The sequence below is a fragment of the Bacillus sp. FSL K6-6540 genome (genome assembly GCF_038007545.1).
In genome coordinates, this window is sequence record NZ_JBBOXH010000001.1 from 5688404 (window position 1) to 5803746 (window position 115343).

Annotated in this window: 106 protein-coding genes and 1 pseudogene (2 of these 107 running past the window's edge); 27 read left to right on the top strand and 80 right to left on the bottom strand. The window is 52.0% G+C overall.

The features are described 5' to 3' along the window. On the top strand, nt 1-280 hold the 3' portion of the coding sequence (locus MHH82_RS25245) for a hypothetical protein (RefSeq protein ID WP_340968380.1). It extends 452 nt beyond the left edge of the window; only the last 280 of its 732 coding nucleotides appear in the window; the start codon falls outside the window, past its left edge; it ends in the stop codon at nt 278-280. Here MHH82_RS25245 and MHH82_RS41705 read toward each other — a convergent pair. After that, nucleotides 204-482: a YdeI/OmpD-associated family protein gene (locus tag MHH82_RS41705; protein ID WP_445661980.1), complete on the bottom strand. Its 279-nt coding sequence runs from the start codon at nt 480-482 to the stop codon at nt 204-206. The two genes, MHH82_RS25245 and MHH82_RS41705, sit on opposite strands and share 77 nt — an antisense overlap. A gap of 50 nt (nt 483-532) precedes the next feature. Continuing rightward, a complete protein-coding gene (locus MHH82_RS25250) occupies nt 533-1294 on the bottom strand; it encodes an SDR family NAD(P)-dependent oxidoreductase (protein WP_340968382.1) in 762 nt (253 codons plus the stop codon). A 206-nt stretch (nt 1295-1500) separates the two neighbouring features. On the opposite strand from MHH82_RS25250, the gene MHH82_RS25255 reads away from it, so the two are divergent. Beyond that, complete coding sequence (locus MHH82_RS25255) at nt 1501-2613, top strand: DUF3626 domain-containing protein (protein WP_340968383.1); 1113 nt, start codon at nt 1501-1503, stop codon at nt 2611-2613. A gap of 135 nt (nt 2614-2748) precedes the next feature. Continuing rightward, the gene (locus tag MHH82_RS25260; protein ID WP_015737041.1) at nt 2749-3606 is read left to right on the top strand and encodes an AraC family transcriptional regulator; all 858 of its coding nucleotides are present in this window, start codon (nt 2749-2751) and stop codon (nt 3604-3606) included. 81 nt (nt 3607-3687) lie between these two features. On the opposite strand, the gene MHH82_RS25265 is transcribed toward MHH82_RS25260, so the two are convergent. Beyond that, complete coding sequence (locus MHH82_RS25265; RefSeq protein ID WP_340968387.1) at nt 3688-5100, bottom strand: sodium/glutamate symporter; 1413 nt, start codon at nt 5098-5100, stop codon at nt 3688-3690. Nucleotides 5101-5339: 239 nt separating this feature from the next. Next, the gene (locus MHH82_RS25270; RefSeq protein ID WP_096776358.1) at nt 5340-5834 is read right to left on the bottom strand and encodes a GyrI-like domain-containing protein; all 495 of its coding nucleotides are present in this window, start codon (nt 5832-5834) and stop codon (nt 5340-5342) included. A 95-nt stretch (nt 5835-5929) separates the two neighbouring features. Here MHH82_RS25270 and MHH82_RS25275 point away from each other — a divergent pair, with 95 nt between their 5' ends. Then, nucleotides 5930-6622 (top strand): GyrI-like domain-containing protein, encoded by a 693-nt coding sequence (locus tag MHH82_RS25275; RefSeq protein ID WP_015737044.1) that lies wholly within the window; start codon nt 5930-5932, stop codon nt 6620-6622. Nucleotides 6623-6736: 114 nt separating this feature from the next. Here MHH82_RS25275 and fabV read toward each other — a convergent pair whose 3' ends face one another. Both fabV and MHH82_RS25285 read right to left on the bottom strand, forming a co-directional pair. Beyond that, nucleotides 6737-7927 (bottom strand): enoyl-ACP reductase FabV, encoded by a 1191-nt coding sequence (gene fabV, locus MHH82_RS25280; protein ID WP_015737045.1) that lies wholly within the window; start codon nt 7925-7927, stop codon nt 6737-6739. 220 nt (nt 7928-8147) lie between these two features. Further along, a complete protein-coding gene (locus tag MHH82_RS25285) occupies nt 8148-8897 on the bottom strand; it encodes an SDR family NAD(P)-dependent oxidoreductase (RefSeq protein WP_015737046.1) in 750 nt (249 codons plus the stop codon). A 144-nt stretch (nt 8898-9041) separates the two neighbouring features. On the opposite strand from MHH82_RS25285, the gene MHH82_RS25290 reads away from it, so the two are divergent. After that, nucleotides 9042-9941, top strand: a complete 900-nt coding sequence (locus MHH82_RS25290) for a LysR family transcriptional regulator (RefSeq protein WP_340968391.1) — start codon at nt 9042-9044, stop codon at nt 9939-9941. A 114-nt stretch (nt 9942-10055) separates the two neighbouring features. Here the strand turns inward: MHH82_RS25290 and MHH82_RS25295 are convergent, their stop codons facing one another. Continuing rightward, the gene (locus MHH82_RS25295) at nt 10056-10808 is read right to left on the bottom strand and encodes an exodeoxyribonuclease III (protein WP_015737048.1); all 753 of its coding nucleotides are present in this window, start codon (nt 10806-10808) and stop codon (nt 10056-10058) included. Between the two features lie 250 nt (nt 10809-11058). Here MHH82_RS25295 and MHH82_RS25300 point away from each other — a divergent pair, with 250 nt between their 5' ends. After that, complete coding sequence (locus tag MHH82_RS25300; RefSeq protein WP_009595787.1) at nt 11059-11202, top strand: hypothetical protein; 144 nt, start codon at nt 11059-11061, stop codon at nt 11200-11202. A gap of 151 nt (nt 11203-11353) precedes the next feature. Here MHH82_RS25300 and MHH82_RS25305 read toward each other — a convergent pair whose 3' ends face one another. From MHH82_RS25305 to MHH82_RS25315, 3 genes are all read right to left on the bottom strand, one after another. Further along, nucleotides 11354-11728, bottom strand: coding sequence for a VOC family protein (locus MHH82_RS25305; RefSeq protein WP_015737049.1), 375 nt, complete (start codon nt 11726-11728; stop codon nt 11354-11356). A gap of 88 nt (nt 11729-11816) precedes the next feature. After that, nucleotides 11817-12521, bottom strand: coding sequence for an RNA polymerase sigma factor (locus tag MHH82_RS25310; protein WP_015737050.1), 705 nt, complete (start codon nt 12519-12521; stop codon nt 11817-11819). A 152-nt stretch (nt 12522-12673) separates the two neighbouring features. Beyond that, nucleotides 12674-13690 (bottom strand): iron-hydroxamate ABC transporter substrate-binding protein, encoded by a 1017-nt coding sequence (locus tag MHH82_RS25315; RefSeq protein WP_251498172.1) that lies wholly within the window; start codon nt 13688-13690, stop codon nt 12674-12676. Between the two features lie 151 nt (nt 13691-13841). Between MHH82_RS25315 and MHH82_RS25320 the strand changes: the two genes are divergently transcribed. After that, on the top strand, nt 13842-14882 hold the full coding sequence (locus MHH82_RS25320) for a FecCD family ABC transporter permease (protein WP_015737052.1): 1041 nt from the start codon (nt 13842-13844) through the stop codon (nt 14880-14882). A gap of 2 nt (nt 14883-14884) precedes the next feature. Further along, the gene (locus MHH82_RS25325; protein ID WP_340968396.1) at nt 14885-15889 is read left to right on the top strand and encodes a FecCD family ABC transporter permease; all 1005 of its coding nucleotides are present in this window, start codon (nt 14885-14887) and stop codon (nt 15887-15889) included. A gap of 141 nt (nt 15890-16030) precedes the next feature. On the opposite strand, the gene MHH82_RS25330 is transcribed toward MHH82_RS25325, so the two are convergent. The 3 genes from MHH82_RS25330 to MHH82_RS25340 form a co-directional block, all read right to left on the bottom strand. Further along, the gene (locus MHH82_RS25330; protein ID WP_340968397.1) at nt 16031-18520 is read right to left on the bottom strand and encodes an FtsX-like permease family protein; all 2490 of its coding nucleotides are present in this window, start codon (nt 18518-18520) and stop codon (nt 16031-16033) included. Next, entirely contained in the window at nt 18517-19275 is a 759-nt protein-coding gene (locus tag MHH82_RS25335; RefSeq protein WP_340968399.1) for an ABC transporter ATP-binding protein, read from the bottom strand. Before MHH82_RS25335 ends, MHH82_RS25330 begins: the two co-directional genes overlap by 4 nt. Nucleotides 19276-19464: 189 nt before the next feature. Next, entirely contained in the window at nt 19465-20514 is a 1050-nt protein-coding gene (locus MHH82_RS25340) for a 2,3-butanediol dehydrogenase (RefSeq protein ID WP_340968401.1), read from the bottom strand. Between the two features lie 328 nt (nt 20515-20842). Between MHH82_RS25340 and MHH82_RS25345 the strand changes: the two genes are divergently transcribed. Then, entirely contained in the window at nt 20843-21871 is a 1029-nt protein-coding gene (locus MHH82_RS25345) for a LacI family DNA-binding transcriptional regulator (RefSeq protein ID WP_145036898.1), read from the top strand. 74 nt (nt 21872-21945) lie between these two features. On the opposite strand, the gene MHH82_RS25350 is transcribed toward MHH82_RS25345, so the two are convergent. The 21 genes from MHH82_RS25350 to MHH82_RS25450 form a co-directional block, all read right to left on the bottom strand. Next, on the bottom strand, nt 21946-22464 hold the full coding sequence (locus MHH82_RS25350) for a DinB family protein (RefSeq protein ID WP_015737058.1): 519 nt from the start codon (nt 22462-22464) through the stop codon (nt 21946-21948). A 238-nt stretch (nt 22465-22702) separates the two neighbouring features. Next, entirely contained in the window at nt 22703-24016 is a 1314-nt protein-coding gene (locus tag MHH82_RS25355; protein WP_015737059.1) for a 6-phospho-beta-glucosidase, read from the bottom strand. Beyond that, the gene (locus tag MHH82_RS25360) at nt 24001-24993 is read right to left on the bottom strand and encodes an N-acetylglucosamine kinase (protein ID WP_015737060.1); all 993 of its coding nucleotides are present in this window, start codon (nt 24991-24993) and stop codon (nt 24001-24003) included. Before MHH82_RS25360 ends, MHH82_RS25355 begins: the two co-directional genes overlap by 16 nt. A 105-nt stretch (nt 24994-25098) precedes the next feature. Continuing rightward, nucleotides 25099-26766 carry an ABC transporter substrate-binding protein gene (locus MHH82_RS25365; protein ID WP_015737061.1) on the bottom strand — a complete coding sequence of 556 codons (1668 nt, stop codon included), beginning with the start codon at nt 26764-26766 and terminating at the stop codon, nt 25099-25101. Between the two features lie 73 nt (nt 26767-26839). Next, complete coding sequence (locus MHH82_RS25370) at nt 26840-27733, bottom strand: carbohydrate ABC transporter permease (protein WP_015737062.1); 894 nt, start codon at nt 27731-27733, stop codon at nt 26840-26842. A 22-nt stretch (nt 27734-27755) separates the two neighbouring features. Then, nucleotides 27756-28709: an ABC transporter permease gene (locus MHH82_RS25375; protein ID WP_145036885.1), complete on the bottom strand. Its 954-nt coding sequence runs from the start codon at nt 28707-28709 to the stop codon at nt 27756-27758. 133 nt (nt 28710-28842) lie between these two features. Continuing rightward, nucleotides 28843-29721, bottom strand: a complete 879-nt coding sequence (locus MHH82_RS25380; protein WP_015737064.1) for an AraC family transcriptional regulator — start codon at nt 29719-29721, stop codon at nt 28843-28845. Between the two features lie 228 nt (nt 29722-29949). Beyond that, nucleotides 29950-30720: a beta-glucanase gene (bglS, locus tag MHH82_RS25385; RefSeq protein ID WP_015737066.1), complete on the bottom strand. Its 771-nt coding sequence runs from the start codon at nt 30718-30720 to the stop codon at nt 29950-29952. A gap of 296 nt (nt 30721-31016) precedes the next feature. Further along, nucleotides 31017-31865 carry an AraC family transcriptional regulator gene (locus tag MHH82_RS25390; RefSeq protein WP_260871419.1) on the bottom strand — a complete coding sequence of 283 codons (849 nt, stop codon included), beginning with the start codon at nt 31863-31865 and terminating at the stop codon, nt 31017-31019. Between the two features lie 207 nt (nt 31866-32072). Beyond that, complete coding sequence (locus tag MHH82_RS25395) at nt 32073-32969, bottom strand: phytanoyl-CoA dioxygenase family protein (RefSeq protein ID WP_251498195.1); 897 nt, start codon at nt 32967-32969, stop codon at nt 32073-32075. Nucleotides 32970-33128: 159 nt separating this feature from the next. After that, complete coding sequence (locus MHH82_RS25400; protein ID WP_251498921.1) at nt 33129-33908, bottom strand: helix-turn-helix domain-containing protein; 780 nt, start codon at nt 33906-33908, stop codon at nt 33129-33131. A 138-nt stretch (nt 33909-34046) separates the two neighbouring features. Beyond that, nucleotides 34047-34889 carry a sulfurtransferase gene (locus MHH82_RS25405; protein ID WP_251498198.1) on the bottom strand — a complete coding sequence of 281 codons (843 nt, stop codon included), beginning with the start codon at nt 34887-34889 and terminating at the stop codon, nt 34047-34049. Nucleotides 34890-34923: 34 nt separating this feature from the next. Continuing rightward, entirely contained in the window at nt 34924-35697 is a 774-nt protein-coding gene (locus MHH82_RS25410) for an ABC transporter ATP-binding protein (protein WP_015737071.1), read from the bottom strand. A 21-nt stretch (nt 35698-35718) separates the two neighbouring features. Further along, the gene (locus tag MHH82_RS25415; protein WP_015737072.1) at nt 35719-36735 is read right to left on the bottom strand and encodes an ABC transporter substrate-binding protein; all 1017 of its coding nucleotides are present in this window, start codon (nt 36733-36735) and stop codon (nt 35719-35721) included. 41 nt (nt 36736-36776) lie between these two features. Then, nucleotides 36777-37553: an ABC transporter permease gene (locus MHH82_RS25420; protein ID WP_251498201.1), complete on the bottom strand. Its 777-nt coding sequence runs from the start codon at nt 37551-37553 to the stop codon at nt 36777-36779. A 5-nt stretch (nt 37554-37558) separates the two neighbouring features. Next, nucleotides 37559-38899 (bottom strand): LLM class flavin-dependent oxidoreductase, encoded by a 1341-nt coding sequence (locus MHH82_RS25425; protein ID WP_340968407.1) that lies wholly within the window; start codon nt 38897-38899, stop codon nt 37559-37561. Between the two features lie 78 nt (nt 38900-38977). After that, nucleotides 38978-39958, bottom strand: coding sequence for an aldo/keto reductase (locus tag MHH82_RS25430; RefSeq protein ID WP_251498207.1), 981 nt, complete (start codon nt 39956-39958; stop codon nt 38978-38980). Between the two features lie 259 nt (nt 39959-40217). After that, entirely contained in the window at nt 40218-41540 is a 1323-nt protein-coding gene (locus MHH82_RS25435; protein ID WP_340968408.1) for an LLM class flavin-dependent oxidoreductase, read from the bottom strand. A gap of 26 nt (nt 41541-41566) precedes the next feature. Then, on the bottom strand, nt 41567-42139 hold the full coding sequence (locus MHH82_RS25440; protein ID WP_145036875.1) for a DUF4825 domain-containing protein: 573 nt from the start codon (nt 42137-42139) through the stop codon (nt 41567-41569). Next, on the bottom strand, nt 42136-42816 hold the full coding sequence (locus MHH82_RS25445; protein ID WP_015737078.1) for a permease prefix domain 1-containing protein: 681 nt from the start codon (nt 42814-42816) through the stop codon (nt 42136-42138). The genes MHH82_RS25440 and MHH82_RS25445 overlap by 4 nt, the downstream gene beginning before the upstream one ends. 2 nt (nt 42817-42818) lie before the next feature. Then, entirely contained in the window at nt 42819-43169 is a 351-nt protein-coding gene (locus tag MHH82_RS25450) for a PadR family transcriptional regulator (protein WP_009595802.1), read from the bottom strand. A gap of 234 nt (nt 43170-43403) precedes the next feature. Between MHH82_RS25450 and MHH82_RS25455 the strand changes: the two genes are divergently transcribed. From MHH82_RS25455 to MHH82_RS41710, 6 genes are all read left to right on the top strand, one after another. Next, nucleotides 43404-43931, top strand: coding sequence for a DUF2062 domain-containing protein (locus MHH82_RS25455; protein WP_009595805.1), 528 nt, complete (start codon nt 43404-43406; stop codon nt 43929-43931). 206 nt (nt 43932-44137) lie between these two features. Beyond that, nucleotides 44138-45598: a spore germination protein gene (locus tag MHH82_RS25460; RefSeq protein ID WP_015737079.1), complete on the top strand. Its 1461-nt coding sequence runs from the start codon at nt 44138-44140 to the stop codon at nt 45596-45598. Further along, nucleotides 45598-46764: a Ger(x)C family spore germination protein gene (locus tag MHH82_RS25465; RefSeq protein WP_015737080.1), complete on the top strand. Its 1167-nt coding sequence runs from the start codon at nt 45598-45600 to the stop codon at nt 46762-46764. Before MHH82_RS25460 ends, MHH82_RS25465 begins: the two co-directional genes overlap by 1 nt. A 12-nt stretch (nt 46765-46776) precedes the next feature. Continuing rightward, nucleotides 46777-46980 (top strand): hypothetical protein, encoded by a 204-nt coding sequence (locus MHH82_RS25470; protein ID WP_015737081.1) that lies wholly within the window; start codon nt 46777-46779, stop codon nt 46978-46980. Nucleotides 46981-47014: 34 nt separating this feature from the next. After that, nucleotides 47015-48130: a GerAB/ArcD/ProY family transporter gene (locus MHH82_RS25475; RefSeq protein ID WP_015737082.1), complete on the top strand. Its 1116-nt coding sequence runs from the start codon at nt 47015-47017 to the stop codon at nt 48128-48130. A 284-nt stretch (nt 48131-48414) separates the two neighbouring features. Next, nucleotides 48415-48498 carry a putative holin-like toxin gene (locus tag MHH82_RS41710; protein WP_223260591.1) on the top strand — a complete coding sequence of 28 codons (84 nt, stop codon included), beginning with the start codon at nt 48415-48417 and terminating at the stop codon, nt 48496-48498. A gap of 167 nt (nt 48499-48665) precedes the next feature. Here MHH82_RS41710 and MHH82_RS25480 read toward each other — a convergent pair whose 3' ends face one another. Next, nucleotides 48666-49526: a DUF421 domain-containing protein gene (locus MHH82_RS25480; RefSeq protein ID WP_015737083.1), complete on the bottom strand. Its 861-nt coding sequence runs from the start codon at nt 49524-49526 to the stop codon at nt 48666-48668. A gap of 161 nt (nt 49527-49687) precedes the next feature. Here MHH82_RS25480 and MHH82_RS25485 point away from each other — a divergent pair, with 161 nt between their 5' ends. The 3 genes from MHH82_RS25485 (at nt 49688) to MHH82_RS25495 (ending at nt 51751) form a co-directional block, all read left to right on the top strand. After that, nucleotides 49688-49894 carry a DUF1657 domain-containing protein gene (locus MHH82_RS25485; RefSeq protein WP_009595791.1) on the top strand — a complete coding sequence of 69 codons (207 nt, stop codon included), beginning with the start codon at nt 49688-49690 and terminating at the stop codon, nt 49892-49894. A gap of 158 nt (nt 49895-50052) precedes the next feature. Further along, a complete protein-coding gene (locus MHH82_RS25490) occupies nt 50053-51015 on the top strand; it encodes a sugar kinase (RefSeq protein WP_015737084.1) in 963 nt (320 codons plus the stop codon). Nucleotides 51016-51079: 64 nt separating this feature from the next. Then, a complete protein-coding gene (locus tag MHH82_RS25495) occupies nt 51080-51751 on the top strand; it encodes a bifunctional 2-keto-4-hydroxyglutarate aldolase/2-keto-3-deoxy-6-phosphogluconate aldolase (RefSeq protein WP_096776389.1) in 672 nt (223 codons plus the stop codon). Nucleotides 51752-51858: 107 nt separating this feature from the next. Here the strand turns inward: MHH82_RS25495 and MHH82_RS25500 are convergent, their stop codons facing one another. The 5 genes from MHH82_RS25500 to MHH82_RS25520 form a co-directional block, all read right to left on the bottom strand. After that, the gene (locus MHH82_RS25500) at nt 51859-52461 is read right to left on the bottom strand and encodes a YitT family protein (protein WP_036659917.1); all 603 of its coding nucleotides are present in this window, start codon (nt 52459-52461) and stop codon (nt 51859-51861) included. Nucleotides 52462-52573: 112 nt separating this feature from the next. Then, a complete protein-coding gene (locus MHH82_RS25505; RefSeq protein ID WP_015737087.1) occupies nt 52574-53428 on the bottom strand; it encodes an MBL fold metallo-hydrolase in 855 nt (284 codons plus the stop codon). 233 nt (nt 53429-53661) lie between these two features. Continuing rightward, the gene (locus tag MHH82_RS25510) at nt 53662-55632 is read right to left on the bottom strand and encodes a PTS fructose transporter subunit IIABC (RefSeq protein ID WP_340968421.1); all 1971 of its coding nucleotides are present in this window, start codon (nt 55630-55632) and stop codon (nt 53662-53664) included. 80 nt (nt 55633-55712) lie between these two features. Next, nucleotides 55713-56624, bottom strand: a complete 912-nt coding sequence (gene pfkB, locus MHH82_RS25515; protein WP_015737089.1) for a 1-phosphofructokinase — start codon at nt 56622-56624, stop codon at nt 55713-55715. Further along, nucleotides 56624-57373, bottom strand: coding sequence for a DeoR/GlpR family DNA-binding transcription regulator (locus MHH82_RS25520; protein WP_015737090.1), 750 nt, complete (start codon nt 57371-57373; stop codon nt 56624-56626). Before MHH82_RS25520 ends, pfkB begins: the two co-directional genes overlap by 1 nt. A 269-nt stretch (nt 57374-57642) precedes the next feature. Here MHH82_RS25520 and MHH82_RS25525 point away from each other — a divergent pair, with 269 nt between their 5' ends. Further along, nucleotides 57643-58554: a molecular chaperone DnaJ gene (locus MHH82_RS25525; protein WP_015737091.1), complete on the top strand. Its 912-nt coding sequence runs from the start codon at nt 57643-57645 to the stop codon at nt 58552-58554. A 78-nt stretch (nt 58555-58632) separates the two neighbouring features. On the opposite strand, the gene MHH82_RS25530 is transcribed toward MHH82_RS25525, so the two are convergent. Further along, nucleotides 58633-59490: a hypothetical protein gene (locus MHH82_RS25530; protein WP_340968426.1), complete on the bottom strand. Its 858-nt coding sequence runs from the start codon at nt 59488-59490 to the stop codon at nt 58633-58635. A gap of 174 nt (nt 59491-59664) precedes the next feature. Between MHH82_RS25530 and MHH82_RS25535 the strand changes: the two genes are divergently transcribed. Both MHH82_RS25535 and MHH82_RS25540 read left to right on the top strand, forming a co-directional pair. Further along, entirely contained in the window at nt 59665-60522 is an 858-nt protein-coding gene (locus MHH82_RS25535) for a DegV family protein (protein WP_015737093.1), read from the top strand. 237 nt (nt 60523-60759) lie between these two features. Next, entirely contained in the window at nt 60760-61263 is a 504-nt protein-coding gene (locus MHH82_RS25540; protein WP_009595848.1) for a hypothetical protein, read from the top strand. Between the two features lie 97 nt (nt 61264-61360). Here the strand turns inward: MHH82_RS25540 and glpX are convergent, their stop codons facing one another. The 4 genes from glpX to MHH82_RS25560 form a co-directional block, all read right to left on the bottom strand. After that, a complete protein-coding gene (gene glpX, locus MHH82_RS25545; protein ID WP_015737094.1) occupies nt 61361-62338 on the bottom strand; it encodes a class II fructose-bisphosphatase in 978 nt (325 codons plus the stop codon). Between the two features lie 41 nt (nt 62339-62379). Next, on the bottom strand, nt 62380-63186 hold the full coding sequence (locus MHH82_RS25550) for a pyruvate, water dikinase regulatory protein (RefSeq protein ID WP_009595762.1): 807 nt from the start codon (nt 63184-63186) through the stop codon (nt 62380-62382). 13 nt (nt 63187-63199) lie between these two features. Next, complete coding sequence (locus tag MHH82_RS25555) at nt 63200-63862, bottom strand: helix-turn-helix transcriptional regulator (protein ID WP_009595798.1); 663 nt, start codon at nt 63860-63862, stop codon at nt 63200-63202. A gap of 195 nt (nt 63863-64057) precedes the next feature. Further along, nucleotides 64058-64231: a GapA-binding peptide SR1P gene (locus tag MHH82_RS25560; protein ID WP_015737095.1), complete on the bottom strand. Its 174-nt coding sequence runs from the start codon at nt 64229-64231 to the stop codon at nt 64058-64060. 330 nt (nt 64232-64561) lie between these two features. Between MHH82_RS25560 and MHH82_RS25565 the strand changes: the two genes are divergently transcribed. Continuing rightward, the gene (locus MHH82_RS25565) at nt 64562-65545 is read left to right on the top strand and encodes a cation diffusion facilitator family transporter (RefSeq protein WP_015737096.1); all 984 of its coding nucleotides are present in this window, start codon (nt 64562-64564) and stop codon (nt 65543-65545) included. Between the two features lie 60 nt (nt 65546-65605). Here MHH82_RS25565 and MHH82_RS25570 read toward each other — a convergent pair whose 3' ends face one another. Beyond that, entirely contained in the window at nt 65606-67402 is a 1797-nt protein-coding gene (locus MHH82_RS25570; protein ID WP_036659926.1) for a S9 family peptidase, read from the bottom strand. Between the two features lie 273 nt (nt 67403-67675). On the opposite strand from MHH82_RS25570, the gene MHH82_RS25575 reads away from it, so the two are divergent. After that, entirely contained in the window at nt 67676-69067 is a 1392-nt protein-coding gene (locus MHH82_RS25575) for a SpoVR family protein (RefSeq protein WP_036659928.1), read from the top strand. Nucleotides 69068-69194: 127 nt separating this feature from the next. Here MHH82_RS25575 and MHH82_RS25580 read toward each other — a convergent pair whose 3' ends face one another. Then, the gene (locus MHH82_RS25580; protein ID WP_251498236.1) at nt 69195-70256 is read right to left on the bottom strand and encodes a globin-coupled sensor protein; all 1062 of its coding nucleotides are present in this window, start codon (nt 70254-70256) and stop codon (nt 69195-69197) included. 218 nt (nt 70257-70474) lie between these two features. Further along, on the bottom strand, nt 70475-72370 hold the full coding sequence (locus MHH82_RS25585) for a PrkA family serine protein kinase (RefSeq protein ID WP_340968435.1): 1896 nt from the start codon (nt 72368-72370) through the stop codon (nt 70475-70477). Between the two features lie 264 nt (nt 72371-72634). Between MHH82_RS25585 and MHH82_RS25590 the strand changes: the two genes are divergently transcribed. Then, a complete protein-coding gene (locus tag MHH82_RS25590; protein ID WP_036659932.1) occupies nt 72635-73414 on the top strand; it encodes a DUF2161 family putative PD-(D/E)XK-type phosphodiesterase in 780 nt (259 codons plus the stop codon). A gap of 135 nt (nt 73415-73549) precedes the next feature. Here the strand turns inward: MHH82_RS25590 and MHH82_RS25595 are convergent, their stop codons facing one another. Together MHH82_RS25595 and MHH82_RS25600 are read right to left on the bottom strand one after the other, a co-directional pair. Continuing rightward, nucleotides 73550-74764 (bottom strand): aminotransferase-like domain-containing protein, encoded by a 1215-nt coding sequence (locus MHH82_RS25595; RefSeq protein ID WP_036659934.1) that lies wholly within the window; start codon nt 74762-74764, stop codon nt 73550-73552. Nucleotides 74765-74875: 111 nt separating this feature from the next. Then, the gene (locus MHH82_RS25600; RefSeq protein WP_009595829.1) at nt 74876-75532 is read right to left on the bottom strand and encodes a DNA-binding response regulator; all 657 of its coding nucleotides are present in this window, start codon (nt 75530-75532) and stop codon (nt 74876-74878) included. Nucleotides 75533-75913: 381 nt separating this feature from the next. Between MHH82_RS25600 and MHH82_RS25605 the strand changes: the two genes are divergently transcribed. Next, nucleotides 75914-76321: a hypothetical protein gene (locus tag MHH82_RS25605; RefSeq protein WP_009595774.1), complete on the top strand. Its 408-nt coding sequence runs from the start codon at nt 75914-75916 to the stop codon at nt 76319-76321. Continuing rightward, nucleotides 76318-77403 carry a phosphodiester glycosidase family protein gene (locus MHH82_RS25610; protein WP_340968438.1) on the top strand — a complete coding sequence of 362 codons (1086 nt, stop codon included), beginning with the start codon at nt 76318-76320 and terminating at the stop codon, nt 77401-77403. Before MHH82_RS25605 ends, MHH82_RS25610 begins: the two co-directional genes overlap by 4 nt. Nucleotides 77404-77693: 290 nt before the next feature. Here the strand turns inward: MHH82_RS25610 and MHH82_RS25615 are convergent, their stop codons facing one another. From MHH82_RS25615 to MHH82_RS25650, 8 genes are all read right to left on the bottom strand, one after another. Then, nucleotides 77694-77948 (bottom strand): AbrB/MazE/SpoVT family DNA-binding domain-containing protein, encoded by a 255-nt coding sequence (locus MHH82_RS25615; protein WP_009595823.1) that lies wholly within the window; start codon nt 77946-77948, stop codon nt 77694-77696. Between the two features lie 198 nt (nt 77949-78146). Beyond that, on the bottom strand, nt 78147-78611 hold the full coding sequence (gene trmL / locus MHH82_RS25620; protein ID WP_036659940.1) for a tRNA (uridine(34)/cytosine(34)/5-carboxymethylaminomethyluridine(34)-2'-O)-methyltransferase TrmL: 465 nt from the start codon (nt 78609-78611) through the stop codon (nt 78147-78149). Nucleotides 78612-78742: 131 nt separating this feature from the next. Further along, a complete protein-coding gene (serC, locus tag MHH82_RS25625; RefSeq protein ID WP_036659944.1) occupies nt 78743-79831 on the bottom strand; it encodes a 3-phosphoserine/phosphohydroxythreonine transaminase in 1089 nt (362 codons plus the stop codon). A 102-nt stretch (nt 79832-79933) separates the two neighbouring features. Further along, on the bottom strand, nt 79934-80818 hold the full coding sequence (locus tag MHH82_RS25630; protein ID WP_251498242.1) for a hypothetical protein: 885 nt from the start codon (nt 80816-80818) through the stop codon (nt 79934-79936). Nucleotides 80819-80896: 78 nt separating this feature from the next. Next, on the bottom strand, nt 80897-83623 hold the full coding sequence (locus MHH82_RS25635; RefSeq protein WP_340968441.1) for a GH36-type glycosyl hydrolase domain-containing protein: 2727 nt from the start codon (nt 83621-83623) through the stop codon (nt 80897-80899). 25 nt (nt 83624-83648) lie between these two features. Continuing rightward, nucleotides 83649-84485 (bottom strand): carbohydrate ABC transporter permease, encoded by an 837-nt coding sequence (locus tag MHH82_RS25640; RefSeq protein ID WP_009595751.1) that lies wholly within the window; start codon nt 84483-84485, stop codon nt 83649-83651. Next, entirely contained in the window at nt 84485-85378 is an 894-nt protein-coding gene (locus MHH82_RS25645; protein ID WP_009595691.1) for a carbohydrate ABC transporter permease, read from the bottom strand. Before MHH82_RS25645 ends, MHH82_RS25640 begins: the two co-directional genes overlap by 1 nt. A gap of 105 nt (nt 85379-85483) precedes the next feature. Then, on the bottom strand, nt 85484-86824 hold the full coding sequence (locus tag MHH82_RS25650) for an ABC transporter substrate-binding protein (RefSeq protein WP_015737109.1): 1341 nt from the start codon (nt 86822-86824) through the stop codon (nt 85484-85486). Between the two features lie 579 nt (nt 86825-87403). Between MHH82_RS25650 and MHH82_RS25655 the strand changes: the two genes are divergently transcribed. Beyond that, the gene (locus MHH82_RS25655) at nt 87404-88444 is read left to right on the top strand and encodes a LacI family DNA-binding transcriptional regulator (RefSeq protein WP_145036843.1); all 1041 of its coding nucleotides are present in this window, start codon (nt 87404-87406) and stop codon (nt 88442-88444) included. Between the two features lie 149 nt (nt 88445-88593). Here MHH82_RS25655 and glnA read toward each other — a convergent pair whose 3' ends face one another. From glnA to MHH82_RS25765, 22 genes and pseudogenes are all read right to left on the bottom strand, one after another. Next, nucleotides 88594-90018: a type I glutamate--ammonia ligase gene (gene glnA / locus MHH82_RS25660; protein ID WP_009595727.1), complete on the bottom strand. Its 1425-nt coding sequence runs from the start codon at nt 90016-90018 to the stop codon at nt 88594-88596. A 297-nt stretch (nt 90019-90315) separates the two neighbouring features. Further along, nucleotides 90316-91371 (bottom strand): 3-deoxy-7-phosphoheptulonate synthase, encoded by a 1056-nt coding sequence (aroF, locus tag MHH82_RS25665; RefSeq protein ID WP_340968445.1) that lies wholly within the window; start codon nt 91369-91371, stop codon nt 90316-90318. Between the two features lie 185 nt (nt 91372-91556). Continuing rightward, nucleotides 91557-93347 carry a sensor histidine kinase gene (locus MHH82_RS25670; protein WP_340968448.1) on the bottom strand — a complete coding sequence of 597 codons (1791 nt, stop codon included), beginning with the start codon at nt 93345-93347 and terminating at the stop codon, nt 91557-91559. A 38-nt stretch (nt 93348-93385) separates the two neighbouring features. Beyond that, on the bottom strand, nt 93386-94960 hold the full coding sequence (locus tag MHH82_RS25675; protein ID WP_340968450.1) for a helix-turn-helix domain-containing protein: 1575 nt from the start codon (nt 94958-94960) through the stop codon (nt 93386-93388). A gap of 79 nt (nt 94961-95039) precedes the next feature. After that, complete coding sequence (locus MHH82_RS25680) at nt 95040-96710, bottom strand: extracellular solute-binding protein (RefSeq protein WP_036659957.1); 1671 nt, start codon at nt 96708-96710, stop codon at nt 95040-95042. Nucleotides 96711-96789: 79 nt separating this feature from the next. Next, complete coding sequence (locus tag MHH82_RS25685; protein ID WP_009594306.1) at nt 96790-97686, bottom strand: carbohydrate ABC transporter permease; 897 nt, start codon at nt 97684-97686, stop codon at nt 96790-96792. A gap of 31 nt (nt 97687-97717) precedes the next feature. Then, the gene (locus MHH82_RS25690; protein ID WP_009594311.1) at nt 97718-98674 is read right to left on the bottom strand and encodes an ABC transporter permease; all 957 of its coding nucleotides are present in this window, start codon (nt 98672-98674) and stop codon (nt 97718-97720) included. Nucleotides 98675-98924: 250 nt separating this feature from the next. Next, nucleotides 98925-99875, bottom strand: a complete 951-nt coding sequence (locus MHH82_RS25695) for a 4-hydroxy-3-methylbut-2-enyl diphosphate reductase (protein ID WP_251498926.1) — start codon at nt 99873-99875, stop codon at nt 98925-98927. A 52-nt stretch (nt 99876-99927) separates the two neighbouring features. After that, the gene (locus MHH82_RS25700) at nt 99928-101385 is read right to left on the bottom strand and encodes a sensor histidine kinase (protein ID WP_340968455.1); all 1458 of its coding nucleotides are present in this window, start codon (nt 101383-101385) and stop codon (nt 99928-99930) included. 1 nt (nt 101386) lies between these two features. After that, nucleotides 101387-102073 carry a response regulator transcription factor gene (locus MHH82_RS25705; protein ID WP_009594308.1) on the bottom strand — a complete coding sequence of 229 codons (687 nt, stop codon included), beginning with the start codon at nt 102071-102073 and terminating at the stop codon, nt 101387-101389. Between the two features lie 130 nt (nt 102074-102203). After that, entirely contained in the window at nt 102204-103856 is a 1653-nt protein-coding gene (locus MHH82_RS25710) for a S1C family serine protease (protein WP_340968457.1), read from the bottom strand. 162 nt (nt 103857-104018) lie between these two features. Next, nucleotides 104019-104672 carry a response regulator gene (locus MHH82_RS25715; protein WP_009594299.1) on the bottom strand — a complete coding sequence of 218 codons (654 nt, stop codon included), beginning with the start codon at nt 104670-104672 and terminating at the stop codon, nt 104019-104021. Between the two features lie 19 nt (nt 104673-104691). After that, nucleotides 104692-105774, bottom strand: a complete 1083-nt coding sequence (locus tag MHH82_RS25720) for a sensor histidine kinase (protein ID WP_340968459.1) — start codon at nt 105772-105774, stop codon at nt 104692-104694. 5 nt (nt 105775-105779) lie between these two features. After that, complete coding sequence (gene liaF, locus MHH82_RS25725; RefSeq protein ID WP_340968461.1) at nt 105780-106886, bottom strand: cell wall-active antibiotics response protein LiaF; 1107 nt, start codon at nt 106884-106886, stop codon at nt 105780-105782. A 199-nt stretch (nt 106887-107085) separates the two neighbouring features. Beyond that, entirely contained in the window at nt 107086-107286 is a 201-nt protein-coding gene (locus MHH82_RS25730) for a hypothetical protein (RefSeq protein ID WP_009594314.1), read from the bottom strand. A 132-nt stretch (nt 107287-107418) separates the two neighbouring features. Continuing rightward, a complete protein-coding gene (locus tag MHH82_RS25735; protein ID WP_009594309.1) occupies nt 107419-108165 on the bottom strand; it encodes a 3D domain-containing protein in 747 nt (248 codons plus the stop codon). 105 nt (nt 108166-108270) lie between these two features. Further along, nucleotides 108271-110208 carry a threonine--tRNA ligase gene (gene thrS, locus MHH82_RS25740; protein WP_015737121.1) on the bottom strand — a complete coding sequence of 646 codons (1938 nt, stop codon included), beginning with the start codon at nt 110206-110208 and terminating at the stop codon, nt 108271-108273. Nucleotides 110209-110671: 463 nt separating this feature from the next. After that, nucleotides 110672-111577 (bottom strand): putative sporulation protein YtxC, encoded by a 906-nt coding sequence (locus MHH82_RS25745; protein WP_015737122.1) that lies wholly within the window; start codon nt 111575-111577, stop codon nt 110672-110674. Between the two features lie 433 nt (nt 111578-112010). Further along, a pseudogene (gene tnpA / locus MHH82_RS25750) lies at nt 112011-112253 on the bottom strand (IS200/IS605 family transposase); the annotation flags it as partial. Nucleotides 112254-112445: 192 nt separating this feature from the next. After that, nucleotides 112446-113579: a cyclic dehypoxanthinyl futalosine synthase gene (gene mqnC / locus MHH82_RS25755; protein ID WP_015737124.1), complete on the bottom strand. Its 1134-nt coding sequence runs from the start codon at nt 113577-113579 to the stop codon at nt 112446-112448. Nucleotides 113580-113744: 165 nt separating this feature from the next. Next, entirely contained in the window at nt 113745-114965 is a 1221-nt protein-coding gene (locus MHH82_RS25760) for an aminotransferase class I/II-fold pyridoxal phosphate-dependent enzyme (protein ID WP_049788738.1), read from the bottom strand. Beyond that, nucleotides 114962-115343, bottom strand: the final stretch of a protein-coding gene (locus MHH82_RS25765; protein ID WP_145040488.1) for a PLP-dependent transferase. The gene runs 803 nt beyond the window's last position; only the last 382 of its 1185 coding nucleotides appear in the window; its start codon lies off the right edge, out of view; its stop codon occupies nt 114962-114964. Before MHH82_RS25765 ends, MHH82_RS25760 begins: the two co-directional genes overlap by 4 nt.

Sequence of the window (115343 nt, forward strand, 5' to 3'; positions counted from 1 at the left end):
CGATCCCGATTACAGCTTTACCTACAAAAAGGGCAAGGAAATGCTCGTGATTATGGGCACCAATCAAAACATGAAGAAAAACTGGGCGAGCGGAACGATGTTCAGCGCTCAATACAAGAATGGTTCCGTCAACCATCAATACTCGATCTTCCCGGCCAATTCGGCGGCCGAGCAGCGTCAGAACGACGCCGCGCTCCGATATTTCAAGAGCATTCAAACCAAGATTGCTCCGCATCTGCAGCAATTCGAAGCATTGTCCAAGCAGGTTCCGTTAAAATAACCGCCATAAAAAGAACCCGGTATTGCCAAGGCAGAACCGGGTTCTTTGATTTGACCGGAAGGAATTCACCGTCTTTCTGCGCACGTCCCTCGTTCAGCATCGTTATCGTCTTATCGATTCGCCGCTGATGCGTCTCCATCGTCTTGGCGCCTTCAATCGACAGTGCTAAGCGGCGCTGGTTGGCTGTAGGGCAAACGATCAAAGAATTGTCGGGCCGCCGGATTCAGCTCACTCAGGCTTATTCCGTCATTCCTATTGTGCCGTCCAGCCGCCATCCACAAGCAGCAAGGTGCCCGTAACGAGGTCGGATGCCGGTGATGCCAAATAGATAACGGCGCCGGCCACATCGCCTATGGTGCCGATCCGGCCTGCCGGGATCCGTGCCAATACGCCGTCCCGGAACTCGGGAGAGTCCAATCTCTCGGCCGTTCCCGGCGTGTGGATGAAGGTGGGACCGACCGCATTGATGTTGACGCCCCGGCTGGACCACTCCAGCGCCAGCACCTTCGTCAGCTGGTTAACGCCGCCCTTGGAGGCGCAATAGGCAGCGCCTTCGGTAATCCCGACGATGCTGACCTGCGAGCTGACGTTGATGATTTTTCCATAGCCTTGCTCCAGCATAAGGCGGCCGGCAGCCTGACAGCAGAAAAATACGCCCTTCAAATTAACGTCCATCATCTCGTCCCAATAATCTTCCGTAATGTCTTCAGCGAGCATGCCCTCTCCTAAACCCGCGTTATTGACCACGATATCCAGCCGGCCAAAGTCCTCGGCTACCTGTCCAAATATGGATCGGATCTGCTCCACATTGCGCACATCCAGCTCATAGGCCTTGGCCTGGCCTCCCGCCCGGGAGATCTCCTCAACCAATCGATCCAGCGACGCTTTGCTTCGTGCCATGACGGCAACCTTGGCGCCTGCCGCTGCGAGCGCTTGGGCTAATCCGTAACCGATGCCTTTGCTGGCACCCGTCACGATTGCGATTTTATCCTGAATGCTGAAATTGGGCTGCATAGGGTAAACCTCCATCACCTTGGATTCGTTTATGTAGTTACATTAAAGCATGACGTCTTGCCCTCGGGCAATCATTTCGGATGTTCTCTTCGTCCACCACTCCTGAAACACGAAATCCGCATCCATAGAGGAATCTACGCATCGGGGATAGAAGTGAGAAATATCGTATCGTTGTATTTTAGTATGAAGGTATGGAGGTTCCAACAATGAGCGAACGGTTAACCGAAGCGCAGCAACAAGCGATTCTTCATGTCGAATCGTTAGCGGCGAGCGCACGGAAGAGCACCTCGGCCATGACGGAGCATATTTTACGAAAACATGGAAAAGAATCCGTGACGATGCGCCGACAGTTAAAGCTCATCGAAAAGCATGCCCGGGTCACGTTGAATTTCCATCCGGATCGGATACTGCCTACAGGCCGCTCCGTTATCGAATCTCTCCTGACGGAAGGCGTATATCATAACCAGTTCATCACGAGCGTGACCAACGGAAGCCGTACGGCCTACCCGGGCGGCGACCGCGACCAATGGGAACGGCTCCTGTTTGGCGGAGCCTACCAGCAGCCCGGCGTTCGCCATGACGAGCGGCCGAAGTACGGCGCACTCAATCTCATGAATTATGCTGACGGGGGGTCTCCCCGCTTCGGTTCTTGTTTTCTGGTGCTGTCCCCGGGCATATTGAAGCGCAGCACCTTTACATTCGGTGACAGTCACGCAGGTCCCGAGTTTGTAGGCACCATCCGTCAGTGGGATTCGATTCTCGCAGCGCTCTTGCAGCAAGTGGAATCCACCGGCTCGGCCTTGGGTACGCCGAATGTAAATATTCCAGCTATGCTGGAGCGGCTGATTCATCTTCCTTCATCGCATACCGGTCCGGAAGGACCGGTGGGCCGCTCCTTGGACGATTATATAGAAGCACAGATCCATGGTCCCATCGACTTGTCCAGCGATGCGGAGGCCCTGGTTGCCGATCCGTCCTACAAGCATACCCCGATCGGCCGCCAGCTCCATGCGCTGTGTGAGCGATATCATCTTGCCCTGTCCTGGCATCCGGGGTTCCGTCTTGCCGTACAGGATGTCCCCGATGACTTCCGGGGACCCGCCATGCCGCCGCTGGCCAAGCGGATCGACCAGAGGTACGCAGGCTCGAAAGGCGTCCTGGATGCGGCCATCATCGGAAAAGCGGCTGCTCACCTGGAGGATGATCCAAGCCATTGGAGCGATTGGGGATCCTATGAAGAAACTTTTCAGCATCTCAAACAGCTGTGGCATGTGCTCGTAAAATATGGACATCCGAATCCGAATGCCGCAGACCGCTAAGCGGCGTATGCATCTCAGCGTTTCAAATGGAATGCCCGCCCGCGGAATAGCATGGCTAGCGAAAACTGTACAGAAACGGCTAGGCCTATCCGCTGCAGCATCTTATATATTGATCTTAGAAAGGATGATGACCGGATGGATTGGGTCCAGCGGATGAATGAAGCCATCGGCTATATAGAAGCGAACATAACCGAAGAGATCGATTACGCTGAAGCGGCGAAGGTCGCCTGCTGCTCCGCATACCATTTTCAACGCATGTTTCCGTTCATTACGGATGTCACGCTCTCCGAATACATACGGAGACGGAGATTGACGCTGGCCGCTTACGAGCTGCAAAACAGCGACATCAAGGTCATCGACCTTGCACTTAAATACGGCTATGATTCCCCGGAGGCGTTCGCGCGTGCATTCCAGAACATGCACGGCACAACGCCGACGGCCGCTCGCCAAGCCGGTACCAAGCTGAAGGCCTATCCCCGCATCTCCTTTCAATTCTCCATGCGAGGGGCTGCCGAAATGAATTACAGAATCGAAGAAATGAAGGCATTTTCCGTTGTCGGTTTCAAGAAGCAAGTAAGCACGCAGCGCGCCTATGAAGAGGTTCCTTTTCTCTGGAAAGACGCCCATGCGGAAGGCATCTTCGACAAGCTGTGGAACTATCGTGCGCATGAGCACCCCATCCGGGGAATTCTCGGGGTTTGTGCAGACGGCGACTACGGGAAGAACGAGTATTTCGACTACATCATGTCCGTCGTATCGACGCATAATCCTCCGGAACCGATGGTGTTGCGACATTTCCCTGCCGCTGCATGGGCGGTATTCGAACTGGAAGGAGATCCGAAGGGCATTGCGGAGATGTGGAAACGTCTTTACACCGAGTGGATTCCGTCCCATGCCTACGATCTTGCGCCGCTGCCTGCAATCGAATGCTATCTTCCCCCGGACGAGTATAAGAACGAATTATGGATTCCTGTTATTCGAAAGACCCAATAAGTTTTCTGTTGAAGGCATGTTTTGGGGCTCACCGCATCAAAAGTCATAAATCACGGCCGACTATGGTGCAGTGAGTCCCCATCATGTTTTCCTGCCGAAATGAAACAGCCCCAGCGCCAACCATCCCGCCGTTAACAATGCCGTGCCGATGAGTACCGGATAAGGCCCAAATTGATAAATCAAGGGCACCGAGAGTGCCGTAAACAAGCCGCCGCCCAAGATTGGCTCAAACAGCAGCTGCTTATAGCCAAAACTTTCGACAGAATGGGTACGGTTGTCTCCATCCACGATTCTCAGCATCAGAAGCCCTGTGGCCGTCATGCCAAGCGACTGTCCCAGATCGGCCATCCCCCGTTCGAACCAATGCTTCGGAATCATGCGGGGCGCGAGAATCATGAAGGTAAACACACTCCATCCAAGCCCAACCGCCGCAAGCATAAGAAACGGGACGAGGTTATCCCCAATTACGGACAGGGACAGCGTGCCCAGCGCACTGACGATTAGAAGATCCAGCGCCAAGCCTTGAATCCGTACGATAAGCCCACGGCTGATCAAGTAACTCTTTCCCATTCGCCCCAGTACGATTTGAATCAGTACGCTGCCGAGCATCGCAAACGTAAACAACGGGACATACGTCATAAATTCCATGTCCGTATTCCGCCCCCACGTCCATTTTTCAAGCAGAATGAATCCTTCAAGCACAACGTATCCAATCAGAATGGAAGCGGCAATCAACCCGATGTGCAGGGTCAGCGGCTCAATGGATTCAGGCTTTGTCGTCAGCTTGCCCGCAGATCCCTGCTCTTTCTCTGCAACCATTCCCTTCAGCTCCTCAGACGGCATGTCACCCGGCGTCTCAATATGCTCAGTCTTATTGTTTCTGGCACCCCAGTTAATCAGGAAGATGCAGATGATGACACCGCTCAGCATGCTGACCGTTGCAAGTCCAAGGGCGAGATCCGTCCCCTCCTCGAAACCGACTTGTTCAAACGTACCGGCAAGCCCGGCTGCGGTTCCGTGTCCGCCTTCAAAGGAGATCTCAATTAAAGCGCCGGCTTCGGGCGGCATGTCAAAAAACGGGACAAGCAAAAGCACCGCCAGCAGAAGGCCGAGAACATACTGCCCCCAGGACATCATCTGCCCGAAAGTAAGCTGCGGTCCGGCAATCTCCCATATTTTCTTCACCCCGGGGATCTCTTTGCCCAAAAACAGGCTTGCAAAAATAACGCTGATCAGTAGCTCCGGCAGCGCTCCCCATACTTCCAGCGTAAAATCGGGAAACAGCCCTTGTGCCAGGGCAGCATCCTCAAATCCGATATAGCGGACCAGACTTCCAAGCACTTCCTCGCCAAGCAGCAATGCCAGCAGTCCAGCGATGATCGAGGCGGGAATAAACCACCTCTGAAAAGGCCTAATCCGTGTTCTCACCCATTTTCCTATCAATAATGCAAGACAGATCAACAGCAAACTCATACCGATTTGTTCAGCAGACATCCCAGGCATTCCTCCTCGTCGTCGTTGTCATGTAAGGGGAAGGTGCTTTGAATCGTTTACTCTATACTGATTAACGCGTTCTGCAGGCAGATAAACAAGATATCCTCATACGCATCAAGATCAATATATAAAAAACCGCTCTTCATCAGAGCGGTTTGCAGCTTTTCGCATAAGTTTAAGTTTGTATATAAGGCTAGAAAGCCCGTCCTTGTTGCCTGCGGTGTTCCTGCCAGATCCGGCTATTCGGTTTGAACGGGAATCATGATCATAAACTCAGGGTCATCCGTGTACGGGTCTTGACTCATCGGATACTGTTCAAAATGCGTTAAATGATCCGGATTGTATTCCGAGTAGCCTTGTTCCGCAATCCAGGCATAGATATTGTTGTAAGATTGGTCGATGCTCTGCCCTTTGCGATGGGAACAAGCGGCATAGGTTAACGCGGGAACGGATATCGTAACCATCCCTTCCGGTACTTCCTCAATCCGCTCCACTTCGACGACCGCATAATGGATGAATCCGTCACCGCCGGGAGCCGCGTGGTAAGATAACCCGAGCAGGGTGTCCGCATGGATTGCGTGAGGAATCTCCGCGAGCCGCTCTTGCAGCGTCCGCTGCACCGCGCGGATTCCGCCCGCACCTGCCTCGGCAAATGTGCCCTCCCACTTCAATCCAACCGCCTGAAATGCCGGCTTTCTCGTAACCGCTGCTTCATTTCGTTGATCGATGTTCATCGGTAAATACTCCTTTATCCTCTTTTTAGTTTCATTATATACTTGAACTATGCCAGAAACTGTCACAGTATAAAAAATACCCAAGGAGCAGATTTATGCCCAAAACCGAACGGATCCTTAACGTCATGCAGCGAGTGTATGAACGGCAAAACTTCACCGTCGGCGAGTTGGCCGAGGAATTCTCGGTCTCGTATCGTACGATGCTCCGCTATCTTCATGAACTGTCTCGTTTAGGCGTTCCCCTATACGCCAATGAAGGAAAGAATGGCGGCTATTCCATCCTGACTTCTCGGCAGAAGCGGGAACGATCCGAGCAGACGAACGAGACCATTCAGCGGATCATCAAACCGCGGACGCTGATCGTCGGCCTGGAGATGAAGCTCCCCTTCACGGCCTATTACATGTCTCAGGCCCTCAAGCCCAGGCTGTGGCATGAGCTTCAAAACCGGATGGAGGAGATTCCCTATATCCGCCATAAAACGACGAACCCCTTGTTTATTGCTGCTGTTTTGAATCGGCAGCCGATCTATCATTATGTAGCAGGGTTCGAGGTCAGCACGATCCGTGATATGCCGGAGCGGATGGTGAGTTTAACCCTGCCAACGCAGGAGTATGCGATGTACACCCATGAGGGTCATTCCGAACGGGAGGATACCGACCAGTCCTATTCCTATGTTCTTCAGCTGCTGAAACAACGCGGACTTATGCCGAACCCCGAACACTACAGCTTGGAGCTGAGAACCTCGGTGCATGCCTCGAAGACCCAGATCTACATCCCTATAACCTGAATCAGGGAATTTTATTCCGGGAAATGGTACGCTGCGGATGCGCATATTCAGGTTTACCCCTTGGCGATATAAAAAAGCGAGCCCGGATCCTTTCCGGAGCTCGCCTTTGCTCAATTAAATGGCTTTCGGATTGTCGACCACGGGATTTACATCCGCATCATAATCCACGCCGTCGGTTTCAAAGCCGAACAGCTGGAAGAACTCGCGGCGGTAACCGGCAAGGTCGGTCAATTCTTCGATATTTTCACTGGTCACTTTGCTCCACAATTCGGCTACTTCGGCCTGCACGTCCTCTCGAAGCTCCCAATCGTCGATACGGATACGGCCCTTCTCGTCGACCGGCGTTTCTTGCCCGTTATAGAGACGATCGGAGAACAGACGGTAAATCTGCTCAATGCAGCCCTCGTGCAGCCCCTTTTCCTTCATGACTTTGTACAGCGCCGATACGTACAGCGGCACGACCGGAATCGCCGAGCTGGATTGAGTCACTAACGCTTTGCTCACCGTAACGTAAGCGCGTCCGCCTCCGGTGGCAAGCTTCTCGTTCAGTTTCAGCGCCGTGGCCTCCAGGTGATCCTTGGCTTGTCCGATGGATCCATCCCGATAAATGGCTTTGGTAATCTCGGAGCCGATATAGGAGAACGCAATCGTGGTCACGTCAGGAGCCAATACGCCGCCTTCCGCCAGTTCGTTCATCCACAATTCCCAATCGTCGCCGCCCATGACCTCAACGGTGTTCTTCACTTCCTCTTCCGTTGCCGGTTCAATCGTAACCTCCGTCACTTCACCGGTGTGGAAGTTAACCGTTTTGTTGGTATACGCCGGTCCGATCGGCTTCAATACCGAGCTGACCGTCTCGCCTGTTTCAGGGAGCGTGCGGCGAGCCGACGCAACGCTGTAGACCACGAGATCGACCTGGCCCAGCTCTTTGCGGATCAGCTCAACCGTTTTGGCTTTCGTCTCCTGTGTGAAGGCATCTCCCGTCACGCTGTACGATTTCAAGCCGGCGGCATCCGCTGCCTTCTCGAAAGCGGCCGAATTGTACCAGCCCGCGGATGCGGTCCGTTTCTCGGTGGCCTGGCTTGGACGATACACGCCCACGGTATTCGCCCGGGCGCCGAATGCGGCAGCTATTCTGGCCGACAAGCCATACCCCGTGGATGCGCCGATGACCAGCACATTGCGCGGCCCTTCGATTCCAGGCTGCTTCAGTACATAATCGATCTGCTCCTGCACTTGGGCTTCGCAGCCTACAGGATGGGATGTCGTGCAAATAAATCCGCGTGTTCTAGGTTTAATGATCATATTTATATACCTCTCTTTTCGTATCCGTCGTTTCATACCTTGTATGGTCTGCCAAGTTCCCCTCTATTTTAACTGTTTTTTGCGGAGAGAGGAAATTTTTTGACGGGAAAATCAAGAAAACCTCCCTTTGGTGTGACGGAGGCTTCAGCCTGCATTCCTTCCAAAGAGAGGTTCTTTATGTTTAATGCGCTATATCTGCTACCATAAAACACCAAACGGATTATTTGAATGAAGCATAGCCCTGGTCGGCCATGACCACGCTGCCCGTAATCGCAGCCGCTTCGTCCAGCGACACGAGATACACGGTATCGGCGACCACTTCGGGCTGCGTCAATTCTCCGCCCATGACTTTGGCTCTCATGGAATCCAGCATGCCGGAATCTTTATAACCCTGGATGATCGGTGTATCGACGGCTCCAGGAGCAACAGCCACGACACGAATGCCGTATGGCGCCAGTTCAAGCGCGGCGGATTTGCTCATCATGATGACGGCACCCTTTGTCGCATGGTAAGCAAATGTTCCCGGCGAAGCCAAGAAGCCGAATACGGAAGCCGTGTTGATGATAACGCCTTTAATGCCCAGTTCTTTCATTTTTCTGCCTGCCGCGATGATACCGTAGGCAACCCCATGCTGATTCACGTTAATCGTGCGATGGTAAAGATCCATATTTTGTTCAAGGACCGGCCCGGCGCCGCCAATGCCGGCATTGTTGTGCATGACGTCGATTCGGCCGTAGAGCTCAACCGCTTTATCCACAAGCGCCTCGACGCTTTCTTGTTTGGAAACGTCGACTTGAACGAATGAAGCTTCACCGCCTTCTGCTTTGATCATATCGACGGTCTCTTGCCCGGCAGTTTCATTAAAATCGGCAACGACGACACGATCGCCTTTTCTTGCGAATTTAAGGGAAACCTGACGGCCGATTCCGCTCGCTCCACCGGTAATTACCGCTACACGTTGTTCTGACATTATCAATGACCTCCTAGGGTAAAATAGCGTTATGATTTGAACATTGTGTGTCCATGTCCTTGTGTTCATTGTAATGCCGGGTTATATTTAAGTAAATTTAAACATAATTAATGTTACTTAAATTTAAATTAAGGATGAAGTCATATGAATCTCGAACAATTGGAATATATCGTGGAGACGGCCAAGACAGGATCGTTAACCAAGGCAGCCCAGAATTGCAACGTCACCCTTTCCGCGGTGAGCCAAGCCGTGTCCAGCCTGGAAGCCGAGTTCGGTTTTTCTTTGTTCACCCGTTCGCGGCTTGGTGCCGTACCTACAGCCGAAGGTCAGCGGATCCTGCAGAAGGCTTATGCCATTTTGGAGCAATTTCAGGAGCTGAAGGCAGAGGCTGAAGGCTATTCTAATTTGCTTGGCGGGTCATTGCGGATTGCTACCGTACCGGTGCCTTTAACGCTGTCCATCGATGCCATTATCCGGTTCAAAAAAGACTTTCCGCAAATCAAACTCGACATCACGGAGAAAGCGACGCTCGATATTATTGAGGATATCAAGCAGAATCACGCGGATATCGGTCTGATCTTCGTCGATGAATCCATCATTCATCAGCATCGCGGCCTGCATTTCGGGAAGCTCCTCGAGAGCAAATTCGTAGTGGGGGTCAGCCGCCAATCCCCTCTCGCCATGCGGCAATCGATCACGCCCGAAGAGCTCCGAGAATATCCCTTGGTATTGTATAAGGATGACAATCTGTTCAAGCTGATGGATGTATTCCAGGAGCAGTACGGGGACATGGATGTGTTATTCTCCACCAACCAGACGAGGGTCATACAGAAGCTCGTCGAAGAGAATGTGGCGGTTACGGTAGGGGTCGACTTGTCCTTCGCCAGCTTCGCTTCCGTTCCTTCGGGAAACATCGTGACGCTGGAGCTGGAGATGCCCCCCGGCCTCGCCGCTTCCTCCTTCGGGTGGGTACAGCCCGGAACCCACCACCTGTCGAAGCCGGCATCGATCTTTCTGGACAAGCTGAAGCATCAGATTGGATAAGGGGCTTAGGTTCGCCGAATGAAAAGCCAACCGGCAAATAGGGTCGTGGCATTATACCAGTCTCCCCGTTCGCCGGTTGGCTTTTTTAACAAGATCCGTATTTATGTTAATGAATTACTCAAGCGTCAAACTCACAGGGCAATGATCGCTTCCGAGCACATGGCAGTCGATCTCGGCATCCTTCAGCTTCTCGGCTAAACGGGCAGACGTCAGGAAATAATCGATGCGCCAGCCGATATTCCGCTCCCTCACCTTGGCCATATAGGACCACCAGCTGTATACGTCCGTACGGTCGGGGTAGAAGTGGCGGAAGGAATCGATAAAGCCCGCTGCCAGCAGATCGGTCATTTTGCCGCGCTCCTCCAGCGTGAAGCCGGAATTCCCATGATTGGATTTGGCATTTTTCAGGTCGATTTCCTGGTGCGCCACATTCAAGTCCCCGCATACGATCACGGGTTTGCGTTCGTCGAGCTGAAGCAGGTAAGTGCGGAACCGTTCCTCCCACTCCAGCCGATAATCCAGCCGGCTCAGGTCGCGTTTCGCGTTCGGCGTGTATACGTTCACGAGATAGAAGCCCTCAAACTCCAGCGTGATCACTCTGCCCTCGGGCTCGCTGTCTTCCTCCAGACCATAGCGAACGGACAATGGGGCGATTCTCGTAAATACCGCCGTTCCCGAGTATCCCTTCTTCTCCGCATAGTTCCAATACTGCTGATATTCCGGACCCAGATCGAGCTCGATCTGTCCCGCTTGCAGTTTCGTTTCCTGCACGCAAAATATATCGGCATCCGCCTCATTAAAATAATCCATAAAGCCTTTCGTAACGCAGGCCCGCAATCCGTTGACGTTCCATGATACTAGCTTCATATCGTAACCTCCGTGGTATCCATATCGTTTTGCGCGTTGAATCTATGAATCTTCTAAATTCTATAATGGTATCATGTCACGGGTGGAACGAACAAGAAGCTTCGCCCCTTTCATCATAACTTCATGAAACGATAAGATGAGGCCTTGCGTGCATAATCCCGCCCCAAATCAGGAACAACATAAACGTAAACGGAGTGCGGTCATTTCGCACCCAATCGATGAGAATCCCACGAAAGGAGGAGTGCAGCAAATGACTGGCAGAAACAGCAAGCCTAAGAACGACGGCCCTTCCAGCAGCCCTGAACGTTTGGATCAATACGGGGACAAGCTGGCTTCCGAGAACGAAGAGGAGTTCACCTCCGCGGCCGAAGAGCATTGTCGGGATCAGGAATAATGGAATTGATACGGCTGTCGATGCCCATTCGATAATCACCGCAGCAAAAACACCCATCCATGCCAAGGCAATGAGATGGGTGTTTTTCCTATTCGATCATCTGGACGAACAAAATGCTCGTCGGTTATAACCATTCTGCTCCTCGCCGTCGCTACTCCGTCACCCCGCAGCGGTTGCCGTCCGGATCTGTCAGGGAAAATCCTTTGAACCCGCCAAAATCCTCAATTTCAGTCACGTCGGCTCCCTTGGCAACCAGTCGTTGATGGATTTCACTCACATTCGTGGTATGCAGGTTGAAATATTGCCCCACGCCATAATCATTCTTGGGAAATTCCGGCTGCTTCACCTGATAGGAACGCACGAGGCAAAAGGATACCTTCTCATCGTTCATTCGCATGACAACCGCATTCGGTTCATCCGTGTGAATCACTTCAAAACCGAGCATTTCCGTATACCAGGCCGTCGAACGCTTTAGATCACTCACCGGCACGAAAATGCCAACGCCGTACAATAGGGATTTTATCAAAAAATCTTCCTCCTCTTTGATTTGCTTATATAGCTTCCAACACACAAGAAACGATATTTCGAGCTAAAACCAAACAGGGTCCAAATTTTTATTCCGTAAGTTTCCACACGTTTCCATCCGGATCTTCCATATAAAATGCAAGGACTCCGCCAACCCGGCTCAATTTGCTTATTCTGATGCGCAGCTTGGTCAGTTGAAGGTACGAAGTACAAATCGCTTGGGGATCTCTTCTTCGAAAAGCTATCACAAGCGCATCCATATCCAGTGCTGCGGCTGTACCCGCTGGGTCTCTCTCCTGTGGCTTAGGTTCATCGCCTGTTTGCTGTATGCGATGCAGCTTCTTCAGCCTGGCTCGCGCACGTCCGAGCGACACCTGAACCGTCCCTTCGGACATGGAGAGAAATTCGGCCGTCTCCCTGGCCGTGAAATCCAATACGTCCATAAGCAGCAAAATCACCATCGCACGTGGCGATAACCGGTCAGCTAAAACCTCCAAAAGCTCCCTGGTGGATAAGCCGTCATCTTCGGCCGCCCTATCTCCTAACACATTCTCGGAAACCCTCATCCCGGGCTTATCCTTCCTCAGTCGGTCCTTCCACGCGTTGCTTGCGATGCGAAACAAATAGGCATTGGACAGATGTTTTCCAGGGTCGGTTTCAACGGCCCGTATCACCTTCATCATGACATCCTGCAGCAGATCCTCCGCTTCCCATGGATCCCCCGAGATTCGCATGCAGTATCGGTGCAGCTTGGTCTGGATGTTGGATAAGTCCGGCATATACTTCGGCATCATGATTCCCACCTCGCTAACTAGTTCTGTGAGTGCCCGTGTTTTCCTGCTCAAGGTTTGCAAGTTATCTTAGCGCATATTCTTATCCATATCCATACCAAAAAACCGCCTCCCGACATTTCGGAAGACGGCTGCTTTGTTTAATCTGACAACGTTTATTTCACCAAACTCTCCAGCACGTCATCAATGATCTGGCTGTTGGCAATCGTACCGGTATAAAGCCAGCTTGTATCTTTTCCATATTCATAGATGTTGCCGTTCTTGACGGCCGGAATATTCGCCCAGAGCGGATCCTGAAGCACTTCGGCGCCTTCGCCGTCGCTGTTAATAAAGAACAGATGATCCGCGTCGAGTTCAGCCAATTTCTCCAGGGAAATGGAGGACCAGTTGCCGGTAGCCGATGCCGAGATTTCCTTCACCACGCCCGGTACGGTAAGTCCCAAGTCGCCGTACATAACGGCGCCGCTGGACAGCGTCTCGCTGACAACGAACAATTTGCCGCCGACAAGCCATATAGCCGCAGCGGATTCACCGCCGATCGCCTGTTGGATTTGATCCCTGGCATCCTTGGCCTTCTGCTCGTAACGATCAAGCGCCGCTTGAGCTTCCTCCTCCATGCCAAAGATTTCGCCCACTTTCTTCAGCTCTTCGCGCCAATCGTTATTGACTTCGTTGCCGATGACGTAGGTAGGAGCAATCTTGCTGTACTGGCTGTATTTATTGCCTTCTACCATAGAAGCGGAGTCCATGATCAACAGGTCCGGCTTAAAGCTTGCTACCGCTTCAAAAGGAAGATCATGCTCAATGGTCGGCACGTCTTTTAACGCATCCTGCAGGTAATCCTGGACGCTTCCGCCCTTGACCGACCACTGCGCGATCGGGGTAATGCCCAATGCCACCAGGTTATCCTCCAAGTAAGAAGCGATCACCCGTTTCGGCTCAGCCGGAATTTTCACTTCATGGCCCATGGCGTCCGTCAACGTTCGTTCCGTCTTCGCTTCCGTGCTTCCTTCCTCCGGCTTGGCTTCGGTGCCGCCGTTCTGCTCGCTTGGCGTTGGCGTCCCCGTCGGCTCGTTACCGGCTGCGTCCTTGCTGTTACCGCAAGCTGCAAGCAGCGTTAAAGCCGCCAGCAGTCCTGCGATAATCCATATTTTTTTCTTGAAAAGACTCATCTTTCGTTTCCCCCTATGTATATTTTTTTGGCGCAATCACTAGCATTCTACGCATGAAGTGATATAATAACACTAACCATGATAATGAAATTCATTCTCATTTACAATACGTTATTTCAATATTTTTATCAACATAAAGGTTTAGGTGAACATGCAGGCAAATCATCCCAATCACAAAACAACCGCAAAATCCATTTACCGTCCCAAAACAGCGGCGGCCGTCATTCTCCTGGGGCTTGGTCTGCTGGCTGCCGCGATGGCATCTTCGATTATCTATGGCGCGTCGAACATTAAACTGTCCACCATATGGGAGGCGTTTGTCCGCTTCGATGCCGATTCCACTCCGCACCAGATTATCCAGAGACTTCGAATGCCAAGGGCCTTGGCGGCTGCGCTGATCGGCGGTTCATTGGCCGTATCGGGAGCCATCATGCAGGGCATGACAAGGAATGCGCTCGCCTCCCCTTCCATTATGGGCGTCACCGCCGGTGCCTCCTTCATGATGTCGATCGGGTTTGCCTTTATGGAGTCGCCATCCATTACTGCGCTCATGCTGTTATCTTTTGCAGGCGCCGGCCTGGGGGCTGGGCTTGTGCTGCTGATCGGCTCGTTATCCAAACGGGGATTGACGCCTGTCAAGCTGGCCTTGGCCGGGTCAGCCGTTACCGCGCTGCTTAGCTCGATATCCTCGGCCATTGCCATCCGCTTTAACGTTGCCAAGGATATCAGCTTCTGGTATGCCGGTGGCGTGTCGGGCGTGCAATGGGTGAACGTGAAACTTCTGATCCCCGTCGCCATCGTCGGGCTGCTGATTGCGCTGGCGCTCAGCCGATCCATTACCGTCATGAGCCTGGGCGAGGAAGTCGCTACCGGGCTTGGCCAAAAAACGGGAACCGTCAAGTTCCTGGGCACGCTCGTTGTGCTGCTGCTGACAGGCGCAGCGGTGGCTGTAGGCGGAACGATCGGATTCGTGGGGCTTGTCATCCCGCATATCGTCCGCTTCATCGTCGGACCCGACTATCGGCTGATCATCCCTTGCTCCGCCGTCATGGGAGCACTTCTGCTGGTGTTTGCCGATGTGGGTGCGCGGATGATCAATCCTCCGTTTGAGACGCCGGTCGGCGCAATTACGGCGATGATCGGCGTTCCCTTCTTCCTCTATCTTGCACGGCGCGAAGGGAGAGGGCTGTAACGATGAATACAACGAGAAAAATCATCTCCGTCTCCTTGATTCTGCTGCTGGCTATCATTGCCGTATTCCTGGTCAGCCTGAATATGGGAACGATGAAAATCCCGTTGGCCGAAGTGGTCAAAGCGTTCAACGGGACAGGTTCCGAACAGAATTATACCGTCCTGATGCACTTTCGCCTGCCCCGCATGGTCATTGCCATCCTGATCGGTGCGGGAATCGCCGTCTCCGGCGCCATACTGCAAAGCGTTTCGCGAAACGCGCTGGCAGACCCGGGCATTCTGGGCATCAACTCCGGGGCAGGATTGGCCGTCGTACTGTATATTTTTTATTTTCAAGGAAGCTCGTTCAGTTCCGGCATATGGTCCGTCTATATCATGCCTTTTGCCGCGCTAGTCGGTGCATTTCTTGCCGCCTTCCTCATCTATTCGCTGGCCTGGAAGCAAGGCGTCACGCCGATCCGGCTGGTGCTTGTGGGGATCGGCATCAACGCGGCCTTCGGGGCGCTGATTATCGTATTCCAGCTGATGATGGACCCTAACAATTTCATGCAGGCCACCATCTGGCTGTCCGGCAGCATCTGGGGGGCAAGCTGGGAGTATGTCGTTTCGATCCTTCCGTGGATCCTGTTCCTGGTTCCTTGGGCCGTATATAAATCGCAAAATTTGAATGTGCTTAACCTCGGAGACCACACGGCAGCGGGGCTTGGGGTTACGGTCGAGCGCGAGCGAAGAACGCTGCTGTTCATCTCCGTTGCCCTGGCGGGCGCCTGCGTCGCCGTTGGCGGCGGCATCGCATTCCTCGGACTCGTAGCGCCGCATTTGGCACGCAAGCTGGTGGGGCCCCGTCATCAGGGAATGCTGCCTGTCTCCGCGCTTCTCGGCTCACTGGTGCTGCTTGTGGCCGATATGATCGGCAAGAACCTGATGGCCCCTTCCGAAATCCCGGTCGGCTTGGTCGTTTCCTGTCTCGGGGCGCCTTACTTTATCTATTTGCTGATCAAGGATTAAATTGAAATGGTTTAACAAAAAAGACGGCGATCGCCTTCCTGTCCATGCAGGAGGAAATCGCCGTTCTTTTGTATCATGCGTCAGAGCTTGAATATTAAATTGCCTGTGTGACCTACTCCCAGCCAATTGCTGGTACAACCGCTATACGTGGCTATGATTCAGCTCGGACGCAATCTTTTTGTTCGCAAGGCTCCTGGCATATGGAATGAATACGGCTAATGCCAGTGTCAGCATGATTCCCATGATCGCAGTTACGAATGTTGCATGAATATGGACAGGTGCCGGGTCAATCAGCCTAAATGCATACAGCAGAACGATCCCGAGCGAAATCCCCACAATCATACCGATACATAGGTACAGCAGCACCTGCGATAGAATGATCTGAACAAGACCCTTTTTGTCCACGGAAATGGCCCGTAATACCGCAAATTCTTTACGCTTACTATAGATGTTGTTAATCAGGGAATTAAATACGCCGATGGTAACACTTAGCATAATCACAATGATAGCACTTAGGAAAAAGGACCATACCCGCGTGTACATATTGCTTGAATTCTCCAAAGCTTCGGCGTAACTGCTGATATTGACCGTTGGAAACTGCCCCTTGATACCTTGCAGCTGCTTCAAGGCCGCATGCTCATTCTCCGGCGTTACATAAGCGGTTCCGAATACCGTAAACTTTGTATGGAAGGCGCTATTCGACCAGTCGATGTACATATCCGCCTGTTGGAATGGCTCCGTAATGGCCGCTACCGTCAATGTTCCGGCATTTTTGAAGTTCTCCGGATCCTCTTCTTGGTATACCGACAAAGCAATCGTGTCGCCGATGCTTAGCGCATGTTCGTCAGCGTAATGGTTGGATACGATAACGGCATTCCCTACCTCCGAAATTTTCGGCAGCAGCCGCTGAGCCGCCAACGAGTCCAAATCAGCCAACGCATAGTCGATAACCCTATCGTCTTGTCCCTGTTTGGCAGGGCTTAATCTGCTGACAGTGCTGACTTCCTGTATCCCCTCCAATTCCAAAATCCGCTGCTTTAATTGTTCTGGGTCAATCGATGACGAGTTCTCCAGCCGGTCGACTACCTGAATATCCGTGGCATACTGCGTCTTGATATAATTCCGTTCGTTATGCTGTATCGTATTCAGAAGAGATGAGCCGATGACGGCAATCATCATGGCAAGGCTGATCGTCAGAATAACGAAGGTGTTTTTCTTGACCTGCGGCACAAGATTTTTGACAGCAACATAAGAAACTCGCCCCCCTAGCAGCTTCAACACAGGCGACACCTTAGCCAACACACCGGGAAGGTATACGGGAACCATCGTAAACACGGACCATACGAACAATAGAAATCCCATTAAAAAGCTTAACTCCGCGTTAGCTGACGGCGTACCCGAGAATGCGATCCCAAAGAGGATGAAAAACAGGCAGGCCGCCATCAGCACTTTCCCTAATGTTTTTCGTCCCTTCCGCCCTTTAAAATCGGTATTCTGGTTCATCTCCAGCATCTTAAGTGGCAGTATCTTGGTGCTTCTGTAAGCAGGAATCAACATAAATAACTCCAGGATGATAAAGCTTGCCACCGCTACCATCGTCGCAACTCCAACATCAAAACGGCTATCCGTCAGCGGAACCAGAAACAGTCCGGATATCCATGGGATAATGTAAGTGTAACCTAGTAGGGATACCAGCAAGCCGCTCAGAACACCGAGCCCATTCGTAACCGTGCATTGGATGAACACCATCTTAAACAACTGTTCGGTTTGCGCGCCCATAGACCTGAGAACGGCGAATTGGAAGCGGTATTTATGCAGCATGCCTTCGAAATTGGACACGATCAACAGGGAGATGACCATAACAATCAGGACCGAGATGACCAGGATGTAATTGCCCAAGATAGACAAGCCCGCCTTTAATGTTGAATTCTCCGCGGCAATCTCGATCGTTAGCCCGGGCTCCAGCTCTTGTAATTGCTCACTCAGAACCAGCAGGTCGGTATCATCCGCTGCCTGCACCATCACATAACTTGACACCGCATCATGCTGGGCTCCTGCAGCCTTAATCTGCCTGACTTCCTCCCGGTTCATAAGCAGCAGATCCGATGTGGTACCTGCAGCGGCAACCGGATCGCCAATGATCTCCGTGACTGTGTACGCTTTCCCTTCAACCTTCATCCGACTGCCCACCCGCAGCTGTAACTCCTCTGCAAGCGACTCGTTCAGAATCAACTCCTCGCGTCCCGGATATGCTGTGAAATGATATCGGCTCATCGACAACGCATCATCCTCAATACCGGCAACGGCTACAGGTGCAGCAAAATCATTAACGAACATCTGGGACAGCATGACCGGAGAGGCCTGTCGTACCCCGCCTGTGGACTGCATTAAATCCATAATGCGTTGATTTGATGTCTCATGATCCACTTCGTTAGTGTATCCCACCACCATATCGACATCGCCATACTGCAACTTCACTTCGTGGTCTATGGAACGGTTGGCATTCGCCATGAATGAAGACATCGTGATCATCAGAAACACGGCCAAACTTATGCTAATCACGGAAAAGGACAGAATCGACTTGTTACGGGCCAGTATACGAAGGGCCATGCCTCGTAGGGAATGAATCATGCGGATAACTCCATCATCTTCTTGAATATGTTCAATATCGGCTCTATCTTCCGTTCTCCGTCGCTCTCATACTGATCCACGATTTGACCGTCATGGAAAAATAACACCCGATCGGCATAGACCGCTACATTCGGATCATGCGTTACTATAATCATGCTTTGATTGAAGGCGCTTCTCATCTCCACCAAAGCTTCAAGAATTTCCTTTGAGGTATTGTAATCCAGATTGCCGGTAGGCTCGTCTGCCAGCAGCAGCGGCGGATTCGTAATCAGCGCCCGGCCGATGGCTACCCGCTGCTGCTGTCCCCCTGACAGCTGAACAGGCCGTTTCTTCCTCCAGCTCGCAAGTCCAAGCAGAGTGAGCATGTCCTGGACTTTGTGCTGAATCTCCGCCTCCGATGCCCTTTGCAAGATCAAGGGAATCGCCATGTTCTCTTCTACGCTTAAATCATTCAATAAATGAAAAGATTGAAATACAAAACCGATATTTTCTCGTCGGTAGCGGGTTGCATGAGGTTCCGCGAAGATATGGTCCATGACCTCTCCCTTTAACTCGATGCTGCCTGAGCTCGGGGTGTCCAAGGAGCTGATAATGTTAAGCAGGGTGCTTTTACCGGAGCCGCTGGTTCCCATAATCGCCACCAATTCGCCCTCCGCCAGCCCAAACGAAACATTCTTTAGCGCTTGAACTTTAAATCCGTCTCCATCATAGGTTTTGTGGATATTGCGAACCGATAACAAACTCTTCTGATTCATCCAATCCCTCCACTCGATTTATTTGTCTATACCTGGATAAAATACTCTATGAGTATATCAGATTTGGTTATATATGTAATCTCATGGAATCCATGGAATGCAATTGACTAGTTTGATATCTTATTAGCAAACATCCAATGAAAAAAAGACCGCGTTACGCGGTCTTTCATAAGCCATGCAGCTTCGATATTAGTGAGCGCTCACCAGGATCTTCACCTGGTTTTTCTCTTTGAGCAGGGCCTCAAAGCCCCGGTCGATAACCTCATCCAGTTTGATCCGCTGGGTGACCAGCTTATCCGCCGGGAAGAAGCCTTTTTCCATCAGGCTGATCACAGCCGGGAATACGTCGCGGTAGCCGATGATTCCGGTAATGTTACGTTCCTTCATCACGATGTCATTCGGCACGATCGGAGCGGAGGTTTCGAAGATGCTGACAATCATAATCTGTCCGCCGATCTTCGTCGAGTTGATCGCTTGGGTGAGAACCGGCGGAACTCCGGTCACCTCGAATGCCACATCGACTCCGGCACCGGTACGGCGATGAAGCTCTTCTACCACTTCGCAGGCCTTCGGATCAATGACGATAGCCCCCAATTCCTCGGCTTTCTGCTTGCGTTCCGGGGACAGCTCCACGGCGTAAATCTCGGATGCTCCCGCCGCCTTCAATGCTTCGATGACAAGCAGGCCGATCGGCCCGGCACCGAATACGACCGCCCGATCCCCAGCCTTTAGCTGGCTTTGGCGCACGGCGTACAGCGCGACTGCCGAAGGTTCCACCAGAGCTCCCTGTTCATAAGAAACGCTGTCCGGGATTTTATGAACCATGTGCTCATCCGCAGCGACATATTCGGAGAAACCGCCACCGCCGCCGGCGAGCCCGAGAAAGCCCATTTTGTCGCACAGATTGTATTTCCCTTGTCTGCAAGCTTCGCATGATCCGCATGCAAAGACAGGCTCTACAACCACGCGGTCGCCAACCTTGAATTTCGTAACGCCTTCGCCAACCTCTACAACCTGGCCGGAAAACTCATGTCCCATAACCACCGGAGCCTGTTCTCCGGTAAGGGCGTGAGGCGTATTCTCAGGTATAAATATAGGCCCGGCCACGTATTCGTGCAGATCACTGCCACAAATCCCGCACCACTCGACCTTGATTTTCACTTTTCCGTTCGTAGCTTGCGGCTCCGCGATCGTCTCCAAACGCAGGTCCTTTACTCCATGCCAGCGCAATGCTTGCATCGTCTTCATCTCCTTATAGGTTCGAAAAAATAAAAATGAAATAGGAAACGTTTCCGAAATCAAATATGTCACAGTTTTGACAATCTGTCAAACCCGTTCCACGAAAATGTATGAAATGTCATGGACAACTACAGACTGCCGTTCCCCTGCCTTTTCCATGGAAATGCAGCGATTGATGCAGCATCGCTTGCTTGTTCCAGTTGTTCCCCTGCGAATCCCGTGATGGAGAGACGAGCTTAATGTTATAATATAGTTAATGGCTCCAATCCCATCTTGTATTCGCACATACACAGGAAACGTTTCCGATATAGAGAGGAATTTATCGAATATGGTGAACCCCAAAAAAGTAACGATCGAAGATGTCGCCAAACAAGCGGGCGTCGGTATCGCAACCGTGTCCCGGGCCATCAACGACAGCAAAGGCATCAGTCCGAAAACGAAAGCACGGATCATGCAGGTGATCGAAGAAATCGGCTTTAGTCCAGATACATCGGCCCAAAGCCTGAAGGTCCGGCAGACGAATCAAATCGCCTTGGCCGTGCCTGACATCCGAAATGCGATCATCCCGGAAATCGCCTGGTCGGTCGAGCAGACCGCCAAACAGCACGGCTATCGGGTCGTTCAGATCAATACGGCCGGAAATGCACGGAACGAGCTGGAAATCGTCAGGGATATCAAAAAACTGCACGTGGACGGCCTGATTATCATGCCGCTGGCTTATCCCAAAACGCTTGGCGACCTCATCAACAAATCGAGCCTCCCCGTCTCCATCATTAATTACGGAAAACAACTGGGTGAAGAGTACAGAGCCGATATCGTCGGCCTCGCACGCCAGGAGGGCAGGCTTGTCATGGAGCATCTGCTGAAAATCGGGCGGAGCCGAATCGCCTATGCCGGTGCGCCCAAGGATAAAATCGAAGAGCGGTACTGGGCTTATGAGCAGTCGCTGCAGAAAGTCGATCCGTCCCTTGTCTATTTCGGGGAGGACTTCTCGTTTGAGACGGGGGTTCGCGCGGCGGACTATTTTTATGGCCTGAAGCATATGCCGGATGCCATCTACGCGGTTAACGATATGGTTGCCATCGGCATCGTCAACCGTTTTAAGGAGCTGAAGGTTCGGGTTCCCGACGATGTGGCGGTCGTCGGCATCGATAACAATGCATGGACCACCGTCACGACGCCGCAGATCAGTTCGGTGTCCATCATGGGCGATGAAGTAGCCCGGCTTGCGACGGAATTGCTGCTGAAGCGGCTTCGCGAGCAAAAGACCGGCCAATACGAGCGCGTGCAATTCGAGCCGCGGCTTATCGTCAGGGAATCGAGCGTGTCCGTGATCCGAAACGCAACAACCGACTAGGCGTGATTCGGACCCATAAAGAAGAGCCCGGAACGCGATGTTCCGGGCTCTTTTCCATTTTGAATCATGAACGCTTAATGGCTTAACGTATACAAATAATAGCCATAGTCGGTAGGCGTGCCGGGATGTCCGATTTGCCGGAGCATGGCTGTTACGTTCCCCCGATGATAGGTCCCGTGATTAATTATATGCTGGATATAATCCAGGCAGCTGGCTCTAAAATCTCCGGACGGATAGATGGCGTCCAGATTCTCGTGCTGTTCGATAAACAACCGGAAGCGCGCCGCCAGATCGTCCATTAGCTGGCCCAGTTCTTCGATGCGCTTGCCTTCCGTTTCCGCAACCAACCGAGCAATCGAATCCTTCAGACTCTCCAAGTACGCAGGCGACATTTCCGTGACTCCGCCCGCGTTAAAGAACGACAGCCAGCCGGAATCAATGACATAGATGTGCACCATCGTGTCATAAATGGATGGAAAGACGCTGACAATCTCCTTGCGGTATGCCTCTTCCGAAAGCCCCTGCAAATATTCGCAAACCTTCCGGTTTGCCCATACGTGGTAATCGTACTGCTGTAAGATCCATGTTTTCAAATCGTTGTTCCCCTTTTCATAGGCGGGGAAGCACGCAGTTTAAGGGCAATTATGCGCTAATCCCCATATAAGTTTGCCCGTGAACGATTGTTGTTTTCATCTCGAACGCCTCCTGAAATTAACTTAATCCCATTCTAGCATATATGACGTTTCCCAGATGGAACAAAATCACGGCAGGCTGCATGGACGCTTGAAAAATGATATGCGTTACAATAATTTGTCGGCTTCATTTGGCTTCCTAGCCCTTGTCCTTTTGGAAAAATCGCGGCAAAAACGAACGGTTCCGCTCCAGCATCTCATCCAGCATCGCTTCCGCGGCACCAACGGAATCGATGAGCGGATGCGCGCTGAGCGCTAGCAGCGCCTTCTCCCTGCTTCCCGTGACCGCCGCCTCGATGGCCAGGCTCTCGTAGGTCTTCACGGCTTGGATCAGGCCGATCGCCGCAACCGGCACTCGCTCGACAGGTACCGGCACCGCGCCATTCTTCGTCACGACGCAGTTCACCTCGATACTGGCATCGGCCGGCAGGAAGTCCAGCGTGTCACCGTTCATTACGTTCAATGTTTGAATCTCCCCGCTATCCGTATGAATGGCCTTCATCAGATTGACAGCCGCCTCGGAGTAATAAGCGCCGCCGCGCTGCTCAAGCTGCTGCGGCTTTTCCGCAAGTTCCGGCCGCTTGTAAATCTCAAACAGCTCGTCCTCAAGACGCTGGACCGTCTCGGCTCTTGTCTCTCCTCTGGCCGCGGCAGCCTGCTGCTCCTCCAGCATCTCGCGGTGGAGATAATAATATTTCAAATAATAGGACGGAATCGCGCCCATCGCCCGAATCAGCGTATCGTTCCAGGCAAGCTGCGGCACGTTGCGAGCTGAGTAGCTCCCTCCCGTTGCCAGCAGCTCTTCCAGCTTCGACACTCCATCGACCACGATCCGGCTGATCCAGTGCAGATGATTCAATCCGGCAAACTCGCAGTAGATTCGCTCGACCGGCACCTCGTAAAGCCCGGACAACCACTTGTAAGCGGCGATGGGGGAGTTGCACAAGCCGATGGAGCGGATGCCGGAGTGCTTCATGACGGCTTCCGTTACCATCCCGGCAGGATTGGTGAAATTCAGCAGCCAGGCATCCGGACATAATGCCTCCATGTCCTTGCATATATCCAATAGCACAGGTATCGTCCGCAGAGCCTTCATCATGCCGCCTGCTCCTGTCGTTTCCTGTCCGAGCATCCCGTATTTCAGGGGGATCGTTTCGTCCCAGCCTCTGGCCTCCAGCAGTCCGACTCGCATCTGAGTCGATACATAATGGGCATTCCTCAGTGCTTCCTGGCGGTCCAAGGTCAACGTAATGCGAATCGGCAATCCGCTTTGCTCAATCATCCGCTGGGCCAGACCGCCTACAATTTCGAGCTTACGGCGGCCTTCCGGGATATCCACGAGGACGATGTCCGTCACCGGAAACGACTCATAATGACGGATGAAACCTTCAATCAGCTCGGGGGTATACGAGGATCCGCCCCCGATAACAGCAACCTTCAATCCAGTGCCCATTCCACATTCCTCTCCTTCACGGCAAGCTCATGCTGCAATTGTTCATACACGGCCGTGCCAGGAACCACGCCGTTCTCATCCATTGCGAGCAGGACGGCACCCGCTGCGGGCTCAAGGGCCAATATACGCACCCGGCTATTCGGGGCTGCCGCAAGAACCTGAGACTCGATATACGGAACGACATAATCCCTTTCTCCCCGGGTCAGGACGCTGCCGGCCAGCACGACATCGAAGGCGTCATTTCCCATGCCGAGCTTACGAATCACCGCGCTGGCGACCTTCCCCAGCTCCATGCCTTGCCTTTCCAATATCTCTCTTGCAGCTTCATCGGCGGGTGCGGCTTGAAACAGCAGTCTCGCCAGTGTATGCGGCGCCCTTCTGCCCTCGTCCAAAAATCGATGAAACATCTCTTCCACGCTGCCGAACCTAAGCGCATCCAGCGTGAGCGGCGTCAATGAAGTCGGCTTCTCGCGGCCCTCCCAGGAACGAACGACCGTCCGAAACACCTCAACGGCCAGGTCAGCGCCTCCGCCGAAATCGCCGAACGCATAACCGAATCCTCCGATCTGAATCTCCTCGCCTGCCGAATTGACGCCATAACCGTTCGTCCCGCTTCCGCATATAAGGACAACGCCGTCCCTCTGTCTTGTGCCGGCTCTCATGGCAATGACGGTATCGCAGGCGATATGGTGTTTCTTGAAGCCCATGGCGCCGATCATGGGCCGCAAAATGCGGAAATCCGCCTCGCGGTCGGCTCCCGCCAGCCCGAACGACGCGCAGGCGATGTCTTCTCGCCCGAGTCCCGCCTGCCCAAGCGCCTCTTCAACGGCCTGCCTGATGCTTGCTTCCGCACGCGCTGCGCCAAGCTGATGGTTGCCGCAGCCGCCCATTCCCTTTCCAGCGATTCGTCCTGTCCCGTCCGCCACGACTGCCAGCGTCTTGCTTCCTCCGCCGTCGACTCCCAAGTAGTAATTCAAGTATGATCTCTCCTATGATGCCCGGCTCATAAAGCCGTCCTGCCCAGCGAATGCCAGCGCATATTCCGCTAGCCCCTGAAGGAATGGACGGCTTCGCCGCGACGTTTATTTCGATGCTTTCATCTTCTGCTTATTCTCCTGCCATTTTGCTGTTTTGTACTGTAATAGCTTGTCGTAACCCGCTTTTTGCGCATCTGCCTCTGCCTTATCCAGAAGCGAGAGCACTTCCTGATCCGAGGAGGCCGAGCTGATCGCCTTGGCTCTGGCCTGCTCATAAATTTCGAACACGCGCTGCGCAATTATGCCCTCCTCGGAATCGCCTGCCGGATCGAGGTTGACGTACTCCGTCGTGTTCATCTGCGTCTTCCAGGTAATCTCCGATTGCCAATACGTTTCAAAGTTCCGCTTCTCCGGCGGCAGCGTGGATTCGAATTTCATCTTGGAATTGTCGACATACACCGTGTTGCCGTTCCACTGGAAGTTCACCGTGGCGTTCATCAACTCATCGCGCCCCTTCGCATCGCTGGTGAATTTATCGGTGAACAGCGGCATGTCCTCTTCGTCCGTCCCGTCCCAGTACAAGCCTTCAGGTCCCCACATGATCGTCCGCTGGCCCTCGGGACCGGTGAACCAATCCAGGAATGCAAAGATAGCTTCCGGATCTTTCGCCGCTTGCGTGATGACGCTGACATTCCAGCCTAGCTGCTTGTAATCGCCCGGGAAAATCTTGTCGCGATCCAATCCTTCCTTGTGTACCGGCCATATCATGATGTAACCGGCATCCGGGTCCTGCGCCTTCAGCAAATTGTTGCCCTTGGAACCGAACTCGGTCGGGCTGGAGGCTACATAAACCGCTACGTTGCCGCTCAGAATCTTCTGCTCGACTTGCTCCAGCTTCTGCGTGAAGGCATCCTGCGTAATGAGTTTCTCGCGGTACAATCGGCTCATGTATTGAAGCAGCTCGCGATAAACGGGATCCGTAAACAGCGACACGAGTTGATCCCCCTGAGGTACAGCGATCATACTGTTGAACGTATACGGGCGGTTCTCGGCAAAAGCAGATACCATGATGTCCACGCCCGCTGCCGATTGGCCAACCTCAAGAGGAACGACATCCGGATACTTTGCCTTCACTTGCTTCAAATAGGCGTACAGATCATCCGGCGTTTCCAGTTTTGGCGATCCAAGCTCCTCGTATATCTTTTTATTGACGAGATAGCCGGCATTGCCGTTCGGCTGCGTTGTATACCAGTTCGGGAATTGATAAAGCTTTCCGTCCGGCGAGCGAAGCAAATCAAGTGTGGACTCCCCGGCCCATTTTTTCAGATTCGGGTATTTATCCAGATAATCGTCGAACGGCACCAGCATGCCCTCGGCACGCAGCTTCTCGACCTCCGCGCCCCGTTCCATCCATATGACATCCGGCAGCTCCCCCGACACGATCATCGTACTGAGCTTGTTCTTGGCAACGCCGCCGGAGCTGACCGGAACCACGTTGACCTTCTTGTTCTCCTGGATCCACTTGGTTGCAAGATCCGCGCCCCAATCCGGCATCGTATACCAGTCATAGTGGCCATAGAACGAGAATTCCAGCGGCTTCTCTCCCAGCACAAAGGTATCCTCTCCGGCTGGTTTCTCATTGTTTTGCGAGCTTGGGCCTTCCTTCTCCGGGCTTGCGGCATTCCCTCCCGAACCCGAACATCCCGTTAAAGCCATAATGATGACAAGCGTGACTGACCATGCGGATAGAAGCCTTTTTCCCCTTTTTTTCATTCCAAGTGCTCCCTTCATGATTCATCTATGGTCAAAGCTGCCGCTTCAAACCCTTGGCAAGATGGCTGGTGAATTACTCCTTCAAAGAACCGATTAATACGCCCTTCACAAAATACTTCTGAACGAACGGGTATACGCACAGGATCGGGACGGTTGCCACCATCATGGTCGCCATGGACAAGGACTTGGTCGTAACGGCCTTCATCGCGCTCATCCGGCCCTGCGCCGCGGCATCCATGTTCTGCATCTGTTCCATCATGATATTGGCATTGAGGATCTGCTGAAGCTTCGTCTGTATCGGCAGCAGATCCGTGTTGGATATGTAAATGCTTGGCGCAAACCAATCATTCCAATGATACACGGCCGTGAACAACGACAGCGTCGCAATGACCGGTCCCGATAGCGGAAGCACGATTCGGAAGAATACGCCCCAGTTCGAGGAACCGTCGATATGGGCCGACTCCTCAAGGCCGGGCGGAATGCCCTTAAAGAACGTCCGGAATATAATCATATTCCACACGCTGATGATGCCTGGTACGACCATAACCCAGAACGAATTCATCAGGCCCAGCTCCCGAATAAGCAAATAATTCGGAATGAGTCCGCCGCTGAAGTACATCGTCACGATGCAGGTGATCATATAAAAATTCCGGCCCATCAACTCGCGTTTGGATATGCCATAAGCGAATATGGCGGTTGCTACAATGGAGAGAAAAGTACCGGTCACCGTGCGGAGCACCGAAATGACGAACCCGTCAATGAGGCGCTCGTCCTTGAACACTACGCGGTAATTCTCCAGCGTAAATTCGCGCGGCCAGAACGTAATGCCGCCCTGCATCGTGTCGGTCCCCGAGTTAAACGAGATGACGGCAGCGTTCCAGAATGGGTACAGCGCGATAAATGCCAGCAATGCCAAAGAGCCGTAGATGAACCCAACGAATACCCGATCTCCGTTTGACAGCCTCATATGCATCTCTCCCCTTTCTGCCCTACCATAGGCTGTTCCCCGACCGTCGGGCCCAGTAGTTGGCTCCGGCCAACAACAATACGCTGATGATCGCCTTGAATAGACCCGCCGCCGTAGCGTAGGAGAATCGGCTGTTCTGAATGCCAATCCGGTAGACGTACGTGTCCAGCACGTCGCTGACATCCCGCAATACCGGATTGCCAGCCAACAGCAAAATGTCCTCAAAACCGGCATTCAGGAAGTTGCCGATCGCCAAAATCGAGAACACAACGATGATCGGCATAATGGACGGAATAGTGATGGAGATGATCTGCTTCAGACGGCTCGCACCGTCAATTGAAGCCGCTTCATACAGTTGGGGATTAATGCCCGCAATGGCCGCCAAATACACAATGGAGGAAAAACCGATCTCCTTCCACACATTCGTTACCGTCAGGATGCTCCAGAAGTACTTCGGCTCCGACAGAAAATTGATCGGTTCATCGATCAGGCTCAGCTTCTGCAGCAAAATGTTCAGACTGCCGTTGTCCGTGGACAGAATGGAGATCGCAAAGCCCGAGACGATGACCCACGACAAGAAGTGAGGCAGATAGCTGATTGTCTGGACGATCCGTTTGAAGGAATGCCGCCCAACCTCATTGAGCATCAGTGCGAGCAGGATCGGCGCCGGGAACCCGATGCACAGCTTCAACAAGCTGATGACCAGGGTATTCCGCATAATGGTCCAAAACTCCGGCGCTCCAAAAAACATTTCAAAATGCTTGAAGCCGACCCATGGGCTGTTCAGAAAGCCCTTGAACAGACTGTAGTCCTGGAACGCCATGAGTACCCCGTACATGGGAATGTAGCTGAAAACCAGAATGAACATCATGGCCGGAAGCACCATCAGCTGTATATCCCATTGCTTCAGAAAGCGGCGCAAGCGCCCTTTCTTCACATGTGTCTCCGCCCTGCTGTCGATCCCGATTTGCGGCATTGGCATCTCCCCCTTTTTATTTTGTGTTAGGTTTATTGACACATTCTTGAGATGCTTGCCACTTTATTGTATCGCCTGACCAGGCTCATTTCTCTGCTAAAACAAGCAAAAACCAGCACTATTTCACTGGTTTTTAGGAATGTTGCTTTTGTGAAGCCTTCGGCGTCATGCCGATGTGCTTTTTGAACAGACGATTAAAATTGGTCAGCGTGCGGAAGCCGCATTCCAGGGCGACGTCCATCACTTTCATATGGCCTCCTTCCAGCATTGTGACCGCCTGCTCCAGGCGAATGTGGATCAGGTACAAGAGGGGCGGCATGCCGACCGCGCGCTTGAATATTTCGCTGAACCTGGAAGGACTGAGATAGACCAGGGAAGCCAACTCCTCCAGCGTCCAGGGGTGAGCGAAATTTTGCTCCATCACCATGATGACTTGACGCATTTTCTCCAGCTGCCGTTCGCTGATGCTGGGTTCGCTTCCGCCCTCCCCTTCGATCCGGCACTGCCGGTTTACGGTGGCCAGGAATTGGAGCAGAAGCGAGTACACGACCGTAGCGTAAGACCGCTGTTCCCCCACATGCTCCTCCTGCAGCTCAAACAGCAGCGAACGCAGCTTCCCCATGGCCGGATGGTCGCGGGGGATCAGGTTCATGTAATGTTTGCCCATCTCGCGGAACGGGCTGAACAGTTCCGGATCGAACCGGAGGTTATGGATAAACCAAGTCGAATCAAATGAAATGACAGTCATGACCAGATCCTTCGTCTCGTAAGCGCAGTGAAGATCATTCGAGTTGATGAGAAGCACATCCCCTTGCTGGAATTCAAATTTTTGCCCGTTGATGATGTAGTAACCCATACCGGATTTAATGTAATTTATCTCCAGCACGTTGTGCCAATGAAGCTTCTGATAGGGGCTGGTCACGCCAATCGTATCGGCGACAAAAATCGGATAATTCTTGGCTAATATTACTTTTTCCTTCGGTATCGCTTCTTCCCGCATGATCGATGGCATGATAAATCCCTCCATAACCGATATTTTTTTGTAAGCGTTGCATCCATACATTTGTTGTAAAAAACTCTATCATCTATATTCCATAGTTGTAAATAAAAAGCTGCCCCAAATGTCATTTCTGACCTGGGGCAGCTTGTTGTTGGTGCGATGATTCCAGAACACTGAGCGGATGCTCATCAAAGAAACTCCAACATACCTGATAAAATCATCGGCTGAATTCCCGATAAACTAGTTGGCCGGCGTGAATTTGATCCAGTCATAGTACGCGCGTATCGGCGAACCCGGGTAATTGAATGTTCCGGTCCATATCTCAGCCGGTCCTGACCCTGACCACAGATTAACCATGATATGGCCCGGACTCGTCGGGAGCGCCCCGCGGGAGCCATTCTCCGTATGGACCAGTTGGCCGTCTACGTACCACTTGATGGATGATGGTGACCATTCGAACGCATAGTTATGAAAATCAAGTGAGGCGTCAAACCCCAAATCAATGACGGTGCTGTGCTGGCCTACGCCATTCGTAAAATAATTCGTTTCCATCTTCGTAGTGTCCTTCCCCAGAATTTCAATATCGATTTCGTCATTGGACGTGCCTGTGGCTTGACCGGAATACGTAAAGAGGCTCGTCACCAAGCCCGTTCCCTTAGCCGCTTTGATCCGCGCTTCAACCCGGCCGTAGCCGTACTTCAGATGTGTCGCATATTCACCGGAAGCATAGGATTTGCCCGAGCAGCTCGCAGGACATCCCGCATTGTCAAGCCGTAAAGCCATAATTCCGTTAGAGAACTCCTGGTTTGCCGCCTTCCAGCCCACCCCGAAATCCGGGCCGTTCGCCCAGCCGTCGGAAGTATAAAACAGATTAGGGTTCTTGCCGTTCAGCGGCTCATTAAATGCAACGTCGGCAGCCGACGCTTGAATCGGTACCAACAATCCGCATAACAAGCTGCCAGCCATAAGCATTGTCGTCATTTTCTTTCTGAACACACTTAGCTTTTTCATGAATAACACCTCTTTCTTGAAATGTAATAATAGGATGCAAGAACAAAGATACCGTGCTCCCCGTAAGCCCTGATCGTTTTAACTCCTCCCTTCATCAAAATGGATGTGATAGCCACCAAGGATGGTTGATCAATTCTATCCTACATGCAAAAGATCTGGAAATCTTAGCCATTCCAAGGATAAAACGACACTATTTAACGGCACTTGCTGCCTATACAAGCGAAAAAGACTGCAACAGGTCTTGCGGGCTTCTCCCTGTCACAGTCTTGATGCATACCCTTTCCTACTCAACTAGACTACATTGGTACCGGCGCATGCTGCAGCCGATACGAAGTAGGCGATATGCGATAATACTTAGCGAATGCTCTCGAAAACGTGTGGAGATTGGAATATCCCAGCGAGAACGCCACCTCCGTCACGGACACGTCGGTTTCGGTCAGCAGAACCGCTGCCCGCTCCATCCGCAGCTTCATCAAATAATGGCTCGGACTGATGCCATGCACCCGAATGAATTCGCAGTACAGATGCGTCCGGTGCACGCCGGCTTGATGGACCACATCCGTCACCGTGATCCCTTCCATGTAGTGGGAATCCATGTAGTGCACGCTTTGTTCGAGCCAGTTCGGTTTCGTTTCTCTTTTGGCCGGAGCGGCAGCCAAAAGTTCAAACAGCTGATACAACCGCTTCTGCCGTCCAAACTCGTGACCGATGGTATCGTCATCCACGCACCCGTAAATTTGATCCAGCACCGCCTGCAGCCCGCCCTTCATCACGTTATGCAGAAAGGGCGTGGAGGGGTGCAGCCCGATTCGGGTCAATGCGCTCTCCGCTGCTTCTCCGTCCAAGACGATCCACTGCATGCGCAGCGTCGGTTCGGGATCGCCGTTCGGTTCCCAATAACTGTACCTCGTATGAGGAAACAGGCAAAAGGCATCTCCTGCCGACAACGTAACCACCTTATCCCCGAATGCCAGCGAGATTTTCCCGTTCAGGACAAAATGCAGCGCATAGTTCTCGGATATTTTGGGGCCGACGCTGTAGTTGGGCCTGGCCAAACTCCGGCCTGCACGGAGAATCCAGATTCCGCCCTTTCTTTCCATGTCCGAAGGTATGCCGTACTTCATATTGGCATGCTCGAAGACCATCTCCTTCACATGAAATCCCTCCCGCCTCAAATAAAATGCTTCCTGCCAAATGCAACATGCGGAGCATGATACGCCTGCCTTCACCGCATAAAAATAACAAAGAGGCACGGCTTCATGGCCATGCCTCCAGTGATCTGGTCGACGAGCTTTATGTTCTTTTTTGCGATGTACTCTATTTGCAAATCTGAGTTTAAGCCATTAGAACTCTTATACTCCCCATTCCTTGCGGGCTTCGGCTACAGACTTCTGCGGTGTGCGCCCCCAAGCATAATGACCTTTGGGTTTGCGGCCGATCCATCGCTCATCCACCGGATCGGATGCAAGCTGATAACGGGTATCCGCGCTGATTCGGTAACGGTTGGTGCTGTTGTTCAGCGAGGTGTGCATCATATACATTCCGAATATAATGGCGTCTCCGGCTTCATAAGCGGTCGTCGCCCATTGCCCGCCGTAACGGTCCACAATCTCGACGGGATCCTCGGAGAACCAGCCCGTGGCAACATTGTCACGATCAACGTCCATTTCCCCGTAGGTCATCTTGATTTTCGTAAAATGCTGGGACCCGAGACACATCGCCAACGTTCCCATTTCAAGAGGGATATCCCCAAACGGCGTCCACATAGTGTACAAATCCTTCGTGCCTCTACCCATATACACAACATCGTAATGAGCGCCGGTATTGCCTCCGCGAGCGACGGCGCGCGGCCACTTGTAGTCGTATGTCATCGCGGCTCCGCCCAGCAATCGTCCAAAGAAGTCCAGCACCGCTGGCGAATTGACAACGTCCAAAAACTGGGGGAAATCCGGCTTCAATTCCTCGGTACTGCCGCCCCACATTCCGCCCTTGTTCTCCGATCCGATGATCCCGTCTTCGCCAAGGGCATGGGGATCCAGCCTGCCCATGGCCCCGAGTTTATTCAAGAACTCCATTCTTGCGTTCAAGACCTGTTCCCGCTTATGGAAACCGCGAATCAGGAGATATCCATCCTCCTGCAGCCGGTTTCGCAGCGCGACCGTATCCTCCAGCATGTCATTGCAGTCTCTTAATTCCGTGAGGTATTTACCTCCCCACTCCAATTCCCGTTGTCCGATGGTCACCTTCATAACAAACCTCCCTTTCTGTCCGTCAGGATAACCTGAAGCGAAACGCCTACGCTTCAAGTATCCTTATCCTATTGGATCCGGAAGAGGAAGTCGTTACCGAAAACCGAACCAAATTTACGCAAAACCCGTCTGCATCCGCGGTAGGCTATCGTAAGCGCGTTAGTGATGATATAGGCGCTGCCGGTTTCTCCACTCCGATGGGGGGCAGCCCTCCATTTTTTTGAACCAGAGCGAGAACGAGTGAAGCTGGGAGAAGCCGACCGATTCGGCAAGCGACTGGAGGTCTTTATCGGAGGAGCTTAAGAGCCACTTCGCTTCCGCAAGCCGGCATTGCTGCTGGTACTGCTTCGGGGTCATGCCGTATATTTTGGCGAACTGCTTGCGGAAGCCATCCTCGGACAGCCCCGCCATTTCCGCCAGGGTAGAGACATGCATTGGATCCCGGATATGCTGCCGGATGTAGTCGCCGATGAACGAGATGGACAGCGCCTGATGATCGGAATGGGCGTGTTCGTTAAGAAACAATAAAAGCAGCTCCACCCAGACCGCATAATTCCGTATCGGGTCTTTCAACGGAGCAGAACGGATTCTCAGCCATTCGCGGAACAAGCGTTCATAACGGTCCCGATCCAGACGGGACAGGGCGATGATACGAGTGCGGCCATCCTGAATAAGCCTGTCGAACAGCTCCTTCACCTCAGACGGAATGCGGTCTGCCAAAAGCACGCCGAAGCGTATAGGAGACAACGCGTGGAACGAATGGGGAACCTCGGACGGAATGAGAACCACGTTCCCGGATTCCACTCTCGCATCCCTGCCGTGCGCGCAAAAGCGGCCGCTACCTTCCATTATCAACGTAATCTCAAGTTCCTGGTGGCTTCTTAAGCCGTCATCTTCCCAATGTTCATCATGCGCGCCAATAAAACTTTTACATTCCATCAAGGTTGTTAACCCCCCTTGCCGCATGTCGATTTCGAACGGTTATGATTTCAACTATACCGTCGATAAACCTTACGTCAAGTCGGGATAACCTGCGAGAAGCACCTTAACTTGCGGCAGTCTCAGCATGATCCATGATCAATCTTCACCTGCGGCAATCTCATGGTCCTTGTAGCTGATCCAATCGCTCCAGCTGCCTGCGTACAGCTTCACCTTGCGGTACCCGGCTTCCCGCAAAGCCAGCACGTTCGGGCAAGCCGACAACCCAGATCCGCAATATACAATCACTTCATCATCGAAGGACAACCCGGCAAAACGCTCCCGCTGCCGCTCGGCTCCCTTTAGCGTCCCGTCTTCATCGATCCCGTCCTTCCAATAGGCATGCGCCGCTCCCGGAATATGTCCGGCCACCGGATCCTGTGGTGCCGTTTCTCCCGTGAACTGCTTCCAATCCCTTGAATCGAGCAGGGTCACGCCGGTTTTGCCGATCTTTGCCCTCACCTCATTCACATCAGCCAGCCATTCCTCCCGCACGTTCGGCTGGAATACGCGCTGAGCCGCCTCGCTTCTTATCGAGGTGAGCGGATATCCGGCCGACTTCCAGCCGGCGAATCCTCCATCCAATATATATGCCGAACCGTGGCCCAGGTATTTCAAAATCCACCATAACCGCGCACCTTCCGGGCGAAGGTCATCGTCATAGACAACGACGGGCCTACTCGCATCGATCCCGAGCTTGCCGAGCCTCCGGGCCAGCTCCTCCGTATGCGGCAAGGGGCTCCGGCCGCCGTGCTCGCCTGGAGAATCCGTCAAATCCTTTTTCAAATCAACGAATACGGCACCGGGCACATGCTCGCGCTGATAAGCCTCGTAGCCGTAATTCGCATCGCCCGGGCTGAATCGGACGTCCGCAACGACAAGCTGACCCGGATTCGACTGCAGCTGTTCCAGCACCCATTCCTTGTTTACGATATTTGACATAGGCTCCTCGTCCCTTCTGATATCAAGCTGCCGTTTAAATCGTAAATTCCAAATCCTCTTCCGTCTTGACGTCATAAATCGCAGCGTAGATGTCGTTCTGAATCTTCAGGAGGCTGGCATCCTCCCGCTTGCGCGGACGCTCATGGGGAACGTCGAAAATATGGTGAATGCGCCCGGGGCGCGGGGACAGCAGGACGACCCGGTCTGCGAGAAAGACGGCTTCGGATACGTCATGGGTCACAAACACCACCGTTTTCTGCTCCTCCTGCCATATGCGGAGCAGATCCTGCTGAAGCTGAAGCCGGGTAAGATGGTCCACCGCGCCGAACGGCTCGTCCATCAGGAGGATGTTGGGACTGCTCACGAGCGCTCTAGCGATCCCTGCTCGCTGCCGCATGCCTCCCGATAAATGATGTGGATATTTCGAGCCGAATCCCTCCAAGCCGACCATGCTCAGATATTTGTCCACGAGCGTTTGCCGCTCCGCTTTTTTCATGCCGGCAAGCTCCAGCCCAAGGCCGACGTTCTGCGAAATGGTGCGCCACGGGTACAGGGATGCATCCTGGAATACGACCCCAGAGCTCCGCGTAGGCCCCTGAACCTTCTTGCCGTCCAGCAAAATGTCGCCCTCCGTCGGAAGCTGCAACCCCGCCAGCAGCTCCAGCAGCGTGCTTTTTCCGCAGCCGCTCGGCCCCAGGATGCACAGAAATTCGCCGTCCCTCACCTGCAGGTTTATATTTTGAAGCGAGATCGTTGGAAGATCGCCGCCATAGACCTTCGAGACATTTTCAACCGTAAAGCCGGACATAGCAACGCCTCCTGCCATACTTTATTTTTTCGGAATAAACCTGAGGTCCAGAATATCCTCCACCTTATAGATTTCATCCTGGAAGCCCAGCTCCTTCTGAATCTGCTGGGTATCATTCAACGCGTTGATGTCCACGTCCGGATTGTTCTCCCACAGCACCTCTTCGCGCTTCAGCGCCAGATCCAGCACCTCGGGATCGATCTCGATGTTGTTCAGATAGTAAGTCTTAAACTCGTCCGGATGGCTCTTCGCATACTCCTGCGATTTGAAGTAAGCTCGCAGCAGCTTCTCGACCAATTCCGGTTTCTCTTCCAGAATACCGTCGCGGGCCGCCAGCACCCCGGTGTGGAAGGTCGGCAGGTAATCCCAGCCTGTAGCGATGATATGGCCTTTTCCCTGCTTTTCAGCCAGAGAAGCGAACGGTTCATGAATGATGGTGGCGTCGACCTGTCCGGTTTCCAGACTCGCGTAAGCAGCCTGATGCGTGCTGTTGGCAATGAAGGTCACATCGTCCGGACTCAATCCGTGCTCCTTCAGGATGACCTGCGTATATACCTCCAGGCCGCTGCCGAACACGGCGATGCCCACCTTCTTGCCCTTCAGGTCTTCCACCTTCTGGATCTCCGGCGAGGCGATCAGGTAGAACGGCCCCTTGGTCCGGAACATGGAGGAGACGATTTTGACGGGAGCGCCCTTGCCCGCAGCCACGATCGCCGTCGTCGTGGCCACGTCGACCACGTCAATGTCCTTGCTGGTCAGACCGGCTATCGGGTCCTTGGTGGTGATAAATTCGACGTCGAGTCCTTCCTCCTCAAAGAAACCCTTCTCCGCCCCGAAGGACACCGCCAGTCCGCTGACCCCGCTAAGCGGCGCATACCGGATCTTCTCCAGCTTGGCGCCTGCCGCGCTCTCTCCGTCCCCGGCGGACGGTGCCGCTTCCTTCCCGTTATCTTGACCGCTTGCGCAGCCGGCCGTCATGGCGATCAGCCATAGCGCCGCAAGTGCTATTAGGTATGGACGTATTCCTCTTCTGTTCATATGGTTCTCTCCTCCTGGTAGTGGTGCTTTTGCCCGATGGTCTATGATGATTTCCATTTCAAAAAAACGCTGCGTTCCAACAAATCGATCAATGAAATGATAAGTACGGATACGACGGTAACCAGCGCTACAATGGCAAAAGCCTGCGCGGTATTGTACAGCGATGTCGCCTTCACGAGAATATTGCCAAGGCCATCCTTCGACGCCAGCATCTCCCCGAACAGCGCCCCGACCAGTCCGGTAGCGGCCGAAATTCGGAGAGCGGCAAAAATGGTGGGCGCAGCCGATGGCAATATCACCTTCATGATGGTCTGATAGCGCGTCGCCTCGAATACTTTGGCGACCTTCAGATGGTTGTCCGCCGTCTGTTTGATTCCGGTCATCGTATTGACCGTGATCGTAAAGAAACAAAACAGGAACACAATCGATATTTTATGCGTGATCCCGATCCCGAGCCAGAGCGCCAGCAGCGGGACGATCGTTACCTTCGGAATCGCCATCAGCGCCGAAAGGTACGGCCGGAAGAACCGCTCCGCCCATGGGATCAGCACCAGAGCCATGCCGACGACGAGCCCGCCAATGGCCGCAATGCCGTAGCCCGCAACGAACTCGGCCAATGTGACGTACAGGTGCTTCCAGATCTCCCCGTCACCGAACAGCTTGAGTAGTTCGCCGAATACTTGGGAAGGCGCAGGCAGATACAAGCTGCTGACGGTCTCCGTGCGAACCAGAACCTCACAGATCCCCAGTATGACCAGCAGCAATGCCCCCTGCCCTGCCCAGATGCCGGGGAATTTCTTGGCATTCCTCGTTCCCATCCGGCTCACCCCTCCGCAATCAGGTCATAACGGTTCCTTGGGCGGCTCAGTCCCAAATGCTCCCGGAAGGTGCTGCCTTCATACTCGGTGCGGAACAAGCCTCTGCGCTGAAGCTCCGGCACAACCAGCTCCAGGAACAGATCCAGACCGCCAGGCATATAGGGAGGGCAAACATTGAACCCGTCGGCCGCTTCATCCCGGAACCACTCTTCGATGATATCCGCTACCTGCTCCGCGCTGCCGACCACGAGCAGATGCCCGCGGACCGTGACGGTGAAGAAATAGAACAGGTCCCTGATCGTAATATCCTCGCGTCCGTTCGCCCCTCTGGCCAAGTCTGTCCAGTGCAGTGCGGCTTCCGAAGCGGATAGGTCAGGCAGCGGATCCTCCAGCGAATATCCCCTCAGGTCGATTCCGATCTTATCCGAAAGGGGACCCAGATCGAAATCGGTCACCACCAGTTCGTTCAGCTCCGCATATTTGGCCCGTGCTTCTTCCTCCGTCCGGCCCACGATCGGAACCAGCCCGGGGAGGACCTTCAAATCCGAAGCTTCCCTTCCATACGCCGGCAGGCGCCCTTTCACTTCCTTGTAAAATTTCACGGCGACTTCTTTGACGTTCGTTCCGGTGAAGACCATGTCGGAGTATTGGGCCGCCAGCATTTGGCTGCGCAGGGAGGTTCCTGCCGTGATCAGCGGAAGCTGTCCCTGTATCGGACGCAGAATGTTCAGCGGCCCGGCGACGGAGAAATGCTCGCCGACATGGTCCAGGGCATGCACCTTGCTGCCGTCGGCGAACACGCCGCTTGCCTTGTCCCGCGGAAGGGAGTCATCCTCCCAGGTGTCCCACAGCCCGCTGACGATCTCGATGAATTCCTCGGCATAGTCGTACCGCTTGGCGTTATCCCAATGCTTCTCCCGGCTGAAATTCAGCGCAGCCCGCGTATCGGAGCCTGTCACGACATTCCATGAGGCCCGGCCCCGGCTGAGATGATCCAGCGATGCCGTGAAGCGTGCGATGTTGTAAGGCTCGGCATAGGTGGTGTTCACCGTGCCGATCAAACCGATTTTATCCGTTGCCGCTGCCAGATAGGACAGCATGGTGAACGGCTCCAGCCGCGTCATTTGGGAAGGGAATAAATGCTGCATATCCGCGCTCGTGGCCAATCGGTCCCCCAGGAAAAAGAAATCGAACTTGGCCTTTTCAAGCTTCTGGGCGACCTCCTTCAGGAACTGGGGATCGTAAGCCCCGTCCGTTTTGCCTTCGGGCAGCCTCCAGCCCGCGGGATGATAGCCCGTCCCGAATAAGAACAATCCAAGATGCAATTGACGACGTTTTGAACTCATGGTTGTGTCACCTTCCTGATCCATATTGGTTATGGTTGATCATGATCATGCCGAATAGGTACTTGCGTTATATCTGCTTTATCCGCGGGATTCCTCCGTCAAGCGGTCGATCTCCTGCAGTTCTTCCTTTGTCAGCCGTTCATCCGAATGCTTCAGCGTATCCGCGATGTGTTCTGGCTTCGATGCCCCGACAATGGCTGACGTGATGCCAGGGCGGCTGAGCACCCAATTCAGGGCGAACTGCGGAAGCGTCCATCCCCGCTGCTCGGCCAGCGGCCGGATCCCCTCCACGATGGAAAGCGCATGCCGCTGGTTCAGCAGCAATCGTAACCGCTGCTCGCCTGCAGCTAGGCGCGAGTCCGTTGGGGGAGCTTCGCCCGCCCGATATTTGCCGGACAATATGCCCCGGCCGAGCGGACTATACACGATAACCCCGACCTGCTCGGACTGGGCAAAGGGAATCAGCTCGCGTTCAATCTCTCTAGTAATGAGACTGTATTCCGGCTGTACGCTTTCGAACCGGCGAAGGCCATGCAGCGCACTGATGCCGTGGGCTTTGGCGAGCTGCCAAGCCGCATAGTTCGAGCAGCCGATGTAACGCACTTTCCCCTGCCGTACAAGATCCGTAAGCGCCTCAAGCGTCTCGTCCAGCGGGGTTAACTCATCAAACCGATGTACTTGATAGAGATCGATATAATCCGTTTGGAGCCGGGCTAGACTGTTCTCCAGCGCACGGTAAATATGATAGCGGCTTTGGCCCTGGTCATTGATGCCGGGTCCGATGCGATTATGCAGCTTGGTTGCCAGGAGAATGTCCTGTCTTCGCTCCTTCAGCAGCCTGCCCAGAATTTCTTCCGATTCCCCGAGCTGATTGACGTTTCCGTTATCCATGCCCGTGCCGTACACGTCAGCCGTATCGATCAGATTGATGCCGGAACCAAGCGCTTGATCCAATACGGCGGCCGAAGCCCTCTCATCGATCCAGCGCCCGAAAGACATCGTCCCGAGACTTACCTCCGACACTTGAACTCCGGTTCTTCCCAGTGTTCTATACTGCATAATTACAGCCCCCCACTTCCCTAGATTCATAAAAAAACAACCGGAGACACACCTCGGATCACAACTTGATCCAAGGATGCATCTCCGGTTGTCCGGTAGAATGTGCATCAATCCTACTATGGTTATAAATGATCCATGAAGCCCTTTAGAATCGAACTTCTCGTTTATCTCCGTTGGTTCGGTAGATAAACAAATTCTCTAATTCTATCATTTCCGATATGTTAAGTAGGATTATAACACCGTCTAATTTTGTCGTCAATTATTTTTCATGTTGGGTTTGCGGCCGGATCAGCCCGAGATGATCCCGTAGCGTTCTGCCCGCATAATCCTCGCGAAACAGCCCCCGCTGCTGAAGCAGCGGTACTACGCGCTCCACAAACTGTTCGAGCCCGCTCGGGAGGAGAGGGGCCATAATGTTGAATCCATCGCAGGCCATGCTGCGAAACCAATCCTCCATCATATCGGCAACTTGCCGCGCAGTGCCAACCATCGTCATATGTCCCCTCGACACCGCGTAATGCCGGCCGAGCTCCAGAATGCTCATCCCTGACTTCGCGGCCATATCCATAATCATGATCGCCCGGCTGCTGTTTCCTTCCCGCGGCAAATCGGGCAGCGGGCCGTCTACCGGATATCCGGTCAAATCCGCATTCAGCAATTGGGATAAATACTTCACCCCTGCCTCCGGCAGAATGAGCTCGCTGAATGTTCGATGATACGCCAAAGCTTCGGCTTCGCTCTCTCCGAGGAAGATCAACAATCCCGGCAAAACCTTTACCTCTTCCCTCTCCCGTCCATACTCCATGAGCAAGTCCTTAAACTCGCGGTAATACTTGATCGAATCTTCCTTACTCTCGCAGGCCGTGAACACGACATCAGCCGTTCGAGCCGCCAGCCTTCTTCCGGCAGCCGAGGTTCCCGCTTCAATGATGACAGGCCTCCCCTGCGGAGATCTCGGCATGTTTAAGGGCCCTTCCACCCTGAAGTACTCACCTTCATGATGCGCCCGATGAATCCGTGCCGTATCGGCAAAGACCGCCTTTTGCCGATCCAACACAAGGGCATCGTCCTCCCAGCCGTCCCATAATCCGGTCACGACTCGTAGAAATTCCTCCGCCCTTTCATACCGTTTTTCGTGTTCCATTAATTCTGCCGAGCCGAAATTGCGTGCCTCCGCATCCTTCGTGGAGGTCACCACATTCCATGCGGCTCTGCCGCCGCTAATATGATCCAGCGTGGACAGGCGTCTTGCCAATGCGTAGGGTTCGTTGAAGGTTGTAGATGCCGTTCCGGCTAATCCAATACGTTCCGTCACCCCGGCGAGGCCGCTCAGCATGGTGAGCGCTTCAGGCTGCAGAAAACTGACATTCGTCCGTAAATCCTCGATCAACGGGATCGAGTTGTTGTCCGCAAGGAATACCATATCGAATTTCCCGCGTTCGGCTGCTTGGGCACAGCGTTTATAGAAATCGTAGTCCATCGCCCCGACCCCTGCCGAATCGGCATGCCGCCATGCAGCAATATGATGGCCGTAATTCATCAGAAAAGCGCCCAGGATGAATTGGCGTTGATCTGAACCCATCACGTTCACTCCCCTCCGGTTTATCTCTATAGAAACTTGATCTCGATCAGGTTTTCTACATACTCACTTACATACTTGTTATCGTGAAGACGGGCTTGTACTTCCTTCTCCCATGTCACGGCTTCCCGCAATGATGCAAGACCTGTCCCGATGCCATACCATGCCTCCACCTCGTCCCGACGGATGGTGAAAGACCGGTCTTCAAACTTGAAGATCAATGTATCCAAATTATCAATCATGGCAAAATTCGCTGTGGAATTATAGACCAGCATCTTCTTCAGTTTGTCCTCTTTCAGATCGCCGACCCTGGACTTGAACCGAAGCTCGGCCGTCAATTCTTCCGGATACAGCTGAAATGTGCGCTCAATGTCACGCATCGGAAGCGAAGCGTTCAAATTGATCAGGTTCCCGGCATTGCCCATGTATGGGCTGGCGAAGTTCAGCGAATTCCGTATATCGTGCGTCAACGGATCATTTTGCTCCGCTTCATATTGAACCGCTTGTTCATTTGCCTTGGGCTTGATGTAACCCTCCAGGGCCGTCATGCCCCCGATGCCGATCAGCAGCAGGACAACGATCAGCCAATTCTTTCTGCTCATGGTTCCTTCACCTCAAGTTGAAACGTTAGTTTATAAGCTTTCTGGACCAGCAGCGGAATGATGACCGACGTCATCGGGATCACATACCGCATGACGGTCACGTAGAACGAATAAGGCCCGTCGACCGACAGTTCTCGCCCAAACCATATATCGCTGCCGTATTGAATCACGAAGGTATACATGGAGATAACCACGATAAATATCGACCACAGCCACCATGCCCACTTGCTCCATTGGTTCAATTTTCCTGCATTGATGACGGCTGTCTGCTTTTCATATCGTTTCAGATGCCGTGACAATGAAAGATACGCCGCACCGGTTAATGCTGCCAAACAGAGGAGGAGCGTGTTTACCCACATCCCGTTTGGCAAAAACCGGGCCGGAATGGTAGCGATCCAGGCCAGCAAAGAATAAATAAGAGCGCTCTGAAGGAGGTCATGACGGAAACGGTAGCTGTAGATTTTCTGGTTATCGTCAATCAGAGCCTCGATGTCTTCCATATTTTCGATCGCCAGACTGATCGCCGACTGATATGATATGCCGTTCTCCATATAATCCGTGACCCGCGCCTCCAAATTGCTGAGAACCTCATTCTTCAGATCCACAACTTCCTTGGTTTTGCGTTGATTCGCGAATAGGCGATCCACAAAAATCTCCAGATCATGCCTGTTGGTCATTGCTATTTCAGCTCCTTTCCGTTTCCGATCAGAACATCGATAATCTCGCGTGCCGCCTTCCATTCTTCTTGGTTGCGCAGCAAGCGCTTCATTCCCTCCTGGCTGAGATTGTAATATTTACGCCTCCCGCCCTGAGTTTCTTCTCCCCAATAGGAGCGTATCAATCCCTGCTTCTCCAGCCTCCTCAGACTTGAATACAATGTAGGCTCCTTCAGTTCAAATCGATTCCCGCTCCGGATCGCGATCTCCTTAATGATCTGATAGCCGTAATTGTCTCCGTCTGATAGCACACGCAAAATAAAGGTATCAATATTGCCGCGTATCAAGTCACTGTTATGTAAGGGTTCAATCAAATAACCGAACCTCCTAACGGATGGAATGGGTATAATATAACGCACATTACTACGCGTGTCAAAGTAATATTCCACGCATATATTCCGTTGCGAACTTCTTTGGATTGACGGTTTGCGAGCGTCTACTATATAATTCTTGAAAGTTCTTCCTATTATAAACAGGATCCCATAGAATGCTGCGCAAGAGATCCCAGTATATTTATATCCCATCAGTACCTGCAGGAGGAAACGGTTTTGCTTCATAAATACATTCGACGACTGAAATACTATATTCTCCGGACCCTTCGCATGCAAAATAGCGATCATCGAATCGCTCTCGGCTTTGCCGTCGGCTTCTTTCCTTGCTGGTATCCCACCTTTGGCATCGATCTGCTGCTGGCTCCGCTGCTGGCTCGCATGGTAAGGGGAAACATCCCCTCCGCCTTCCTTGCAGCTTCCGCAGGCTCCGTCTTGTGGCCGATCCTGTTCTATCTAAACTATAGAATCGGCGTGTTTGTGCACCTGTTCACTACGTTTCCCGCAACCTTCGAAATCGAAGATGCGCTCACGGTTCCCGTTCCGGAGACGGATTATATCGTTGAAACGGACCATTTCGGCAGGTTGGGCGACATGGGCGTTAACTTTCTCGTCGGCGCCTTGATCAACAGCGTTCTATCTACGCTGATCCTTTACATTTTGCTGCGAATCATGCTCTCCGTCTACCGCAAACCTTTGCTCCACAAGATCAAAGAATCTATTCGTAGAGGAAAATCGAAGCCTTAGGCCGAAGCTCCCTCTGTAAAAACGCCCGGAATCCTATTCCGGGCGTTTTTTATTTATACCGTTCAAGCTTAATTGTCTCGGTCTATTCGTGATTTCCCCTTCAGGTATGAGCTGTTATCTCTGGAAAATTCGGTATAAGTTGCTAAAAGTACGGCATTCTAAAGAGGATGAGCCTTACTATATACCGGCAAAGGAGGGAAGTTTCAATGAAATCGAAGGTACGGCCCGCGCTGCTCGATCCTGTTAAAATGCGGCTGGAACATTGCGAAGATGTCATCTACCAATCCTTGCGTCTCCATGGATCAACGTGTACCGTCATCTACATTGAACCTATCGTGGATATCAGCACCCTGCATGAATACATCGTCAAACCGTTGATTAAAGAAGCTGCGAAGGTTCAACATGATTTCCTTGATTTCATTGACCGCATGGATCGCGGAGATATGCTGTCGGTTCCGTTCGAGCGTTCTTCCTCGGCCGAGTATATTGCCGATATGATCGTTGAAGGCAGGGCCGTCATAATTGTGGATAAGCTGGCCGAGGCTTATTTATTCGACATTGTCTTGTATCAGAAGCGGTCGGTTTCCGAATCCCAGAACGAGCTGGTCGTGAACGGACCGCAGGAAGCGTTTATCGAAGACATCGGCACGAATCTATCGCTGCTCCGGCACAAAATCAAGCATACGGATCTCAAAACCGTGCGCTACCAGATCGGCGACTATTCCAAGACTGCCGTGTATATGGTGTATGTCGACGGCTTGTGCAAGCCGGAAATCGTTGCTCAAGTGGACCGGCAGCTAAGCAGCATGTCCATCGACGGGACGTTTGGGATCAGCACCTTGTCTGAGCAAATGAAGGACGGCGTAAAATCCCCTTTTCCTCAGTTCCAGTACACGGAACGCCCCGATTCCGTTGCGGCATCCCTGCTTGAAGGCCGGGTGGGCATCATGCAGGACGGAACGCCGTCGGCGCTGATCGTGCCCGTCACCCTATTTTCCCTGCTGCAGTCGTCCGAGGATTATTATCACAGCTTCTTCTCCTCCAGCTGGATTCGGATCGTCCGGTTCATGTTCGCGATTATTTCATTATTGATGCCTGCCCTGTATGTCGCTATCACAACATTTCAGCCATCCATCATACCAACCGATTTGCTGATCACCTTAGCCGCATCGCGTGAAAACATACCGTTCTCCGCCTTAGCGGAGGCGCTGATCATGGAATTGACCTTTGAAGCGCTGCGGGAAGCCGGGACCCGTATCCCAAAGCCCGTCGGGCAGACGATATCCATCATCGGCGCCATTGTCATCGGACAGGCCGCGGTGGAAGCGGGGATCGTATCGAACCCCATGGTCATCGTGGTTTCGATTACCGGCATCGCATCTTACATCATTCCGCACTTCGAACTGGGGCTGGCGTTCCGCTTGCTGCGCTTTCCCATCCTTATACTCGGGGGGACGCTCGGTTTGATCGGCGTATTTACGGCCGCCTTCCTGGTGTATGGACATATGGCTTCCTTGAAGTCATTTAATACGCCGTATCTGCAGCCCGTTGCGCCCCTTGTCTTATCGGAATGGAAGGACACCTTTGTGCGGGCGCCGTCCATGCTGATGAAGAACAGGCCTAAAACCTATGCATCATCCAACAATTTAAGGAGACGAAAACGATAATGCTTCTACTCAAATGGTTGAAGATTCTGCTGCCATTATCGTTGTTGACAGGCTGCGGCTTCAATATGACCAAGGTTGAGATCAATGAACAAACCTTCGTTTTTGCCATGTACGTGAATAAGGGTCCGCAAGACGATAGCGTGGAAGTGACGATCAGCGCTCCCTTGCCGAATCGGCTCACATCCGGGCGTCAAGCAGGCGGAAAGGGCGGCGGAGATCCGTATGCCATGGTAACCAAATCCTCCACCACCGTGCAGGATGCCCTCCACCTGATCCAACGGGATCTTTCACGGCGTTTCGACTTCAGCCACACTAAGGTTGTTGTCGTTGGCAAGAGCTACGCGGAAGCCGGATTAGAGGATCTGATGGATTGGCTCCAACGGGAACCCACAACGAATATGAGCATTTACATCATGGTTGCGCCCGGAGACGCGAAAAAAGTCGCCGAGCTGACGCCGGTTTTTGAACAGATGCCTTCGGAGGTGCTCATCCGGTTTGCGGACCAGCACAACATGATCACCACGAACCTGAAGGATTGCCTCTATGCCGAGTCGGGCAATCAAGGGTATGCCCTGACCTATTTGGCGGCAGGCATGAAACCCATGGTCGCTGACCAAGAGAAGCTTAAGCCGTGGACGGGAATTCAAGGCACGGCGCTGTTCCGTAATCATAAGCTGGTTGCCACCCTTCCTATGGAGGAGTCGCTTGCCGTCAGCTGGGGAGTGAACGAATTAAAAGCCCCCCTATATACCGTTTCATGGAATGAAAAAGGGAAGGCCAGCGTTTTCCTGATTTCAACCAGTTCTAGCAAATCCGTGCGCATGGTTTCTGGCCATCCAGTGTTCACAATAAAGTTAAAAGGAACGGGAGATGTCGTATACAAAAAAAATCAAAAGCAGTTGGATACCCTCCAGGCGAAAGAGATCATAGAGCATGAGCTCAATGATCAAATAGCAAGTCATCTAAGAAAGGCCCTTCATACTTCGCAACGAGTAGGAGCAGACATTCTGCAGCTCGGGATGCTGGTGGACTGGAACTATCCGGATCATTGGCATCAGGTTCGCTCCAACTGGCCCGACTATTACAAAAACGAAGTGGAGATCCAGGTGGATGCCGACATCAAGGTACGGAACTTCGGGGCCATACTCAAATCGAAACTGAAATAAGGAGGCAGACCGATGCTCGCTCTTCTGTTTCTCGTATACGCCTTGGCGGAATGGTATGTCGCGAAGAAAAAGGCAAAGGGATCCCGCGAAAAGTGGACGATGCTCATCCTGATCCTTGCATGTACCGTTTGGAATATATTCGCCTTGTTCTCTCGCGAGTGGCTGACCCCCAACCATCTGATTATGCTGCTGTTCGGTTGGCTGGATAAGTTATAAGAACTTAAAATCGGAAAGGATGTACGAACCCAACATGCGAAATACTCCCTGGCAGCTGTTTCGTTTCGGATTTGTCTATCTAAACGCCATACCTACGGGATTTCTAGTCACTCCTCTCTTGTGGAACTCGGCATATTTGGGATGGGCTGCGATTTTGGGTGGTTATGCGATGAGTTTGGTCTTCTTGTGGTTTATGTTGAAACTCGGGCTGTGGGATCCTCGGAAACCCTGGATCAATTTTGGCAGTGCCCTGGTCAGCAAATGGATTCACTTCCCGATCGTCGCTTTGGTATTCTTCTGGTCTATCAATTACATAGGGATGGATATCGAAGGTTTCACGTTATTCTTCGATACCAATTACATGCGGGAATCTCCCCAGTGGTTCATCCTCCTGATTGTGGGCCTGGTCGTTATGGTTACCGCCAGGTGGGGCATGGAGACGATGATTTATATTTCCGACGGGCTGTTTCTTGTCATCGTTGTTGCCATTGTTGCCATGAATATGTTTTTCTTCAAGGAAGCGCATTGGGATATGATGATCGCGATGGTCAGGCATCACAATTATGAGTCGGCGATCAAGGACAGTTTGTTCTGTCTTTCATTCTTCGCGGAATGGATCGTGTTCCTCTTTCTCGCTCCTTATATCCAATTCAACAAGAAATCCTTTCGCAACCTTGCTGCGGCAGGACTGTTGGTCACCATAGGCGTAATGCTCCAATGGGCATCGGCATTGCTGAATTTCGGCCCCTATCTAGGGCGCGAGATGCAGTATCCGCTCGTCGAATTAATGCGTGCAGCCAGCGGGTTCCTCGGCAATTCCGATCCGCTGATCATTGGGTTATGGAGCAGCTCGATGTTCTTCCACAGTGCCTTTCTTATCCACGTGAGCGTAAGGTGTATGGCGAAACTCCTTAACCTGAAGCAAATGGATGGTCCCCTGATCGCGATCATTGGGGGAACCGCTATCGTAATTGCGTACCAGTATTCGCAAAATCCGATCCTTTTTCAGCAAGACTTCAATTCCTTCGGGATGGCGGTATTTTTCATTCTCATGGAGTTAATCCCGATTTTCTATTGGATTGCCTCCCTGTTCCGTAAACGTAAGCGTAAACCAAAATCAAGACCAAAGCCTGACCAAAAAACCGCTTGAGAGTCTAGAACTTGTAATCCCCCCCTTCCATCCTGTTCGTCTTTGAAATTCAACATGAAAAAGAGCGGCCGTCAGCCGCTCCCATCTTATGGATCAACATGGTTAAGGAGAAATTTTCTCGGAAAGTATGATACCTAACCGATGTTTATGCTTTCTGATCTCGTCAAAAAACCAACATTTTATGTAAGCGCTTCCTACAAAAAGGTTCTTTTATTGTAAGCAATTGGCATATTATATAGTACAGTAGACCAGCTAAGCAAGGGTGGCAGCAGGAGGTGATCGGCATGGGCGTGAATGAAGCTTTGGCTTTAATGATTTCGTTCGCCACTCTGGTCGTTTCGATCCTTGCCTTCCATAATAAGAAATAGACCCGTCCTGGAACAGATGAATCTATTTCTTACGTCTGGTTGCAAGCAAATATCCACCTTGCGGGCGAAGATCTGCTGTACGAGGAGTCGGCGGCAACCGGCTCCTTTTGTGATACACAAAAATATCCTATTCCGGTTTTTGCGGATTTATGACTCGGCGACATCCATTACGTCTTCAGAATCGCCTGTACATCCGCTAAAATTTTCTCCATCCGTTTGGAGCTCTCCTCATACATTTTCTTAGCTTTCTTACTTTTCGTGCTGAGACTGAACAATTCCAAATCCGCCTGGCATTTCTTTAAATTTGCGTACAAGAGCTTCCGTTCCTCATTTTGGGGCACCTGGATCTGATCGTTATACAAATCGACGGTTAATTGTCCATAGGTATCGACTTGAGCAAGGAATACGTCCTTGATCCTGGCGCCCTGCTTGTCCAGCTCTTCCACCAGCCATCCATGATTGAAGCCCGAGACGCGCAGCGGTTCATCCATGACCTCGCCATCCATGATCACAACCTGCCCAGGTTTTTCCGGGGCTACCTGTATACCTAGATCCTTGGGAGTCAAAGGCAAACTTTCGCGCTTCTGCAGGACATTGATCTCACCGCTGGATTCCATGATGGCAAATTCCACGTCGGCGACCTGAAACACGTCTTTTTTGCGTAGCTGCTGCATCAGCTCGTCGGTCGACAGCCTTTCCTTCTTTAAATTTTCTTCTAATATCTTGCCGCCTTGAATGAGCACGGTTGATTTAAAATCGATAAAATCCCTTGCTTTTTTGCTCTTGATTTGCAGGAATTCGATGAGAAGCGAGCAGGCAACCCAGACGCCCAGAGCCACGAGTCCTAAATACCAGTTTGCTTCCAGATCCAAGGATATATAGGCAGCTATGCTACCGATCGTGATCCCTGTTAAATATTCAAAAAAAGATAGCTGTGTCACCTGACGCTTCCCAAGCAGTTTCGTCATCAGGAATAGCACGACCACGGCACATACGGTTCTAAGTACGATTTCCAACCATTGAGGCACAACAACGACCTTCCTTTCGATGTAATGACTTAGCAATCACTATATAGATTATTGTCAATTATCCTATTTGAAATCACACCATTATTTTCCTTGCCATGCTTCATGCATGTTCTTCTCCAAAATGCGTACATTATTACGCATGAAAGGAGTGATAAAAACCAATGACCGTAGCTTCCGATGTGAAAACATGCCTCTCATCCTTAAAAAGCGCTCAGGCCAGCCTTGAGCAATTTGCGCTGTCTACGCAAGATCAAAATGCCAAGGATCTGTTCACTACCGCGGCACAACAAACGCAGCAAGTCGTAGACCAAGTAGCCCAGCGGGTTCAGCAGCTTGAACAGGAAGAGCCTCAGTATAAAGGTTTCTAAGCATTGTTTTTTTGCTTTCTCCTATGCTGAAAGCCCATGCATACCTCCTATCTTTCCCGGATAGGAGGTTATTTACATTGTGTTATTTTTTATTGAGTTATCATCACCATCAGGGTAAAGTGTTAATAACGGAGACTGTATATAAGGGGGTAAATTCTATGAATAATGATATGCGTCCTATCGATGTCATCACGTTCGGCGAATCGATGGGATTATTATATCCCGAAGGCACACGGGGCATTGGCCAGGGAGGAACCATGGCCCAGTCCTTCGGCGGCGCCGAAAGCAACCTCGCCATCGGGCTTTCCAGGCTTGGCTGCAGCAGCGGATGGTTCGGCCAGCTCGGCAACGATCCGATCGGAACCGGCATTTTGAAAACGCTTCGAGGTGAAGGGGTCGATGTTTCCAGCGCCAGACAAACGGATGCGGCACCGACCGGTCTTATGCTGAGACAGAACGTTCGCGGTCAATCCTCCGTCTATTACTACCGCAAAGGCTCTGCCGCCAGCCAAATGACGCCGGACCATGTAGACTCCGAATACATAGCCAAGGCCCGCATCCTTCATTTCACGGGCATCACCGCCGCCTTAAGCAGCAGCTGCCTGGAGACGATACGGCATGTCATTTCCGTATGCAAAACGCATGGCGTCCAGATCAGCTTTGATCCGAACCTCAGGCTGAAGCTGTGGAACATGGAGGAGGCTCGCCCCGTATTGCTGGAGCTTGCCGAAAGCTGTGATTATTTCCTTCCTGGCTATGATGAATGCAAGCTGTTGTTCGAAACGGAGGACGAGCAGGTGATCCTGGACCGTCTGCGTCAGCTCCCCGGCATGTCCGTGATCAAGAGTTTCGACGGAAACAACGTTATTGTTCGGGAAACCGGGACCTACTCCCTTCCTTTTGAGCGTGTGGATAACGTAGTGGATACCGTTGGCGCGGGAGACGGCTTCTGCGCAGGCTTCCTGGCAGGCATCGCCAAAGGCTGGACACCGGAGGAGGCCCTGTCCCTAGGCGGATTAACCGGATCCCTGGTCATCCAAGCCCCAGGTGACTGGGAAGCGCTTCCGACCTGGGAAGAAGTTCAGCAGCGGCGAGGAAATGCCGCTCATATCGAACGTTGACCCGCTATGATTGGATACAAGCCATCATCTAATAGAATGCATAGATCAAGAAGGAGTGTATAACATGAAAAAATTGAAACTGATCGAACAGATCCATCAGGCTGGCGTTGTCGCGGTCCTGCGCGGCGATTCTCCCGATGAGGTTGTAGAGATTGCCAAACGCGCGATTGAAGGCGGGATCAAGGTCATCGAGGTGACCATGACCGTACCGTTCGCTACGGAAGCCATTACGACGTTATCCAAAATGTACTCTTCCAAAGACCCGCAAGCGGACAACTATGCCATCATCGGAGCCGGTACGGTTCTGGATGCAGAAACAGCCAGAATCACGATCCTGGCCGGTGCCGAGTTCGTGGTCTCCCCAGGGTTCGACCGCGATACGATTATGCTCTGCAACCGATATCGCATTCCGGTCATGCCGGGTGCCGTTACCGTCCATGATATCGTGGCCTCGCTTGAGCTTGGCGTCGATGTCGTTAAGCTCTTCCCGGGTAATCTGTACTCTCCGTCCGTCATACCGTCTCTGAAGGGCCCGCTGCCGCAGGCCAATATCATGCCGACCGGAGGCGTGAATCTGGACAATCTGCATGAATGGATCAAGGCCGGGGCATTCGCGGTCGGAATCGGGTCCGATCTGACCAAAGACGCGCTTAAGAGCGGAGACTTCAATTTGATTACGGAGAAGGCCCGTGCTTATATCCACGCCTTTAAGGAAGCTCAAACCTCCCATAAATAATCTTTATGCACATGCCGTAGTAGTTCATAGATGGCGTTCGCTGCATGTTTCATCTTCATAAATAACAGACAAGCCTATCAAGTCGATCTTGATAGGCTTGTCTGTTATTAGATCCTTCTCTTTCCGAACCATCGTTTCTGTGTAATCATGCCTGTTGTAAAACCGCCTGCAACAATCGTCAGAATGGAGTACACGAAGGTGCTTCCCGAGAGCAGAACGCCGCCGAATCCGATGATGACGGCATCCATCAGCAAAATAATGACGCCTACATTCAATGGCAAATACCTTGCCAGAAAATGAGCCAACAGATCCGTTCCGCCCGTGCTTGCATCATTCCTCAGCATCAATCCTAGCCCGGCTCCGATCAACGCACCGCCTATGGGCGCGCTGATAATCACATGGGGAGCAAAAAAACGCAAAAAATCCGTTTGCAACGGGGAGAGCAAATCGATGACAAACGAAGATATCAGCATGCCTGACAGACTATTGTAAAAGATTTCGCGATTTAACATCCAGGCGGCGATAAACATGGGGATGCTGCACAAAATGATAACGAATCCGATATGTAGGTCAAACACGTAGTTGGCGATCAGAGCAATCCCGATAACTCCGCCATCCAGAACTTTATGCGGGACAAGAAAAAAATTGGTCCCCATCGCGATCAGAAAGCTTCCGATCACAATAATGACATGTTTTCGAAATGACAGCATATCCCACATCTCCATTTATAAAGGCATGTCTTATTCATATGCTTGTCATTTCGAAAAATTGCGAACTCGCTGTCCCGCATTTGAAAAAAAATTCCATCGGAATGTCTATCGCTTATTCGGCTTTTACATAAAGCAAACGCTCGGTGCGCGCCATCACTTTGGTTTTCATATACGGATGATTCTCATAGCAATAATCCACGAAGTACCCCGGCTTCTCTCCATTCCATGGAAAAATATCGTAATGCATCGGAATGGTCAAATCGAATGCCGACGCTGCGGCAAGTTCTGCGGCTTCCCGGAAGCCCATGTTCCCGACGATGCCGTCCTTCCGGCGGAAGGCATCTCCCCCATTGATCGGCACCATCCCGATATCAATGGAGTGCGCCTGCAGCCTTTCCACCAATCCGGGATAGACTACGGTATCTCCCGCATGGTAGATCAACACGCCCTGGATGTCCACCAGGTAACCGACGAATCGGTGTCCAAACTCTTCATGCTCATCCAAAGTCTCGTGGGCAGCCGGAATCGCCATCAGACGAAAGCCGTCAAACTGCTGCCATTCATCGCATACGGCCGCAAACAGCCGCTCCGGCGCCACGCCGGCCCCTCGCATCGCTTCATGGCAGCATGCCGGCGCAACAAACGCTGTTTCCGGATTCTGTTTGGCGATGACCGCAATCGTTCCGAGATCCATATGATCATCGTGCTCATGGGTGATCAGGACCATGTTTGCATTCGTAATATGCTCCGGCTGCAGCGGAGCCGGAAACGCGCGCTGAAATCCGGCTTTGCGTTCCAGGTCGGCTGACATATAAGGGTCGATATAGATGACGACCTCCCCGCCCTTCAGGACAACGCTCTCCTGACCCAAAAACCATACGGCCGCCATCCCATCGGCTGCAGACGTCCGGTTGATTTCATCGATCAGCTGCTCCGGCCCCCGGCTGCTGCTGTTCTGTTCTCTCATCTCTGTCCTCTCTCCTTCCTGTTCCTAACATGACTAGATTATACCATGACGTACCCAGTAGAAATCCGGATATTCATAGATTCTGTTCCCCAAGAGAATCGCGGATCCTCCGTCTATTCCCGTTCGGAACACCATTCCTAAGCGTTCTTATTCAGAAAATCAGGACCTGCCGTCAAAAGAAAAAACGGGTCGAAGGTAAGCTGAATGGCTTACCCTGAACCCGTGTAATTGATCTATTTTCGTTCAAGCGGCTTCTTCCAAACGCCAAGCAGCACACCCGAGATCACCGAACCAATGAGAACCGAGAGCAGGAACAGGAGCGCATGATTGGCAAGAGCAGCGACAAAGATTCCCCCGTGCGGGGCCGGAACGTTGATGCTCCACAGCTGCGTCAGCCCGCCTGCCACCGCGGAACCAAGAATACAGGATGTCAGTACGCGCAGCGGGTCGGCCGCGGCGAACGGGATCGCCCCCTCCGTTATGAAGGAAAGGCCCATCACATAGTTGGTCACCCCTGATTTGCGTTCCTGCTCCGTGAACTTATGCTTGAAGAACGTCGTGGCCAGAGCAATGGCCAGCGGAGGCACCATCCCGCCGGCCATGACCGCAGCCATCATGGCTCCGTTCGTGTTGCCGCTGGATGTGAATACGCCGATCGCAAATGCATAAGCCGCTTTATTGAAGGGACCGCCCATATCAATCGACATCATCCCGCCCAGAATCAGACCGAGAATCACCGCGTTGCCGGTACCCAAATTGTTAAGAATATCAATCAGGCCGAGATTGATCCAGCTAAAGAACGGATCGAACAAGTAGAACATGATCGTTCCGGTAATAAGCAGGCCGACGACCGGGTACAAGAGAATCGGCTTTAAGCCGTCAAGCGCTCGGGGCAGCCCCGCAAACGCTTTACGCAGCAGGATAACCACGTAACCGGCCAAGAAACCTGCCGCAAGACCGCCAAGGAACCCCGAATTGGAATTGAGGGCCATCAGGCCTCCGACCATGCCGGGCATCAATGCGGGACGATCGCCGATGCTGAGCGCTATGAAGCCCGCCAGAACCGGAATCAGGAAGTGGAAGGCACCGTCTCCTCCGCCGATCGTTTGCAGAAGCTGGAAAAGCGGATGATCTTCGCCGGCAAGCTGCTCGATCAGGAAGGAGATGGCCAGAAGAATGCCGCCGCCCACGACAAACGGCAGCATGTGCGAAATACCATTCATCAGGTCCTTGTACACTTTCGTGCCTATGCTGCCCTTCTCCGCGTCCTTCGCCTTCGGCTCACCGCCGCCATCGCTGCGGTAGATCGGCGCCTCGCCGCCCATCGCCTTGCGGATCAGCTCCTCCGATTTGCGGATGCCGTCGCTGACAGGACGCTGGAGAACGGGTTTTCCGTTAAAGCGGGCCATCTCCACGTTTTTGTCGGCGGCAATAATGACGCCTGAGGCCCTGCGTATTTCCTCTTCCGTCAATACGTTCTGCGCGCCCTCCGAGCCGTTCGTCTCCACCCGGATTTCGACGCCCATCTCCTGGGCTTTCTTCTTAAGGGCGTCTTCGGCCATAAACGTATGGGCAATGCCGGTCGGGCAAGCCGTTACGGCAACCACAAACGGAGTCGAGGCCACGGCAGAAACATCCCGTTGGTCAGCTGGGGCTGCAATGTCGGATTCCCGATGCTTGTTCTTCGCTTCCTTTTGTGCGGCTTCCCTTTTTTTGGCCGCTTCCCTCTCAGCTTTGGCGGCTTCTTCAACCGCCTGCTTGGAGTCGAATAAAGCCGTTACCTCCGCCGGCGTCTCCGCCTTCATCAACTGCGCGATGAATTCCGCATCGATCAGCAGCCTCGATAACGCTGCAAGGGTACGCAGATGCGTATTCCCCGCTCCCTCGGGAGCGGCGATCATGAAAAAAACATGCGCCGCCTCACCGTCCAGCGCTTCGAAATCCACGCCCCCGCTGCTCTTGGCAAACACGACGGTCGGCTCGTTAACCGCTTTCGTCTTGGCGTGGGGCATCGCAATGCCGCCGCCGATCCCCGTACTGGATTCGGCTTCACGCTTCAGGATCATCTCTTTAAACAAAACCGGATCGTTGATCCGCCCGCTGGCGGCCAGACTCCCGATCAGTTCATCGATGGCAGCCTCCTTCGTGACCGCCTTCAGATCCATGATCATCGTTTCTTGTATCATTAAATCCGTAATTCTCATGTGATTCACACTCCCTTGAAATCTTCGTGGTGATAACCGCGCCATAACCGCCCATTACCAGTTATTTGATGTGAAGCGGCTCACCACTCCGTGATCCTAACCAGAGGAAGCAGCTCATCAATCGCTTCCCTTGCCGCCAAGTCGTCCGAGAACGCCGTAGCGCTTCCAGAGGCGACCCCCGTCCGGAATGCCTCGATCGGGCCTTGGCCCTTCGCAAGCGTGCCGACGAATCCGGCAATCATCGAATCGCCGGCACCGACCGAATTACGGACGGTACCCGGCGGAACATGGGCGTGATAGACCCGATCGGCCGTGATGAACAGCGCCCCTTCTCCGGCCATGGAAATCAGGACATGCTGCGCACCCTTCTCAAGCAGTCTCCGTCCGTACTCCACAAGCTGCTCTCTTGAGTCAATGACAACGCCGTACAATTCGGCCAACTCGTGGTGGTTCGGTTTCACAAGGAGCGGCTTATAGGCCAATGCCCTCATTAGAGCCTCACCGGTGGTATCCATGACGAATTCGGCGCCGCCCTTTCGGCACGCTTCGATCAGACGACCATAAAAGTCCGAACCCAGCGAAGGCGGCACGCTGCCTGACAGCACAACGATATCGCCGGCTTCAAGCTGTGACAGCTTATGGAGCAGCTCTTTGGTTTCGTCTTCCCGGATATCGGGTCCCAAGCCGTTGATCTCGGTCTCTCCGCCATGCTTCAGCTTAACGTTGATGCGGGTATCGTCCGCGATGTTCACGAAATCCGTGCGGATTCCTTCCTTGCCGAGCATCTCGTCGATATAACGGCCGGTGAAACCGCCAAGAAAACCGATAGCCGTATTATCGGCTCCCAGCTGGTTCAGCACACGCGATACGTTAATTCCTTTCCCGCCCGGAAACTTCATGTCCCGGGTCATTCTGTTCAATCCGCCAAGCTCGATATGCTCAACTTCCACGATGTAATCAATGGAAGGATTCAGTGTAACCGTATATATCATCATGATCCCTCAATTATTTTGGTTTTCTGTGAAATGACCTTCTTCCATGATTCCGGCAAGGACTCCGTAATCAGCGTCGCTTCGCTCAGGTCCAGCAATTTGGCGAAGGAAACCTCTCCGATTTTGCTGGAATCCGCAAGGACGTAACTGGAAGCGGACAGCTGGTGGGCCCGCCGCTTGATCAAGGCTTCTTCCGGATCGGGGGTGGTGTAGCCCATCTCCGCATCCACGCCGTTCGTGCCCAGAAAGCACCGGTCAAAACGGAAGTTGTCCATATTTTGCAGCGCGATGCTTCCGATGACGGCTTTGGTATGAATCTTCATCATGCCGCCCAGCAGATAGCTTTTGATCCGCTTGCTGACCAACGCTTCGATATGGGATAAACCGTTCGTGACAACCGTGACGTCTTTGGCGTCGATGAACGGAATCATGGCTAGCGTGGTCGTACCCGCATCCAGGTAAATGCTTTCTCCATCCTCAACCTGTGCAGCAGCCAACCGGGCAACCGCGTTTTTCTGTTGAATGTTTTTGAACGTTTTTTCCTCAATTCCAGGTTCTTGTATCTTTGGGCTCGGCAGAGCGGCTCCGCCATGAATACGCTTTAGCAATTGACGTTCTTCAAGGTCGATCAAATCCCGCCTTACCGTCGATTCCGAAGCTTCAAGGAGTTCTACCAATTCCTGCAGCTTCACGACACCGCGCTGTTGTAAGCGCTCTAATATGATTCGGTATCTTTCTTCCGTCAGCATAATGAATCCCCCTCTACAGCATATAGTATCATATCCCCCTCAAAAAACAATCTAAAACTTTCAAAAACATTCACAATCATTCAGGAAATCGATGAATGATTTACCATCCTGGCAAGCTGCCAAGCTGGATGGTTTCCTCTTATGGATGACAGTTTGCCCCATAGCAAGCCGAGAAGCGTCGTAACATCTCATAAACGTTTGTAACCTGCTGCCTCTACGCTATATACTGGTAACTAGGAAACTCTCACAGTATAGAAGAGGTGACATGAATGGACCAACTGAAAGAAGCCTATGAGCGGCTCGGTCTGCCGGAGGATGCAACCAAGGAACAGCTTGACGACCGATATACGCTGCTCATGCGCCAAACCCGTTCGCATCAAAGGCGGGAGCCGGACCGGGCGGAAGAGATCGAAGCCGAGTTTGCCGAATTCACCAAAGCCTACAAATTCATCCTTGAAGAAGAGAACCGTAAAGCTTTGGAAGAGATGAATCAGAAACGGTACGGCAAATACAAGAGGTTTGCCGGGACGGCGGAGAAAACCGACCATTTCTTCCGTTATTATAAATTCCACGTGCTCGGCGGCATTGCCCTGGTGGGCGTTCTCATTTATATCGTGATCAGCATTTTCAACCATCAGGCAGAGAAGGAACGGCTGGCCAGCCTGCCCCCGGTTGACCTGGAAGTCATGTTCCTCGGTTCTTATATGAGCCAGGATGGTGGACAGGACCTTAAACCGATCGAAGACGCGATTTTGGCCCAATTTCCCGATTGGAAACGCGTAACCGTTAACATTAACTACGTGCCTCCCCTGGATTCCAACAATCCGCAGGATGCCGCCATGCTGCAAAAGGCACTGCTGGTGCTGTCCACCGAACGTCCCGATCTGTATATCATGGATCAAACCGCCTTTGATTGGATTGGCAATCAAGGCATGGTACGCCCGCTCGAAGCTGAAGTCGAAGGCGAGCTGAAGGAACTGCTTACCCCGGAAATGCTGGTGAAGGGTACAAATGAGGAAGACGGCGCGGAGCATGTGTATGCCGTGGATATTATGGGCAGCCCGCTTGGCGAAGAACTGCCCGTCCTGAAGAAAGAAATGTTTGCGGGGATTCGCGAAGGCACGGAACGCGATGCGAACGCACTGCGATTCATTAAGCAATACTTGGAGACGTCCAAGTAACGTCGGACCCCCTCGAATATCGATACAGCCCCTGCTGCTTGGCCTTATGGCCAAACGACAGGGGCTGTTTGCATGACATTATCGATTAACAATCGAGCTCAAGGATGTAAAAGCATGTGTAGCAAATCCTTCGGAAGGTTCGCGGTGAGGGTTATTTACGCGGAAAATATAACCCTGTCCGTCAAATTCATCCACAATGTACATCTTCGTGAGGCCCTCGCCTTCGCCTATCATATACACGGATGCATCCTTCATGACTTTGTGCCTATCACTGCCCTCAGCTTCATGGACTTTGCCAACCTCCGCAAGCTCCTTCTCCGCCTCAAGCTTGAGAATGTCCGCGTTGTAATCCGAAGGCAGCTTCGTAATCTCGGCGTAATAATCCTGGTCCACATTCATGGTCAGCCTGTTGGTTTTTGCATCAAAGGAAAAAATATCGAATATATACAGCGCGTAGCCGTCACCCTCGGCCAGTTTGGCTGTTTTGGTTTCTTTCATGCCCTCCAGCTCCAACTCGAAATCCTTGGTTTCCGGAAGCTGAGCGTTCTCGGAACTCGAGCCGCCGCCTTCGTTGTCAACCGTCAATTTGATGAGGATCAACTGCTTCAAATCTTCCTCGCCTTCAACCGGCTGTTCCCTGTACTCATAGGAGACGGACTCTTCTCCCTGAAGTTTGGATATGATCTGATCCATCCCCTCGCCCAGCCGGAATGCGGTCGGACCATCGGCCGTCTCGATTTCGATCGAATTGTTGTCGATTTGACCTACGTAAGTACCGGTTCCTTGCTTAATCTCGTACTTGGGCTCCTCGACCGGATTCGGATCCGCCGGCGGCTGAGAAGTCGGGCCTTCGCCGCTGCATGCCGTCATTGCCATGAGCAGCATAGCTGCGGCAGCTGCTGTGATTATTTTGCTCCAACGCTTTCGCTTTGCCATATAACCACCTCCATTATGATTAACGGGAATCCTGGGGTTAATGTTGCACAATTCCCGCTTTTTAGGCGATTCCTTCGCATTCGCGTTCAAAACGACAAGAGCATTTCCTTTTCTGATCAAACAAGGTATTCTAGTAGTAATACAGACTCAAATAGTTGATAAAGGGAGATGTTCATGCCTGGTAAAATTAGAATTTTTGCTGACAGCACCTGCGACTTACCACCTTCGTGGATAGACGAATATAATATCGGCATCGTTCCGCTCTACGTCGTATTCGGAGAACAATCCTTACGGGATGGAGTCGACATTACACCGGAACAGTTGTATGCCAAAGTCGATCAGATCGGCAGCCTGCCCAAAACAGCGGCACCTTCTCCGTCCGACTTCATTGCGGCCTTCTCGCCTTCGATTGAACAGGGTGAGGATATCCTGTTCCTCAGCATTTCGTCAGAGCTTTCTTCCACCTACCAAAATGCGTTGATAGCTGCAGGCGAGCTGCCCGAAGGGCGGGTTACCGTGTTTGATTCGCGCAATCTTTCCTCCGGCATCGGACTGCTTGTTATGAAGGCTGTTCACGCGGCCAATGAAGGCTCGTCCATACCGCAAATTGTGGAGCTATTAAGCCGTACCGTAAACGAAGTGGAGTGCGAATTCGTTGTCGATACGCTGGATTATTTGTATAAGGGCGGACGCTGCTCCGGCATGCAAAACATCATCGGCAGCCTGCTCAAAATCCGTCCGGTGATCAAAGTCGTGGACGGCGGCATGATCCCGGCTTACAAGGTACGCGGCAAAAAAGAAAAGGCGCTGGATCAAATGATTCAGAATGCACTGGCTCAAGTGGATAAGATGGACAATGATCTGATCGTTGTTGTACATACCATGGCCGAGGAGGAAGCCCGTTTCCTGCAGAAGGAACTGCAGGAAAAGACAGGCGCACGACAGGTCAGCATTTCTACGGCCGGCTGCGTCATTTGCAGCCACTGCGGTCCTCAAACCGTCGGACTGATGTATACCAAGAAGCCATCATAAAATTGTTTATATCCGAAGACAGTTCTGCTTTGTTGTTCTCTGCTGCAGGACTGTCTTTTCTGTCCTTCGTCTAAGCAGAACGTTTAGGAACTTATTAAACGAGCCGCCAATAGGCTAAACATGTCCATCCTAGACTAAAGTCTAGGTGAAACATTCCCCGAAGGACCGAGGACACCCCATCCCTTGCATGGTATTCTTGGAATAATCAATCTATCTAAGGAAAGGAACGAAGTTTGTATGACGAAACGTACAATCTTAGCACCTCTGCTCATCCTGCTTGGCGCATACTTGCTCTTGAACCAAGGCGGTACCGTAGGCGCCGGTTCTATCTTTGCCACGTTCTGGCCTACCCTGTTCGTGATCCCGTTAGGCCTGTTTTTTCATTGGATGTACTTCTCGCTGGTCGGACGTCAGGGAATCGGGCTGTTGATACCGGGCGGCATTCTGCTCACAGCCGGTATTGTCAGCCAAATCGCTTCCTTGTTCGACTCTTGGGGGTCGATGTGGCCCGGCTTTATTCTTGCCGTTGCGGCCGGATTGTTCGAGTTCTACTGGTTCGGTTCGCGTAACAAGTGGCTGCTCATCCCGATTAACATTCTGACCGTCCTGTCGCTGCTGTTCTTCGTGGTATTCTCGATCGGACCCGTACTCAATTACCTCTCGGTCGTTCAGCCTGTCATCGCTGTGCTGCTTGTGCTTGGAGGAGCTTGGCTGATGCTCGGGCGTAAGAGGCACGGGTGAGCGCACGATTTGCCAAACCGTTAACAACGCATAAAGGCACTCCGAAGGTCGACTAACCTTGGAGTGCCTTTTATTTAGCCGATGCCGCCCATATCCATCAAGAAGATGCAGCGGCGGCTAAGGTTTCATTGCTTTGGAACAGATGATGGACGCTGCGGATATAACGGACGGTTCTCGTGCCGGAGTACATCATGACCGAATGCGTTTCGGCCCGCTGACCCGGCATATACTTCACGCCGCGCAGGAAATCGCCAGCCGTCACGCCGGTAGCCACGAACAATACGCCTTCGCGGCCTACCATATCCTCCATCGTCAGCAGCTGCTCGGGATGCTCCAACCCCATGTCCTGGCATCTGATGAAATCCTCCGGCGTCTCCGGTATGAGCCGTCCCTGGATTTCTCCGCCCAGGCATTTCAAAGCGGCGGCGGCGAGAACGCCTTCCGGAGCTCCTCCAGAGCCCACATAGAGATCGACCTCACTGTCCGTGCAGGTCTCGATCGCACCCATGACATCCCCGTGGCTCAGCAGCTTGATCCTTACCCCGGACTCTCGCAAAGCCTTAATCATCGCGCTGTGTCGCTCACGATCGAGAATGGATACCGTCATCTCCGACAGCGGTTTTGATAAGATCTCCGATGCTTTTCGAAGGGTTACTTCAATCGGATCATTCAAACTCAGCTTGCTCGCAAGCTCGGGTCCAACCGCGAGCTTATGCATGTAGATATCGGGCGCATGCAGAAGGGTGCCTCGGGGGGCTGCGGCAATTACGGACAACGCGTTGTTCAGCCCGTTTGCCACCGTTTCCGTTCCTTCGAGCGGATCCACCGCCACGTCCATCTTCGGCCCTTTGCGGTTCCCAACGCGCTCTCCAATATAGAGCATGGGCGCTTCATCCATCTCGCCTTCCCCTATGACAACGACCCCATCCATCGCTGCGGAATCAAAATGCTTGCGCATGGCTACCGTCGCGGCTTCATCAGCACTGTTCTTGTCACCTCTTCCTGTCCACCGGGCGGATTGCAGCGCCGCTTCCTCCGTTACTCTTACAAGCTCCAATGCTAATGAACTCTCCATGAATGAATCCCTCCTTCTGCTTTTTTCCTTACCGGTGCAGCTTATTTCAGATAATTCATAATCAGTCCTGCGGATTCCTCAATCGCCTTATCCGTGACATCAATGACCGGACATCCGAGCTCCTCGTACAGAGACAAGGCGTAATCCAGCTCCTCCTGGATCCGCTCCAGGGCTGCATACTGCACCTGATGCGGCAGTCCCATGACCTTTAAGCGCTCGCTGCGGATTTTGAGAAGATGCTCCGGCTCGATCGTAAGCCCGATGATCGTGCCGTTCGTGACCTCTCTGAGCTGGGAAGGCGGCGACATCTCCGGCACGATCGGAAAATTGACCGTTTTGTAGCCTTTATGTGCGAGAAACATCGACAGCGGCGTCTTTGAGATCCTGGATACGCCCAGCAGTATGATGTCCGCCTTCAAAATGGCGCTGACATCCTTGCCATCGTCATACTGGACGGCGAATTCCATCGCGTCCACCCGCCGGAAATAGCTGTCGTCCAAGCGGTGCAGCAGGCCCGGCAGCCGCTTGGGATAGTCGTTGAACGTGTCGGCAAAGGCCTGCATCATCGGCCCCATGATATCCACGGTGCGAATGTTGAGCCGGACGGCTTCTTCCCGCATGACCTCGCGAAGCTCCGGCTGAACGAGCGTATAAGCCACAAATCCTCCGCGCCTTGCCACCTCCTCCATCAATTCGGTCAATTCTTCCTCGTCGCGAACGTTCATATAACGTTTAACCTCTGTATTCGGAAGCTCGAATTGGCGCAGGGTGGCTTGAACAACCGCTTCAGCCGTCTCCCCGATGGAGTCCGAACAGATTGCTATGAAATGAGTTAATGCCTGATTCATCCGATTCCTCCCATTATTCCTCGGCTACCATGTCGAGCAGCATTTTGATAATATTCGTTTTTGTGATCCGACCGACAACCTTCCAGTGCTCCCCCGGATTTCCCGTGGTGGATGGAACGACCACCGGCAGGCTATCGATTTGATGATTAATAATTTTTCGTGCGGCATCCAGCACCGTGTCTTCCGGCTGCACCGTTGTTACGTTGGCCCGGCGGGTCATGATCAGGCTTACCGGCATGGAGGAGGCCGTCGGGTTGCCAAGCGTTACCTTGAGCAGATCCTTACGGGACACGATACCGGCCAGATGGCCGTCGGCATCGGTAACGATCAGATTTCCCACGTTCTCCAGAAACAAGGATACAACGGCTTCGTGAATCGTCGTGGTCTCACGCACAATCACCGGAACGCCGTGCAGATCGCCAACCTTCATTTTGAGAAGGCGAAACTTTTCCTCCCGGTCCCGCGTTCCCCGCTTTCCCAGAAAGTACCCGACCTTGGGCTTGGCATCAATATAATCCAGAACCACAAGCTTGGATAAATCGGTGCGAAGGGTGGCCCGGCTGACATTCAGCATCTCCGCAATCTGATCTCCTGTAATGGGTGCATGTTTTTTTACGATATCGACGATATCCTGCTGCCTTGTCGTCAGTTCGATAGTGATCCCTCCTGCGTGCATTTCCTCTACTTGCCGATATAATACGTCATATATAATATATATGCAACATATTTTCGTCTAAAAATGCATAATAAAGTATCAATAATTTTTGTTATACCCATCAAAAAAGGTTATAAATCCAAAAAAAAGCATGCTTTCAGGAAGATTCCTCCCTTAAGCATGCTCGTTATTCATTCCGCTAATCGCCACGATCATTCAGTTCTGAAAGTCCGTGCCCTTGCATTCCCCTTTTCCGCAAAATCCATAAATGATTTTCACTCCGTCGGTCGGAATCGTGTCCACCATCTCATCGCATCTGGAGCATATGATCAGGCCCCATTCCTCGTTCGCCTTGCCTTTGGCTGCCTCCGGACTTGTTAACGCTTTCATAACATTTCCTCCTCATGTTTATTCACTTTGCTGCAAGGCAGTTCCCGCTTGGATATCAAGGGGTCACAAACGATTCTCCACTTCATGCCAAAGACCGCTAACCAGCCTCCTACGCTTCACTCATCCTTTATTTTCCACTATATTCTTAATGTATTGGGCAAGAAATAAAGATATGAGTAAATCATGTTTAATGTAACAAAAAACATGTTAAGTAATTTTTGTGTAATCTTATCTCAATCTAAAAGAGAGGGATATCCTTAATTTGGCACGATATGATAATATATACTTCGGATTCCACTAAAAATCGACATGATAGACGGAGGGTTTGGATTGAATAACACATGGCAGCTCATTAAGAAAGGAAATACCTCATCCGCCATTGCCGCACTGGGCAATACGGGATTGGCCATCATCAAGGGGATTGCCGCTTCCATCAGCGGCAGCGGGACGATGTTTGCCTCCGCCATGCATTCGGTGGCCGATGCCGTGAATCAGGGATTCGTATTCGTAGGCAGCGTCCTGGCCGAGCGGAAGCCGACCAAGAAGTTCCCCACCGGCTTCGGCAGGGTCATTAACCTGGTCTGCATGGTCGCGGTGATCGTGGTCACCATCATGGCCTATGAAACGATACTGAAGGGCTTCAAGCTTTTAAAACATCCGGAAGAAGCCACGAATTTCTGGCTCAATTTCATTGTGCTGGCCATTGCTGTTATCATTGACGGTTCCATCCTGGTTAAAGCCATGAAAGAAATTATGAAGGAGACCCGCGCCGAAGCATCGGGACTTTCCTTGCTGCCCGCCGCTTTCAAAAATGCCGGCCGCGCCGCCCCGCCGACACGGCTTGTGTTCTATGAAGATATTGTTGCAACGCTTGGCGCCCTCTTCGCGCTGATCGCCATCGTGTTCGCGCATTTCTTCAATTTCCTCATTCTGGACGGAATCGCCACGATCCTGATCGGCTGTCTGATGGTGGGCGTAGCCTTTAAGGTCGGATATGACAACATGGTCGGTTTAATCGGGGTGGCCGCTCCGAAGGACGTGGAAGAGAAGATCTCCGGAATCATTCTTGCCGATCCGGATGTTCGTGACATCAATCGTCTGCGTATTCTGCAGGAAGGCCGTAATTATCATGTGGAAGCCTACATCGAGCTGAAGAAAGGGATGACCCTGGCCGAGGCCGGACAATCCAAAATGAGAATCAACGCCCTGTTGACCCAGGATCCGAACATCTCGGACGTGACCTTGGGCATACTGGAGGACGACGGAATCAAGCTCTGGAATCCAAGAGAGGATCTGGATCATCCGGGTCAATAAGGAAGAGGCATGCCTCAGGGTCCGTTTGGACCTCGAGCATGCCTCTTTTTTATGGGACGCTTAATGATTGCGCTTCAGGAATTCGACCATCCGTGCATAAGCGATCTTTTCGTTGGCCTTCTTCGTAATCCCATGCCCCTCGTCTTCGAACACAAGATACTCCACGTCACGGCCCTTGGCTCTCAAGGCCTCGACGATTTGGTCCGACTCCTCTTTAACGACGCGCGGATCGTTGGCTCCCTGGATGATGAGCATCGGGTTCGCCATATCATCCAGATACGTAATCGGCGAATCCTTGATGAAGCGTTCTTTATCCCGCTCGGGATCGCCTATCCAGCGCTCCATAATCGGTTTCCAGTGTTCCGGCACCGAATCGTAGAAGGTAAACAGGTTGCTGACCCCGACGATGTCGATGGCCGCCTTGAAATACTCCGGATTCCGGCCCGCCAGCAGCAGGGTCATATAACCGCCGTAGCTTCCGCCCATCACGAAGAGCTTCTCGCGGCTCGAAATCCCTTGCTCGAACAGCCAATCCATGCCTGCCAAGCAGTCCTTGCGCGGTCCCTCGCCCCAATCCTGCTCCACCAATTTCACGAAGGAGCTGCCGTAACCGGTGCTTCCCCGGAAGTTCGGGCAGAAGATGTGATACCCTTTGGCCAGGATATACTGGAACATGGAGCGGAACTGCTTGCGCTCCGAGGCTTGCGGGCCGCCATGCGGCCAAAACACCGTATAACCGTTGGCTACGTTGTCTTTGGCGCGGAACAGGAGGGCCTCGATCTCCATCCCGTCAAAAGATGGATACGTCACGACATCCGGCGTCACCAAGTCCTCATCGGTCAACCCTGTCAGCACGTTCTTTGTGATCGGGCTCCATGAGCCGCCTGCATAACGGTAAATGTTAAGCGGCTTCACCGCACCTCGGGCGAGCAGGTACAGATTGCCGGACTTCGTGACGTTCAGCTGCTCCACGATGTCCGATGGAAGAGGAATGGGGGTTAACTCACCGCTGTCGAGCGAATAGGCATACAGTCGATCCTCTACCCCTTTTTCCGTAACGATGTACAGGGTTCGTGAATCCTTATGGAAGCGCAAGAGCTGGATGCTCTCCCGGTCGATGCGGCACAGGGGTTCAAACTTCCGCTGCGGGATGTCGTAACGGGCCACATAAGAAAATTCGGATTCATAGTCTGTTGCAAAAATGACCTGGTCATTGCTGACAAACAGCACATCCCCCGAAATATGCACCTGTTCAGGCGTAGGCGTCAAGCACAGCGGCTCTTCGCCCTCTCGCTTCACGTAACTAACATAGTAGGTGTTGGCATACATTTTCGTATACGCGATGGTTTTCTCGTCGGGGCTCACGGCACACATTTCGGTCGATGTCGCCTCGCCCTCATGCAGCAAATGATCCTCCTTGGTGTCCAGATGATAAACGCGCGAATTCAGGAAGGACGGATTCCCCTTCGACGTGACATAATACAGTCGCTTGCCGTCCTCTGACAGATGCACGAAATAATGTTTGTCCTCCGCATCCGCCCCTTCGAACAAAGGCATCGGCTCGCCGCCGTTCCAGCGCAGCGCATGAAACTGATAATTCTCATTCCCGTCGCGGTCAAACGCCGTCAAGATATGCCGCCCTTCCGGGTCCAGCTTAATGAAGCTTGCGATCTGGTCATTGTATGTAAGCGGATAAGGGTAGGATGTCTCCCCTTCTAACTCCATGGCCCATAAATTGAACTTTCCGTTTAGACTGCTGCTGAATACAAGCCGTGACTCGTCTGCACTGATTCCGAAGGTACGAATGCCATACGTTTGAAAAAATTGCTCCACATCGGGCTTAGGAAAATCGATCATTCATTTGCCTCCCTGACCTCATCTTATTATCCATCGGTTAATAAATGGGTAAGTCTTCCAAACCGCTGGATTATTCCCATTATAACGCAAAGCATTCTGGAGGTCACCGTTACATAGTCGGGCAGGTTACTAAGTCTGCAGACCGAGATGATGCACAAATTTTGACAGAGGCCTGTATATATTCCCGGCACCCCCTCTTCTGCCCGCATATCTGCTGCAGGATTCCATATAAATGATAAGAACCATGTTTTTAATGACGAAGGGGGGATTCTTGTGCACCAAGACGAGATCGCGGAACTGGAACGTTCCATTGCGGAGATTACCGAGATCGCTACAGGCTTCGGCCTTGATTTTTACCCTATGCGATATGAGATCTGCCCGGCAGACATCATATACACCTTCGGCGCCTACGGCATGCCTACCCGGTTCAGCCACTGGAGCTTCGGTAAAACCTTCAATAAAATGAAGATGCAGTACGACTTCGGCCTAAGCAAAATCTACGAGCTCGTGATCAACTCCAATCCGTGTTATGCGTTTCTCCTGGACGGCAACTCCCTGATCCAGAATAAACTCATTGTCGCCCACGTCCTTGCACACTGCGATTTTTTCAAAAACAACGCCCGCTTCTCCGTCTCCAACCGCAATATGGTCGAGAGCATGTCTGCCACGGCCGAGCGCATCTCCCGCTATGAGATCGAACACGGCACGGAGGCGGTTGAGCAGTTCATCGACGCCGTGCTGGCGATTCAGGAGCATGTGGATCCCCATATCGTGAGGCCCGATAAACTCGATAAACAGCGCTATACGGCACGGCGGATGCAGGAGCAGAAGGAGGAAGCCAAGCGGCAGAAGCCTCCCGGCCGGTATGACGATTTATGGGAAATGGACGAAGACGGCGACAAACAAACCGATAAATCGCCGGCGGCGACCAAGCGCTTCCCGCCCGAGCCGGAAAAAGACATCATGTGGTTCATTCAGGAGCACTCCGACATTCTGGAGGATTGGCAGCGGGACATTATGAGTATGTTGCGCGAGGAGATGCTGTACTTCTGGCCGCAGATGGAAACCAAAATCATGAACGAGGGCTGGGCTTCGTATTGGCATCAGCGCATCCTGCGGGAAATGGACCTGACCAGCGAGGAAACGGTGGAGTTCGCCAAGCTCAACGCCTCGGTCGTACAGCCGTCGCGCCACAGCCTGAACCCCTACTACCTGGGTCTGAAAATCTTCGAGGATATCGAGCGCCGCTGGGATCGGGAGAAGATGTTTGATGTACGCGAATACGATTCCGATATTTCCTTCCTGCGCAATTATTTAACAAAGGAACTCGTGGAGGACCTGGACCTCTATGTCTTCGAGAAAAAAGGGCCGGAGTGGAAAATCACCGACAAGGCATGGGAGAACATCCGCGATCAGCTGGTCGTCTCCCGCGTAAACGGCGGCTCGCCGTTTCTCGTCGTGACCGACGGCGATCATCTCCGTTCCGGCGAGCTGATGATCAAGCATCTGTACGAGGGCATTGAGCTCGACCTGAAGTATATGGAGCGCACCATCCCTTATGTCTACCGGCTCTGGGGCAAACCCGTGCATCTGCACAGCATCATCGAAGGCAAACCGATTCTGTTCTCCTATGACGGCAAGAAGCTGCATCGACGGTTTATTTAACGGCGGTTGAAGCAGCAAAACAGCGGTATATATCACAGCAGCACCCGCGATGAGTAGGATTGCTCCATTCGCGGGTGCTGCTGTTCGTTTACATATAGGCACGTCATCCGTTCGCTTCTTGACCCTGTTATACGCTGACCTTCTCGGATGAGGTTTCGATCTCGATATCGTGCTTCCGAATATCATATTCGTGTTGAAGCGATTCCAAATCATCGGCCAGCTTCTCCATCATTTTCACGAAGGCGGCCAATTCCTGCGAGCTTGCTGCCTGATTACGCGCGTTCACGGACGTTTTCTCCGATTCCTGCTCCACGAGCCCCAGCTTGCGAATAATGCCGCTGACCTTGTCCTGAATCTCATCCATCGCCTTCTTGGAGTTGGTGGCCAGCTTCCGCACTTCGCCGGCAACCACCTCGAAACCTCTGCCTAACTCCCCGGCATGGGCAGCCTCGATCGCCGCGTTCAGGCCAAGCAGGTGGCTCTGATCCGAAATTTCCCGTATCAAACTTCCCATCTGCTCGATATGCGAAATTTCTTCGCCCAGCTCGGAAGTCAGCGTATGCGCCTTATCCTGCGCCTCCGCCGTTTTCATGGCGTTGTCGGCCATCAGCGCTGCGCTCTGATCCAGCTCCACGATCATCGCCGTCAATTCTTGAACAGCGGTTGTAATCGCTTCCAACATTTTTTGCTGATCCGAAGCCAGGTTGCTGATTTTCTCTTTCTCTTTCATTTCGTAAGCTTCCAGTACGAGCTGGGAGTCCAGATTAAACATCTTGCTCAGCGCATGCACCACTTGGATCCATTGATCCGGTACGAGCTGCTTCAGTAAATCGGCGGCAATATCCAAATAAACCATGTAGCTTCCAAGGTAATAGTCCGTGGTCAGGCCGATTCTGGAGTGAACTTGTCCGATCTTAATCCGTTCGGCAATATAAGCATCGTCCACTCTTCCTGAAGCAAGCGACATCCAATACACCCGCTGGGTCTCCTTAAGCCGTTCCACGGTCGAGGTGCGTCCGATAATCTGCATCAGCTGCGGCTGCGTTCCGATCTGCGCGTAAAACCGGTCCACGACCTCTTCAACCACCTTCGCAAATACCTCACGATGATTTGCGAGAAGCTCCAATCCTTGCTCGTCCAAACCGATATACTCCAACTGCTGGCGTCTTTTCGGGGAAACATCCATCATTTCGAAAAATCCACTCCTAAATAGGTGATCCATATCACAGGTTCAAGTACTTAGGGTCCATTATAGCCTATATTTACCACCTCGGCATAATCCCAAAGTCCTAATTGTGCGTAGATTTGCACAACCAATCGGGCAACCCCCTCCAAACGAGGAGAAGCCACCCGATTCCACGGGCGGCTTCTCCAGACATTCCGCGTATCCTATTATCGTATTCGGTCTTACCGGTTTAACAGGCTGCCCACGTAACGCAGCAGCTCATTGGCGCATACCGGGCAGTACCCATGCTCCTCGATCAGCCTGGAGCTTACCTCGTTGATCCGTTTCAGCTGCACGGCATCCGGCGTTTTGGTCGAGGTCGTAATTTTGACGATGTCCTTGAGGTCCGTGAACAGCTTCTTCTCAATCGCTTCCCGAAGGCGCTCATGATTATGGTACTCGAACTTTTTGCCCTTGCGGGAATAAGCCGAGATACGAATCATGATTTCCTCCCGGAACGCCTTCTTTGCGTTCTCCGAGACGCCGATCTGCTCCTCGATCGAGCGCATTAATCTTTCGTCCGGATCCATCTCCTCGTCGGTCAACGGATCGCGGATTTTCGTCCAGTTGCAGAACGCTTCGATGTTATCCAAATAATTCTCGAACAGCGTCTTGGCGGACTCCTCGAAGGAATACACAAAAGCCTTCTGGACTTCCTTCTTGGCCAGATCGTCATACTCCTTGCGAGCGGCGGCAATGAAATTCAGGTAGCGTTCCCGCTCCTCCTTGGCAATGGACGCATGCTGATCCAGCCCATCCTTGATCGCCCGCAGCATATCCAGCGCGTTAATGCACTGAAGATCCTGCTTAATCAAAGCACTGGATATCCGGTTGATGACATAACGCGGATCGATGCCGGACATGCCTTCCTCCAGATATTCGTTCTGCATCTCCTTCAGGTCCGCTTCCTTATAACCTTCAACCTCCACCCCGTCGTACATGCGCATCTTCTTGATCAGATCCATGCCCTGCTTCTTCGTTTCCTTCAGACGCGTCAAGACGGAGAATATCGCGGCAGATCGAAGCGCGTGCGGCGCGATATGGATATGCTTCATGTCGCTTTGGCTGATCAGCTTCGAGTAGATCTTCTCCTCGTCGCTGACTCGCAGATTATACGGGATCGGCATGACAATCATCCGGGATTGCAGGGCCTCGTTTTTCTTATTGGCAATGAACGCCTTATACTCGGATTCGTTGGTATGGGCCACGATCAGCTCATCCGCGCTTATCAGCGCGAACCGGCCCGCCTTAAAGTTCCCTTCCTGGGTCAGGGAGAGCAAGTTCCACAGAAATTTTTCGTCGCATTTCAGCATCTCCTGGAATTCCATCAAACCGCGGTTCGCTTTGTTTAATTCGCCGTCGAACCGGTAGGCGCGCGGATCCGATTCGGAGCCGTATTCCGTGATGGTGGAGAAATCGATGCTGCCGGTCAAATCGGCAATATCCTGCGACTTGGGATCCGACGGACTGAATGTGCCGATGCCGACCCGGTTCTCCTCGGAGATTAATATCCGCTCGACTTCAACCTTTTCGATATCGCCGCCGTACTCGGTTTTAAGACGAAGCTGGCAGGCCGGGCACAAATTCCCCTCGATTCGGACGCCGAGCTCCTTCTCGATCTCCGGTCTTAGCTCCGTCGGAATCAAATGCAGCGGCTCTTCCTGCATCGGGCATCCGGCGATCGCGTAAACCGCTCCGCGGTCGGTACGGGAATGCTTCTCGAGGCCGCGCTTCAGCATCGTGACAAGCGTGGATTTGCCGCCGCTGACAGGTCCCATAAGCAGCAGTATGCGTTTGCGCACATCGAGTCTGCGGGCTGCCGAATGGAAGTACTCCTCCACGAGTTTCTCGACAGCCCGGTCGAGGCCGAAGATTTCCTGTTCAAAAAACTTATATTTTTTCTGGCCCCCGCTCTCTTCGAAACCGTAGGATTCGATCATGTCATATACACGTGCATGGGCCGTCATGGCTGGAGAGGGATCCTTCTTAAGTATTTCAATGTATTCCCTGAATGTGCCGCTCCACGCCAAACGGTCGCCTTCTGCCCGATACGATGCTATGCGTTCGAAAATATCCATATCGCTACCTCCTATGAGTCTGTTTATGGGGATTGGCTTCCATTCCACAGCGTCATTAGAAAACATTCCATTATCGAAAAAGTGTATTACATACCTATGCGGCTTGCTTGGAATAGTTGACCTTATTTTCGAAGTCACGCGTATGCTTTTTTATCTAACCACCGGTTCATTCTACACTCGGGTACGCCGCGAAAGCAGTCCCCATGCTATACTGAAATTACATTGACGTAACATTAGCAACTTTCGATTAAAAGGAGAGTCATCATGGCGATAAAGCATGAAGCCGAGCTGTACGCTCCCCTGAAGGCCTTTTTTGAATTAAACGGATATGAAGTCAAAGGCGAGGTACGAAATTGCGATCTGGTCGGCATGAAAGACGGCGCCGATGAACCGCTGATCGTGGAGCTGAAAAAAACGTTCAATCTGGCCCTTCTGCTCCAGGGCATTGAGCGGCTGAAGCTGACCCCGTACGTATACCTGGCCGTCGAGAAGAGCCGGGCGAAGAAAGGAGCGGTCAACCAGCGCTGGTCCGAGCTGACGGGGCTTTGCGGACGACTGGGATTGGGGCTCATCACGGTCACCTTCTACAAAACCAAGGCGCCCTTCGTCGAAGTGCTCTGCGAGCCGGAGATGGCCGTGCAGAAGGGCCGCACCGCCATTAGGCGCAAGGAACGCCTGCTGTACGAGTTTCGGGAGCGCAGCGGCGATTACAACACGGGCGGAGTGACGAGGGCCAAGCTGGTGACGGCTTACCGCGAGAAAACGCTGCGCGTTGCTGCTGCCATGAATGCAGCGGAAGCGGAGCAGCGCAGCATGCACGAAGCGGCCCCCGATGGGCGTGAGCTCCAAGAAAAAGCTGTCCCTGCAGTGCCGCCCGGCATTTCTCCCGCGGCTGTGCGGGATCGGAGCGGCGTGGGTTCGGCGGCAGACATTCTGCAGCGCAACTACTACGGCTGGTTCCGCCGGGTGAGCCGCGGACGCTACGTGCTGACGCCGGCAGGCGTGCAGGCCTTGGCAGACTATGCCACCGTATTGAAATCATAATGACTGAATATAGACCGGATCTTGAAACCCATACAAATCCGCCCATGAAAAAAAGCTGCGGATTGAGCCTATCAGCCTGGCTCGATCCGCAGCTTTGCTATGTTCAACGCGTTCGTAAAAGGAAATCTTCCATGTCTAATTCCGGGCCGTAAATTCCATCACGGCTTCGCTGATAAGATTCATGCCGAGCAGCAGCTCATCCCGCCCGGGATGCGTAAAATTCAGCCGGATGCACTCCCTGGTTCGATCTGCCGCCGAGCACATCGAGCCCGGAAGGAATGCCGCTCCCTTCAGCAAGGCCGCCCTCAGGAGCGCATCCCCGTTTAACCCTGGGGGCAGCTGCACCCAGAGAAACATCCCGCCGGGCGGTACCGCGTACCTCGAATCCTTCCATGCGCTGCGTTTCAGCAGCTCCACCATCAGCTTGAGCCTCGTTGCGTACTCCCGGTTGAGCATGTCGATATGATCCTCCAGCTTAAAATGCTTCGATTCCAGCAGATGGTGCAGCATCCGCTGGTTGAGCATGCTGGATTGCCAGTCGGCCATCTGCTTCACGGCCGTCATCATCTCGATCAATCGCCGGCTCCCGGCGGCCCATCCCGTTCGAAGCGCGGGGGCTACGGTTTTGCTGAAAGAGCCTACATACAGAACATGTCCTCCCTGCGGCTCTTCGAGCGAGAAGATGGAAGGAATGCGGGGCTTCGGATTCTTGGCATCCGCGAAATGAAGGTCGCCGTATGAATCATCCTCCACGACAAGAAGCCCATGCGAGACGCATAGCTTCAGCACCTGCTGACGCCGTTCCAAACTCCACATGACGCCGGTCGGATTGGTAAAATTAGGCGCGGCCATAAGCAGCTTCGGCTTATGCTGCCGGATCATGGCCTCCAGATGCTCGGGCAGCATCCCGTCATGATCTCCCTCCACAGGAACGATGACGGCACCTTGAAGACGCAGCACCTGAAGCAGTCCGGGGGAGGTCGGGTTCTCCACCAGCACCGGATCCCCAGGATCCACGTACACCCTGACCAGCAAATCGATGGCCTGCTGGGTGCCTGTCGTCAGCAAAATATGCTGGGGCTGAACGCTCAGGCCTTTCCGCCGGGAGAAGTCCTCGCTCAGCCACTCGCGGAGCGGCCCATAGCCTTCCGCCTCACCGTACTGCAGGGCCAGCGGGTCCTCGGACAGCACCGATGTCGCCGCCTCCGCCAGAGAATGCAAAGGGAATAACTCTTCAGCCGGCAGCTCTTCCGCCAAGGAAATAAAAGAATCCCGCTTCGCAAGTTCCCTGATATCGCGCAGCGGGGATGACAAAAGGGTCTGTGCACGGGAAGCAAAGGAATACTGCATGGAAGTCCCCCCTCTAACCGTTATCAAAACCTCGGTTTTGTATTCAGGAGCCTCTTATATAACCTCTAAAAGGTATTCCTGATATTTATATATTATAACCTTATTCCTGCATTAGGCATAAATTTGTCTGCCTTGGCGGGTGTACAGGGCATACTTCTCGATGGCCTGCGCACGGGTGGAAACCCCGAGCTTCACGTATATTTTGCGAAGGTAGTTGTCGATCGAGCGGCGGCTTACCTGAATTTCCATGGCGATTTTGTCGTACGTAATGCCCTGGACGATCCGTTCCATTATAAAAGCCTCCGTCTCGGAGAGCTGGAGCCCGCCTTCGTTCATCGCAGAGGCCGTCAGCGGCCAGATGCCTTGCCTTACCCAGTCGAGCGGCAGCGAGGCAACGCCCTCCCGAAGTCCGGTAATCATATGTATGAGCTGGAAAGTGGATGCCTGCTTGGACAACAGGCCGCTCGCGCCGCGACTGATCAAAGACTGGAGCAAGGGAAGCCCGTCATTATCGGTCATAATGACGACATGGGTCTTCGGTGACAGCAGCTTCATCTGCTCCAACACCGCTTCGGACGTATGATCCGACAAATGATAATCCAATAGTACCAAGTCAGGAAGCAAATCCTCGACCATTCGAAGCCCTTCCGAACCCGAGGATGTCATTCCCTCAACGAGCAGATCCTGCTGCTCTTCCAAAATCAATTTCGTTCCCAGCATGCTTGTAGGTTGACTTCCGACGATAACTACCCGCCAAACCTGATTCATTTTCTAATAGACCTCCTGTATCAACAAACTTGGCTCTCTAGCATCTCTATTAAGTAAGCGCCGTCAATTCCTTGCGTTACCGTCATTGCGAATTCCCGTTGTTTGCAGATATGGACAGACGCAAATTCCAGCCGTTATTCGCATAGAAAAAAGGTTAATTAATCCTATAGGCGCAGGGATAATGACGGCATGCATGGCGAATGTCTTATATGTATCCTAATTGATAATCAAATCTATACAGATTGTATCCCACTCTAACTTTCTAAGCAATCTCTTTTTCATAAAAACAAGTGCTATTGGTTCGTCTTTGCGAAAGTAATCCTGACATGATAGAATGATACCTGGAAAAAATGATAGATTTTGAGGGGTGATGAAATGCCAATGTTGGAGCCGGAAAACAATACCCCCTATAAATCCCGTGAGGAAGTGCATCAAAAGGGGCCATCCGCCAAATGGTTCTGGGTATTTTGGATTGTGCTGATCGGGCTGGGTACCACCGCAGCCTACCTATATAGCAATCATCTGAAAGAGCAAGTCGTGGTGCAGCTGCAGCAGGATACGCGCCAGGAGATGGCGGCATTCAAAGCGGAGTACGACCAAAGGTTTAACGAGCTGGTTCAGGAAATGGACGAGATGCAGAGCAAGGTTCAGTCGTTTAATGAGCTTCTGACCTTTACCAAGGATCAGGCCAGCGGCAAGACGGACAACAGCAACAAGCTGTACAGTCAATTAAGCCAAGTCGAGAAACAGCTGAAAGAGCTGGAACGCAAGATGGAGCTGCTGAAGTGAGAAAACTGAAGTATATCCGTCCCAAACAGTTAAACCGCACGTTTATGCTTGCCATTGCACCCTTTATCGGGATGCTGCTGTGCATGTGGTTAATTACCGTGCCGCCGCGCCTGTCGCACGAAACCGCGGAGTACATACCGTCGGGCAGCATATCGGAACAGTCCGCCGTGATCAAGCAGGATCTGGATCAAGCTGCAGTCTCAGCAGAACAGACGATATCCTCCATTGAAAAAACGGCCAAGCTCTATCGGCAGACGACCGCTACGGTAGGAACCATTCTGCAAACAGCGGAATCACAGGCCGCGCGGCCGGAGCAAATCTATAATCGCCGGATTACAGCCAAACTGGGTGTCCCGATCGAGACGGTCAACAGCGACCGGATTCGAATCGAACTGTACAAGATCAATCCGGGCACCTATCATGGCTATGCGATGAAGGTCAAACTGAAGGATCCTTCCGCAATGAAGATGTCGCTCGGCAGCGAAAGCGGCAGACCCGGATCCGTCGAAACCACGATGCGCGCCGTAAGCCGGCATGGCGCCGTTGCGGGGATTAATGCCGGCGGATACGCTGACGGGAACGGGGGCAGACATCCGCTGAGCACGACCTTTTACGACGGCAAATACGTCTCGGGATTTCAACCGAGCTTTAAGGATCTGGCCTTTGTCGGCCTGAGCAAATCCGGCAAGCTGATCGGCGGCAAGTTCTACAGCCAGAGCGACCTTGATCGGCTCGATCCGATGTTCGGGGCCACCTTTGTGCCGGTGCTGCTCCAAAACGGCAGGAAAACGACGATCCCGGACAAATGGAAAACGACTCCCGGCCGGGCACCACGCACGGTCATCGGCAATTACAAGGACGATCAGCTGCTCATCCTCGTTACCGAAGGATATGATGAGAAGGGGAAATCGGGAGCCACGCTGCAAGAGCTGCAAACCAAACTGAAAAAAATGGGCGTGATCGACGCCTATAACCTGGATGGCGGCGGTTCCGCATCCCTTGTTCTGAACGGACGCGTCGTGAACAAGCCGTCGGACGGCAGTCTGCGGCCGGTACCCACGCACTTCTTGTTTTTCAAATGATAGAGTCGGCACTCATATTCTCGTTTATTTTTTAGCCCAAGGTGGTTATAATAAAGTTAGCTTAGCAGGAGGTGGCATGAATGTCGTTCTCATTAACATTTTGGATCGTCATGCTCGTATTCGCCCTTTATATGGTTGGCATTTGGACCGCGGCATACAACGATGACAAAACCAAAGGCCTGTAAGGCGACTCCCTCGTATATCGGGGGAGTTTTATTTTTTTTCGGACAAAAAAGGCACCGCTCATCAGCGATGCTCAAAAGGAATTTCATCGTTCACATATAAGGACATTAGGCATGTTTAGGAAGCTGCTGCATTTCGGACATGCATTGCGAACAGATATAGCGCTCCTTAAACTCGCTTACGCCGTCCATGGAGCCACAGAAGACGCATTTCGGGCGATAGCGCTCCAATATAATATGGTCCCCCTGTACAAGGATTTCTACGGGATCCCCCTCGTTCATTTGATATCTCTTGCGCAGAGACTTAGGCAGAACGATTCTTCCCAGCTGATCAACTTTACGGACAACACCAGCAGGTTTCATAACGATTGTACACCTCTTTCATTTTCAACAAGTGATTTCTGACACCACAGTTCCAGAACTGATAACAAGGGCCTAGTATAATAGTTCGATAAAAAGTTGTCGAATCCTGCTGGATGTTAAGAATTTCTTAGTTTTTTTCAACATCAACTAGGTATACTGGATGATTTTCCCCAAAAATGCGCGATTTTTCAGCTGTTCTTATTCCATACCCGGGAAATCCAGCTGGCGCAATGCCTCATATACCATAATCGCTGCGGAGTTGGACAGATTCAACGATCGGACCTTATCCGTCATCGGCATGCGGATGCAATGCTCGGCATTTGCGGCCAGCAGTTCCGGAGGCAATCCCTTGGTTTCTTTGCCGAACACCAAAAAATCCCCATCCTGATATTCGATGTCCATGTAACGCTTGGTAGCCTTCGTCGTAGCGTAGAAATAACGCCCTTCCGGATAGAGCGCCTGCAATTCCTCAAAGGAATCGTGATATTCAATATGTACGGCGTACCAGTAATCCAGTCCGGCCCGTTTCAATGTCTTGTCGTCTGTATTAAAGCCGAGTGGACGGACCAGGTGCAGATGCGTGCCCGTGGCGGCACAGGTTCTGGCGATATTGCCCGTATTGGCTGGAATTTCCGGTTCGACTAGTACGATGTGTAATGCCATGTTGATAAGTCCACCTTTTCTTCTGTTTATTTTTATTCTTATTATAACCGATTCCCTTCCGAATTCCCGGGATATCCAGAAATAACCTTCCGCCAGCTTGGCGGAAGGTTATCGTCGTTGATCTCATGAAATTAGCTGTGGCTGTTCTTGAACTCCTGCATGAATTCCACGAGGGCCTGAGCGCTCTCGTAAGGAACGGCATTATACGCGGAAGCCCGCAAACCGCCGACGCTGCGGTGGCCCTTGAGGCCGACAAAACCTGCTTGCTCCGAAGCCTTCACGAATTCCTTCTCCAGCTCCTCGGAGGCAAGACGGAACGTAATGTTCATATCGGAACGCACCTCTGCGTTCACGCAGCCGCGGTAGAAGCCTTCGCTGCTGTCGATGGCATCATAGATCAGAGCCGCTTTCTTGCGATTCAACTGTTGAACACCTTGGAGGCCGCCCTTCTCCTCAATCCACTTCAGCACTTCGTTGATCATGTAAATGCCGAAAGAAGGCGGCGTGTTGTACAGCGAGTTATTTTTCAAATACGTATTGTAGCGGAGCATAGTCGGCAGATGTTTAGGAGAATCTGTAATCATGTCCTCTCTGACGATCACGACCGCCACGCCGGATGGTCCGAGGTTCTTCTGCGCACCCGCATACACCATCGCGAACTGGTTCATATCGAATGGACGGCTGAGAATATCGCTTGACATATCACCGATGAGCGGAACGGAACCGGTATCCGGGAATTCCTTAAACTGGGTGCCTTCAATGGTTTCATTGGAAGTCAGATGGAGATAAGCTGCATTGTCCGACAGCTTAATGTCTTGAATGCGGGGCAGAGTCATGTATTTGCTCTCTTCGGAAGATGCCGCCACATGGGTATCGCCGATCAGCTTGGCTTCTTTAATAGCCTTGTCCGCCCAGCTTCCCGTCATCACGTAGTTCGCAACCTGGCCTTGACCCAGGAAGTTCATCGGAATCATGGCGAATTGCGTGCTTGCGCCGCCCTGGATGAACAATACCTTGTACCCGGATGGATTCCCCAGCAGGGACAGCAGGCGCTCCTGCGCTTCGTTATGAACGGCTTCATAAACGGCGCCGCGATGAGACATTTCCATAATCGACATGCCGGTATTTCCGTAATTGACGAATTCGGCCTGGGCGCGCTCCAACACTTCAAGCGGCAATGCAGCAGGTCCTGCGTTAAAATTGTATGCTCTCTTGCTCAAAAGACTCTCCACCCTTTCTCTACTATGAATGCTAATTAACGCTAATCATAGCAACAATCCCATAGACCTTCAAGTGTAATTATTCACATTAAATTGTTCCGGTTACCAGCAGAAGAATTGGTACTTTCTGCTCCAAGATCTCTTTTCTCCGGGGGCCAGGCTTAATCGAACAAACACTTCCGGCGAAATAACGTGTCCGGTCCCCCACAGGGCCATATGCGCAACCGGAAAATCGCTGATCTCCCTTACCCCTGCCCTGTGGGCACTGTGCGTCAGCTCCCATGAATATGGATAATCGCCGCCGTTGAAGCCTTTCATTCTTCCATAGAAGGGCTTATGCGGTCTGGCGGTCCAGCCTATCTCGTTATCCTGGACAGACAGCAAGTCCGAGGTATAGTCAGATTCGACCTCCGTAAACCGGACAGGAACCGGCAGCTTCAGCTTATACTCGGGTCCTACCGCTTCCTCGTTGATCCCTATGAAATTATGGACATACTCTTCCGTATCGATGCTTCGGCTTCCTTCGTTAATAAGCTCGTAATCTATCGTTAATACGGTATCTTCAATCGAGATCTTCTTCACCAGTCTTGCCGCATAACCATTCATGCTCCTGGAACGAACCGTATAGGAGATGTTCGAGTCACCCGAAATGACATCCACATCGAAAGGCTCCGCCGGATACGCATACTGAAAGTTATACGGGGCCTCGCTGACCCGTTTAAGAAGGCCCACCCCTAATTTAGGAAACCAATCTCCAACTTCAGCCTCCGCGTACCCCATCCCTTCATGGAGTCCGAACTCGTTGCATAACCCGGACCCGGCCTGCGGGTTAAACCCTTCCGCAAACTCATGAACACAGAAGGTATGGCCGCTCTCGGTCAATTTCACCTGGGTGATGAAACCCGTGCGGTCAAAACGCGTGCCTTGATAACGTCCGACTTTCGCTATTTCGACTTCCAATCGTCCGTTCGCTAGTTGATGTCCCACAAACCATCGCTCCATTCATGATGAAGAAGCCCCGGCCGACTTGTCTGCCAGGGCTTCCGTAATTTTTATAAGTGCGAATCAAGCAAGCTCGACGTGAATCAAAGCCAGCTCGCTGCCGGATAACGAAGACAGCATGCTGCGATCTAGCTCGACGGCCCCGGGTTCTTGACTGCGCAGCTGTATCTTTTCACCGTTCAGCGTAACCGATTGAATCGCATAGCTTCCGTAATCCAACCGGTTTGGATTGCCGTATACGATTTGAAGGTGTTTTCCGGCAAACCCGGTAGTGACCGTGGCATGGCCGTCGGCATCGAATTGAGCAGACCTTAGTTTCGGTTCCAGGCGAAGATGTCCCCGGTTCCCTTTCACTCCAAACACCTCGGTCAGCATGGTGAGCAGCAGCCAGCTTGCCGACCCGGTAAGGTAGGGATACATCCCTCTTCCCTTCTCGTTAATGTACTCGGGAATGCCCGGATACATGCGGCTGCGTTCAAAATCCTGGCTCAGATCATAAATCGAACGCAATACCTCGTAGCCCTCTTGGACAAAACCTCTCTTATAAAGCGCATTGGCGTACATGACGCTCATATGGCTAAACATGGCCCCATTCTCTTTATGTCCGAACGCGAAGCCGAATGCCCACCCGAGGTTTTGTTGGATCTCGCCAAAGTTCGAATTGAGGCGGTAACCGATGCTAGGGTCTTTTAGGTAACGGTCAACCGACTTCGTGATGTGCCCTATCTGTTCATCGTCCGCAATTCCGCCCATGACGGCAAAGACCTGGCCTGTTAGCGTCATCCGCACGCCCAGGGGATGATCGCCTTCCACGCGGGCGCCGTCATTATTGTAATACCCGTTAAACCAGGAGTACCCTTCTTGGCTCGTGATCCATTCGTTGCAGCGCAAATGCTGAATGAGCCAATCCGCCTTCAGCTTCAAATCCTGCACAACGTCCGCAATGCTGAATTTCCGTTTGTTCCCGGTCACGGACACCTTGACGGTCTCATAATAGCTATCCAGCAAATTCAGCTTGCCCTGCACATCCTCGTACGAGACGGGAGCCGTCACCGAATCGAGAAGCACCGCCATTTCCTCCGCTATTTCCACATGCTCGACGCCTTCCGTATCCTGCCACGCCAGCAGCAGATCGCCAAGCTGCATCAAATTGCTGGCATAAAACGCCGTGAAGGCCACGCTCTCCCCTCTGCCCGGAGCAAGGTCCAGACCGTCGTTCCAGTCGGCTCCCTCGAGTTTGATGTTGTTGTGTTCGCCGACGTTAAAGAACGGCACCAGATTTTGAAGCAGCATATGCTCCAGGACCGTACCTTCGTATACCTCGCCGCTGACGGTCAAGAGTCGATTCCCGTGCTCAGGCAGCCATCCGGCGTCCTTCTCCTGGCAGCGTTTCACGAATACGTCACGGAAATAGGTCTGCGGCTGCTTCAGAAAATCCATATCCCCGCTCTGATCGATGTAAAGCAGCGTGGTCATGAAAGGCCAAGCGCCGTGATCCATCCATACGCGCGGAATGTTGTTCCGATCAGCAACGAATTCGCCCGGCTTCGTGCCGATGATCGTAGCATTGCTTCCGTCAATCCGGACGCCCGCATAGTTATTGAGCAGCAGATACCGAACCTCGGCAGGCTCCATAATCATCAAGGCCAGGCAATCCTGCCACAAGTCGCGCCATCCGCGGCCACCTCGGCCGTAATCATGATAAGGAAGAAAGGAATTCCCGTATAAACGGCGCAGGATCGGCTGCAGGGTAACCCATTTCAACCATAGGTCCTGCTGCGGATCACCGGTCTGGAAGAATACCGTATTCAGTTTCTCATTCCAATAGGCTTCGTTCTGCGCAAGCAGCTCATCAAACCGCTTCTCCGATAAATACGTTTCGGACAGCCTTTCGATGTCTGCCCGATCCTTCGCTATGACCATTGCCATAACATAGGCTTTGGATTCACCGGGCCGCAGCTCCGCCTCCGCGAACCGCAGGCCGCCAAGGGCCTCGTACCCTTCCATGGAGTCTCCAGCCTGCGCATATGCCGGCTTATTGGCAATGACGGCCTCAGGCCAATCGAGAGCTCCGCCCTCCCCGATGTATTCCTCGAGCACCGGGAAATGACCGATTGGGGCTGAGCCGTCCCCCTCCGCACCCAGCACGCTGTAGGATACGCGATTGATACGGTGACCCCGTTCGTCAAACGAGAGCACGGGCTGCACTTCGACCCCTTCCCGATGGACATAAATCCGATGCAGCAGAGATGTCACATGACGATGGTCCCGCAGATCATCCGCCGAACGGCCATACAGCGGAACAGCCGCGGTAGGGGTAAGTTTAAGCGTCTGCTGGCCTACATTGGTCAGCGTTACTTTCATTAACTCGATCTGGTCATCCGTCACCGGCACGAAGCTGGTAACTTCCGTTTGCAGCCCGGCCTCCCCGTTCATCCGCTTCAGCTTGTGCCATAGGAACCCGGCTTCCAATTGGCCCTCTTCTTCCTGATGCATGAACCGGTTCGCATTCTGCTTGGCGGAGTTTCCGGATACGGACCATGCGCCATGCCCGTCGATGTGCACCCAAAAGTTGCGCGCGGACTTGGAATTATGAAGATCCTCCACCGATACCGGCGACATCAAAAACGTATTGTGGCTGCTGGTCATTTCACCGTGAAGATTCGGCGTGATGGCCGACATCATGCCCGCCTCGTTGACCAAAGGAAAATATAAATAGTTATGACGTTCAGGATGACGCAGCGTAAAGACGCCCTGATCCCCCTTGAACTTCCATCCCGTTGATTTCATATCGCTTTTTCTTCCCCTCTATGCCTTAGGATTTGACGGCTCCCGCCAGGGCACCGTCCACCAGATACTTCTGTATGAACGTATACAGAATGATCAATGGTGCGGCAACGATCGTAATTCCGCATGCAAGCAGCGGCCAGTTATTCCCGTACTGCCCTCTGAATTCTTTCAGGCCGAACGTAATGGGATAGTTGGACGGACTCGGGAGATACATGATCGGACCGACAAAATCGTTCCAGATTCCGATGGCGGTCAGAATGACGCCCGTTGCGATCACCGGCTTCATCAGCGGCAGAATGATCTGGAACAAGTAACGGATATAGCCGGAGCCATCCATGCCTGCCGCCTCATCCAAATCGCGGCTGATCGACTTGATGTAACCGACGAACATCATGAACACCACGCCCGTCCCCGTCGTTTTCAGCAGGATATAGCCGAGCTTGGTATCATACCCGAAGAACGAAACGCTTTCCTTGAAGGACAGCATCAATTTATACTGCGCAACCATCGGGTTCGGAAGGAACTGGGACAGCAAAAAGAACATGTAGATAAAGCCGCTCCACATCACATAACCGCGTGCGACCGGAAACGCCGCAAACAACGATACGATGATGGTCAGCACCGTCGCCGTCACCGTATAGATCAAGCTGTTCGCAAAATAACCCGCGAAATTGCCTTCAGACCATGCCTGGGAATAGTTGCCCCATTCGATGTTCTTCACGATTCCGATCGGGTTGAGCAAGTATTCGTTGAAGGATTTGAGCGATACATTGAAGACGAGCAGAAGCGGAACGACGTACAGAATCAGCAGCAAACCTATGACAGCATAAGAGAGAATTTGCGTGGTTTTGGAATTTCGCATCAATATTCCACCTCTCTCTTACGCGTCTGTCTGACGGCTACGACAACAAACAGGAGAATAATCAGGAACTGGATCACGGACAGTGCCGAAGGAAGGCCCATTTCCAAGCTTCCCCGGAACGTTTCCTTGTACACGTCGTAAGCCATCGTCCTAGTATTGAAACGACCGTCCGTTGTCGCCAGTATGATATCGAAGGTCGACATGGCGCCGATAATGGATAACAGCATATTCACCGTGAAGGACGGAGCGATCAGAGGGAAGGTAATGTGGCGGAAAGACTGCCACTTGTTGGTGCCGTCAATATGACCAGCCTCGTATAAATCCTTCGGAACCGATTGGAGGCCAGCCAGAAAGATCAGCATGGAGTAGCCCATGTACATCCAGATCTGAACGAAAATAATATAACCGAACGCATGGGTAAAGCTGCCGAAGAACATGTCCTGATAGCCGAAAAGAGCGTCATAAAGGCGGTTGACCGGTCCGTTCAACGGATCGAACATCATGCCCCAGATCAGCGCAACCACGGCTACGCCGAGTACGACCGGCAGGAAGAATACCGCGCGGTAGAAGTAATCGCCTTTCAGCCGCTGGTTAATGATAACGGCGATAAACAGGGCGACCCCGTTTTGCACAATCGTCACGACGAACATGAAGATCAGGGTATTTACGATCGAACGCCACCGCTCGCCTGAGTTCCCCGAGAAGAAGAGCTCCCTGTAATTATCAAGCCCGACGAATTGATAGGTGCTGCCCGGCAGGTTCTTCACATCGGTAAAGGAATAGATGACCGTCAGGATCGAAGGTCCGAAATAAAAAACGATGTATAACGCCATCGGTATCAATAGCAGCAATAACGGTATGAAGCGGTTAAACCCTTTTCCAAATGGATACATCTCTCTCACCTCGCAAATCCATTTCAATGCATGTCGGGGCCTGCTGCACAGACCCCGATTACAGTATGGTTCTTTCTATACAAGTCTCTTTATAATAGAAGAAGTTTATTTCGGAGCGGCTGCTTCCCATTCTTTCTGCTGAATGTCAGCCAGCTCTTTTGCCGTTTTATATGGTCCGCCCGGTGCCAGGAATTCCGTGTGAACGCCTTCTGCAGCCAGATGCTCGCCGATATTCTGGCGGTTGATCATCATGATTTCGTACGCCAATTCAAACTCGCCGAGATAAGGAGTCAGTTCATTGTCAATGAAGTCGCTTTCCGTTTGAATGTTGTCCTGCGTCGGAATGAATCCGGCTGCCTTCACGAATGTCGTATAATTTTCCGGCTCCGAGAAGAATTCAAGCCACTTCAGGGCTCCTTCTTTGTTCGGACCTTTCTCGGCTGCATACCACGTTACGTCATACTTGCCGACAAAGGAGGCGTTCTTCGCTGCATCCTCGGTGGCCGGAAGCGGGAAGTAACCGAATTTCAGCTCTGGATTAGCTGCCGCAACGGTAGGGGCATCCCAAGAGCCGTCAGCCAGCATCGCAGCTTTTCCTGTTGCAAAATAGGAAGGCGCCGTTGCATAATCGATCCCCATGAAGCCGTCGATCATGTAATTGTCTTGAAGCGTCTTCATTTTTTCCAAAACCTCGATGGCTTCTTCATCGTTATAAGCCGTCTCGCCTTTCCACACGCCCTCGATCCATTTCTGCTGGTCTCCGCCGCCCAGGATTTTGGCCTGCAGGGCGAACACTGGAAGTTTCAAAGGCCATACGTCTTTACCTGCTACAACAATCGGTGTGATGCCTTTGGCTTTCAAGTCATCGTTCAGCTTCATGAACTCCGACCACGTTTTCGGAACGCTTAAGCCGTTCTGCTCGAAGATTTCTTTATTGTAGAAGAGACCGGACATCGCAACCTTGCCTGTAGGAACGGCATATACTTTATCGTTATAAGTTCCGGCTTTTTCGATATCGTTTGCGTTATAATTCTTAATGAAGGCTTGGCCGGATAAATCCGCAATCAATCCGGTATCGATCCATTGCTGCCAATCGGGAACTTTAGCGCCCGGCGTCCATTCCTGCGGGGAGAGTCTCATTCCCGACAAATCGGCCAGGACGTCCACGTCATTGGCGGTGATTCTTGCTCTCTGCGCCTGCTTGTATTCGTCATCCGGACCCGTAGTGGTATACTCTACCGTATACTCGGGATACTTCTCTTCAAATTTCTTATTGATCTCTTCAATCGCTTTATTGATGTTATCTTGTTTCCAGTGTAAAATTTTGATGACCTTTTTATCGCCTTTGGCAGGTGCGCCTTGATCGGCTGAATCGCTGCTTCCGCAAGCTGCTAGCGAGAAGGTTAGTGCGCCAGCCAAAAGTATTGCTGATAACTTCTTAATCATTTGTTCGTTACCCCCTGAAATTAAATTGCAATTCATTATGAAACCGGATTCATGTTTCCGCTTTTTCTTGGCCTGTACAATCTTGATGCTACGAAACTATAATTATTAATTTTCGTAATTGAGCGAATTATACCGAAAGCGGTTTCGTAAGGCCTATTATTACGCATAATATTTTGTTTGTCAAAGCTTTTTTTATCGTTCCCGATACTTTTTTCTCACCGAACAGAGACAACCCTTTTTTCTTGATCTGACAAGCCTTATGCCTGTTCTCTTTCATTGACTTACCTCGCTAAAGCAGATACACTGATTTACGAAACTGTTTCGAATTCGTGTGGTATAACATAGCAGCCGGATGGTACACCTTGGCTTGGATAAGCCCTTATGCATAGGTGAACCGTCATCATTTCATTGGATCATGGGAAATTCGTTCAAAACACACTCCTTAGTTAGACAGAAAACACGTATCTCATAACTTTTCTGTCCCTAAACATTACGCATACAGGAAATTCATGATAAACATTAGCGAAAATTAACGAAAATAATGAAATGACATTATAAACAGAATAAGGGGCGTTTCGCATGGCGTTAAACATCAAAACAATCGCTAAAATGGCAGGGGTCTCCGTATCGACCGTCTCCAAAATTATCAACAACTACAGTGATGTATCCGATGAGACCAAAGCTCGCGTGTTGGAAATTATGAGAGAAACGGGATATACCCCTTCCAATTCCGCAAAAACGTTAGCAACCAAAAAATCCAATCTAATCGGCGTCATCTTTGCGGGAAAGCTGAACGTTGATTTTACCCACCCGTTTTTTGTTGAGGTGCTGAATTCTTTTAAGAAGCAGATGGGCGTTCTCGGCTATGATCTGCTGTTTTTTTCGAACGAGAAATTCCAAGGGGAGGATGCCGACTATCTCGGACGGTGCCGCCATTATCAGGTAGACGGCTGCGTCATTATATCCGGAGAAGAAATCGAGCCCTCGATTAAGGAGCTGGATGAGAGCGATATTCCCTGCATCGGGGTCGATATTGAGCTGTTCGGCGAAATGTCGGGTCATATCATGTCCGACAATTACAAGATGTCCTCGAAGGTCGTGGAGCATTACTATCTCCAGGGCTTCCGAGACTTGGGCTTCATTGGCGGCAGCAAGGAGTCCGAAATCTCCAATATGCGAGAGGCGGGTTATCGCAACGCCATGGAAAGCTTCGGCCTTCCGGCCCGCGCGGAGTGGTTCCTGAACGGGGATGATTTCTATGAGGCCAGCGGATATAAAGCGATGACACGGCTGATTAAGGCAGGATCCCTGCCCCGCGCCATTTTTGCAGCCTCGGATCAGATTGCCATCGGCGCCATCCAAGCGCTTCAAGAACATGGTCTGAATGTCCCTGACGACATGTCGATCATCGGCTGCGACGATATCGAGGCTTGCAAGTACACAACGCCTAAACTAACGACGATTCGGCAAAACAAAGAGAAAATCGGCCGCTTGGCGGCACTCATGCTCTACGACCTCATCCATAAACAGTCCCCCGTCAGTTCCTTTGTCGTCGAGCCCGAACTCATCGTCCGCGAATCTTGCGGGAGCAACACGCATCACTACGGGTATTTCGGATAAACATCCGGGCAAAGGGGCAGCCAGGGCGTTAGGCTCTTAATGAGCCCCTTGCCTTTCAGAGCCATCTTAGGATTGGTTCCAGTCACGAGTGTATACCGCCAAAAAGAGCCTGGGGCATGATGCCCCAGGCTCTTTTATAATCCTGTTTATTAGATATCGTAGTACAGGGAGTACTCGTGCGGATGAACGCGGATGTTAACCGCTTTGGCTTCGGCACGCTTGAAGTCGATGAAGTTCTCGAGGAATTCTTGCGTGAATACGCCGCCCTCTGTCAAGAACTCATAGTCTGCTTGAAGTGCATCCAATGCCTCGTCCAGGGAACCCGGTACGCTGCGGATTTCCTTCTTCTCGGCGTCGGACAGTTCGTAAATGTTTTTATCGAATGGCCCGTAACCGAGTGCGGTAGGATCGATTTTACGCTTGATCCCGTCCAGACCGGCCATCAGCATAGCAGAGAATGCAAGGTAAGGGTTCGCTGTGGAATCTGGTGTGCGGAACTCGATGCGGCAGCCTTTAGGCGTTACGGCAGCAACCGGAATCCGTACTGCGGCAGAACGGTTGCCCTTGGAGAATACGAGGTTAACCGGTGCTTCATAGCCTGGTACCAGACGTTTGAAGGAGTTGGTGCTCGGATTCGTCAAAGCGATCAAGGCAGGCGCATGGTACAGAATACCGCCGATGTAGTGGAGCGCCGTTTCGCTCAGGTTCGCATAAGCGCCTTTTTCGTAGAACAGCGGAGTGTCGCCGTCGAAAATGGATTGGTGAACGTGCATGCCGCTACCGTTATCCCCGAACAATGGCTTCGGCATGAACGTAGCCGTTTTGCCGTATTGGCGGGCTGTGTTATGCACGATATATTTATAGATCAACAAATTGTCAGCTGTTTTCTTCAATGTATCGAAACGGAAATTGATTTCGGCCTGGCCGGCAGTTGCCACCTCATGGTGATGACGCTCAACGCGAAGACCTGCTTCGTCGAGGAGACGGCACATTTCGCTGCGGATATCCTGTTGAGTATCCACTGGCGCTACAGGAACATATCCGCCCTTAACCCCTACTTTGAATCCCAGGTTGCCGCCTTCTTCCTTGCGGTTCGTATTCCACTGGGCTTCCTCGGAGTCTACGAAGTAGCTGGAGCTGTTCATGGAGCTTTCATAGCGGACTTCATCGAACAGAAAGAACTCGGATTCCGGTGCGAAGAAGGCTGCTGTTCCGATGCCGGCTTCTTGAAGGTATTGCTCGGCACGAGCCGCGATTCCGCGCGGGTCACGCTCATAAGCATCGCCTTCCGGAGTATAGATGTTGCTCATAATATTAAGTGTAGGGTGTGCTGTAAACGGATCAATATAGCAAGACTCCGGATCAGGCATCATGACCATATCCGATTCTTCAATGCCGCGGAATCCTGGAATAGAAGATCCATCAAACGCTACCCCGTTCACGAAAGTTTCTTCGTCTACTTCTGAAGCCGGCAAGCTAATGTGATGCACCCGTCCCGACAAGTCTACAAAACGAAAATCGACCCACTCAATATTGTTCTCTTTAATGGTTTGCAATACTTTCTCTACCGACATGTCTCTTCCTCCCAATTTCCGAACATTAAGACTTAAACAGCTTAACAATGTTCATAATCTTTCGATTTCTTTTCGTCATTATATGCCGGGAGATAACCTGACGTCAATACCTATGTAAGGTATTTTTTAAAATGGTGTCATGTTATGTGACATGGAAAACCAATTAAAGTAAATGCAGCAAAAAGACACCTGCGGTTAAGATGCAGGTGCCTTCTACTATAAATTAGGGGATGGCGAAGCCATTCATTGTGTTCTTACCGCTATGCTCGAATATATCATTATAGCATGTAACACGTGTTATACGCTCGCGAATTCAGAAGCAGGCGCTTTGGTCGTGGCAAAGCTCTTCCCTACCAATGGAGCCAGCTTCTCCAAGTCTTTAAGCAGTGCGGCGAATTGGTCCGGGAACAGGGATTGGACCCCGTCGCCTGTCATGGAGTTGTCCGGATCCGTATGCATTTCAATGATAAGACCGTCGGCTCCGGCCGCGACGGATGCCTTGGACATCGGTTCGACCAGCTCGCGCCGGCCCGTTCCGTGACTCGGGTCAGAGATCACCGGAAGGTGACTCAATCCTTGCAAAACAGGAATGGCAGATAAATCCAGCGTATTCCGGGTATAAGTTTCGAATGTTCGGATTCCGCGTTCGCAGAGCATGACATTCGGATTGCCGCCGGCCAGGATGTATTCCGCTGCGTTCAGGAATTCGTCATAAGTTGCACTGAAGCCTCTTTTCAACAAAACTGGTTTGCCGCAGGTGCCAAGTTTCCGAAGCAGATCGAAATTTTGCATGTTGCGGGTGCCCACTTGAAGAATATCGGCGTACTCCGCGCAGATATCGACGTATTCGGGCGTCATCACCTCTGTAATGGTCAACAGGCCATGCTTTTGCCCGGCTTCCGCCATCATGATCAGACCTTCGACGCCAACGCCCTGAAAGCTGTAAGGACCCGTACGCGGCTTAAATGCGCCCCCTCTTAGCACTTGTCCGCCTGCTGCTTTCACCAGCTGCGCAATTTCATCAATCTGCTGCGCGGATTCAACGGCACATGGGCCGCCCATGACAACCAGATTGCCGCCGCCAATCTTGGTTCCCTTAATATCGATCACCGTATCATCCGGATGGAAATCACGGCTGGCAAGCTTGTAGGACTTGGAGATCTTAACTACATTCTCTACGCCCTTCATTTGGCGAAGATGCTCCGCAAGCTTCGGGTTCACGCTGCCAATCAGGCCGATCACCGTGCGATCCGCCCCCTTCGATACGTGAGCCTGGAGCCCTTCCTTCTCAATTTCGGTAACGATATGCTGAACTTGTTCCTCTGATATTTGATTGGATGTAATGACGATCATAAATAAACCTTCTTTCTGAATGAATTCCAATTTCGATGTTGATTTCAATCCATGGATAGTCACTTTCGCACTTGTTCGCTTTTAAGCTTTTATGCTTTTAATCGATAAAGTAAATATACAGAAAAAATCTCCCCTCGTCAAGCCCATTCTTCAGGCCATCACGATCGGGAGATATTCCTTGCCTGTTACATCAGCGTTTTGTTGCGTCCTTCCGCTACGGTTCGCTTCACCAGCGGTATGATAATTCTTACCGTTGTCCCGATGCCGGCGCGGCTGAATAACGTGACCCCATACTCGCTGCCGTAGTGAAGCTTGATCCGTTGATCTACGTTTCGTATGCCGTAACCCGCATTGGTCAGATCCTGTCCCCCTGTATTATCCAGCACGCGGCCGGGTGGGAAACCGACGCCATTATCGATAATTTTGAATTCCAAAGCATCTTCCAGCAATCTGGCCGTTATCCGGATATGAATATAGTCTCCGGTCCACGCATGCTCGAGCACATTCTCGATAAACGGCTGCAAAATCAATTTCACGGTTTCATACCGGACCACCTCAGGCTCAAAATCATAAGTAACCTGCATCCGGTCGTCGTATTTAATCTTTTGAATGTCCACGTAAGCTTGGGCCTGTTCCAATTCATTCTTCACGGATATGATGTTCCGGCCGTCGTTGAGCGACAAACGATAAAACTTCGCCAGGTCCATTACCATACGCTGCAGTTTATCCAGCATCCCAAACCGCGCGAGGCGGCTGATGGAGGATAGGGTATTGTATAAGAAATGCGGATTAATCTGTGCGTGCAGCGACTCCAGCTCCGCTTCCTTTTTCTGCAGGTCGGCCAGGTACACCTCATTGATCAGCTTGCCGATGTTGCTGCCCATATCGTTCAAGGCAGAGGAAATATGCGTAAATTCATCATTCCCCTTAAAGGATACCCGTTTATGGAATTCGCCTTCCTGGAAGGAGTCCAGCACAGATACGATTTTGGACACCCGGCGGCTGAAATATCTGGAGACCACGATGCTGACCACGAAGAAGATACCGATGCAGATCAGACAGATCAGATAGGTTAGATTACGTATTTTGACCGTGTCTTTTTCCACGATTTGAGCAGGCACGACGGCAATCAAATCCCAGCCGAGCTGGGGAATGGGCTTCCGAATCAGAAGGTCCCCGTTCTTGCGAAGTTCCTTCTCTTTGAAAACGTTTGTGGATTTTCCCCCTGATGAAAGAACGACCCGGCCCTGTGCATCCGATAAATACAATGCGGTCCCGTCACCGATCTTCTTGTAATCCATGCTTTCAAACAGGTCCGTCATACTGACGTTCATCCGCATGAACCCGATCTCCTGCGGTTTGATGGTCGAACTGATATCCACCAGCCGCCGAAGCAAGGATATGCGTCCGTTGCTCACATCGTCCTCAATCTGTTTCCACTGCAGGGTTACGCCGTAATTCTCTTCCTTCGGATATAATTTATACCAGGAGCGGTCCTCCAGCCTGTCATATTGATAAATATCAAACAGACGTTTGTTGGAGTCCAGCGGGTCTGTATACGTATAACTGTCATAGATCTCCCTAAGGTCGTCATTGCGCAGGTAGATCGATAACCAGATCCTTCGGTTCGCCGTGCTTACCGCGGTCTCCAGCTTCGGAATCAGCACGTTGATCGTGGTGTCATAGCTTATCCAAGCGCTTTCGGTAAAACGCAGACGGCTGTTAAAGGTCGTATCAAAATAAAGCATATCCGATATCCGGATCATATCCTCCATCTTATACGATATGTTCTCGCTCATCTGATGAAGCGTGCCCTGAATGTTGTTATACGTCTGCTCTCGGGTAGACTTCACGAAGACCTGATTCGCTATCTGACCGACAAGCAGCACCGGTATAATGATAAATACGCAGTACGAAAACATTAACTTGTATCCGAAAGGTATCTTGACCCGTATTCGTTCGAATTTCCCCGCCATAGCCTGTTTGACCCCATATCTAATCTGAATTTTGCTAGTTACGAGTGCTTGCGCCGGTATTCCAGAGGCGTCATTCCATACATTTCCTTAAACTGCCTGCTGAAATAAGGCAGATATTGATAACCTGTCTGTGATGCAATTTCATATATTTTGAGCTTGGTCGTCTTGAGGAGATCCCTGGCGCGCTCCATCCGGAGCTTGATTACATAATCGCTAAAGTTGTGCCCGGTTTCTTCCTTGAAGAGCACCCCGAGATAATTCGGTGAAAAAGAAAACCGGTTCGCCATATCCCGCAGCGTAATATTCTCGTGCATGCGAGCCTGGATATTCTCTATAATCTCTTCGACCAGCCTGCCATTCTTGGTTGATTTGCGGTTCTTGAGCATTTCCGAAATTTCCATTGCCTTCATGCGAAGCCATGAGAAAATATCATCCATCGTTTCGAATTGAAGCAGAATATCCAGGTTTTTGAGCTCCAGTCCTGCCATACGATATAACTCTTCGTTCATCGCTTGCAGATGTCCTTCCAGCTTCACCATGATATACACGGCCAAATTGCGTATGGTGAATTTGGATCGGATGCTGGATGCCAGCAGTTGAATCGCTTCCAGTTCGTCATAGATACGAACGATATCATACTCCGTCATGGCTGTAAATAAAGCATCCAAACGGATGTCGAGGCTTTTTACGTCTTCCCGGTCCTCGGTCGGCACCTCGCTGTACAGGATCCATTTGCCCTTGCCCCGGAACATCTTATAATCCAGCGCGTCCAAAGCCTCCATGTACGACGTGTGAAGCTGCTCCAGCTGATGGACGGCCCTGCCTTCCCCGACCGTCATCGAATAGTTATATTCCCGTTTTAATTCCTCCAGCAGGGCTTGAATCTCTTCCTTGCCCCGGCCCCCGTTAAGGAGTACGGCCGTTCGCTGATCGGTTACCTTGCATATATATTCAAAGCCGCGCTGTTCAAGCAGTTTATGCAGTCTCGTGAAATACTCCTCTATGGCACTCAGCTTTTCCTCGGAACCGAGCGAGCCGGTTCGCCAGGTGCTCACATTATCAAGCTCCAGCAGAATGACGCAGACCGGCCAATGAAGCTCTGTCAGCCGGTACTCCCGCTTGATAATGTCCAGGATGGCTCCGTCATAGGGCCGCTGAAGGATTTGCAGGAGATACTGATTTTTGAGGATGGGGATCATCTGCTGGTAAGCTTCCTCCGTCTCCTTGCGTTCATGAAGACGATCCAGCTCCATTCTAACCTTCGTTAATGCATCGATCAGCTCCTGGTCCTCCATCGGCTTTAACACATAACTGCATGCGTTCAAAGCAATCGCCTGCTTCACGTAACCAAAGTCCTGGTAACCGCTTACGAAGATAATCCGGAGCTCCTCCTGCAATTTCAGTGCCCGCTGAGCAAGCTCAAGCCCGGTCATATTCGGCATGCGTACATCGGTAACGAGGATGTCGACCTTCTCACTTTCGAGCACCTCACAAGCAGCAAAGCCGTTATTGACCGAATCGATCACTTTCATTCCGAGATCTTCCCATGGAATAAAGCTTTTCATGCCCTCTAGGTCCAGTATTTCGTCGTCTGCCAGCAGCACTTTATACACGGGTATCATCTCCCCCATAAATTCCGATAAGGGTATACTGCATAAGCAGCATACCCTTCTTGGTTTAAGCAAAAATTAATTATTGGCCTTTCATTTTAGCAACGTTTTCTTGCCATTTCGTTGTTTTGAATGCAAGCAGCTTATCGTATCCTGCAGATTGGGCATCGGCTTCAGCCTTGTCGAGGATTGCCAACACTTCGGCATCATCCTTCGCGTACAGGGCTTTCGCTCTGGATTCCGTAAAAATATCTTCTACGCGTTGACGAATAATTCCTTCCTCGCTGTCCGGAGCCGGATCGAGGTTAATGTACTCCGTGGCATTGGCTTGAGTTTTCCAAGTGACTTCATATTGCCAGCGAGTGGACCAGTTGCGCTGCTCTTCCGGCAACGTGCTCTCGTATTTCGCTTTCGCTGTATCAACAAACACGGTGTTACCATTCCAGTGAAGATTCGTTGTGATGGCTTGCAGCTTGCCGAGACCGGCAGCATCCGTTACATATTTCTCGGTGAACTTCGGTGTTACGCCATCCTCTTCAAATCCGTCCCAGTATCCTCCTGGAGGCCCCCACATGAGAACGCTTTGGCCTTCAGGACCTGTGTACCAATCCAAGAATGCGAATATCGCTTCGGGATCTTTAGCGGATTTCGTAATGACGCTTACGTTCCAACCCAATTGCGTATAAGTACCAGGGAAGATCTTGTTCTTGTCCAGGCCTTCCTTGTGAATCGGCCAGATCATGAAGTAACCGGCTTCCGGATCCTTCGCCGTCAATTCAGCGTGGGCGTTCATTGCATTTTCCGTCGGGCTCGAAGCTGCATACACAGCAACGCGTCCCGTGTTCACTTTTTCTTTGACTTGGTCAGCCGTTTGGGTCATGGCATCCTGAGAAATCAATTTCTCGCGGAACAACTTCGCGGAATACTGCATCGACTCGCGGAAAATCGGATCCGTAAAGATCGAAGTCAGCTTATCGCCGTTAGGCACACCGCGGATGCTGATCCAACGAGTCAGCGCGTTTTCTGCAAATGCAGAGTACAGCACCTCGATACCTTGACCTTGTACGTGCGGTTCATAAGGAACCACTTGATCGCCGTATTTCGCTTTGACGGCTTTCAGGTATTCATACAGATCATCCGTCGTTTCCAGCTTCGGCTCGCCAAGCTCTTTGTAGATCTTCTTGTTTACAACATAACCCGCATTACCGTTCGGTTGGTTCGTATACCAGTTCGGGAACTGATACAGCTTGCCGTCCGGAGAGCGAAGCATGTTCAGACCTTCGTCCCCCATCCACTCTTTCAGGTTAGGATATTTATCAAGATATTCATCGAAAGGTACGAGCATATCGGCTTGACGCAGCTTCTCTACGTCCGGACCACGGTCCATCCACATCACATCCGGAAGCTCCGTGGATGCGATCATGGTATTGAATTTTTGCTGTGCGTTACCTTGCGAATGGATCGCGTTGACGGTTACCTTCTTGTTCTCCTTAATCCATTTCGAAGATTCGTCTTGTCCCCATGGCGGCATGGTGTACTCGTTATAATGGCCGTAGAAACTGAACTCAAGCGGTGTTTCGCCAAGCACAAACTTGTCGGATGCCTCCGTTGGAGGCGTGCTGGTTCCGTTTTCGCCTGCAGGCGAAGGATCAGCAGTCTTGGTTCCACCGCCGCCGCCGCATGCAGAAAGCATCAGCGCTGCCGCAAGCAAAGCCGTCATGGACGTGGTCAGCGATTTCTTTCTCAACCTCATTCTCTAATTTCCCCTTTCGTTTTTACACTTGATATTTATGTCTAAAGCTTAAGGCTTCAAACAACACGCATTGTTTTCCCTACTCTTTCAGGGAACCTACCAGAACACCTTTAACGAAGTGCTTCTGTACGAATGGATACACCATAATAATCGGAAGCGTTGCCACCATCATGGTTGCCATGGACAACGACTTGGAGGTTACACTTTGCATCCGGGAGAGCACCGCCTGCGAAGCGGAATCCAGGTTGCTCATCTGTTCAGACATAATATTGGAGTTCAATATTTGACGAAGCATGGTCTGAATCGGAAGCAAGTTCTCGTTATTGATGTAGATACTCGGCAAGAACCATTCATTCCAATGGGAAACCGCCGTAAACAACGATAATGTTGCGATGACCGGACCGGACAGAGGCAGAATGATCTTAAAGAAAATGCCCCAGTTGCCGCAGCCGTCGATTTTGGCGGACTCTTCAAGACCGCTTGGGAGGCCGTTGAAGAATGTCCGGAAAATGATCATGTTCCACACGCTTACCAAACTCGGGATAATGAACACCCAGAAGGAATCCATCAGCCCCAAACCGCGAACGAGCATGAACGTCGGGATCAAGCCGCCGCCGAAATACATCGTAACGATACACATAATCATGTAGTATTTGCGGCCGATCAGCTCCCGCTTGGTCATCCCGTAAGCGAAGATGGAGGTTACCAGTATGGAGGAAATCGTTCCGATCACGGTACGAAGCACCGAAATCTTGAAACCATTCAGCAACCGGTTATCCTGAAACACGATGCCGTAATTCTCAAGCGTAAAATCACGGGGCCAGAAGGTAACGCCCCCCATTGCCGTATCTGAACCTGAGTTAAATGAAATGACTAGTCCGTTCCAAAACGGATAAAACGTTACAAAGGCCAAGAATGCCAAGAAGATATAAATGATGACCATCATCACTTTGTCACCAAATGCTAGACGTACCACTATTACCCGCTCCCTTCCTCATAATGATCTCTTACCATAAGCTGTTTCCTGATTTGCGTGCAATCAAGTTGGCAATCGTCAGAAGCATGACGCTGATCACCGCTTTAAACAAGCCTACGGCCGTTGCATATGAGAATCGGGAGTTTTCGATACCTATTCGATAGACATATGTGTCGATAACGTCGGATACCTCTCGCAATACCGGGTTCTTAGCCAAGAGCAAGATGTCTTCGAAGCCTGCAGTCAGCAAGTTACCAATGGCAAGAATCATGAAAATAACGACGACCGGCATGATCGATGGAAGCGTAATCGTGAAAATCTGCCTGAATTTGCTTGCGCCATCCATGTCGGCCGCTTCATACATGTGCGGGTCAACCCCGGCAACCGCCGCCAAGTATACGATGGAGGAAAATCCAATCTCTTTCCATACCCCTGTCGTAACGAGAATTCCCCAGAAATATTCCGGTAGCGACAGGAAGTTGATCGGCTCTTCGATCAAATTCAGCTTCTGCAGCAAAATGTTCACGCTGCCGTTATCCGTTGACAAGAGCGAAATCGCAAAGCCTGAAACGATAACCCAGGACAGAAAGTGCGGAAGATAACTGACCGTTTGCACCAGTCTCTTGAAGAACATATGTCGAACTTCGTTCAGCATAAGCGCCAGCAGAATCGGTGCCGGAAATCCAATAAGAAACTTGAGCAAACTGATGACAATCGTGTTTCTCATGACCGTCATAAATTCCGGCGATTCAAAAAACATTTCGAAATGCTTGAATCCGGCCCACGGGCTGTCGCCCATCCCCTTGAAAATGTTAAAGTCTTGGAAAGCCATTAAAATACCGTACATCGGTATGTAGCTAAACACAAAAACGAGTGCCAGTGCAGGTAGCACCATTAACTGTATATCCCATTGTTTAGCAAAGCGAAGCAATAAACTTTCCTTCTTCCGTTTCGGAACAGGTTCCTGTTCTACGGATATTTGCGCCATGTCCAACCCCCCGTGTGTTCTATGCCATGAAGTTTACCTGATGTCTAACATTGTAGAATAAACGATTGAATATAAACATTTGCCTATTCAACGAAAAATGATAGTATTCAATCGAGAATTGAAACGCTTACACGGCATGGAATATTTGCGAGGGTGAAATGATAGGTGCGATTGCTTTCCATAAACGTAAAAAGACCCACCGCAAACATCATTGCGATGGGTCTGAAAAATAAGCTTGTGATGGCATTAACTATGATTTGCTCTTCACCCGAACAGGCGGAAGCAATTTACTCATATTCACCGTACGCTTGATCTCCCAAGTTTCCGGCTGATCATGTTCATACTGTTCCAAATAGGCGATGACTTCCTTCGTGATCGGAGTCGGTGTTGATGCCCCTGATGTAACTGCCACTTTGCCTACTCCTTCAAGCCATTCGCGCTTGAGTTCCGTCACATCGCCAATACGGTGGGCCGGTACTCCTGCTATCTCTTCGGATACCTGAGCAAGACGGTTCGAGTTATTGCTGCGAGGATCTCCTACCACGATCACTAAATCCGCCTGACCGGCTTGTTCGGCTACCGCTTCCTGACGCACCTGCGTTGCAAGACAAATTTCATTATGAATCTCCGCTCCCGGGAATTTATCGAGCAAGCTCTTCATGATATGCTTGATGTCCCATTGACTCATCGTGGTCTGGTTCGTGATGATGATTCGGGATGCATTTACCTGAAGCTGTTCAATTTCTTCTTCCTTCTCGATCAGATGCACGTGTTCCGGTGCGATCCCGATCGCCCCTTCCGGCTCGGGATGCCCCTTCTTCCCGATGTAAATGATCTCATATCCGTCGGCTACCTTATCCCGGATCAGATCATGGGTTTTCGTCACATCCGGGCAAGTGGCGTCGAGCGTGGTCAGCCCTTTATCCCGCGCAAGCTTGCGTACTTCGGGAGAGACCCCGTGTGCGGTAAAAATAACGGTTCCGCTCTCAACCTGGCTCAGGATTTCCATCCGATTCGGACCGTCCAGGGTAATGATGCCTTCGTCCTCAAAGGATTGAGTGACATGACTGTTATGCACAATCATGCCCAATATATAAATAGGCCGAGGAAGATCCAGATTCTGCGCCGCCTGACGCGCCAAGACCATGGCGTCGACGACACCGTAACAATAACCTCTCGGTGATATTTTCAAGACTTCGATGATCCCCACCTGCTTTCCGTTGTAATACATCAGCGATCTAGTCTATTATACCCTATTCCAGGGGAGGAGCAAAGACGACGGGGAGCCAGACGATAAAGGTGCTGCCTTCCCCTCTTCGGGTGACGACCTCGACAGAGCCCTTATGCTCATCGATGATCCATTTGGCGATGGACAGTCCGAGTCCGGTTCCGCTCGTGATGCCTCTCGACTGATCCGCACGGTAGAAGCGTTCGAATATGAACGGAACCTCATCCTTATCCATACCGATTCCCGTATCCGAAATCCGCAAGCCCACCTGACCCTTGTACAGAACAACATCCAGACTGACCTCGCCCTCAGGCGTGTACTTGAACGCATTCTCGATAAAAATGAACAGCATCTGCTGTAAATAATCCTTATTTCCTTCCACATAAACACCGTTCAGGACAGACAGCTCTCCGACATGCCATTCTGCGGTTTTCTCCAGGAAATGAGCGCGCCGCGCAACCTCTTCAACCAAAGGCTGGAGCGGCACCGGGTCCAGCTCAAACGTCTGGCCGGTATCGGCCCGCGCCAGGGACAGCATATCGTTCACCAGCCGGCTCATCCGCTTCGCTTCATCGGATATATCGCCTACCGCTTCGACCGAGATCTGTTTGATCATTTCCTCGTCCATATCTGCTCTCTCGCCGGGAGCAACCGTCCACATCTTCTGTAGGAGATCCACATTGCCCCGGATGGTGGTCAGCGGGGTTCGAAGCTCATGGGAAGCGTCCGATACAAAGCGCCGCTGCGCCGCATAGGCATCCTCAAGCTCTTTATAGAAGCTCTCCGTCCTCTCAAGCATCCCGTTAAACGTGCCGATTAACTGACCGATCTCGTCCTGAGGCCCGTCGTATTCGATCCGTACGCTAAGGTCGGTGCCTTTTTGGATCTGCTCCGCTGCCTCCGTGACCTTGCCGATCGGTTTCATGGATTTCCGGGCTAAGAATAATCCTAGGGTTGAAGCGATCACGAGTGTCGCTGCCGAGCCCATGATGAGGATGGATTGAAGCCGGTCCAGGGTTTGCTCGATGGTGCGTGTACTTACACCAATTTGAAGCCATCCGAATAATTTCCTTGAGTTGGTTTCAACTACAGGAGATTCGTATACAAGAAAGGAGGCCCCATTAAACGAAAATCGTTTAAACTCTCCGGACTTGGTCATACTTAATGCTCTTTCAATAGTCGGACTCTCAAATTGCAAGCCGCTAAACTCCATGTTGCCGGACCGCCAAATGGATCCGTTATAGAACGTATAGAGCTGTACATATAAATCAGCTGCCTCCGCATTAATCGCCGAGGAGCGATCCGGTAGTAGGGCAACTGACGATGACGTGTAACCAATCTTATTGGCTTCCTGCACCAACCGCTGCTTTAACTCCTCATACGTATACAAATGGACAAAGCCATACACCGCCGAACTGAATATCAGCAGTGTCACGAACAAAATGCCGGTATACCATGCTGTCAGTCTTAACCGAATGGACATGCTAGTTATCTCCTCTTAAAATATAGCCGGCTCCGCGGATCGTCTGGATCAGCCGTTTACCTCCATGTTCTTCGGTCTTCTGCCGGAGCATGGCGATATAAACCTCCAGCACGTTCGACTCCCCGCTGTAGTCATAGCCCCATATTTTATCCATAATCAAATCGCGGGACAGCACCCGCTTCGGGTTTTGCATAAACAGGTGCAGCAGCTCGAATTCCTTGGCCGTGAGCTCCAGTCTCTGCCCGCCGCGAATGACCTCCCTTGCGTCGGTATCCATCACGAGATCCTCGAAGGTCAGTCGGTGGTTCGAGGTATCATCCCCGGTTTTACGGCGCAGCAAAGCCCGGACGCGAGCAAGCAGCTCCTCCAGCGCAAAGGGTTTGACCAGATAATCATCCGCTCCGGTATCCAGCCCCTTTACCCGGTTCTCCACCTCATCCTTTGCCGTCAGCATCAGCACCGGTATCGTGCTTCCGCCCTCCCGGAGTCTGCGCAGCGCTTCAAATCCATCGACCTGCGGCATCATCACGTCCAGAACGACGACGTCCGGGTCCTCGCTCAATATCACTTTCAATCCTTCTGCTCCGTTGGATGCGGTCAGGACGTCATAGCCCTCAAACGCAAGCCCTCTGCGCAGCATGGAAATAATCTTCTCATCATCGTCTACAATCAAAATCCGGGATCGCATAGCGGCATCTCCTCTATCTTCTTAGCGTTATATTTAGTACGACGTTACAATCCCATTATATCGGTCGCTTCAAGGACAAGACAAGCGGAAGGGAACGGTCCCTTCCGCTTGTTGTCACGCCTATCCAGGGTTACGGCTGCTGTTGTTGCTGCTGTTGGGTAAGATCAAACTTATTACGGTCCCCAATCGTCAACGGCAGATCCATATTCTTGCCGTTACGAACCACATTCAGCGTAATTTTATCTCCAACCTTCTTCGACTGTATGAATTCAGTCAGATCCTTCGAGGTCGGATATTTCGTCCCGTCTACGCCCACAATGATGTCATATTGACGCAGGTCCGCTTCATAAGCCGGCGATCGGAATACGACACCGTCAACATAAGAACCTTCCGTTACGTCGGTACCCAGGGACTGAGCAATTTGCGGAGTGACAGTTCCCAAGGTTGCCCCTATAAACGGAACAGGCTCTTTAGGAATTTCCTCATTGTTCTTCAGGTATTCCACAACTTCCTTGATCGTGCTGGACGGAATCGCAAAACCGATTCCTTGCGCTTCCGCGCTGACGGCTACGTTCATCCCGATAACCTCGCCCTTCAGATTAAGAAGCGGTCCGCCGGAATTACCCGGATTAATCGAAGCATCGGTTTGCAGAAGATGCTCGTAATTACGCTCAGCTTCGCCGTTCGTTCCTTGAATATCGATCTCGCGTTCCTTCGAGCTAAGTACACCAGCGGTTACCGTGTGTTCAAAACCGTGCGGGTTGCCGATGGCAACAAGCCATTCACCAACCTTCAGCGAGTCGGAGTCACCTAGCTGTACTGAAGGGAAATCCGCCCCTTCGATTTTCAAAACGGCTAAATCGAGCTCATAGCTGGAACCGAGCAGCTTCGCTTCATAAGGCTTTTTGGTACCCTGTACCGTCACTTGGATCACATCTGCGCCATGGATTACATGCTCATTCGTCAAGATGTATCCCGACTTCTCAAAGATGAAACCCGAGCCGATGCCTGAAGGCTGAAGCTGGGATTCCTGACCTCCGTTGTTGCTGCTTCCACCGTTTCCGCTGTTTCCGCCATTGCCTTCCTGGCTGGATTGACCGCCGCCGAAGAAGTACCAGAACGGATCGTTCATGTTCGGATTCGTGCTTTGTCTATTGCTGCTGTTTACAAGCGTCTCGATCAGCACGACCGCCGGACTCGCCTGATCCACCACTGCCGATACGTCGCCTTGACCTGATGGGATCATCGCTGATGCGGTAGTAGCTCCGCCGTTATCTCCACCGTTATCCTCGACGTTAGCCGAAGTTTCTTGGGCTGGCTCTGAGGAGTACGCCGCATCCGGCGTAAACAGATTCGTTCGGTCAGCGGCAAACATCAGGCTCGAAATGACGAGGACGCCTGCCAAGAAAGACAATAGTACGGTCTTGACGGAATTTTTGGGCTTCTGGCTGTAGTTCCACTCTTTGTTTCTTTTCATGGAATCCACAGGCCCGCCGCCACCCTGGCTTCCGGAGGAATGGGCCTGCGAGAAGCTGGAAGATGGAATCGGTTTAACGGGCTGCGGAGCGGTAACCTCCACTTCCTGGGGTTCCCGGCTCTGGTAAGGCCGTTCCGTTTTCTCATCGTCGCGGTTATTCGATATGGACTGGAACGGTCCGTAAGAATAGTAATAAGAAGAATTCTCCGTGGATGCTTCCTCACGTCTCGTTGCTTCATTGTTATTCGCTTCGTTGTTCATTCCCTCATCATCCGGATACCCGTAACGCTTTCTTTGGTCGTCCATTGGTCTACCTCCTATTAAAATCACTTGCTTCCAAGTGGTCTAATTGATTAACTGTTCTTATTGTGTACTATAAACCTTAATAGTACCTTAAAAACAATTAAAAGGCAGATAAAAAGAAAACCGGGACGCTTCCCGGTCATACCTCACCAAAAGAACATATTGCTATATTTTGACCCAGCCCTTCCGGTGGGCATAAATCGCCAATTGCGTACGGTCCTCCAGCTCGCACTTCATCAGCAGATTGCTGACATGGGTTTTGACCGTCTTGATGCTGATATGCAGCTCTTCGCCGATCTCTTTGTTGCTCTTGCCTTCGGCAATCAGGAGCAGCACTTCCTTCTCCCGCTCGGTAAGCCCGGATTCATCCCCGTTCACCATATGCCGGCGGATTCCCCTGGTGAGTGCTTCCGAGACGTCTTTGGTCATGACCGGCATGCCCCGGAACGCTCCCTGAAGGGCGTAAATGAGCTCGTCAGCCGAAACCGTCTTAAGCACGTAGCTGACTGCCCCCGCTTCAATGCACTCGACCACAAGCTCGTCTTCGAGAAAGCTGGTCAGAATCACGATCTTCTGATCCGGGAATTCGGACATAACCGCGCGCGTGGTCTCCGCCCCGTTCATCACCGGCATCATCAGGTCCATTAGAATGAGATCCGGCCGGTCGGCCTCCTCCCCGTTTCTCAGCATATCGACGACCTCTTGGCCATTCGCTGCTTCTCCGATCACTTCAAACCCCGGATCCAACGATAAATATGTTTTTAACCCCATGCGAACCATATCATGATCATCAGCCAGCAATATCCGAATCGTACCCATAATGATTGTTGTCCCCTCTCTATTCCACTGGCTCAGCCAGCACTTCCTCATCCTTGTTCTCTTCCTCCGCCGCTCCGGTATTGCCCTCGGCCTCAAATAACGGAATATTCACGCGCACCGTCGTTCCCGCGCCCTTCTTGCTTATAATATCGACCTGTCCGCCAAGCTTTTCGGCCCGTTCGCGCATCGTCGACAGCCCGTACGATCCCTGCTTGCCTGCCACCTCGTCAAAGCCGACACCGTCATCGCTGATGCTTAAAATCACGCGTTTCTGGTCCTCGCGAAGCGACATGCTGACAAGGCCCGCACCGGCATGCTTCACGATATTAGCCACCGCTTCCTGGATGATCAGGAAGAGCTGATGCTCAATCGCATCCGACACCCCGCCATAGAGCTCGACATCCTTCATGCCCTTCAGGCCGTTTTGGCGGCAGTAATCCGGAAACCACCGTTCCAGTGCTTCTTCCAGGGTTCTGCCTTCCAGCTCCACGGGCCGAAGCTGCGCAATCAGCGCCCGCATCTGCTTCTGCGCCACATGGGACATCTCGATCAACTGGCCGAGCACCTTGTCGCCCTGCTCCGGGTTTCGCTTCAGTACCGCCGGAAGGGATGAAGCCGACATATGGATCGCGAACAGCTGCTGGCTGACCGTATCGTGCAGATCCCTTGCCATCCGACGCCGTTCCTCAAGAACCGCGGCTTCCGCGGCAATCTCTTTCTCAATGACGTCCTGCTCGCCGAGGCGCTGCAGCAGCTTCATTTTCTTCTCCAACGCTTCCGTCATCCCGTTAAACTCATCGTACACTCTGGCAAAAGACCCGTCTTCCATGGCAGGCAGCCGCACGTTCAGATTTCCTTTGGCAACCTGCAGCATGTTCAGATGAAGCAGATCCAGCGGCCGCTGGATGCGCTGTCCCGCGATGTATCCCGCTATCCCCGTAAACAGAAGTACACCGACCGTGTAATACACCCACAGCCGGTTATCTTCAATATGTATGTAGCCGGATTGGTTTGCTGCGTACAGGAAAACAGCAACCCCGGCTCCGATCAACAGAAAATAAAACAATATCACCCATTTGGTATTTTTCAATATCCCCATCATAACGATTAACCTACCCTATTCACTTTGACGTCACCGATAAATACGCTCACGGTAATTCGAATTTTCTTGCCCGCTTCCCTGTAATGCGGGCTTTCCAGGCCGGCATTGCTCATAAAGCCGCTTCGGGACTCCTCCAGCACCTTCATATCGCCGATGAAGGAATTGGTCGTGACATGAATGCCGACGTCCGAATCGTTCGGAACGAACACCTTGACATCCCCGATAAACGCCGAGATGTTGATTTTCGTTTCGCCGTAAGGGATTTGAGCTTTGGTCAGGTCCAGTACCGTATCGCCGATGAACTGCGAAATATTCGTCGGCTTCAGCTGGAAATAATCCTTCCCCATGTGCACGTCCCCGATAAAAGAGGACTTGTTCACCGTATCATGGCTATGCCAGGATTGGTGATGATGATGTTGATGATGGTGGTGTTCATCCTTATATTCCGATCCGTCGCCGTAGCTTTTGCCGTTATCGTCAAAATCCACATGAACTCTGAACTTGCTGCGATCCGGACGTTCCTGGCGCGGGCGCTCATGCTGCTGTCCCTGCCAGCGGTACCCTTTGCTTGAATTTTGCGAGTCTCTTGATTCGAACTCCGACTCTTCATAAGCCTTGTCAGCCTTGTCTGGCTTGCCGAATCTTCGCTCGAATTCTTCGTCCAGGGAGGATTCCAGCGGACGCGCTTCAGGCGGCTCCGGGATATCGTAATCGTCCCGACGATGCGAGCCGAAATCATCCGGACTTGGCGGTGATGGCGGCGGCGTATGATCCTTCGGTTTGAAAATAACCTGCAATCCGTACCCGATCAGGATGATCGGAATCGCGTATTTGATCAAATCGCCGAAAGAGAAATGGATCATGTCCAGATTTCTTCCGAGAAAGTAGGATCCGATCACGATCGGTACGATCGAGCCCCACAATGCTCCGCCACGGGCATAAATCAAGCTTTGCAGCCCGAACCAGATGATGAACACCGGCCAAAATGTCGAGAATATATAACCAAGGTCCACATGTATAATATCGAGCTGATTGAGAAGAAACACCACACCAATGCCGATGAGCAGCAATCCGTTGCTAAGCTGGCTCCATCCTTTTCTACTCATGGTCATCCCCTAGCCTTCCAGTTCTATTTTTTCTTAATTACAGTGTACAACATATTGCGATGAACGGGTTAGCGGCGGTGGAATGAAGTTGATCTCGGTCTCGAGACCGAGTCGCTGGATATAAATGGATATCATTCCATAATAAAAGACCTCCGCTTTAAGCGGAGGTCTTATTGCTGCACGAACGGGCGTTGACATCTACACCTTAACGGTTTGCAGAATGGTCCCCTGGTGTGTTCAGATCGCCAAACTCAGCGTCAAACTTCTCGTTCGGTTTTTTGTAGTTCTCCTGTACTTTGGAGTTCCCTTTTGGGTTGCTGGCGATGCTGGTCTCTTCAGCAAACTCAGCGTTAAACTTTTCGTTAGGTGTTTTAAAGTTCTCTTGCACCTTGTTCTTTTTAGCCACAATATTCACCTCCCTGTTCATTTGCGATACCATCATCCTCTTCAGGGGTTTGGCCCCCGAAAAGTAGTATGTGATGAACAGGGTGTCATTATTCTTAAATGTTTACTGCCAAAGACGCGCAGCAAAATTACCCTAAATGGCTTCCTCCAGCACGGATGAAGGCAGGAAACGATAGGTCTCAATCGCGTCCTCCAAGGTTCTCAGCATGGCTTCCGTGCATTTGCCGCTTCCGGTTTTAATGACCTGCACCTCGACGTCCTTTTTCCCCCACTCCTTAAACACCTGCTTGGTGGTGGAGAAATAGAGGTCAATCTTCTGGCCCTTGATGGCTGATCCGATATCCGCTACGATCCCATACCCATAGCCGGGAATGTAGAGAATGCTGCCGAGCGGAAATACATCAGGATCCGCGGCAATCGTAGACAGCGTATTTCGATCCCGCTTGACCTTCACCCCGGAGTAGGTGATTCCATACTGGGGATGTCCCGGCTTCTTCCCGGTCGACTCGTAACCTGCCGTGTATCCCGTAGCGGTTACCTTCACCGTATGCAGCACCTGGTCCTCCCTCGGGGCAAGCACCGGCATGGACTCGCGTTTCTTGCCGGGCTCACTGGTCTTCGGCCCCGTACTTGGAACCTCCAAATATCTATTCATATCACTAAAACCTACCACGCGCAGCGCATAGAAGCGAGACATTTCAACGTAATCGGAGCCATGTATTTCCTCTGATGGATCATACACATTTCGGGTGTCCGTCGATTCGTAGGATTCGCTTAGAATCAAATTGCGGGCCTCTACTGCCGTAGAGCCTGCGCTGAACAAGATGGCTGATAAAATAAAACCAGCAAAAAACCTCTGCCATGTTTTCCATTGGATCATGTGAATACCTCCCCCTTACTAGCGAGGGTTCCCACTTCCCGAATAGAATATACGTCATGGCAGAGGTCTGCATGTTTCCTCGGTTACTTATCTTTTACGGCTAAACTAAACCACATGGGTGTTAATTTCTTCACGCAGCTTGAGGATGATTTCGTCCAGCGGCTGGGCCCCGATGTCCCCTTCGCCGCGCTTGCGGACGGAAACCGCTCCGGCATTTTTCTCGTTCTCGCCAACGATGAACATGTATGGAATCTTCTCGAGCTGTGCTTCGCGAATCTTGTAGCCCAGCTTCTCGTTGCGAAGATCCGGCTCTACGGAAATACCGGCGAATTGAAGCTTCTCGGCCACTTCCTTGGCGTAGTCTTCAAAGGCGTTGGATACCGGAATGACTTTGACCTGTACCGGGGAAAGCCACAACGGCAGCGCCCCTGCAAAATTCTCGAGCAAGAATGCCGTAAAGCGTTCCATGGTGCCCAGAATCCCGCGGTGGATTACGACAGGACGGTGCTTCTGGCCATCGTCGCCGACATATTCCAGCTCAAAGCGCTCAGGCAGCAGGAAGTCGAGCTGGACGGTGGACAGCGTTTCTTCCTTGCCCAGTGCCGTGCGGATCTGAACGTCAAGCTTCGGTCCGTAGAAGGCAGCTTCGCCTTCCGCTTCATAGAACGGCATGTCCAGGCTCTCCACTACTTCACGCAGCATGCGCTGGGACATTTCCCACATTTCGTCGTTCTGGAAGTACTTCTCGGTATCCTGCGGATCCCGGTAAGACAGACGGAAGCGATAGTCGTGAATGCCGAAGTCCTTGTAGACCGTCATGATCAGCTGAATGACCCGGGCAAACTCTTCCTTGATCTGATCCGGACGGCAGAAAATATGCGAGTCGTTCAGCGTCATCGCGCGCACGCGATGCAGGCCGGTCAGTGCGCCGGACATCTCGTAGCGGTGCTGCATGCCTAGCTCCGCAATGCGGATCGGCAGATCCCGGTAGCTGTGCATATCGCTCTTATATACCATCATATGGTGAGGGCAGTTCATCGGACGCAGAACAAGCTCCTCGTTGTCCATTTCCATTTTCGGGAACATGTCCTCCTGATAGTGCTCCCAGTGACCGGAGGTTTTGTACAGCTCCACGTTTCCAAGTACAGGGGTGTACACGTGCTGGTAACCCAGGCGTTCCTCCATGTCCACGATATAACGCTCCAGGGTACGGCGCAGCTTCGCGCCGTTAGGCAGCCAGATCGGCAAGCCTTGTCCAACGAGCTGAGAGAACGTAAACATTTGCAATTCCTTGCCCAATTTGCGGTGGTCGCGCTTTTTGGCTTCCTCCAGCAGGCGAAGATGCTCGTCGAGCTGCGCTTTTTTCACAAACGCCGTACCGTAAACACGCTGAAGCATTTTGTTCTTGCTGTCGCCGCGCCAGTATGCGCCTGCCACGTTCATCAGCTTGAACACCTTGATTTTGCCGGTTGAAGGGACGTGCGGTCCACGGCAAAGGTCGAAGAATTCGCCCTGCTCGTAAATCGTGATGATGCTGTCCTCCGGCAGGGCGTTGATCAGCTCCAGTTTGTATGGATCGCCAAGCTCGCCGAAAATGCGCAGCGCGTCCGCACGGCTCACTTCCTTGCGGACGATCGGGAGGTTCTCGCCGATAATGCGTTCCATTTCCTTCTCGATCTTCTGCAGATCCTCCGGATTCAAAGGCTCTTCCAGGTCCATGTCGTAATAGAAGCCGTCTTCGATGACCGGCCCTACGCCAAGCTTGACTTCTTTCTGTCCATACAAACGCTTGGTTGCCTGAGCCAGCAAATGCGCTGTACTGTGGCGCATCACCTCAAGTCCTTCGGGCGTATCCTGCGTTACGATTTCGATCAGCGCTCCGTCCTGAAGCGGAGTGGATAGATCCACGACGATCCCGTCCATTTTTCCCGCAACGGCATTCTTTCTCAGTCCGCTGCTGATCGACGCAGCCACATCCTCGATATTGCTGCCGGCCTCATACTCCCGTACGGAGCCGTCAGGCAGTTTAATGCTAATAGCCACCTTGCATTCCTCCCCAAAAAAGTTTTCACGTTTCTTCCATATATGAAGGACGCGTTAGTCTCCCCGTGAAGCAAGGCCTTGGGCTGTTCACAAGCCCGCCTGGACTTCAGCGAAGGATACCGGAACATGCAAAAAACACCCGTCCCGCGAAGGGACGAGTGTTATACCCGTGGTTCCACCCTAATTCGATCTCTCCATCCTCTTATGTACCCGGTACATAATCGATTAAGATCCTTCATCAGCATTGAGTAACGGTCATGAACCGGTGAAGCCTACTCATCCGCATTCTTGATGACTTGCGGGTTCGACGACACAGCTACAAAGGGGTAAATCAATGGCGAACCGGAGGAAATTGCAGCCGAGGTTTCCTCTCTCTGAGCGGTCGGATCCGGATTGATTCATGTCTTTGTCAGAGCTTTTACGTGAATTTATCAGTAATTATAATCCTGACCGCTTCGGTGCGTCAAGTCATCATTCGTCCGCTTCCCAGAAGCGCGCTGCATTCCGGACAGCTGCAGCATACTTCGGCGCGGTTATCAAAGATATGGGCCAATGTCGCGATGACGGGAAGCTCCGGCTGCCTCGTGTGGATAATCATGCGGGCCGGAGATACCGAAATCAGCGTGCTGACGACCATATCCTCAATCTCCATCTCCTGGTCCAGCCTTTCCATAACCAGTCCGTCGTCACGAGGGCGTTCGATCGGGCGAAGATTGCCGTCCAGCAGCAAAAAGTCCTCTTCCCCTTTATGAATGACGTGAACCAGCGGCATTTTGGGCTCCTGAAAATAAACGAAATATTTCAGCAGGCTTACGAACTCCTCATACTGCTGATCAAGCATAAACTCATCCACCGCGTACTCGGCCATCTCGCGAAGCTCCTGTTCATAGGACTGGAGCCTGAAGGTCATGAAACCGTCCAGATTGAGCTCCGGCGCCTCGTTAAGGCATTGATAAATGCCTTCAGCCAGCTTGCGCTTGCGGCTCTGCCAGAAATCCCCGGACGGGCCTTCTTCTTTTTGCAGGAGCATCAAAAACCACTGCAAAATCCGCCCTGCTTCTTCCTCATCATCAAACTCGAATTCCGAGAACATTAACCGTGCAGCAATCTCCTGCTCCTTCTCCTCCAGAATGTAAGCCGTGACTGCTTCGGCAGCAAGCCGGCGCAGCGTGTCGGCCGATGCGGTCCACGAAGACAGCGGAAGCTTGCCGGAGCACGTCCAAATCACGCGGTCATTCGAAGCGCTGAATGTGAATTTGAGCGGCTTGCACTGTTTATGTAGCTCTTTCTGCTTGTCTGACAATATGCGGTGGAACGCCTTTTTCTCGTCTTCCGTCCGCGTACCGACAGAAATGCTGAACAGTTCCATGGAATCACTCCTTTCGAGTTCCCTTTTCAGTATATGGGGACCCGCTCGGGTATATACGGAACTCCTGCTTGGAAAAACAAGCAAGTCCGGGCGCGCATATTAAAAATGTTTATCAACGCACATTCCATGAAGGGCCTGCCGCTCTTTTCTGTAATTTTTTATTGCGATGTCAGGAAGGTTCATGTTTTGGAGTTTATACTTTCTGATATCTAAATCATGACCACCCGTCCAACGGGTGGTTTGCTCTTGGGGTATAACCCCTTGTTGCCAAACTGCGCCTAAAGACGCTAGCCTGACCACAAATCCGTTCAGGCTCAGTGTTTTTGTCACTTTCACTTACCAGTTAAACTGGTTTATTTCTTCTTGCTCCTGTTGCTACTGAACGGATCTTCGTACTCTTTTACACTCAGCTTATCTACCGCTTGGTCATGTGATATCCCATGAACGATGAGACTGCAATTTTCGGTGGGATCGCTACCAACATGTATACATGATCTGGCATCATATGCCCTTATATGATCTCTACACCTTTGTACTTGCATAAGCGCTTGAAAATTTCAATCAGATCTCTTCTCACTTGATTATAAATCTCTTTCCGTCTATACTTCGGGGTGAATACAATGTGGTATTTGCACATCCACTTTGTGTGAGCTAGGCTGTAGCTCTTGTTTGCCATCTAAGACCATTCCTTTCTTTGAGCCTGAACATCTCAAGTTTATCGGAATGGCTTAGTGGTCAAATCCTCAATCCCTCCACCCGCATAGCGGGTGGTTTTTTGTTTCGCGCGTTTCACGCACTCAACTGGCTAAAGCCAAAATAATAAAAAACGGGCCGAGTCGGCCCGTCTTGCGGATTATAAGTTATGCGATTAGTTCTGCATTACGAAGTCGCGCTCCACGGTGCTGTTATCCTCGAACACGCGAAGGATATCATACCGGGTGTTGCGCTGAGCCGGAATGTTGCCGGTCTCGCGGATTAATTGAATAATCGATTCAATGTTGACCTTGTACACGGCGCCTGCGGAAGACACCACGTTCTCCTCCATCATCGTGCTGCCGAAGTCGTTGCAGCCGTAACTGAGCGACAGCTTGCCGATCTCAGGCCCCATCGTTACCCAGGACGATTGCAGGTTCGGCACGTTGTCGATCGCAAGCCGGCCGATGGCTACCGTCTTCAGGTACGCTTCCGGCGTTTCGCGCTCGCGCTTGAGGTTCGTGTTGTCCGGTTGGAAGGTAAACGGAATGAAGGCCAGGAAGCCTTTGGAGTCATACCCGTTCTGGATGCATTCATCCTGTGCGTCACGTACGCGAAGCATGTGCAGCGCCCGTTCTTCCATCGTTTCGCCAAGACCGATGACCATGGTAGCCGTCGTGTTCATACCGACCTTATGGGCCGTTTGCATGACATCCATCCATTGGCGCCATGTACCTTTCAAACGGCTGACTTTTTTGCGGATGCGATCATCCAGAATCTCCGCGCCGCCGCCAGGCAGCGAATCCAGACCGGCGCTGTGAAGCTCGCGCATCACCTCTTCGAGTGTGAGCCCGGAGATCTCCACCATCTTCATGATTTCGGCCGGGGAGAAGGAATGCATCGTAATGTTAGGGAACCGCTTCTTAATGTTGCGAAGCAGGTCCGTATAATAATTGAAAGGCAAATCCGGATTGACTCCGCCCTGCATCAAAATTTCAGTGCCGTTAACGTCCTCGGTTTCCTGAATCTTCTGGAAGATCGTCTCATCAGGCAGAACATAGCCCTCGGAAGAGCCGGGTCTGCGATAAAAAGCACAGAAACGGCAGAATACGTCACATATGTTGGTGTAGTTGATATTCCGGCCGATAACAAACGTCGTGATGGGATCCGGATGCAGGCGCTTGGTCATCACATCCGCCGCATGGCCAATCTTCTCGATCTCATCACTCTCAAAAAGGGTCACGGTATCTTCCAAATTTAAACGCTCACCGCGTAAAGCTTTATCCAATATACGGTTTACCGCACTCATTCTTGCAGCCTCCCTACTTAAAACAAAATACAAATCACCAGTAAAACTTCGTCTATCCCATCCTACCACATTCCGCCATTAAAAACGACATCCCGTCCGTGACAGGATGCCGAATTCTATGATTTGGCAAATCTTCAAATGAGGTTCATTGCTTCTTAAAAATCTTTAGTTGCTGGCAGAAAAGGCCTGGTCCAAATCGGCAATCAGGTCATCCACATCCTCCAGTCCGACCGAGAAGCGAAGCAAACCGTCGGTAATGCCGCGCTCATGCCGAACCTTCTCGCCCATGGCCGCATGGGACATCATCGCCGGATACGACAGGATGCTCTCCACTGCTCCCAGGCTGACGGCTACCAGCGGCAGCTTCACGCGGTTCAGCACCTGCTTCGCACGCTCGCCTGAGCCGACGTCAAAGGAGATGACCGCGCCGTAACCGCTCGATTGCTTCTCATGGACTTCCCGTCCCGGATGATTCAATAGGCCGGGGTAATACACTTGCTCTATGTCGCTTCTCCCTTGCAGCCAGGCCGCCAGCTTGGCCGCGCTTTGCTCGGAGTGGGCCATCCGAGTGCTAAGCGTCTTCATGCCCCGCATAAGGAGCCAGGAATCCTGGACCCCAAGCACCGTGCCCAAACCATTTTGCAGCTGTTTCAACTGGTCTCCCAGCTCCTGGGTTCTGGCTACGGCGAGACCTGCCAGCACATCGCTGTGTCCGCCAAGGAATTTGGTTGCGCTGTGGATGACGATATCCACGCCGAACTCGATCGGGCGCTGATAGAACGGCGTCATGAACGTATTGTCCAGCAGGGTAAGCAGGCCTTGCTCCTTAGCCCAATCCGTGACGGCGCCGATGTCGGTAATTTTCAAGGTCGGGTTCGAAGGGGTTTCCATATAAACCGCTTTGGTATTCGGTTTGAGGGCCGCCTTCACCTGATCCAGATCGGTCATGTCGACGAAGGTGCTCTCGATGCCCATGCGGCTCAGTATGCTGGTCAGCAGGCGGTAGGTTCCGCCGTATACGTCCTCCGTCACGATCATATGATCGCCCGCGGACAGCAGCATGAACGAGCTGGAGATCGCCGCCATGCCGGAAGCATAAGCGAAGCCGCGCACGCCTCCTTCCAAGAGGGCGATATAATCTTCCAGCGCCTGCCGCGTCGGATTGCCGGAACGGCTGTAATCGTGCAGTGGCGGGTTAAAGACGTCTTCATGATGAAACGTCGAGGCTTGATAGATCGGAACGCTTGAGGCGCCGGTTGCCCGGTCGATTTCCCCGCCGAAATGCAATAGTTTCGTCTCGAAACGAAGTTCTTCTTGGTGTCCCTGTTTTACTGATACCTGCTTGGTTTCCGTTCCCAAGCCGGATAGACCTTTATCGATGCTCATGCTCCCGTGCTCCCTTCCACTTCTGCCATAGCCGCGCCCAGCGCAGCATCCAAATCCGCGATCAGGTCATCCGCATGCTCGATGCCGACCGAGAACCGGAGCAAGCGGTCGTCCACGCCGATCGCTTCCCGAATCTCAAGCGGGATGTCCGCATGGGTCTGGACCGCCGGGTATGTCATCAGGGACTCGACGCCTCCGAGGCTTTCTGCGAATGCAATCAGTTTGATGTGCCGCAGCACCGGTTCGACATAGCGGGCGTCCTTCACCTTGAAGGAGAAGATGCCCGTGTTGCCGCTGGATTGGCGATTCTGGATCTCATGCCCCGGATGATCCGGCAGAGCAGGGTAATACACCTCGCCGATCGCCGGGTGGGTTGTC

Coding starts and splice junctions, on each gene's coding strand:
- MHH82_RS25300 (WP_009595787.1), top strand. CDS start 11,059: ATGACTGGCAGAAACAGCAAGCCTAAGAACGACGGCCCTTCCAGCAGC.
- MHH82_RS41710 (WP_223260591.1), top strand. CDS start 48,415: ATGGGCGTGAATGAAGCTTTGGCTTTAATGATTTCGTTCGCCACTCTG.
- MHH82_RS25260 (WP_015737041.1), top strand. CDS start 2,749: ATGGATTGGGTCCAGCGGATGAATGAAGCCATCGGCTATATAGAAGCG.
- MHH82_RS25425 (WP_340968407.1), bottom strand. CDS start 38,899: ATGAGTTCAAAACGTCGTCAATTGCATCTTGGATTGTTCTTATTCGGG.
- MHH82_RS25745 (WP_015737122.1), bottom strand. CDS start 111,577: ATGGAACTGTTCAGCATTTCTGTCGGTACGCGGACGGAAGACGAGAAA.
- MHH82_RS25330 (WP_340968397.1), bottom strand. CDS start 18,520: ATGATTCATTCCCTACGAGGCATGGCCCTTCGTATACTGGCCCGTAAC.
- MHH82_RS25285 (WP_015737046.1), bottom strand. CDS start 8,897: ATGTCAGAACAACGTGTAGCGGTAATTACCGGTGGAGCGAGCGGAATC.
- MHH82_RS25355 (WP_015737059.1), bottom strand. CDS start 24,016: ATGGGCACTGGATTGAAGGTTGCTGTTATCGGGGGCGGATCCTCGTAT.
- MHH82_RS25670 (WP_340968448.1), bottom strand. CDS start 93,347: ATGGCGGGGAAATTCGAACGAATACGGGTCAAGATACCTTTCGGATAC.
- mqnC (WP_015737124.1), bottom strand. CDS start 113,579: ATGAGTGCGGTAAACCGTATATTGGATAAAGCTTTACGCGGTGAGCGT.
- MHH82_RS25470 (WP_015737081.1), top strand. CDS start 46,777: ATGCTCGCTCTTCTGTTTCTCGTATACGCCTTGGCGGAATGGTATGTC.
- MHH82_RS25520 (WP_015737090.1), bottom strand. CDS start 57,373: ATGCTGACGGAAGAAAGATACCGAATCATATTAGAGCGCTTACAACAG.
- MHH82_RS25420 (WP_251498201.1), bottom strand. CDS start 37,553: ATGGGAACGAGGAATGCCAAGAAATTCCCCGGCATCTGGGCAGGGCAG.
- bglS (WP_015737066.1), bottom strand. CDS start 30,720: ATGAAAAAGCTAAGTGTGTTCAGAAAGAAAATGACGACAATGCTTATG.
- MHH82_RS25270 (WP_096776358.1), bottom strand. CDS start 5,834: ATGAACATCGATCAACGAAATGAAGCAGCGGTTACGAGAAAGCCGGCA.
- MHH82_RS25650 (WP_015737109.1), bottom strand. CDS start 86,824: ATGATTAAGAAGTTATCAGCAATACTTTTGGCTGGCGCACTAACCTTC.
- MHH82_RS25250 (WP_340968382.1), bottom strand. CDS start 1,294: ATGCAGCCCAATTTCAGCATTCAGGATAAAATCGCAATCGTGACGGGT.
- MHH82_RS25395 (WP_251498195.1), bottom strand. CDS start 32,969: ATGAAGGTGACCATCGGACAACGGGAATTGGAGTGGGGAGGTAAATAC.
- MHH82_RS25365 (WP_015737061.1), bottom strand. CDS start 26,766: ATGAAAAAAAGGGGAAAAAGGCTTCTATCCGCATGGTCAGTCACGCTT.
- MHH82_RS25310 (WP_015737050.1), bottom strand. CDS start 12,521: ATGATGCCGAAGTATATGCCGGACTTATCCAACATCCAGACCAAGCTG.
- MHH82_RS25570 (WP_036659926.1), bottom strand. CDS start 67,402: ATGATCGATTTTCCTAAGCCCGATGTGGAGCAATTTTTTCAAACGTAT.
- MHH82_RS25370 (WP_015737062.1), bottom strand. CDS start 27,733: ATGAGGCTGTCAAACGGAGATCGGGTATTCGTTGGGTTCATCTACGGC.
- MHH82_RS25405 (WP_251498198.1), bottom strand. CDS start 34,889: ATGTCAAATATCGTAAACAAGGAATGGGTGCTGGAACAGCTGCAGTCG.
- MHH82_RS25340 (WP_340968401.1), bottom strand. CDS start 20,514: ATGCAAGCATTGCGCTGGCATGGAGTAAAGGACCTGCGTTTGGAGACG.
- MHH82_RS25655 (WP_145036843.1), top strand. CDS start 87,404: ATGGCGTTAAACATCAAAACAATCGCTAAAATGGCAGGGGTCTCCGTA.
- liaF (WP_340968461.1), bottom strand. CDS start 106,886: ATGACCATGAGTAGAAAAGGATGGAGCCAGCTTAGCAACGGATTGCTG.
- MHH82_RS25560 (WP_015737095.1), bottom strand. CDS start 64,231: ATGAAAGCGTTAACAAGTCCGGAGGCAGCCAAAGGCAAGGCGAACGAG.
- MHH82_RS25705 (WP_009594308.1), bottom strand. CDS start 102,073: ATGCGATCCCGGATTTTGATTGTAGACGATGATGAGAAGATTATTTCC.
- MHH82_RS25375 (WP_145036885.1), bottom strand. CDS start 28,709: ATGCCGCAAATCGGGATCGACAGCAGGGCGGAGACACATGTGAAGAAA.
- MHH82_RS25590 (WP_036659932.1), top strand. CDS start 72,635: ATGGCGATAAAGCATGAAGCCGAGCTGTACGCTCCCCTGAAGGCCTTT.
- MHH82_RS25540 (WP_009595848.1), top strand. CDS start 60,760: ATGACGAAACGTACAATCTTAGCACCTCTGCTCATCCTGCTTGGCGCA.
- MHH82_RS25715 (WP_009594299.1), bottom strand. CDS start 104,672: ATGGGTACGATTCGGATATTGCTGGCTGATGATCATGATATGGTTCGC.
- MHH82_RS25580 (WP_251498236.1), bottom strand. CDS start 70,256: ATGATGGATGTTTCCCCGAAAAGACGCCAGCAGTTGGAGTATATCGGT.
- MHH82_RS25460 (WP_015737079.1), top strand. CDS start 44,138: ATGAAATCGAAGGTACGGCCCGCGCTGCTCGATCCTGTTAAAATGCGG.
- MHH82_RS25475 (WP_015737082.1), top strand. CDS start 47,015: ATGCGAAATACTCCCTGGCAGCTGTTTCGTTTCGGATTTGTCTATCTA.
- MHH82_RS25435 (WP_340968408.1), bottom strand. CDS start 41,540: ATGGGTTCAGATCAACGCCAATTCATCCTGGGCGCTTTTCTGATGAAT.
- MHH82_RS25760 (WP_049788738.1), bottom strand. CDS start 114,965: ATGAGCATCGATAAAGGTCTATCCGGCTTGGGAACGGAAACCAAGCAG.
- MHH82_RS25410 (WP_015737071.1), bottom strand. CDS start 35,697: ATGTCCGGCTTTACGGTTGAAAATGTCTCGAAGGTCTATGGCGGCGAT.
- MHH82_RS25265 (WP_340968387.1), bottom strand. CDS start 5,100: ATGTCTGCTGAACAAATCGGTATGAGTTTGCTGTTGATCTGTCTTGCA.
- MHH82_RS25680 (WP_036659957.1), bottom strand. CDS start 96,710: ATGAGGTTGAGAAAGAAATCGCTGACCACGTCCATGACGGCTTTGCTT.
- MHH82_RS25325 (WP_340968396.1), top strand. CDS start 14,885: ATGAATACAACGAGAAAAATCATCTCCGTCTCCTTGATTCTGCTGCTG.
- aroF (WP_340968445.1), bottom strand. CDS start 91,371: ATGATCGTCATTACATCCAATCAAATATCAGAGGAACAAGTTCAGCAT.
- MHH82_RS25335 (WP_340968399.1), bottom strand. CDS start 19,275: ATGAATCAGAAGAGTTTGTTATCGGTTCGCAATATCCACAAAACCTAT.
- MHH82_RS25315 (WP_251498172.1), bottom strand. CDS start 13,690: ATGAGTCTTTTCAAGAAAAAAATATGGATTATCGCAGGACTGCTGGCG.
- MHH82_RS25525 (WP_015737091.1), top strand. CDS start 57,643: ATGGACCAACTGAAAGAAGCCTATGAGCGGCTCGGTCTGCCGGAGGAT.
- MHH82_RS25400 (WP_251498921.1), bottom strand. CDS start 33,908: ATGGAATGTAAAAGTTTTATTGGCGCGCATGATGAACATTGGGAAGAT.
- MHH82_RS25505 (WP_015737087.1), bottom strand. CDS start 53,428: ATGAGAGAACAGAACAGCAGCAGCCGGGGGCCGGAGCAGCTGATCGAT.
- MHH82_RS25690 (WP_009594311.1), bottom strand. CDS start 98,674: ATGGCGCAAATATCCGTAGAACAGGAACCTGTTCCGAAACGGAAGAAG.
- MHH82_RS25585 (WP_340968435.1), bottom strand. CDS start 72,370: ATGGATATTTTCGAACGCATAGCATCGTATCGGGCAGAAGGCGACCGT.
- MHH82_RS25445 (WP_015737078.1), bottom strand. CDS start 42,816: ATGACCAACAGGCATGATCTGGAGATTTTTGTGGATCGCCTATTCGCG.
- MHH82_RS25295 (WP_015737048.1), bottom strand. CDS start 10,808: ATGAAGCTAGTATCATGGAACGTCAACGGATTGCGGGCCTGCGTTACG.
- fabV (WP_015737045.1), bottom strand. CDS start 7,927: ATGATCATTAAACCTAGAACACGCGGATTTATTTGCACGACATCCCAT.
- trmL (WP_036659940.1), bottom strand. CDS start 78,611: ATGGCATTACACATCGTACTAGTCGAACCGGAAATTCCAGCCAATACG.
- MHH82_RS25275 (WP_015737044.1), top strand. CDS start 5,930: ATGCCCAAAACCGAACGGATCCTTAACGTCATGCAGCGAGTGTATGAA.
- glnA (WP_009595727.1), bottom strand. CDS start 90,018: ATGTCGGTAGAGAAAGTATTGCAAACCATTAAAGAGAACAATATTGAG.
- MHH82_RS25390 (WP_260871419.1), bottom strand. CDS start 31,865: ATGGTCTTCGAGCATGCCAATATGAAGTACGGCATACCTTCGGACATG.
- MHH82_RS25720 (WP_340968459.1), bottom strand. CDS start 105,774: ATGATGGGGATATTGAAAAATACCAAATGGGTGATATTGTTTTATTTT.
- MHH82_RS25380 (WP_015737064.1), bottom strand. CDS start 29,721: ATGCCATCGATCATGCGGGAAGAAGCGATACCGAAGGAAAAAGTAATA.
- pfkB (WP_015737089.1), bottom strand. CDS start 56,624: ATGATATATACGGTTACACTGAATCCTTCCATTGATTACATCGTGGAA.
- MHH82_RS25500 (WP_036659917.1), bottom strand. CDS start 52,461: ATGCTGTCATTTCGAAAACATGTCATTATTGTGATCGGAAGCTTTCTG.
- MHH82_RS25320 (WP_015737052.1), top strand. CDS start 13,842: ATGCAGGCAAATCATCCCAATCACAAAACAACCGCAAAATCCATTTAC.
- MHH82_RS25290 (WP_340968391.1), top strand. CDS start 9,042: ATGAATCTCGAACAATTGGAATATATCGTGGAGACGGCCAAGACAGGA.
- MHH82_RS25535 (WP_015737093.1), top strand. CDS start 59,665: ATGCCTGGTAAAATTAGAATTTTTGCTGACAGCACCTGCGACTTACCA.
- MHH82_RS25415 (WP_015737072.1), bottom strand. CDS start 36,735: ATGAACAGAAGAGGAATACGTCCATACCTAATAGCACTTGCGGCGCTA.
- MHH82_RS25550 (WP_009595762.1), bottom strand. CDS start 63,186: ATGAATCAGGCATTAACTCATTTCATAGCAATCTGTTCGGACTCCATC.
- MHH82_RS25530 (WP_340968426.1), bottom strand. CDS start 59,490: ATGGCAAAGCGAAAGCGTTGGAGCAAAATAATCACAGCAGCTGCCGCA.
- MHH82_RS25700 (WP_340968455.1), bottom strand. CDS start 101,385: ATGTCCATTCGGTTAAGACTGACAGCATGGTATACCGGCATTTTGTTC.
- MHH82_RS25600 (WP_009595829.1), bottom strand. CDS start 75,532: ATGAATCAGGTTTGGCGGGTAGTTATCGTCGGAAGTCAACCTACAAGC.
- MHH82_RS25255 (WP_340968383.1), top strand. CDS start 1,501: ATGAGCGAACGGTTAACCGAAGCGCAGCAACAAGCGATTCTTCATGTC.
- MHH82_RS25510 (WP_340968421.1), bottom strand. CDS start 55,632: ATGAGAATTACGGATTTAATGATACAAGAAACGATGATCATGGATCTG.
- MHH82_RS25495 (WP_096776389.1), top strand. CDS start 51,080: ATGAAAAAATTGAAACTGATCGAACAGATCCATCAGGCTGGCGTTGTC.
- MHH82_RS25440 (WP_145036875.1), bottom strand. CDS start 42,139: ATGAGCAGAAAGAATTGGCTGATCGTTGTCCTGCTGCTGATCGGCATC.
- MHH82_RS25735 (WP_009594309.1), bottom strand. CDS start 108,165: ATGATCCAATGGAAAACATGGCAGAGGTTTTTTGCTGGTTTTATTTTA.
- MHH82_RS25490 (WP_015737084.1), top strand. CDS start 50,053: ATGAATAATGATATGCGTCCTATCGATGTCATCACGTTCGGCGAATCG.
- MHH82_RS25345 (WP_145036898.1), top strand. CDS start 20,843: ATGGTGAACCCCAAAAAAGTAACGATCGAAGATGTCGCCAAACAAGCG.
- MHH82_RS25430 (WP_251498207.1), bottom strand. CDS start 39,958: ATGCAGTATAGAACACTGGGAAGAACCGGAGTTCAAGTGTCGGAGGTA.
- MHH82_RS25635 (WP_340968441.1), bottom strand. CDS start 83,623: ATGAAATCAACGGGATGGAAGTTCAAGGGGGATCAGGGCGTCTTTACG.
- MHH82_RS25710 (WP_340968457.1), bottom strand. CDS start 103,856: ATGGACGACCAAAGAAAGCGTTACGGGTATCCGGATGATGAGGGAATG.
- MHH82_RS25485 (WP_009595791.1), top strand. CDS start 49,688: ATGACCGTAGCTTCCGATGTGAAAACATGCCTCTCATCCTTAAAAAGC.
- MHH82_RS25555 (WP_009595798.1), bottom strand. CDS start 63,862: ATGCACGCAGGAGGGATCACTATCGAACTGACGACAAGGCAGCAGGAT.
- MHH82_RS25605 (WP_009595774.1), top strand. CDS start 75,914: ATGTTGGAGCCGGAAAACAATACCCCCTATAAATCCCGTGAGGAAGTG.
- MHH82_RS25640 (WP_009595751.1), bottom strand. CDS start 84,485: ATGCGAAATTCCAAAACCACGCAAATTCTCTCTTATGCTGTCATAGGT.
- MHH82_RS25645 (WP_009595691.1), bottom strand. CDS start 85,378: ATGTATCCATTTGGAAAAGGGTTTAACCGCTTCATACCGTTATTGCTG.
- MHH82_RS25465 (WP_015737080.1), top strand. CDS start 45,598: ATGCTTCTACTCAAATGGTTGAAGATTCTGCTGCCATTATCGTTGTTG.
- glpX (WP_015737094.1), bottom strand. CDS start 62,338: ATGGAGAGTTCATTAGCATTGGAGCTTGTAAGAGTAACGGAGGAAGCG.
- MHH82_RS25615 (WP_009595823.1), bottom strand. CDS start 77,948: ATGAAACCTGCTGGTGTTGTCCGTAAAGTTGATCAGCTGGGAAGAATC.
- MHH82_RS25595 (WP_036659934.1), bottom strand. CDS start 74,764: ATGCAGTATTCCTTTGCTTCCCGTGCACAGACCCTTTTGTCATCCCCG.